The organism is Geoglobus acetivorans, from assembly GCF_039641995.1.
In the GTDB taxonomy this organism is placed as follows: Archaea; Halobacteriota; Archaeoglobi; order Archaeoglobales; family Archaeoglobaceae; genus Geoglobus; species Geoglobus acetivorans.
This window is the reverse complement of record NZ_CP087714.1, coordinates 279,998-392,090: the sequence shown is the minus strand read 5'-3', so window position 1 is coordinate 392,090 and position 112,093 is coordinate 279,998. Positions and strand designations below refer to the sequence as shown.

120 protein-coding genes, 1 tRNA gene and 1 pseudogene (2 of these 122 cut by a window edge) are annotated in these 112,093 nt (G+C 46.8%); 46 read left to right on the top strand and 76 right to left on the bottom strand.

Going from position 1 to position 112,093, the window contains the following annotated elements; all coding sequences use genetic code 11:
* The 14 genes from LPQ35_RS02225 to LPQ35_RS02160 all read right to left on the bottom strand — a co-directional run.
* On the bottom strand, nt 1-910 hold the 5' portion of the coding sequence (locus tag LPQ35_RS02225; protein ID WP_193806272.1) for an ATP synthase subunit B. 482 nt of this gene lie to the left of the window's left edge; only the first 910 of its 1,392 coding nucleotides appear in the window; the start codon lies at nt 908-910; the stop codon falls past the left edge of the window.
* The gene (locus LPQ35_RS02220; RefSeq protein WP_193806273.1) at nt 911-2,647 is read right to left on the bottom strand and encodes an ATP synthase subunit A; all 1,737 of its coding nucleotides are present in this window, start codon (nt 2,645-2,647) and stop codon (nt 911-913) included.
* Complete coding sequence (locus LPQ35_RS02215) at nt 2,638-2,943, bottom strand: V-type ATP synthase subunit F (protein WP_193806274.1); 306 nt, start codon at nt 2,941-2,943, stop codon at nt 2,638-2,640. The genes LPQ35_RS02220 and LPQ35_RS02215 overlap by 10 nt, the downstream gene beginning before the upstream one ends.
* A complete protein-coding gene (locus LPQ35_RS02210) occupies nt 2,940-3,983 on the bottom strand; it encodes a V-type ATP synthase subunit C (RefSeq protein WP_193806275.1) in 1,044 nt (347 codons plus the stop codon). Before LPQ35_RS02210 ends, LPQ35_RS02215 begins: the two co-directional genes overlap by 4 nt.
* Before the next feature lie 6 nt (nt 3,984-3,989).
* The gene (locus LPQ35_RS02205) at nt 3,990-4,541 is read right to left on the bottom strand and encodes a V-type ATP synthase subunit E (protein WP_193806277.1); all 552 of its coding nucleotides are present in this window, start codon (nt 4,539-4,541) and stop codon (nt 3,990-3,992) included.
* A gap of 35 nt (nt 4,542-4,576) precedes the next feature.
* A complete protein-coding gene (locus tag LPQ35_RS02200) occupies nt 4,577-4,792 on the bottom strand; it encodes an ATPase (protein ID WP_048092713.1) in 216 nt (71 codons plus the stop codon).
* Nucleotides 4,793-4,809: 17 nt separating this feature from the next.
* Nucleotides 4,810-6,759, bottom strand: a complete 1,950-nt coding sequence (locus tag LPQ35_RS02195) for a V-type ATP synthase subunit I (protein WP_193806279.1) — start codon at nt 6,757-6,759, stop codon at nt 4,810-4,812.
* Nucleotides 6,752-7,081, bottom strand: coding sequence for an ATP synthase archaeal subunit H (ahaH, locus tag LPQ35_RS02190; protein ID WP_193806281.1), 330 nt, complete (start codon nt 7,079-7,081; stop codon nt 6,752-6,754). Before ahaH ends, LPQ35_RS02195 begins: the two co-directional genes overlap by 8 nt.
* A 96-nt stretch (nt 7,082-7,177) precedes the next feature.
* Complete coding sequence (locus tag LPQ35_RS02185; protein ID WP_193806283.1) at nt 7,178-8,344, bottom strand: molybdopterin-binding protein; 1,167 nt, start codon at nt 8,342-8,344, stop codon at nt 7,178-7,180.
* A gap of 1 nt (nt 8,345) precedes the next feature.
* Nucleotides 8,346-8,582, bottom strand: a complete 237-nt coding sequence (locus tag LPQ35_RS02180; protein WP_193806285.1) for a MoaD family protein — start codon at nt 8,580-8,582, stop codon at nt 8,346-8,348.
* A gap of 5 nt (nt 8,583-8,587) precedes the next feature.
* The gene (locus LPQ35_RS02175) at nt 8,588-9,424 is read right to left on the bottom strand and encodes an SDH family Clp fold serine proteinase (RefSeq protein WP_193806287.1); all 837 of its coding nucleotides are present in this window, start codon (nt 9,422-9,424) and stop codon (nt 8,588-8,590) included.
* A gap of 54 nt (nt 9,425-9,478) precedes the next feature.
* A complete protein-coding gene (locus tag LPQ35_RS02170; protein ID WP_193806289.1) occupies nt 9,479-9,880 on the bottom strand; it encodes a DUF61 family protein in 402 nt (133 codons plus the stop codon).
* Nucleotides 9,880-10,638, bottom strand: a complete 759-nt coding sequence (locus LPQ35_RS02165) for an SAM-dependent chlorinase/fluorinase (RefSeq protein ID WP_193806292.1) — start codon at nt 10,636-10,638, stop codon at nt 9,880-9,882. Before LPQ35_RS02165 ends, LPQ35_RS02170 begins: the two co-directional genes overlap by 1 nt.
* Complete coding sequence (locus LPQ35_RS02160; RefSeq protein WP_193806294.1) at nt 10,632-11,150, bottom strand: nitroreductase family protein; 519 nt, start codon at nt 11,148-11,150, stop codon at nt 10,632-10,634. Before LPQ35_RS02160 ends, LPQ35_RS02165 begins: the two co-directional genes overlap by 7 nt.
* Nucleotides 11,151-11,489: 339 nt before the next feature.
* On the opposite strand from LPQ35_RS02160, the gene LPQ35_RS02155 reads away from it, so the two are divergent.
* Nucleotides 11,490-11,693, top strand: coding sequence for a histone family protein (locus tag LPQ35_RS02155; RefSeq protein WP_048092726.1), 204 nt, complete (start codon nt 11,490-11,492; stop codon nt 11,691-11,693).
* Between the two features lie 46 nt (nt 11,694-11,739).
* Here LPQ35_RS02155 and LPQ35_RS02150 read toward each other — a convergent pair whose 3' ends face one another.
* Nucleotides 11,740-12,621: an SPFH domain-containing protein gene (locus LPQ35_RS02150; RefSeq protein WP_193806297.1), complete on the bottom strand. Its 882-nt coding sequence runs from the start codon at nt 12,619-12,621 to the stop codon at nt 11,740-11,742.
* A 59-nt stretch (nt 12,622-12,680) separates the two neighbouring features.
* On the opposite strand from LPQ35_RS02150, the gene LPQ35_RS02145 reads away from it, so the two are divergent.
* The 12 genes from LPQ35_RS02145 (at nt 12,681) to LPQ35_RS02090 (ending at nt 23,187) form a co-directional block, all read left to right on the top strand.
* A complete protein-coding gene (locus LPQ35_RS02145; protein WP_346297668.1) occupies nt 12,681-13,943 on the top strand; it encodes an adenosylhomocysteinase in 1,263 nt (420 codons plus the stop codon).
* Nucleotides 13,940-14,323, top strand: a complete 384-nt coding sequence (locus LPQ35_RS02140; RefSeq protein WP_193806303.1) for a hypothetical protein — start codon at nt 13,940-13,942, stop codon at nt 14,321-14,323. The genes LPQ35_RS02145 and LPQ35_RS02140 overlap by 4 nt, the downstream gene beginning before the upstream one ends.
* 12 nt (nt 14,324-14,335) lie before the next feature.
* Nucleotides 14,336-15,208 (top strand): radical SAM protein, encoded by an 873-nt coding sequence (locus LPQ35_RS02135; RefSeq protein WP_193806707.1) that lies wholly within the window; start codon nt 14,336-14,338, stop codon nt 15,206-15,208.
* Between the two features lie 68 nt (nt 15,209-15,276).
* Nucleotides 15,277-16,533 (top strand): AMP-binding protein, encoded by a 1,257-nt coding sequence (locus LPQ35_RS02130; protein ID WP_193806305.1) that lies wholly within the window; start codon nt 15,277-15,279, stop codon nt 16,531-16,533.
* 90 nt (nt 16,534-16,623) lie between these two features.
* Nucleotides 16,624-18,045: a sodium:solute symporter family transporter gene (locus tag LPQ35_RS02125; protein WP_193806307.1), complete on the top strand. Its 1,422-nt coding sequence runs from the start codon at nt 16,624-16,626 to the stop codon at nt 18,043-18,045.
* A gap of 19 nt (nt 18,046-18,064) precedes the next feature.
* On the top strand, nt 18,065-18,535 hold the full coding sequence (locus LPQ35_RS02120; protein WP_048092739.1) for an Lrp/AsnC family transcriptional regulator: 471 nt from the start codon (nt 18,065-18,067) through the stop codon (nt 18,533-18,535).
* A gap of 77 nt (nt 18,536-18,612) precedes the next feature.
* The gene (gene radA, locus LPQ35_RS02115; protein WP_193806309.1) at nt 18,613-19,653 is read left to right on the top strand and encodes a DNA repair and recombination protein RadA; all 1,041 of its coding nucleotides are present in this window, start codon (nt 18,613-18,615) and stop codon (nt 19,651-19,653) included.
* Nucleotides 19,654-19,741: 88 nt separating this feature from the next.
* The gene (locus LPQ35_RS02110; RefSeq protein WP_193806310.1) at nt 19,742-20,716 is read left to right on the top strand and encodes a tyrosine--tRNA ligase; all 975 of its coding nucleotides are present in this window, start codon (nt 19,742-19,744) and stop codon (nt 20,714-20,716) included.
* A 58-nt stretch (nt 20,717-20,774) separates the two neighbouring features.
* Nucleotides 20,775-21,011, top strand: coding sequence for a translation initiation factor eIF-1A (gene eif1A / locus LPQ35_RS02105; RefSeq protein ID WP_346297715.1), 237 nt, complete (start codon nt 20,775-20,777; stop codon nt 21,009-21,011).
* A 1-nt stretch (nt 21,012) separates the two neighbouring features.
* The gene (locus tag LPQ35_RS02100) at nt 21,013-21,795 is read left to right on the top strand and encodes an RIO1 family regulatory kinase/ATPase (protein ID WP_193806312.1); all 783 of its coding nucleotides are present in this window, start codon (nt 21,013-21,015) and stop codon (nt 21,793-21,795) included.
* Nucleotide 21,796: 1 nt separating this feature from the next.
* Complete coding sequence (locus tag LPQ35_RS02095) at nt 21,797-22,345, top strand: KH domain-containing protein (protein ID WP_193806313.1); 549 nt, start codon at nt 21,797-21,799, stop codon at nt 22,343-22,345.
* A 77-nt stretch (nt 22,346-22,422) separates the two neighbouring features.
* Nucleotides 22,423-23,187, top strand: a complete 765-nt coding sequence (locus LPQ35_RS02090; RefSeq protein WP_193806314.1) for a P-loop NTPase — start codon at nt 22,423-22,425, stop codon at nt 23,185-23,187.
* Here LPQ35_RS02090 and LPQ35_RS02085 read toward each other — a convergent pair.
* Nucleotides 23,163-23,963 (bottom strand): HAD-IIA family hydrolase, encoded by an 801-nt coding sequence (locus LPQ35_RS02085; protein ID WP_193806315.1) that lies wholly within the window; start codon nt 23,961-23,963, stop codon nt 23,163-23,165. The two genes, LPQ35_RS02090 and LPQ35_RS02085, sit on opposite strands and share 25 nt — an antisense overlap.
* Before the next feature lie 70 nt (nt 23,964-24,033).
* Here LPQ35_RS02085 and LPQ35_RS02080 point away from each other — a divergent pair, with 70 nt between their 5' ends.
* The gene (locus tag LPQ35_RS02080; protein WP_193806317.1) at nt 24,034-24,516 is read left to right on the top strand and encodes a cation:proton antiporter regulatory subunit; all 483 of its coding nucleotides are present in this window, start codon (nt 24,034-24,036) and stop codon (nt 24,514-24,516) included.
* Complete coding sequence (locus LPQ35_RS02075) at nt 24,517-25,611, top strand: cation:proton antiporter (protein ID WP_193806319.1); 1,095 nt, start codon at nt 24,517-24,519, stop codon at nt 25,609-25,611.
* On the opposite strand, the gene mqnC is transcribed toward LPQ35_RS02075, so the two are convergent.
* The 7 genes from mqnC to LPQ35_RS02040 all read right to left on the bottom strand — a co-directional run bounded on the left by mqnC (nt 25,605) and on the right by LPQ35_RS02040 (nt 31,408).
* Nucleotides 25,605-26,666 carry a cyclic dehypoxanthinyl futalosine synthase gene (mqnC, locus tag LPQ35_RS02070; protein WP_193806321.1) on the bottom strand — a complete coding sequence of 354 codons (1,062 nt, stop codon included), beginning with the start codon at nt 26,664-26,666 and terminating at the stop codon, nt 25,605-25,607. The two genes, LPQ35_RS02075 and mqnC, sit on opposite strands and share 7 nt — an antisense overlap.
* A complete protein-coding gene (locus tag LPQ35_RS02065; protein ID WP_193806323.1) occupies nt 26,647-27,387 on the bottom strand; it encodes an MqnA/MqnD/SBP family protein in 741 nt (246 codons plus the stop codon). Before LPQ35_RS02065 ends, mqnC begins: the two co-directional genes overlap by 20 nt.
* Entirely contained in the window at nt 27,384-28,400 is a 1,017-nt protein-coding gene (locus tag LPQ35_RS02060; RefSeq protein ID WP_346297667.1) for a CofH family radical SAM protein, read from the bottom strand. The genes LPQ35_RS02065 and LPQ35_RS02060 overlap by 4 nt, the downstream gene beginning before the upstream one ends.
* On the bottom strand, nt 28,372-29,295 hold the full coding sequence (aglJ, locus tag LPQ35_RS02055; protein ID WP_193806325.1) for an S-layer glycoprotein N-glycosyltransferase AglJ: 924 nt from the start codon (nt 29,293-29,295) through the stop codon (nt 28,372-28,374). Before aglJ ends, LPQ35_RS02060 begins: the two co-directional genes overlap by 29 nt.
* Nucleotides 29,292-29,882: an orotate phosphoribosyltransferase-like protein gene (locus tag LPQ35_RS02050; protein ID WP_193806327.1), complete on the bottom strand. Its 591-nt coding sequence runs from the start codon at nt 29,880-29,882 to the stop codon at nt 29,292-29,294. The genes aglJ and LPQ35_RS02050 overlap by 4 nt, the downstream gene beginning before the upstream one ends.
* Complete coding sequence (locus LPQ35_RS02045; protein WP_193806330.1) at nt 29,879-30,331, bottom strand: ribonuclease VapC; 453 nt, start codon at nt 30,329-30,331, stop codon at nt 29,879-29,881. Before LPQ35_RS02045 ends, LPQ35_RS02050 begins: the two co-directional genes overlap by 4 nt.
* A 459-nt stretch (nt 30,332-30,790) precedes the next feature.
* Nucleotides 30,791-31,408, bottom strand: a complete 618-nt coding sequence (locus tag LPQ35_RS02040; protein ID WP_193806334.1) for a hypothetical protein — start codon at nt 31,406-31,408, stop codon at nt 30,791-30,793.
* Between the two features lie 185 nt (nt 31,409-31,593).
* Between LPQ35_RS02040 and LPQ35_RS02035 the strand changes: the two genes are divergently transcribed.
* Entirely contained in the window at nt 31,594-32,925 is a 1,332-nt protein-coding gene (locus LPQ35_RS02035) for an AN1-type zinc finger domain-containing protein (protein WP_193806336.1), read from the top strand.
* 90 nt (nt 32,926-33,015) lie between these two features.
* On the opposite strand, the gene LPQ35_RS02030 is transcribed toward LPQ35_RS02035, so the two are convergent.
* Together LPQ35_RS02030 and LPQ35_RS02025 are read right to left on the bottom strand one after the other, a co-directional pair.
* On the bottom strand, nt 33,016-33,432 hold the full coding sequence (locus LPQ35_RS02030) for a hypothetical protein (RefSeq protein ID WP_193806338.1): 417 nt from the start codon (nt 33,430-33,432) through the stop codon (nt 33,016-33,018).
* A 331-nt stretch (nt 33,433-33,763) separates the two neighbouring features.
* Nucleotides 33,764-33,837: transfer RNA gene (locus LPQ35_RS02025), tRNA-Lys, on the bottom strand.
* Between the two features lie 203 nt (nt 33,838-34,040).
* Between LPQ35_RS02025 and LPQ35_RS02020 the strand changes: the two genes are divergently transcribed.
* Together LPQ35_RS02020 and map are read left to right on the top strand one after the other, a co-directional pair.
* Nucleotides 34,041-35,147, top strand: coding sequence for a M24 family metallopeptidase (locus tag LPQ35_RS02020; protein ID WP_193806340.1), 1,107 nt, complete (start codon nt 34,041-34,043; stop codon nt 35,145-35,147).
* Entirely contained in the window at nt 35,144-36,001 is an 858-nt protein-coding gene (map, locus tag LPQ35_RS02015) for a type II methionyl aminopeptidase (RefSeq protein WP_193806342.1), read from the top strand. The genes LPQ35_RS02020 and map overlap by 4 nt, the downstream gene beginning before the upstream one ends.
* Here map and LPQ35_RS02010 read toward each other — a convergent pair.
* The 5 genes from LPQ35_RS02010 to LPQ35_RS01990 form a co-directional block, all read right to left on the bottom strand.
* Nucleotides 35,991-36,932 carry a cell division protein gene (locus LPQ35_RS02010; RefSeq protein ID WP_193806344.1) on the bottom strand — a complete coding sequence of 314 codons (942 nt, stop codon included), beginning with the start codon at nt 36,930-36,932 and terminating at the stop codon, nt 35,991-35,993. The two genes, map and LPQ35_RS02010, sit on opposite strands and share 11 nt — an antisense overlap.
* A 71-nt stretch (nt 36,933-37,003) precedes the next feature.
* Nucleotides 37,004-37,558, bottom strand: coding sequence for a CoA pyrophosphatase (locus tag LPQ35_RS02005; protein ID WP_346297666.1), 555 nt, complete (start codon nt 37,556-37,558; stop codon nt 37,004-37,006).
* A gap of 22 nt (nt 37,559-37,580) precedes the next feature.
* Complete coding sequence (locus tag LPQ35_RS02000) at nt 37,581-38,591, bottom strand: site-2 protease family protein (RefSeq protein ID WP_346297665.1); 1,011 nt, start codon at nt 38,589-38,591, stop codon at nt 37,581-37,583.
* On the bottom strand, nt 38,575-38,982 hold the full coding sequence (locus LPQ35_RS01995) for a DUF126 domain-containing protein (RefSeq protein WP_193806348.1): 408 nt from the start codon (nt 38,980-38,982) through the stop codon (nt 38,575-38,577). Before LPQ35_RS01995 ends, LPQ35_RS02000 begins: the two co-directional genes overlap by 17 nt.
* Nucleotides 38,979-40,106, bottom strand: a complete 1,128-nt coding sequence (locus LPQ35_RS01990) for an aconitase X (protein ID WP_193806350.1) — start codon at nt 40,104-40,106, stop codon at nt 38,979-38,981. The genes LPQ35_RS01995 and LPQ35_RS01990 overlap by 4 nt, the downstream gene beginning before the upstream one ends.
* Nucleotides 40,107-40,188: 82 nt before the next feature.
* On the opposite strand from LPQ35_RS01990, the gene tatC reads away from it, so the two are divergent.
* From tatC to LPQ35_RS01975, 3 genes are read left to right on the top strand one after another with little or no spacing between them, the layout of a single operon-like run.
* Nucleotides 40,189-40,908 (top strand): twin-arginine translocase subunit TatC, encoded by a 720-nt coding sequence (gene tatC / locus LPQ35_RS01985; RefSeq protein WP_193806352.1) that lies wholly within the window; start codon nt 40,189-40,191, stop codon nt 40,906-40,908.
* The gene (gene trkA / locus LPQ35_RS01980; RefSeq protein WP_346297664.1) at nt 40,905-42,206 is read left to right on the top strand and encodes a Trk system potassium transporter TrkA; all 1,302 of its coding nucleotides are present in this window, start codon (nt 40,905-40,907) and stop codon (nt 42,204-42,206) included. Before tatC ends, trkA begins: the two co-directional genes overlap by 4 nt.
* Nucleotides 42,203-43,636 (top strand): TrkH family potassium uptake protein, encoded by a 1,434-nt coding sequence (locus tag LPQ35_RS01975; RefSeq protein ID WP_193806357.1) that lies wholly within the window; start codon nt 42,203-42,205, stop codon nt 43,634-43,636. The genes trkA and LPQ35_RS01975 overlap by 4 nt, the downstream gene beginning before the upstream one ends.
* On the opposite strand, the gene LPQ35_RS01970 is transcribed toward LPQ35_RS01975, so the two are convergent.
* The 14 genes and pseudogenes from LPQ35_RS01970 to LPQ35_RS01905 form a co-directional block, all read right to left on the bottom strand.
* Entirely contained in the window at nt 43,637-44,134 is a 498-nt protein-coding gene (locus LPQ35_RS01970; RefSeq protein ID WP_048092782.1) for an ACT domain-containing protein, read from the bottom strand. It abuts the gene before it with no gap.
* A gap of 4 nt (nt 44,135-44,138) precedes the next feature.
* Nucleotides 44,139-44,597, bottom strand: coding sequence for an aspartate carbamoyltransferase regulatory subunit (pyrI, locus tag LPQ35_RS01965; RefSeq protein ID WP_193806359.1), 459 nt, complete (start codon nt 44,595-44,597; stop codon nt 44,139-44,141).
* Nucleotides 44,594-45,487 carry an aspartate carbamoyltransferase gene (pyrB, locus tag LPQ35_RS01960; RefSeq protein WP_193806361.1) on the bottom strand — a complete coding sequence of 298 codons (894 nt, stop codon included), beginning with the start codon at nt 45,485-45,487 and terminating at the stop codon, nt 44,594-44,596. Before pyrB ends, pyrI begins: the two co-directional genes overlap by 4 nt.
* Nucleotides 45,488-45,512: 25 nt before the next feature.
* Nucleotides 45,513-46,208, bottom strand: coding sequence for a uroporphyrinogen-III synthase (locus LPQ35_RS01955; protein WP_193806363.1), 696 nt, complete (start codon nt 46,206-46,208; stop codon nt 45,513-45,515).
* A complete protein-coding gene (mobB, locus tag LPQ35_RS01950) occupies nt 46,183-46,686 on the bottom strand; it encodes a molybdopterin-guanine dinucleotide biosynthesis protein B (RefSeq protein ID WP_193806365.1) in 504 nt (167 codons plus the stop codon). The genes LPQ35_RS01955 and mobB overlap by 26 nt, the downstream gene beginning before the upstream one ends.
* Nucleotides 46,683-48,594 (bottom strand): annotated as a pseudogene (locus LPQ35_RS01945) (beta-CASP ribonuclease aCPSF1). The gene mobB and the pseudogene LPQ35_RS01945 overlap by 4 nt, the downstream one beginning before the upstream one ends.
* A 25-nt stretch (nt 48,595-48,619) precedes the next feature.
* Nucleotides 48,620-49,255, bottom strand: a complete 636-nt coding sequence (gene psmB, locus LPQ35_RS01940; protein ID WP_193806710.1) for an archaeal proteasome endopeptidase complex subunit beta — start codon at nt 49,253-49,255, stop codon at nt 48,620-48,622.
* A gap of 202 nt (nt 49,256-49,457) precedes the next feature.
* Nucleotides 49,458-50,381: a cobalt-precorrin-5B (C(1))-methyltransferase gene (locus tag LPQ35_RS01935; RefSeq protein WP_193806368.1), complete on the bottom strand. Its 924-nt coding sequence runs from the start codon at nt 50,379-50,381 to the stop codon at nt 49,458-49,460.
* Nucleotides 50,365-50,961, bottom strand: coding sequence for a precorrin-8X methylmutase (locus tag LPQ35_RS01930; RefSeq protein ID WP_346297714.1), 597 nt, complete (start codon nt 50,959-50,961; stop codon nt 50,365-50,367). The genes LPQ35_RS01935 and LPQ35_RS01930 overlap by 17 nt, the downstream gene beginning before the upstream one ends.
* 11 nt (nt 50,962-50,972) lie before the next feature.
* Nucleotides 50,973-51,722, bottom strand: coding sequence for a precorrin-3B C(17)-methyltransferase (gene cobJ / locus LPQ35_RS01925; RefSeq protein ID WP_193806373.1), 750 nt, complete (start codon nt 51,720-51,722; stop codon nt 50,973-50,975).
* Nucleotides 51,706-52,338 (bottom strand): cobalamin biosynthesis protein, encoded by a 633-nt coding sequence (locus tag LPQ35_RS01920; protein ID WP_203218939.1) that lies wholly within the window; start codon nt 52,336-52,338, stop codon nt 51,706-51,708. The genes cobJ and LPQ35_RS01920 overlap by 17 nt, the downstream gene beginning before the upstream one ends.
* Nucleotides 52,339-52,385: 47 nt before the next feature.
* Complete coding sequence (locus LPQ35_RS01915) at nt 52,386-53,099, bottom strand: SAM-dependent methyltransferase (RefSeq protein WP_193806375.1); 714 nt, start codon at nt 53,097-53,099, stop codon at nt 52,386-52,388.
* Nucleotides 53,090-53,680, bottom strand: a complete 591-nt coding sequence (locus LPQ35_RS01910; protein ID WP_193806377.1) for an SAM-dependent methyltransferase — start codon at nt 53,678-53,680, stop codon at nt 53,090-53,092. The genes LPQ35_RS01915 and LPQ35_RS01910 overlap by 10 nt, the downstream gene beginning before the upstream one ends.
* The gene (locus LPQ35_RS01905) at nt 53,664-54,182 is read right to left on the bottom strand and encodes an rRNA adenine N-6-methyltransferase family protein (protein WP_193806380.1); all 519 of its coding nucleotides are present in this window, start codon (nt 54,180-54,182) and stop codon (nt 53,664-53,666) included. Before LPQ35_RS01905 ends, LPQ35_RS01910 begins: the two co-directional genes overlap by 17 nt.
* A gap of 97 nt (nt 54,183-54,279) precedes the next feature.
* Here LPQ35_RS01905 and LPQ35_RS01900 point away from each other — a divergent pair, with 97 nt between their 5' ends.
* Genes LPQ35_RS01900 through LPQ35_RS01890 form a run of 3 tightly spaced genes read left to right on the top strand, consistent with a single transcriptional unit; the run spans nt 54,280 to nt 56,234 of the window.
* Nucleotides 54,280-55,254: a 4Fe-4S binding protein gene (locus LPQ35_RS01900; protein WP_193806382.1), complete on the top strand. Its 975-nt coding sequence runs from the start codon at nt 54,280-54,282 to the stop codon at nt 55,252-55,254.
* Nucleotides 55,255-55,290: 36 nt separating this feature from the next.
* Nucleotides 55,291-55,839 (top strand): SAM-dependent methyltransferase, encoded by a 549-nt coding sequence (locus LPQ35_RS01895; protein ID WP_193806384.1) that lies wholly within the window; start codon nt 55,291-55,293, stop codon nt 55,837-55,839.
* A complete protein-coding gene (locus tag LPQ35_RS01890; RefSeq protein WP_346297663.1) occupies nt 55,836-56,234 on the top strand; it encodes a sirohydrochlorin chelatase in 399 nt (132 codons plus the stop codon). Before LPQ35_RS01895 ends, LPQ35_RS01890 begins: the two co-directional genes overlap by 4 nt.
* On the opposite strand, the gene cobA is transcribed toward LPQ35_RS01890, so the two are convergent.
* The 5 genes from cobA to cbiM are packed head-to-tail and all read right to left on the bottom strand — an operon-like array spanning nt 56,200 to nt 59,488.
* Nucleotides 56,200-56,898, bottom strand: a complete 699-nt coding sequence (gene cobA, locus LPQ35_RS01885; protein WP_193806388.1) for a uroporphyrinogen-III C-methyltransferase — start codon at nt 56,896-56,898, stop codon at nt 56,200-56,202. The two genes, LPQ35_RS01890 and cobA, sit on opposite strands and share 35 nt — an antisense overlap.
* Nucleotides 56,895-57,875 carry an ATP-binding cassette domain-containing protein gene (locus LPQ35_RS01880; protein ID WP_193806390.1) on the bottom strand — a complete coding sequence of 327 codons (981 nt, stop codon included), beginning with the start codon at nt 57,873-57,875 and terminating at the stop codon, nt 56,895-56,897. The genes cobA and LPQ35_RS01880 overlap by 4 nt, the downstream gene beginning before the upstream one ends.
* Entirely contained in the window at nt 57,872-58,585 is a 714-nt protein-coding gene (cbiQ, locus tag LPQ35_RS01875) for a cobalt ECF transporter T component CbiQ (RefSeq protein WP_193806392.1), read from the bottom strand. The genes LPQ35_RS01880 and cbiQ overlap by 4 nt, the downstream gene beginning before the upstream one ends.
* The gene (locus LPQ35_RS01870) at nt 58,569-58,817 is read right to left on the bottom strand and encodes an energy-coupling factor ABC transporter substrate-binding protein (protein WP_193806712.1); all 249 of its coding nucleotides are present in this window, start codon (nt 58,815-58,817) and stop codon (nt 58,569-58,571) included. The genes cbiQ and LPQ35_RS01870 overlap by 17 nt, the downstream gene beginning before the upstream one ends.
* A gap of 20 nt (nt 58,818-58,837) precedes the next feature.
* A complete protein-coding gene (gene cbiM, locus LPQ35_RS01865) occupies nt 58,838-59,488 on the bottom strand; it encodes a cobalt ECF transporter S component CbiM (RefSeq protein WP_193806394.1) in 651 nt (216 codons plus the stop codon).
* A 90-nt stretch (nt 59,489-59,578) separates the two neighbouring features.
* On the opposite strand from cbiM, the gene LPQ35_RS01860 reads away from it, so the two are divergent.
* The 3 genes from LPQ35_RS01860 to LPQ35_RS01850 all read left to right on the top strand — a co-directional run bounded on the left by LPQ35_RS01860 (nt 59,579) and on the right by LPQ35_RS01850 (nt 61,516).
* Nucleotides 59,579-60,853 (top strand): cobyrinate a,c-diamide synthase, encoded by a 1,275-nt coding sequence (locus LPQ35_RS01860; protein WP_193806397.1) that lies wholly within the window; start codon nt 59,579-59,581, stop codon nt 60,851-60,853.
* 36 nt (nt 60,854-60,889) lie between these two features.
* Nucleotides 60,890-61,072, top strand: a complete 183-nt coding sequence (locus LPQ35_RS01855) for a ferredoxin (RefSeq protein WP_048093838.1) — start codon at nt 60,890-60,892, stop codon at nt 61,070-61,072.
* Nucleotides 61,073-61,150: 78 nt separating this feature from the next.
* Nucleotides 61,151-61,516, top strand: a complete 366-nt coding sequence (locus tag LPQ35_RS01850; protein WP_193806398.1) for a hypothetical protein — start codon at nt 61,151-61,153, stop codon at nt 61,514-61,516.
* On the opposite strand, the gene LPQ35_RS01845 is transcribed toward LPQ35_RS01850, so the two are convergent.
* From LPQ35_RS01845 to LPQ35_RS01830, 4 genes are read right to left on the bottom strand one after another with little or no spacing between them, the layout of a single operon-like run.
* Nucleotides 61,513-62,148, bottom strand: a complete 636-nt coding sequence (locus tag LPQ35_RS01845; RefSeq protein ID WP_193806399.1) for an RNA 2'-phosphotransferase — start codon at nt 62,146-62,148, stop codon at nt 61,513-61,515. The genes LPQ35_RS01850 and LPQ35_RS01845 overlap by 4 nt on opposite strands.
* Nucleotides 62,135-62,635 carry a DUF531 family protein gene (locus tag LPQ35_RS01840; protein WP_193806400.1) on the bottom strand — a complete coding sequence of 167 codons (501 nt, stop codon included), beginning with the start codon at nt 62,633-62,635 and terminating at the stop codon, nt 62,135-62,137. The genes LPQ35_RS01845 and LPQ35_RS01840 overlap by 14 nt, the downstream gene beginning before the upstream one ends.
* Nucleotides 62,632-63,090, bottom strand: coding sequence for a Mut7-C RNAse domain-containing protein (locus tag LPQ35_RS01835; RefSeq protein ID WP_346297713.1), 459 nt, complete (start codon nt 63,088-63,090; stop codon nt 62,632-62,634). The genes LPQ35_RS01840 and LPQ35_RS01835 overlap by 4 nt, the downstream gene beginning before the upstream one ends.
* Nucleotides 63,083-63,607 carry an HD domain-containing protein gene (locus LPQ35_RS01830; protein ID WP_193806402.1) on the bottom strand — a complete coding sequence of 175 codons (525 nt, stop codon included), beginning with the start codon at nt 63,605-63,607 and terminating at the stop codon, nt 63,083-63,085. The genes LPQ35_RS01835 and LPQ35_RS01830 overlap by 8 nt, the downstream gene beginning before the upstream one ends.
* 48 nt (nt 63,608-63,655) lie before the next feature.
* Here LPQ35_RS01830 and LPQ35_RS01825 point away from each other — a divergent pair, with 48 nt between their 5' ends.
* Nucleotides 63,656-64,579, top strand: a complete 924-nt coding sequence (locus LPQ35_RS01825) for a biotin--[acetyl-CoA-carboxylase] ligase (protein ID WP_193806403.1) — start codon at nt 63,656-63,658, stop codon at nt 64,577-64,579.
* Between the two features lie 28 nt (nt 64,580-64,607).
* Nucleotides 64,608-65,048 carry a GNAT family N-acetyltransferase gene (locus tag LPQ35_RS01820; protein WP_193806405.1) on the top strand — a complete coding sequence of 147 codons (441 nt, stop codon included), beginning with the start codon at nt 64,608-64,610 and terminating at the stop codon, nt 65,046-65,048.
* On the opposite strand, the gene LPQ35_RS01815 is transcribed toward LPQ35_RS01820, so the two are convergent.
* Nucleotides 65,026-66,078: an ABC transporter permease subunit gene (locus LPQ35_RS01815; protein ID WP_193806407.1), complete on the bottom strand. Its 1,053-nt coding sequence runs from the start codon at nt 66,076-66,078 to the stop codon at nt 65,026-65,028. The genes LPQ35_RS01820 and LPQ35_RS01815 overlap by 23 nt on opposite strands.
* The gene (locus LPQ35_RS01810) at nt 66,060-66,980 is read right to left on the bottom strand and encodes an ABC transporter permease subunit (RefSeq protein ID WP_193806409.1); all 921 of its coding nucleotides are present in this window, start codon (nt 66,978-66,980) and stop codon (nt 66,060-66,062) included. The genes LPQ35_RS01815 and LPQ35_RS01810 overlap by 19 nt, the downstream gene beginning before the upstream one ends.
* Before the next feature lie 50 nt (nt 66,981-67,030).
* On the opposite strand from LPQ35_RS01810, the gene LPQ35_RS01805 reads away from it, so the two are divergent.
* The 5 genes from LPQ35_RS01805 (at nt 67,031) to thsB (ending at nt 72,731) form a co-directional block, all read left to right on the top strand.
* Nucleotides 67,031-68,383 (top strand): ABC transporter substrate-binding protein, encoded by a 1,353-nt coding sequence (locus LPQ35_RS01805; RefSeq protein ID WP_193806411.1) that lies wholly within the window; start codon nt 67,031-67,033, stop codon nt 68,381-68,383.
* Complete coding sequence (locus LPQ35_RS01800; RefSeq protein WP_193806413.1) at nt 68,380-69,120, top strand: ATP-binding cassette domain-containing protein; 741 nt, start codon at nt 68,380-68,382, stop codon at nt 69,118-69,120. The genes LPQ35_RS01805 and LPQ35_RS01800 overlap by 4 nt, the downstream gene beginning before the upstream one ends.
* Nucleotides 69,113-69,823, top strand: coding sequence for an ATP-binding cassette domain-containing protein (locus LPQ35_RS01795; RefSeq protein WP_193806415.1), 711 nt, complete (start codon nt 69,113-69,115; stop codon nt 69,821-69,823). Before LPQ35_RS01800 ends, LPQ35_RS01795 begins: the two co-directional genes overlap by 8 nt.
* Nucleotides 69,824-69,864: 41 nt before the next feature.
* The gene (locus tag LPQ35_RS01790) at nt 69,865-70,806 is read left to right on the top strand and encodes a transcriptional regulator (RefSeq protein WP_193806418.1); all 942 of its coding nucleotides are present in this window, start codon (nt 69,865-69,867) and stop codon (nt 70,804-70,806) included.
* 281 nt (nt 70,807-71,087) lie between these two features.
* Entirely contained in the window at nt 71,088-72,731 is a 1,644-nt protein-coding gene (gene thsB / locus LPQ35_RS01785) for a thermosome subunit beta (protein ID WP_193806420.1), read from the top strand.
* A gap of 14 nt (nt 72,732-72,745) precedes the next feature.
* Here thsB and LPQ35_RS01780 read toward each other — a convergent pair whose 3' ends face one another.
* From LPQ35_RS01780 to LPQ35_RS01765, 4 genes are read right to left on the bottom strand one after another with little or no spacing between them, the layout of a single operon-like run.
* Nucleotides 72,746-73,633: a hypothetical protein gene (locus LPQ35_RS01780; protein WP_193806422.1), complete on the bottom strand. Its 888-nt coding sequence runs from the start codon at nt 73,631-73,633 to the stop codon at nt 72,746-72,748.
* Nucleotides 73,602-74,102, bottom strand: coding sequence for a hypothetical protein (locus LPQ35_RS01775; protein WP_193806424.1), 501 nt, complete (start codon nt 74,100-74,102; stop codon nt 73,602-73,604). Before LPQ35_RS01775 ends, LPQ35_RS01780 begins: the two co-directional genes overlap by 32 nt.
* Nucleotides 74,099-75,100, bottom strand: a complete 1,002-nt coding sequence (locus LPQ35_RS01770; RefSeq protein ID WP_193806427.1) for a rod shape-determining protein — start codon at nt 75,098-75,100, stop codon at nt 74,099-74,101. Before LPQ35_RS01770 ends, LPQ35_RS01775 begins: the two co-directional genes overlap by 4 nt.
* 58 nt (nt 75,101-75,158) lie before the next feature.
* Nucleotides 75,159-76,532, bottom strand: coding sequence for an ammonia-forming cytochrome c nitrite reductase subunit c552 (locus tag LPQ35_RS01765; protein WP_346297712.1), 1,374 nt, complete (start codon nt 76,530-76,532; stop codon nt 75,159-75,161).
* Between the two features lie 214 nt (nt 76,533-76,746).
* Between LPQ35_RS01765 and LPQ35_RS01760 the strand changes: the two genes are divergently transcribed.
* Together LPQ35_RS01760 and LPQ35_RS01755 are read left to right on the top strand one after the other, a co-directional pair.
* Nucleotides 76,747-78,090, top strand: a complete 1,344-nt coding sequence (locus tag LPQ35_RS01760) for a multiheme c-type cytochrome (protein ID WP_193806431.1) — start codon at nt 76,747-76,749, stop codon at nt 78,088-78,090.
* A gap of 71 nt (nt 78,091-78,161) precedes the next feature.
* Nucleotides 78,162-78,392: a hypothetical protein gene (locus LPQ35_RS01755; RefSeq protein ID WP_193806433.1), complete on the top strand. Its 231-nt coding sequence runs from the start codon at nt 78,162-78,164 to the stop codon at nt 78,390-78,392.
* On the opposite strand, the gene LPQ35_RS01750 is transcribed toward LPQ35_RS01755, so the two are convergent.
* Nucleotides 78,377-79,363 (bottom strand): isocitrate/isopropylmalate family dehydrogenase, encoded by a 987-nt coding sequence (locus LPQ35_RS01750; RefSeq protein ID WP_193806435.1) that lies wholly within the window; start codon nt 79,361-79,363, stop codon nt 78,377-78,379. The genes LPQ35_RS01755 and LPQ35_RS01750 overlap by 16 nt on opposite strands.
* Entirely contained in the window at nt 79,360-79,848 is a 489-nt protein-coding gene (locus tag LPQ35_RS01745) for a 3-isopropylmalate dehydratase small subunit (protein ID WP_193806437.1), read from the bottom strand. Before LPQ35_RS01745 ends, LPQ35_RS01750 begins: the two co-directional genes overlap by 4 nt.
* Nucleotides 79,849-79,934: 86 nt before the next feature.
* On the opposite strand from LPQ35_RS01745, the gene LPQ35_RS01740 reads away from it, so the two are divergent.
* The 5 genes from LPQ35_RS01740 (at nt 79,935) to LPQ35_RS01720 (ending at nt 82,210) form a co-directional block, all read left to right on the top strand.
* Entirely contained in the window at nt 79,935-80,474 is a 540-nt protein-coding gene (locus LPQ35_RS01740; RefSeq protein ID WP_193806439.1) for an XTP/dITP diphosphatase, read from the top strand.
* 36 nt (nt 80,475-80,510) lie between these two features.
* Nucleotides 80,511-80,969 carry a 30S ribosomal protein S15 gene (locus LPQ35_RS01735; protein WP_193806441.1) on the top strand — a complete coding sequence of 153 codons (459 nt, stop codon included), beginning with the start codon at nt 80,511-80,513 and terminating at the stop codon, nt 80,967-80,969.
* A 71-nt stretch (nt 80,970-81,040) separates the two neighbouring features.
* A complete protein-coding gene (locus LPQ35_RS01730) occupies nt 81,041-81,349 on the top strand; it encodes a DUF1284 domain-containing protein (protein ID WP_346297662.1) in 309 nt (102 codons plus the stop codon).
* Nucleotides 81,312-81,758 (top strand): DUF371 domain-containing protein, encoded by a 447-nt coding sequence (locus LPQ35_RS01725; protein WP_346297661.1) that lies wholly within the window; start codon nt 81,312-81,314, stop codon nt 81,756-81,758. The genes LPQ35_RS01730 and LPQ35_RS01725 overlap by 38 nt, the downstream gene beginning before the upstream one ends.
* A 35-nt stretch (nt 81,759-81,793) precedes the next feature.
* Entirely contained in the window at nt 81,794-82,210 is a 417-nt protein-coding gene (locus LPQ35_RS01720) for a hypothetical protein (RefSeq protein WP_193806446.1), read from the top strand.
* A 9-nt stretch (nt 82,211-82,219) separates the two neighbouring features.
* Here the strand turns inward: LPQ35_RS01720 and LPQ35_RS01715 are convergent, their stop codons facing one another.
* Together LPQ35_RS01715 and glyA are read right to left on the bottom strand one after the other, a co-directional pair.
* A complete protein-coding gene (locus tag LPQ35_RS01715; protein ID WP_346297660.1) occupies nt 82,220-83,077 on the bottom strand; it encodes a coiled-coil protein in 858 nt (285 codons plus the stop codon).
* Nucleotides 83,078-83,292: 215 nt separating this feature from the next.
* Nucleotides 83,293-84,558, bottom strand: coding sequence for a serine hydroxymethyltransferase (glyA, locus tag LPQ35_RS01710; RefSeq protein WP_193806451.1), 1,266 nt, complete (start codon nt 84,556-84,558; stop codon nt 83,293-83,295).
* A gap of 114 nt (nt 84,559-84,672) precedes the next feature.
* On the opposite strand from glyA, the gene LPQ35_RS01705 reads away from it, so the two are divergent.
* Complete coding sequence (locus LPQ35_RS01705) at nt 84,673-85,233, top strand: hypothetical protein (protein ID WP_193806453.1); 561 nt, start codon at nt 84,673-84,675, stop codon at nt 85,231-85,233.
* Nucleotides 85,234-85,247: 14 nt separating this feature from the next.
* Here the strand turns inward: LPQ35_RS01705 and LPQ35_RS01700 are convergent, their stop codons facing one another.
* The 7 genes from LPQ35_RS01700 to LPQ35_RS01670 all read right to left on the bottom strand — a co-directional run bounded on the left by LPQ35_RS01700 (nt 85,248) and on the right by LPQ35_RS01670 (nt 100,272).
* Nucleotides 85,248-86,720, bottom strand: a complete 1,473-nt coding sequence (locus LPQ35_RS01700) for a PGF-pre-PGF domain-containing protein (RefSeq protein ID WP_193806455.1) — start codon at nt 86,718-86,720, stop codon at nt 85,248-85,250.
* Nucleotides 86,711-87,121: a hypothetical protein gene (locus LPQ35_RS01695; RefSeq protein WP_193806458.1), complete on the bottom strand. Its 411-nt coding sequence runs from the start codon at nt 87,119-87,121 to the stop codon at nt 86,711-86,713. Before LPQ35_RS01695 ends, LPQ35_RS01700 begins: the two co-directional genes overlap by 10 nt.
* 37 nt (nt 87,122-87,158) lie before the next feature.
* A complete protein-coding gene (locus LPQ35_RS01690; protein ID WP_193806460.1) occupies nt 87,159-92,747 on the bottom strand; it encodes a hypothetical protein in 5,589 nt (1,862 codons plus the stop codon).
* Nucleotides 92,748-92,809: 62 nt separating this feature from the next.
* Nucleotides 92,810-93,922, bottom strand: coding sequence for a hypothetical protein (locus tag LPQ35_RS01685; protein WP_193806462.1), 1,113 nt, complete (start codon nt 93,920-93,922; stop codon nt 92,810-92,812).
* Nucleotides 93,919-94,545 carry a hypothetical protein gene (locus LPQ35_RS01680; protein WP_193806464.1) on the bottom strand — a complete coding sequence of 209 codons (627 nt, stop codon included), beginning with the start codon at nt 94,543-94,545 and terminating at the stop codon, nt 93,919-93,921. The genes LPQ35_RS01685 and LPQ35_RS01680 overlap by 4 nt, the downstream gene beginning before the upstream one ends.
* The gene (locus tag LPQ35_RS01675; RefSeq protein ID WP_193806466.1) at nt 94,536-95,264 is read right to left on the bottom strand and encodes a hypothetical protein; all 729 of its coding nucleotides are present in this window, start codon (nt 95,262-95,264) and stop codon (nt 94,536-94,538) included. The genes LPQ35_RS01680 and LPQ35_RS01675 overlap by 10 nt, the downstream gene beginning before the upstream one ends.
* A gap of 28 nt (nt 95,265-95,292) precedes the next feature.
* Nucleotides 95,293-100,272: a multiheme c-type cytochrome gene (locus tag LPQ35_RS01670; RefSeq protein WP_193806468.1), complete on the bottom strand. Its 4,980-nt coding sequence runs from the start codon at nt 100,270-100,272 to the stop codon at nt 95,293-95,295.
* A 122-nt stretch (nt 100,273-100,394) separates the two neighbouring features.
* Between LPQ35_RS01670 and LPQ35_RS01665 the strand changes: the two genes are divergently transcribed.
* Nucleotides 100,395-101,525, top strand: coding sequence for a hypothetical protein (locus LPQ35_RS01665; RefSeq protein ID WP_193806470.1), 1,131 nt, complete (start codon nt 100,395-100,397; stop codon nt 101,523-101,525).
* 40 nt (nt 101,526-101,565) lie between these two features.
* On the opposite strand, the gene LPQ35_RS01660 is transcribed toward LPQ35_RS01665, so the two are convergent.
* From LPQ35_RS01660 to LPQ35_RS01650, 3 genes are all read right to left on the bottom strand, one after another.
* Complete coding sequence (locus LPQ35_RS01660; protein WP_193806472.1) at nt 101,566-105,522, bottom strand: multiheme c-type cytochrome; 3,957 nt, start codon at nt 105,520-105,522, stop codon at nt 101,566-101,568.
* A 131-nt stretch (nt 105,523-105,653) separates the two neighbouring features.
* On the bottom strand, nt 105,654-106,424 hold the full coding sequence (locus LPQ35_RS01655; protein ID WP_193806474.1) for a hypothetical protein: 771 nt from the start codon (nt 106,422-106,424) through the stop codon (nt 105,654-105,656).
* 167 nt (nt 106,425-106,591) lie between these two features.
* Nucleotides 106,592-107,350 carry a hypothetical protein gene (locus LPQ35_RS01650; protein WP_193806476.1) on the bottom strand — a complete coding sequence of 253 codons (759 nt, stop codon included), beginning with the start codon at nt 107,348-107,350 and terminating at the stop codon, nt 106,592-106,594.
* 115 nt (nt 107,351-107,465) lie between these two features.
* Between LPQ35_RS01650 and LPQ35_RS01645 the strand changes: the two genes are divergently transcribed.
* On the top strand, nt 107,466-108,227 hold the full coding sequence (locus LPQ35_RS01645; protein WP_193806478.1) for a hypothetical protein: 762 nt from the start codon (nt 107,466-107,468) through the stop codon (nt 108,225-108,227).
* Here LPQ35_RS01645 and LPQ35_RS01640 read toward each other — a convergent pair.
* The 3 genes from LPQ35_RS01640 to LPQ35_RS01630 are packed head-to-tail and all read right to left on the bottom strand — an operon-like array spanning nt 108,224 to nt 110,990.
* The gene (locus LPQ35_RS01640) at nt 108,224-108,898 is read right to left on the bottom strand and encodes a signal peptidase I (protein WP_193806481.1); all 675 of its coding nucleotides are present in this window, start codon (nt 108,896-108,898) and stop codon (nt 108,224-108,226) included. The genes LPQ35_RS01645 and LPQ35_RS01640 overlap by 4 nt on opposite strands.
* Nucleotides 108,895-109,158: a hypothetical protein gene (locus LPQ35_RS01635; protein WP_193806483.1), complete on the bottom strand. Its 264-nt coding sequence runs from the start codon at nt 109,156-109,158 to the stop codon at nt 108,895-108,897. Before LPQ35_RS01635 ends, LPQ35_RS01640 begins: the two co-directional genes overlap by 4 nt.
* Nucleotides 109,155-110,990 carry a CARDB domain-containing protein gene (locus LPQ35_RS01630; RefSeq protein ID WP_193806484.1) on the bottom strand — a complete coding sequence of 612 codons (1,836 nt, stop codon included), beginning with the start codon at nt 110,988-110,990 and terminating at the stop codon, nt 109,155-109,157. Before LPQ35_RS01630 ends, LPQ35_RS01635 begins: the two co-directional genes overlap by 4 nt.
* Before the next feature lie 54 nt (nt 110,991-111,044).
* Here LPQ35_RS01630 and LPQ35_RS01625 point away from each other — a divergent pair, with 54 nt between their 5' ends.
* Nucleotides 111,045-111,680: a cytochrome c3 family protein gene (locus LPQ35_RS01625; RefSeq protein ID WP_193806485.1), complete on the top strand. Its 636-nt coding sequence runs from the start codon at nt 111,045-111,047 to the stop codon at nt 111,678-111,680.
* Nucleotides 111,681-111,759: 79 nt separating this feature from the next.
* Nucleotides 111,760-112,093, top strand: partial view of a phenylalanine--tRNA ligase subunit alpha gene (locus tag LPQ35_RS01620; RefSeq protein ID WP_193806486.1) — the beginning only. 1,100 nt of this gene lie beyond the right edge of the window; the window shows 334 of its 1,434 coding nt (coding positions 1-334); the start codon lies at nt 111,760-111,762; the stop codon falls past the right edge of the window.

Genomic DNA, 112,093 nt, shown 5'->3' with positions numbered 1-112,093 from the left:
TCGTCAGAATGGGCATCTGAGTGATCGTACCCTTCCTCCCCCTGATTCTCCCTGCTCTCTCGTAAATCGTGGCGAGATCGGTGTACATGTAACCAGGATAGCCTCTTCTTCCGGGCACCTCTTCTCTCGCAGCGGAGATTTCTCTCAGAGCCTCACAGTAGTTGGTCATGTCGGTAAGGATGACGAGAACGTGCAGGTCATACTCGTAGGCAAGGAATTCAGCAGCAGTTAGAGCCATTCTTGGTGTGAGCAGCCTCTCGATGGCAGGGTCGTTTGCCAGGTTCAGGAAAACCACCGCTCTTTCGAGTGCTCCGGTCCTCTCGAAATCCTTCATGAACTGGTGAGCTTCTTCGTACGTGATACCCATAGCCGCAAAGACGACAGCGAACTCCTCTCCTTCTCCCCTGACCTTCGCCTGCCTTGCCACCTGCAGGGCTATGTCGTTGTGTGGGAGACCAGAACCGGAGAAGATGGGCAACTTCTGTCCTCTGACAAGGGTGTTCATTCCATCTATGGCCGAGATACCGGTCTGTATGAACTCTCTTGGATACTCTCTTGCGTACGGGTTGATGGCCGCACCAATGATCTCCCTTCTCTCCTCAGGAACGATCTTGGGCCCACCATCGATTGGATCACCGGAGCCGCTGAGAATTCTCCCGAGCATGTCGTAGCTGACATTAAGCCTGATGATGTCTCCGGTAAACCTCACAGTTGATGAGGTGTCGATACCTCTTGTACCCTCGAAAACCTGAACGACCACTACATCCTTAGACGTGTCGAGAACCTGTCCTCTCCTTGTTGATCCATCGGGCAGCGTTATCGTAACCAGCTCACCGTAACCTACCGGCTCTGTCTTTTCAACAAACACAAGAGGTCCGGATACCTGAGTGATTGTCTTGTATTCCTTCATTTACTCCACCCCCAGATTTGCCTTAATCTTCTTCAGTGCGCTATCGAGTGCACCCTGGTAATCTTCCTCAAACTTGGCTCTCGCAAGCTCATCAATACCCTCGACGCCAATTATTTCATCAACGAGCTTTCCAGATTCAAGCGCCTTATAGAACAGATCGTTGACATCCTTTATCGCCTTGAGCAGGTCATACTGCTTCTTGAGGTCACAGTAGGTATCAACCGGATGATAGGCATACTGCTGGAGATAGACCTCTCTTATCAGCCTCGCAACCTCAAGCAGAAGTCTCTGAGACTCCGGCAGAGCATCGCTACCGACAAGCTGCACAATCTCCTGAAGGTTTGCCTCCTCCTGCAGCACAGTCATTGCCCATTTTCTCAGCTCGCTCCAGTCCGAGGCGATGTTCTGATTGAACCAGTCAGCAAGGATGTCAGCATAGAGGCTGTAGCTCTGGAGCCAGTTTATAGCCGGGAAGTGTCTTCTTGCTGCAAGCTTAGCATCAAGGGCCCAGAACACCTTAACAATTCTCAGAGTGTTCTGAGTTACAGGCTCTGAGAAGTCACCGCCAGGTGGTGAAACAGCTCCAACGACTGTGACGCTTCCAATGTTACCATTCAGTGTTCTGACTCTTCCAGCCCTCTCGTAAAACTCGGCAAGTCTTGAAGCAAGATAGGCTGGATAACCTTCCTCACCGGGCATTTCCTCAAGTCTTCCAGAGATTTCTCTCATTGCCTCTGCCCATCTGCTCGTTGAATCTGCCATGATACTGACATCATATCCCATATCTCTGAAATACTCGGCAATCGTGATTCCAGTATAAACACTTGCTTCTCTTGCGGCAACAGGCATGTTCGATGTGTTTGCGATGAGCACTGTTCTTTCCATGAGCGGTTTACCTGTCCTTGGATCCTCAAGCTCAGGGAACTCTTCAAGAACCTCAGTCATCTCGTTGCCTCTCTCACCGCATCCAATGTAAACGACGATGTGTGTGTCACTCCACTTGGCAAGCTGGTGCTGTGTAACAGTCTTACCGCTTCCGAAGGGGCCCGGAATTGCCGCCGTACCACCCTTGGCCACAGGGAACATGGTGTCAAGAATTCTCTGACCGGTTATGAGAGGAATCTCAGGTGGAAGCTTTTCCTTGTATGGCCTCGGAACTCTAACGGGCCACTTGTGAGCCATTTTAAGCTCAGTCCCATCATCGAGAACGGCAATAGTATCATCAACCGTAAAGCTGCCTTCATATATCTCAGATATTGTTCCCGAAACATTTGGTGGCACAAGCACTTTATGCTCAAACATCTCTGTTTCCTGCACTGTTCCAAGAATGTCTCCTCCACTAACCTTGTCACCCTTCTTGACGACCGGCTTGAACTCCCATTTCTTGGACTTGTCAAGTGCCGGAGCATCGATACCTCTCCCTATGAAATCGCCACTTGCATCCTTCAGTGCTGGCAGAGGTCTCTGAACACCATCGTAGATCGACTTCAGCAATCCCGGACCGAGCTCAACGCTCAGCGGCATGCCCGTGTTCTCAATTTTGTCTCCAGGTTTGATGCCAGACGTGTCCTCGTAAACCTGAATCAGTGCCTTCTCTCCCACGAGACCGACGACTTCACCCATCAGCCCCTCTTCTCCGACCCTGCAAACGTCATACATTCTTGCCTTCAGCCCTTCCGCAACCACCAAGGGCCCTGATACACGATAAACCTTTCCAATTAATTCCTTCACTTCCATAAGTCAACACCTATAGCCCTTCTTATCTTTTCTCTAATTTCCTCAACACCTCCCTCCTCGCCGAGGGCAACAAACGTTGGTTCGACACTCTCATCGACCGCCCTTCTCAAAGCGAGAGGGAGCTTTTTCAGGAGATCATACTTTATGACCGCAACACCAATTTCCTCGCTCCCAAGTACCTTTTCAACAGTTTTAACAAGCTCCTCCTCAGTCCGAACATCAAAAATATCCCTGATGCCTACGAGTCTGAATCCCAGGTTGAACTCCGGATCGCCAATAACCGCCAGCCTCTTCATACCATCACCAGCTGCTCCTTAATCTCATCCACACTCATATTGCTCTCCTTGCCCCTCGCTATGATTCTGAGGTTGTCCACCTCAACCTTCTTGAGAATCATGTATGCAAGAACGGGAAGTATTGACAGCGGATAGTTATGGGACTTTCTGAGCATCTTCTCAGCCCAGTTTTTCGTGAGCATGTTTTCGATCTTGGACACCGGCTGTGTTCCGATCATCTCCTTCACGCCATCCACGAACCAGTATCCTTCCAGAGACTTGACAAGCTCATCAATATCCATCGCCGCAAGTCTTCTTGCCTCATCCTCTGAAAGCTGATAGCCATGGGGAATTATCCTTCCCGCAATCTCTTCGACGGTCGCTCCTTCCTTTTTCAGCCTGAGAATTGTCCTGACGTTGGTGATGTCGATTTCCATCCTTATTGAGTCTATGAAATATTTCATATCTATGCTCTCAGCACTGAGCCTTGCAAGAGAAGTATAGTAGAACTTGTCGAGTTCATCCTCAACAACAGATAATTTCTCCCCGTGCAATAGTTTCTCGAGAATTGGATAGAACGGCTTCCCTCTGAACACCTCCACAATCTCCTCGATGCTTTCTCTGGCAATAAGGGACTTAAAGAACTCTTCGTCGAACTCTCCCGCTGGTATGAGCGTTCCTTCAATTTCTTCATCAGAGAAACCAAACATCTTGCCCCTTATAACGTTCTTTATGTTCCAGTAGTCCATTTTCCTGAGATAGAGAACAATCAGGTCCTTTGGCAGGCCCTTGGAGATTCTGATTAACTTTCTGTAAGTTCTGGCAAGATTGAGGGAAAGAGCCTGGTCAATAAGATCAACGCCGGAATACCGATATGCCAATTCATCTATTTCCTTTTTGTACTCAGTCTCTTCGAGATACCTCGCAATTTCGTTGAGATCCATATTGAGAAGCTTCGGGTATTCTTCCTCCGGTATGAGCTTCCTTTTCATCACTCGAACTCTGGCAACAATATATGCCCACTCAGAAATCTTTGTTCTCCTTATTATCTTTGAGATCATTTTCCATCACCCGAAGAGCTTCTCGTATATATCCTTCATCTTTGACTCGTAAAGCTCCTGAAGGAGGTTATCAAACGTTAGATTTATTCTGTACTCACCATCTTTCGTTTCAAGCACAACTCCGCCAAGACACTCAATATTTCCTGCATATTCCAGATTCGTGAGTTTCTTTACAATCGCTTCATCTCTCTCGTTCGAGTAAACCACATACTCGCCATCACCATACTTCTCCAGCAGCGCTTTAAGAAGCGCTTCCCGGTCACTATCGTCCAAGTTCCTGACCCTGTCAACGAGCGTCTGATAAACCTTCTCCACCACTTCTCTTTTCCTTGCGAGCTCTTCCTTCTTCATTTCGAGATTTATTCCTGAAATCTCCTGCCTTCTGAGCCTTTCAACTTCTTTCTCTGCCTCCTCCCTTGCCTTCTTGAGAATTTCGTTAGCTTCCTCTCTTGCTTCCTGAATTATCTTCTCGACTTCTTCTTTCCCAGACCTCTTAATTTCCGCAATCTGCTGCTGCCCCTTCCTGACTATCTCCTCAATTATTGGTTCCAGTGGCATTGTCTGCACCTCTAAAAAAAATGGGTTTGCTGAGGTTACATGAACATCAGCAGGAACGCAACGACAAGGCCGAAGATGACAATTGTTTCTGGGATAACGGTCATCAGCAGACCTCTACCGAAGAACCCAGGATCTTCGGCCATTGCACCTACTGCAGCAGCACCAATTCCCTGCTCACCAAGACCAGCACCAATTCCAGCCAGACCAACAGCCAGACCAGCTCCAACAGCCACCATACCTTCAACCGCCATTTACAACACCTCCATTTTTAATCCTCTTTTGTATATTTCCTCCTCCTACCAAAGGGGCTGTAAAGTTTGCCCCCACCTTCAAAGAACTTAACAAAAAACTCTACATAATGCAATCGAAGGCTCTGCAACCCCGGATCAAGGATGCCGAGGAGAATGTTTATGACATGCCCTATAAGGAACACAACGATTGCCACAACAATTCCTACAGGCCCGGAAGGCCAGAGCATTTCAAAGGCCATGTAGTTGAACGCTATTGCAAAGCCAACACTGGCAAGACCTACAGCCAGCAATCGAGCGTAGCTGATTGTGTTGCTGAGAAGCGTGAGATACTCGATCAGGAACATCGGACCCTCGCCAATGATCGTGAGAATCGCCCAGCCTGCAATGAATGGCATTGCAAGCAGATATGCTGCGTTCATCTGGAACACAGGTACTCCCGCGATGTTGTTGATTATGAAACCCGTGATGATCAGAGCTATGCTGATCAGAGCCATCAACCAGTTGAACTTCTCTTCAACTGCGTGCTTCCATCCATGCTCCTTAGCAACGTTTCGGATACCAATTACGTATGCCAGAGCCATGTGAAGAACACCAATCGCAATGGTGAGGACAAGCAGTTTTGGTGCATCGTGAAGTCTGTTTGCAACCGGGTGAAGCTCTGCAAAATAGCGTGCAATTTCACTTTCATGGCCTAGGAATTTGGCGAAAAGCGATTCTTCTCCAAACAGTTCAAATCCAAAGAACTCACCATATACAAACCCGAATACAATCGTGGAGATTGCGGAATATTTAAGGACCTTAAGCAATGCCTGCCATCCCTCTGTTTTGAACTTCGTTGAAAGCCAGAGACCAAGTCCCAGAATGACGAGACCATAACCAATATCTCCGAGCATAAAGCCAAAGAATATCGGGAACAGCACTGCCATAATCAGTGTTGGATCTACCTCGCCATATTTTGGAACTGCATAAGAGGTCGTGAGAAGTTCAAAGGGTTTCGCAAATCCTGGATTTTTCATCGCTGTTGGTGGATCCCACCTTGAATCACTTATCTTAAGGGCGACCACTTTGCCACCGCTTACCTCCTTAAGATGTCTTTCAAATTCGCCAAATCTCTCTTCAGGCACATAACCCACCAGTACGAAAGCGTACTTGGAGGTTGCAGCCTTCAGCGGAAGTTCACATTTCTCAAGCTCTATGCTCAGATGCTCCTCAAGAGCGAGAAGCAGATCAAGATTCTCCCCCTCGTACCTCTTAAGCTCATCATTCAGCTTCTCCAGCTCGTTTCTCAGAGACCTTTCTTCCTCTTCAAGCTGTTTCAGTCTTTCATCGTAACTCACAGATATTTCGGGAACCTGAATTTCCCTGAAGGCGAATTCCTGAAGTACTTTGAGAACATCATCAGCGTGATCCTTTCTGACGAAAACCGCAACAACCATCTCACCAGCATAGTCTGCCGTGAAAACCTCCAGCTCTTTGGTCACTTCAATTAGCTTTTCGAATGGGTTTGCTCTGACAAAACCCACAAAAACAGAGAGGTTTCTGTAACCGGCCAGCAACTCAGATGGGACTCCAAGAGCTTTCAGAGGATAAATGACCCTTCTCTCATCGGCTATCTTTCTGAGTCCTTCCTCTATCGCCCTGATCCTGTTTATCCTTGAAGTTATCAATTCTTCAAGCTCACCGACTTTTTTGTCGAGTTCTCTATCCAGTTCACTTACACTGAAGGTCCTTTCTGGCTCATAACCATCCTTAATTCCAGCATGAGACAGGAGGGACCTCACAGTCACAAGGAACTTTGAAAGTCTCGAGGCTTTTTCAAGTGGTTCCCCTATCCTGAAGTACTCGTCCTCTTCACTGTAATCCTCGATATGCATACTGCTGAGCCTGTAAAGAGCATTTGAGGTTACCTCAAGATATTCCTTCGGTCCCACTACCGAAACTTTAACCATCCTCACAGGCTCAAGCATTTTGGATCATCCTCTTGAATTCGTCATAAAGGAAGTTAACAACATCGTCAACCCGCGATTCACCCCTCTTCACGATTTCATTAATCTCTGCCATTCTCTTTTCCCTGATTTTCTCCTTTTCTGCCTCTATCTCTGCCCTCGCCTTCTCGATGACATCCTCCTTTATCTTTGCAGCCTCCTTATTTGCATCCTCGATAATCTTCCTCGCTTCATCCTTAGCAGAAAGGATTTTCTTCTTTCTTTCCTCTTCGGCCTGCTTGATCTCTTCTTCAATTTTCTGCTCGGTCTCTTTTATTTTTTTAAGGATCTCTGTTTTTTCCATGACATTTCACCCCATAAAAGTAAGTCCATGCTACAGCGTTCCTTGCAACAACGGTGTGATATTTAAGGATTTTCTTTTTTCACAATTATTAGAAAATCAAAGAGGGAAAACCCTGACCGATTCACCCCTCTCAACCACTTCGGTGTTTTCGTCAATTATCGTATAGCAATTCGCTTTTGTAATGCTGCTCAGAATTCCAGAGCCATGAGACGATACGGGCTGTGCAACCATCCTGCCAAAATCGACTCTCAACCGGACGAAACTCGTAAATCCTGCTTTTGAATAAATGTTATCAGAAATACTTGCAAAAAACGACACCTCTTCATTAAATCCAAGCATTTTCTGTATCGCGGGTTTGAGAAAGACGTAAGCAGATGCGACGCATGCCGCCGGAAAACCGGGCAATGCAAGAACAGGAGTGTCATTCACCGTGGCAAACAGTGTTGGTTTCCCGGGTCTCAAAGCCACACCTCTGAAAACCACATCTCCAAGCGCGTCCAGGACGTCGTAAATAAGATCCCTTTTCCCCACGGATGTGCCGCCCGTTGTAACCACCATGTCATAATCCCCAGAATTTTCAAAGATTTTCTCGAGCTGGGATACCTCATCCCTCACGATGTCAGCAACTTCAGCATCAGCCCCCCATTCTCTCAGATATGCGGCAATCATTATTCCGTTGCTCTCGTAAACCTTCCCCTCAACCAGGCGTTCTCCCGGCTTCAAAAGCTCGTCGCCAGTGGGAACAACAAGGACCCTCGGCCTTCTGAGAACCTCAACGCTCTCCACGCCCGCACTTCTGAGCAGGGCAATGCTGTGTGCTCTGAGCAGTGTTCCCCTCTCAGCAATTACATCTCCTTTCCTGACGTCTTCCCCTCTCAGCCCAACGTTTTCATGTTTTCTCACAGCCTTGTAAACCGCAACAAAGCCTTCGATTTCCTCGGTATCCTCAACCTTGACAACAGCGTCAAAACCCTCTGGAAGAGGGTCGCCCGTATGCACCCACACAGCATTCTTGCCCTTCTCGAGCAAAACAGGATTCGTTCGTCCAGCCTGTTTGACCTCAGCGTGCCTGACAGCAAAGCCATCCATTGCTGCCCTGTTGTAATGGGGAATATCTATCCCCGATGCAACATCTCCGGCGAGAATTCGCATGTGGGCATTCTCAATAGAGAGGGTTTCGACATCTCCACTGTCAAAAGGCTCTATTCTTTCAAGGAGCTTGCGTTTTGCATCTTCAACACTCATGAGATTCTCAAACAGCATCTCAACCACCACTCACCGGAGGTAGAAGGGCAACAACGTCCTCTCTCCCAAGCCTCAGATCGGCATCTTTCACCTGCCTTCCGTTGACCATGATTATGGCATAACTGTAGAGCTTTTCCATTTCGGGATACCTGAGTTTGAGACTCTCTAAAAGCTCTCCAAGCGTTTTAGCTTCAATTTCCAGCTCGTTCGTTCCAGCAGTCTCCCTGAAATTTGCAAAAAACTTTACCCTGACCACGCCGCTCACCTTCCCGCCTTCCCCCTATCCCCATGGCTGGGAACGAATTCAACACCCGGGTGTCTCTGCATTATTGGCTGAGAGTACAGATCCATAAGCTCATACACCTCCTCCGGTACATCAGTTGAGACGTTCAGTCCAAATTCTTCAACAACACGGTACGTGAGCGGATAGTCGTGTGTCCATTTCCCCTCAGTCAGAATTCTGGCTATCTCTTGAGCCTTTTTCTCTCCAACTTTGTCTTTAAGCAGCGAAAAAACGAGATCCCTGACCTGATTGATTGCCTTTTCCGCAATATCTGCCATTATTACTGTCTGATCATCGATATCCTTAACGTCCTTCTTTTCCAGAACTTTCAGGATGGATGGGGCAGGATAGTTCATCAACTGCGGGTCTACCGGACCAAGAACTGCATGAGGATCCATGATGATCTCATCTGCAGCGAGAGCAATCAGGGTTCCACCACTCATAGCATAATGCGGAACTATGACAGTTGTTTTGGCAGGATGCTCGTGAATTGCCCTGGCTATCTGGGTTGCAGCAAGAACAAGCCCGCCAGGAGTATGGATCACAAGGTCTATGGGTTTGTCCTTTGGTGTACTTCGTATTGCCCGAAGAACCTTTTCAGAATCATCAATATCTATGTACCTGTAAATGGGTATACCAAGGAAGCCAACGCTCTCCTGCCTGTGGATCAGAGTTATAACGTTGCTCCCCCTTTTTTCGGCCAGTTTTTGCAGTACCTTTCTTCTCGTATTGAAAAGCATTTGCTGTCTCATCTGGGGGGCAAAGAGCAGGTAGAAAAAGAGCAGAAACCAGATTATGGACAGGGGATCGTACATAATTCTGAGCTTTCTCAATACTATAAAACTCTTTTGGAACTCTCCAGAGACATATTACGGCCTGAACATTACCTGAGACGTGGTTTTCAGCTTTTTCCTGATCCTCTGCATCTCGTACGAATAAAGCATCATGGTGTTGTCAACATACCTGTCAAATCCAAATGCTTTCTCAATGAACTCAGCATGTCTCCTGTCCCTGACATATATCACATACTCTCCTCCGATGCTTGCCATTTCGAGGATTATCGGGATCATAAATCTGTCCTGCTCGAATTCATCCACATAGCTGGCTATAAATTCCAGCTCCTCCCTTTCTATATAGTAATCAATGCCATCCCTGCCCCGGATTTCGGGACTATCCATTTCAAGCAGTGCTTTCAGACTCTTTCTTTTTTCAGGCAGGTGTCGGTTTATCGTCTCAACCAGCTTGGAAAGTGTTCTTTCACCAATCTCCATCATCTCCACCCCAGTTCGATATTTCCAAAGCCAACGTTGAAATGCCTTGAAAAATTATCCTCCCTCAAACTGAGTTCAAGGGTGTTGAAACTCCCTATTATTGCGAGGGGTTTTCCTCTCTCAACGTCCTCATATTTTTCGACAAGAGGGATCTCATGACCCATATATGTGAAACCCGAGATGGAATGCTCCTCAATCAGATCTCTCGTTATGTTTGTCACAGCGTTCCCAAATCTGTCAATATGCACAACCCTACCCACAATGAGACCATCCTCAACCCGTGCATCGAAAAGGTCAAGACTTACGAGTTCCCCGTTAAACCTCTCAAGATGTTCCATCCTGCCCTCTCTGATCAGCGCCCCCGCAAGAGCAAATATGTCTCTGCCATGAAAGGTGGCCGAAAGAGCGCCAGAAATCTGGCTCACAGATTCTTTAATCCTGAAAATTTCCGTTATCCCGTCCTCAACAGCAGAGGGAAAAGCAATGCCATTGTCCGGACAGACAAACCAGTAGTTTTCAGTTTTGATGGCTATCGCGGCTCTGTCACCACCGACTCCCGGATCCACAACGCTGATGAAGATGGTTCCTGCGGGAAAGTATCCGTAAGCAGAGTGAAGCAAAAAAGCCCCTTCAATGACATTTTGAGGATGGATGGAATGCGTTAGATCGATAACCTCATCCTGTGTGATTTTTCTTATTACTCCTTTCATTACTCCAGGATAGTAATCACCAAAGTCCGTAAGTAGGGCTATCACCATCTTTCCAAGTGGGTGAGTTCGTCTATATTAAACCTTCTTCTTGCTTCCGGCGCCTCGGCAGGATAGCCCACAGGCAGAATTGCCGCGGGTCTTGCGTAGCTGGGAATTCCGAGAATTTCTGAAACCACCTCATCGTCATACGCCCCAACCCATACCGAAGCAAGGCCCATGCAGTGTGCCGCAAGAAGGATGTTCTGAACTGCAGCTGCTGCATCCTGTTCAGCATAGATTTTTCCCCTTTCACCATAAACCTTCATGCTCCGGGGGTAGTTCGCAACAACCACAATTACCACAGGCGCCTGGGCTATGAACATCTGTCTCAGCGAAGCGACCGCAAGTTTAAGCTTGGTCTCATCATCTCTCACAACCACAAAATCTCTGGCCTGTAAATTTCCCGCAGAGGGGGCTGCGTTTCCAGCCTCAAGAAGCTTTCTGACCGTTTCATCATCAACATCCTTTTTGAGAAATTTCCTGACTGACCTCCGGGAAAATATTGCTTCAAGGCATTCCATATGTTTGTTCATGGAAAAAGACCAATAAATTTCTTTCCTTTACTCATGATCAAAAAACCCGGTAATATAATATGCCCCGGATTTTTAACTGACGAAGTGTTTCCCCTCAGTACTTCACCCAGAGGTTACGGATGTCATCATACCATACTCCGGGATACTCAACACAACCTCGACCAGCACATACGAACACACACCTTCCCGTAATTTTATCTGTAGAGTTGAATCGGTGCAGGAATTAGCACACTCACTTAACGGGCAATAGAAGTAAACTGAAATGAAATCACAACAGAATAAAATTTATATACCTCCAATTCATGAAAAGAGAATTGAGGTGATAAAATGGCTGAGTTGCCACTTGCCCCAATCGACAGATTGATAAGAAAGGCTGGTGCTGAGAGAGTTAGCGAGGATGCAGTAGAAAAGATGGCTGAGGTCCTTGAGGAATACGCACTTCAGGTTGCAAAGAAAGCAGTCGAAATTGCAAAGCACGCAAACAGAAAGACTGTCAAGGCTGAGGACATCAAGCTTGCTCTCAGCATGTAATTTTTCTTTTATTTTTATTTTTGGTAGATTTTAAAAAATAAAGATTTCACCTGGATGGCAGTATCAGCGGGATATTCGCTGTTGCATTTCCGGCAACACCAGGGTACATTGAGGACGGGACCGGCACAACGATGACAGAAGCATCACCTTTTGCAAAATCGTCAAGAACCTGGAGATAATACCACTGGATGTACTCCGGGTTGTTTCTCAGAGATTCGCCTATAATTTGATTCGCCCTCGCAATCCCCTGAGCCTCAACCTCCTTTCTCTCAGCCTCCAGTTCTTCCTTCTGAACGACAAATTGCATCCTCTCGGCTTCCTGCTTGGCTTCAATTTTAGCCTGTATGGCTTTCTCAACGCTCTCAGGCAGATCGATGTTTCTTATAAGCACGGCTGTTATCAGAATTCCGTAGGGTCTGAATTCGTCATCCAGCCTTCTTTCAAAATCACTCTGAATGAATTCCCTCTTTTCAGTGTACAGATCTTCGGCCTTGTACTGAGCGACGATGTCCCTCGCATGAGCCCTTATCCTGCTCTCCATCCATACCTCGTAGTTTTTCAGGGTCGAGTAAACCTCCGGCGCTTTCAGAGGGTCGATTTTATACTGAACCGCCATGTCAAAATAAACCGGTAAGCCCTCAGATGTCAGAGCCTTTATGTGCTGCTCCCCCACCATCTCCATGGTTTTTTCATAGGTGGGCATCCTCACCACCTCGGTTATGAAAGGAGTTACAACATGCAATCCGGGCTGCAAAGGCTCATCCTGAACCTTTCCGAGAATTTTGACGACACCCACCTCAGTCTGATCAATAACGACAAGCGAAGAGGCGAGGAAGGTGGCAAGAAAGATAAAAGCAATGACGGCAGCAGATATTGCCCTCCACCTTCCCGACCTTCCAGCCCTTTTTACTGGAATTTCCCCATTCATGAATAACAAAAATTTCCTGAAAGATATAATATTTTCGTTATTGTTGCAGCGAGCGTAGCATGACATGCAACTGTTATATATTCGGGCACGAAAGCATATTCATGGACGGTAAGGGCAAGATAGAGTGGGCAGAGAAGAACATGAGAGTTCTGTCCAGAATCAGAAAAAGATTTGAAGAAGAGAAACCACTGGATGGGCTGAGAATAGGTATGGCTCTTCATGTTGAAGCCAAAACTGCTGCTCTTGTCAGAACTCTTGTTGCTGGTGGTGCTGAGGTTGCGATCACTGGCTGTAACCCTCTCACAACACAGGATGATGTTGCAGATGCACTCAGAAAAGAGGAGAGAGTTTCATGCTTTGCCAGAAGGGGCATGAGCAGAGAGGAATACTACAATGCCCTGAATGCAGTTCTGGACTTTGAACCTGATATAATCATAGATGATGGAGCAGACCTCATATACCTGATCCACGAAAAGAGAAAGGTTATAGCCGACAGAATTCTTGGAGCGAGCGAGGAAACCACGACAGGTGTGAACAGGCTCAGGTCCATGGAAGAAGACGGCGTTCTCCTTTTTCCGGTCATAGCCGTGAATGATGCATACACAAAATATCTGTTCGACAACCGCTATGGAACCGGGCAGTCCACGTGGGACGGGATATTCAGAGCGACAAATTCCCTGATCGCAGGGAAAAAAGTTGTTGTGGCTGGATATGGATGGTGTGGAAGAGGGATAGCAATGAGAGCAAAGGGACTGGGAGCCAAGGTGATCATAACCGAGGTGGACGAGATAAGAGCGCTTGAAGCCGTTATGGACGGTTTCGACGTTATGACGATGGATGAAGCTTCGCTTGTTGGCGACATCTTCATAACCGCGACAGGGAACAGAGACGTCATCACGAGAAAGCACTTCCTTTCAATGAAAGATGGGGCAATTCTCGCAAATGCGGGACATTTCAATGTGGAAATAAATGTTGAAGAGCTTGAAAAAATGGCCCATGAAGCAAGAGAACTCAGGCCAAACCTGCGGGAGTACAACCTGGGCAATAAGAAACTCTACCTGCTTGCAGACGGGAGGCTAGTCAATCTGGTATCCGGAGACGGACATCCCATCGAGGTTATGGACATGAGTTTCGCAAATCAGGCTCTCGCTGTAGAGTACATCGCCAAAAATGCTGAAAAGCTGGAGAAAAAAGTTTACAGGATGCCAGAAGAACTCGACAGGGAGGTCGCAAGGATTAAGCTGGAAACTCTGGGGATAAAAATCGATGAGCTGACAGAAGAGCAGGCAAAATATCTCTCTGACTGGAGGGAGGGAACTTGATCTGGATATACCGCCCTTACAAAAACGCTCTGGCGAGAAAAAGATATCTCCGAACGATCGCAGTCTTTTTTACATTCGCCCTGCTGCTCATTGCGTACAGATACACAAAATACGGACTGACGCAGGAGTTCTACATACCCTCTCTGGCTCTCATGCTATCTCTGCTGTTCTTCTCAGCACTCATACTCCGAAAGCCGAGAGCATGCTACACAGACTACGAAAACATTTACTGCGGGAGCAAAAGGATAAAAAAAGCTTCAGCCACCTTCCATCCCGATTACGAGAATCTCGCAGTGCATGTGGAGGGTGACAAAAAGGCAACACTTTATTTCGAGAAAAAGGAAGACCTTGAAAAATTCCTCAAAGAAGTGGGGTATTAGCCGGTGAAAGATATGTTCGAATTATATGATATGCCGCTGTTCAGGCCACCCAGTGAGGCACACAGCCTGATAATTCAGGCAACCATCGGCTGTTCCCACAATAAATGCACATTCTGCGGAATGTACAAAATGAAAAAATTCAGGATTAAGTCTGTTGAAGAGATCAAGAAAGAAATGGAGATCTTCAAAAAGATTTATCCCAAAACGAGAAGAATATTTCTTGCTGACGGCAATGCGCTCTGTATGGAGACTGACGACCTGCTGGAAATTCTGAGATACGCCAGAAAACTTTTCCCGGATCTCGAGAGAGTATCTGCATACGCCACACCGATGGACATTCTTGAGAAAACAGAAGAGGAGCTTGGAAAGCTTGCACATGAGGGGCTGAAGCTGATTTATCTTGGGGTTGAGAGTGGAGATGATCAGATTCTGGAAGAGATCAGAAAAGGGGTCGATTCAGAAAAAATGGTCGAAGCCGGAAGAAAAGCTATCGAGTCCGGAATGATCCTGAGCGTTACTGCAATCACCGGACTTGGTGGGAAGGATCTGAGCTACAAACATGCTAAAAACACCGCAAAAGCCCTTAACAGGATGAAACCCCAGTACACGGCGTTTCTAACGCTGATGATCGTCGAAAATACTCCGCTTCATCTGAGGTTGAAGAAAGGAGAATTCAGACCGCTTAATCAGACCGAAATCCTCCAAGAACTGAGATGGGTTATCGAGGACCTCGACTACAGCACTGTTTTCAGGGCAAACCACGCCTCAAACTACCTGCCGCTGAAAGCGAACCTTCCAGAAGACAGGGACAGAATTCTGAAGCTCATAGACCACGCAATGGAGCATCCCGAAATATTAAGGCCTGAGTACATGAGAGCACTATAATCCCTTTTCATGGGATTAAACCCAAATAATGAGAAAGATTTATATACTGAAGCATAAGCCTATTCTTAATGACTGACGTTTATGACAGGGCAAAGCAGGATATCTTCAGAAAAAGGGGTGAAATTGAAGAGATCAGAAACAGAAGGTTCAGAAAGATTGTCAGATACGTTTATGAGAACTCACCCCTTTACAGGAGGAAATTCAAGGAGTCAGGGATTGACATCGACAAAATAAAAAGTATAGAGGATATATCAAGGCTGCCATTCACAACCAAACAGGAGCTTAGAGAAAGTTACCCGCTCAAAGCAGTCTGTGTCCCAAAAGATAGAGTGGTTAGAGTTCAGATGTCCGGTGGAACCACGGGCCAGCCCGTAATCATACCCTACACGAGACATGACGTGGAACAGTGGAAGGAAATGATGATGAGAGCGTTCTTCCTGGCAGAAGTAACAGAAAGAGACATTATCCAGATAACTCCTGCTTTCGGACTCTGGAACGGAGGGTTTGGATTCCATTTTGCAGCAGATGCGATAAATGCGTTTGTCATACCTATCGGCCCCGGAAACACGAGAAATCAGATCAGGTTCATGGTGGATTTTGGAACGACTGTTCTTGCCGGAACCGCAAGCTATCCGCTGAGAATTGCGGAAGTTGCTGACGAAATGGGAATAGATGTGGCGGAACTGAACGTCGAGAAGCTCATTCTCGGAGCTGAGCCGTGGAGTGAAGAGATGAGAAGACGGATAGAAAGGACATTTGACGCAAGAGCTTACGATATTCCCGGTCTGACGGAAATGGGTGGGGTCGGAACCGTGGGATTTGAATGTCCTGAAAGGGATGGCCTGCATATCTGGGAAGATAACTACGTAGCAGAAGTCATTGATCCCGAGACCGGGGAGGTCCTTGATGAGGGTGAGGAGGGAGAGGTCGTGTACACGGCCCTCAACAGAGAAGGTATGCCGCTGATAAGATACAGAAGCGGGGAGGTCAGCACGATAATCAGCAGAGATGGATGCGAGTGCGGAATTGAACATACCAAAATAAAGAGGATTAGGGGAAGAACAGACGACATGATAATATACAAGGGCGTGAAGTTTTACCCCACAGATGTTGAGAACATTCTTGCAGAACACGGTGTTGTGAATTACAAAATTTTCGCCATTAATGGCAAACTCGAAATCGTTTTTGAGGGGGATGAGCGGATTAAATCTGCGATAGCAAAAGACCTTGCCGAATTCGTAGGCATCCATCCCGCCATCAAAACAGTCCCCATCGGGCAGCTTGAGAGATTTGAGGGTAAGGCCAAGAGGCTGATAAGAGGTTGAGGTGGTGAATATGATTATAGCTGCAGTTTATGCGATCAGCATTTTGATGATGGTCGCCGGTGCAGTGATTGCATACAGAAGGGTGTGAGCATGATTATAGCTGCTGTATTTATTGCATATCTGATTTTAATGCTGATTATAGGTGCTGCAGAGTACAGAAAGTCCAGGGGGTTGCTCGACTACTATCTTGCAGGAAAAGGTCTGGGCGTCACTCTTGTGAGTTTTTCCTTTTTTGCCACATACTTCAGCACGTCCGCATTTCTCGGAGGAGGGGGTTTTGGGTTTGTTGCCGGATTCCAGTGGTCCGCATTTCTCACATTTTTCCACATTTTATTCGCAATACTTGCCTGGTTGCTTGTAGCCCCAAAGCTCAAGCAGCTCGCAGAAGAGACATCATCACTCACCATACCCGAGATATTTGGCTCCAGGTTCGGGAAAGAGGTGCAGATGCTGTCATCAGCAGTGATCATAGTTTTCTTTTCATTCTACATGGTCTCAATATACAAGGGGGCAGGAAATCTCCTGCAGGTGATGCTGGACATACCGTACACCCAGGGATTGATCATAACCGCACTGATAGTCATGCTGTACACATCAATCGGGGGTTTCAGGGCGGTTGTTTACACGGACCTCATTCAGGGGCTGCTCACATTCGCAGGTGGAATCGTGCTTTTCGCCTCGATCATTTACTTCCTCGGAGGTTTTGAGGCGATAGAAAAACTTGCCGAGACACAGATATTCGCAGGTAAGGGAGAGCTTTTGTTCGAGGTGGGGAAGCTTGCTCCCCCGCCGATAATGAAGGCAGGAATGGTCATCCCGTTTATCCTGAGTCTTACCTTTGCAATCAGCATCGCCCAGCTTTCATCCCCGCAGCTCGTGATCAGGTTTGTTGCCGCCAAAAACGAGGATGTTCTGAAAAAAGGGGCTCTGCTCACACCTCTGATAATCGGTGTTTTTGCAATATGCGTATTCTCAATAGGACCGCTGGGCTGGCTCATAATACCCCAGTTCGATGATCCGGTCAAGTATCTGAAAGACTCTGATCTCGTTGTTCCAGTCATAGCAATGAAGGTTCTGCCCGAAGGTATCAATGCACTGCTGTTAACAGCAATAATCGCCGCAGCGATGTCAACCGTGAATTCACTGCTCCACATGATGGCAACCTCTCTCACCAAAGACATTCTCAACAGGGAGAATATAGCCCTGACGAGAGCAATGGTCTTCGCTCTCGCCCTGGTACCACTCTACATAGCTCTGAAACCTCCAGAGATAATCGTGGGCATCGTTGGCGTGAGCTTCTCCGTGATCACATCAGTATTCCTGGTGCCTCTGCTCGCAATGCTGTACGCAAAGCCATCAAGGTACAGTATCTTCGCCTCGATGATTGTCGCACTGGTTGCATCGGTCGTCTGGTATTTCGTGTATTACAGAGTTTACTGGATATATCCCGTTGTTCCCGGATTGATTGCGTCAGCTCTGACATACACGATTTTTGAAAAATTTTTTAAATAATCCTGAATTAAGCTTTACAATGGAAAAGATTGACGCTATGGATTTAAAGATTCTTTCGGAACTTCAGGATGACGCAAGAAAAAGCCTCAGAGAAATTGGGGAAAAACTGGGGGTAACTGAGGCAACAGTCCACAACAGAATAAACAAGCTCAGAAAGCTCGGAATAATTGAGAAATTCATTCCCGTAATAAACTATTCCAGACTCGGTTATGATTTGACGGCCGTCATAGGCATAACGGCCAAAGGCGGGAAGGTTATAGACGTGGAAAAGTTCCTTGCTGAAATGCCGAATGTTACGGCCGTTTACGATGTTACTGGAGAATATGACGTGATAGCCGTATCGAAGTTTAAGGACAGAGAAAGCCTGAACGAGTTTGTAAAGGAAATTGGAAAGCTCGAATTTGTGGAAAAAACCTACACGATGCTCGTGCTAAACGTGGTGAAAGAGTCCCACATGATAGATATCTTAAAAGTTTTTGAACTTGACTAAAAATAATAACATAAAATATTCCTTTTACATTTGGAGCGGAGAAAGCACTTATATATTCACTTTTCAAACCATGTTCGATGGCAAAGAAGAAGGAAGTTAATAAGGAAAGCGAGAAGAAAGAGCAGACGAACCAGTCCTCTAAAAATGCGGATGAAGAAAAGACAGTACTTGACATTGAAGATCTTCCATTTGTTGGCCCCGCAACGGCTGAAAAGCTGAGAGATGCTGGCTACTATTCTATAGAGGCGATAGCCGTTGCATCACCCTCCGAACTCAGTGCCGCTGCCGAAATTGGAGAAAGCACTGCAATGAAGATAATCTCTGCAGCAAGAAAGCTTGCGAATGTCGGTGGTTTTGAGACAGGAGATGTTGTTTACGAGAGAAGAAAGAAGGTTGGTAAGATAACCACTGGTAGCAATTCCCTTAACGACCTGCTTGGAGGAGGAGTTGAAACTCAGGCCATAACTGAACTTTTTGGAGAGTTTGGCAGTGGTAAAACACAGATATGCCATCAGCTTGCCGTAAATGTTCAGCTGCCTCGAGAACAGGGAGGACTCAATGGAGCGGTGGTGGTTATAGACACGGAAGGGACGTTCAGGCCGGAGAGGATCATCCAGATGGCTGAAGCAAAAGGTCTTGATCCCGATAAGGCCCTGAAGAACATTTACGTCGCCCAGGCCTACAACTCAAACCACCAGATGCTTCTGGTAGATAATGCCAAGGAGCTGGCCAACAAGCTCAAAAAGGACGGAATAAACGTAAGGCTGCTCATCGTTGATTCCCTAACAGCCCACTTTAGAGCGGAATACGTTGGAAGAGGGACGCTTGCAGACAGACAGCAGAAACTGAACAAGCATCTGCACGATCTCCTGAGATTCGGCGAGGTCTTCAATGCAGCAATCGTTGTTACCAATCAGGTTATGGCAAAGCCAGACCAGTTCTTCGGAGATCCCACAAAACCCGTTGGCGGACACATTGTTGCCCACACAGCAACATTCAGGATATATCTGAGAAAGAGCAAAGGCGAGCTTAGAGTTGCAAGACTGATTGACTCACCCCACCTGCCTGAATCGGAGGCGATATTCAGGGTTACTGAGAGAGGTATCGAAGACAAATAATTGAAATTTTTTATTAATTTGGTAAGATAAACACTTCAGCAACTTCCAAAAGATTAACCTTAAAAATAGTCTCTTATTTCATTACTACATGGATATTGAAGACAGGCTCAGCATAGCAACAAGAAACATAGAGGAGGTTGTAACTCTCGACGAACTCAGGAGTCTGCTGGAAAGCGGGGACAAACTCACAGCATACGTCGGCTACGAGCCGAGCGGGGAAATCCACCTGGGACACATGATGACCGTGAACAAGCTCATGGATCTGCAGGAAATAGGTTTTGAAATCACAGTTCTTCTTGCAGATGTTCACGCTTACCTCAACGAGAAGGGAGATTTTGATGAGATAAAAAAGGTGGCAGAATACAACAGGGCAGCATTCATAGCACTCGGACTGGATGAGAGCAAGGCGAGATTCGTGCTTGGAAGCGAATACCAGCTTGAGCAGGACTACATGCTCGACGTCCTGAAGATGGCAAGGATTACAACGATAAACAGGGCAAGGAGAAGCATGGACGAGGTCAGCAGAAGAAAGGAGGACCCCATGGTCTCCCAGATGGTTTATCCACTGATGCAGGCTCTCGATATTGCGCATTTGGGCGTTAAGGTTGCTGTTGGAGGTATGGATCAGAGAAAGATTCACATGCTTGCAAGGGAGAACCTGCCAAAGCTCGGCTATGATGTGCCGGTTTGCATGCACACGCCCATACTGGTGGGGCTTGATGGAGAAAAGATGAGTTCCTCGAAGGGCAACTATATTTCGGTGAGAGATGACGAGCAGACGGTCGTGAGAAAGCTGAAAAAGGCATACTGTCCTGAAAGACAGGTGAAGGACAATCCAGTAATGGACATCATGAGATATCATGTATTTCCAAGGTTTGAAAGAGTGGTTATCGAAAGAGATGAGAAATTTGGTGGTGATTTAGAATACGAAAACTTTAATGAACTTGCCGAAGATTATTCAAAGGGTGAAATACATCCTCTTGATGTGAAAATTAATGCTGCGAGATATCTGAATATGATTCTCGATGGGGCAAGAAAAAAACTGAAAGAAATGGGGTGGTGACTTGAGTGAAGGTGAAGAAGTAATCAGGGTTAAGCTTCCGGATAAAAATAAGAGAGAAATGTTCGGGGTCGTTACAAACATGCTTGGAGCCGGACACATTAAGGTGAGGTGCGAGGACGGAAAGGAAAGACTCGCAAGGATCCCGGGAAAGATGAGAAAGAGAATCTGGATCAGAGAGGGAGATGTCGTTATAATAGTGCCATGGCAGTTCCAGGATGAAAGGGCAGATGTGATCTGGAGATACACCAATCCACAGGTCGAGTGGCTGGAGAGCAGAGGATACCTGAAATTCTGAGATGAAAGACATAAAAAGAATAGAAAAGCTTCTGGATCAGTTAAGGATAAAGGAGAAAGACAGTGAAGCAAGAAAGATTTTTGCAGAAGTATTTGATGAAAGGACACTGAAAACACTTTACAAGCTCTCGGCTAAAGGCTACATCCAGGCTCTGGGAGGAGTTGTGAGCACGGGAAAGGAGGCAAATGTCTTCTACGCCGACGGAAGCATCAACGGAGAGTTCAAACCCCTTGCTGTCAAGATTTACAGAATCGAGACTTCAGAGTTTTTCAAAATGGACGAATACCTGTTCGGAGACAGAAGATTCGACATGAGGAGAGTTTCAAAAAAAGAGCTTATTTTCACATGGGTTGAGAAGGAATTCAGAAATCTTGAGAGAGCATTCAATGCGGGAGTTAATGTTCCAGAACCATACACGTATTTGAAAAATGTTGTGCTTATGGAGTTTCTGGGAGAAGATGAGAGGCCGTACCCCACCATTTTTGAGCTGAAAAGAGATCTGTCAGAAGTTACAGATGTTGAAGAACTCTATTCCAGAATAAAAGAACACCTTACCAGACTGTACAGGAAAGCCGAACTTGTTCATGCTGATCTTAGCGAGTACAACATTGTGCTTAAAGATAACGACCCGTATTTCATCGATATGGGGCAGGCGGTGTTAACAGACCACCCTCTCGCGAATTCATATCTGGAGAGAGACCTGAGAAACCTTATAAGGTTCTTCTCAAGATATGGTATTAAGGAAAGTTTTGAAGAACTGATTTCATCAGTTAAGGGTGATTGAAATGGAAACGATTGAAATCAAGATTCCATCGGATAGGGTCGGTGTTATAATCGGCAAGGAGGGAGAAGTGAAGAAAAGACTTGAAGAGGAGACAGGCTGCAAGATCAGCATAGACGGCAGAAACGGGATTGTAAAAATAACAAGGGGTGAGGATGCAGTTGGATTTCTGAAAGCAAAAGACGTTGTTAATGCAATTGCGAGAGGGTTCAATCCGGATACTGCAATGAAACTGCTTGATGATGACTTCACACTTTTTGAGAGCATTGATTTGAGCCAGTACGTCTCTCCAAAGGCGCTGGAGAGGATAAAGGGGAGGATTATCGGCAAGGAAGGTAAAATCAGGAGAATGATAGAAGAAACGCTGAATGTGAGGGTCTCTGTGTACGATAAATACGTCTCCATAATAGGCCCGATGGAGAACGTTGCCGCAGCAAGAGAGGCAATTATGATGCTCGTTGAAGGTTCCCAGCACTTCACCGTCCAGAAATTTATGGAGAGAAAGAAAAGGGAAATCGAAATGCGGAGCATGGACTGGTATCCCAGTCCGTAAACTGCGGAAATTCGCCTGACTCTGCAACCCCCGACACTTTTTAAACATTTGAATTATTATTCAGAAAGGTGATTCAGATGCATCAGACAGTTAGTGATCAGGAAATTCAGGAAAGGCTCGCAGGCATAGGCAGGAAGATAGCAGTAATGAGCGGAAAAGGTGGCGTAGGAAAATCAACCGTAACAGCTTTGCTCGCAATCCACCTCGCCAGAAAAGGCAAAAAAGTTGCAATTCTCGACGCTGACTTTCTCGGGCCGAGCATCCCCAAGCTGTTTGGACTTGATGATGCAAGCATTGGATTTACTGAAAAGGGCATTGAACCGGCCATTACAAGAAAATACGGAATAAAGGTGCTCTCAATACAGTTTTTACTGCCAGAAAAGGATACACCAGTCATCTGGAGGGGGCCGATGATTGCAGGCGTGATAAAGGATCTGATCGGGAAAACAAACTGGGAGGGAGTAGACTACCTTCTTTTCGACCTGCCTCCCGGAACCGGTGATGCTCCACTCACACTGATGCAGACAGCAAACCTCGATGGGGTTGTAATGGTTGCCTCACCAACAGAGCTTACATCCATCATTGTCGAAAAGGCCCTTAACATGGCAAAAATGATGAACACGAGGGTCACGGGGCTTGTGGAAAACATGAGCTACTTCAAATGCCCCCATTGTGGGGTAATATCTCATATATTCGGAAAGCACAGGGCAAGGAAGCTTGCGGAAAAATACGGGCTGGAGGTTCTTGCAGAGATACCCATCGACCCTGAGCTTGCAGAGCTTTCAGATTTAGGAGAAATCGAGAGCTACGAGACCGATTACTTCCGGGAAATCACCCTCTGAGCAAAGTCATAGAGATCTCCAAAAACAAAATCCGGAGTTAGTCCAGCCTCATTTACCTTTTTTTCGTAATTATCTCTGGTTGTAACCCCTGAAAGTACCAGAACCGTCTTTAACCCTGAATTTTTCCCTGCAAGGACATCTATCTCAATCTGATCCCCGACTATGGCTATCCTGTCTCTCTCAACACCAAGCATCTGCACCGCCTGCTCCACGATTACCCTGGACGGTTTTCCAACCACTGCATCCGGCTCCCTTCCGGTCATCCAGTAAACTGCTCCAATAACAAGGCCTGTTCCGGGAACAGGCCCGTCTTCACCCGGAAATATCCTGTCAGGGTTTACCGCCACGTACTTCACTTCGTCATTCAAAGCAAGTCTCAGAGCCTTCGTGAAAATCTCGAAGTTTATGTTTCTGTTCGATGCCGCAACAAGATAATCTGCATCGAGACCCTCTACAACCTCATGTCCTTCATTTTCCAGCTCCTCCACAAGTCCATGCTCTCCGGTTGTATACACCCTCGATTTTCCATCACGTTCTCTTATGAAAACCGCAGTCGCGTGCGTTGCAACAATTATCTCGGCCTCATCCACATCCATCCCATAGCCTGAAAACTTCTCAACCATCATCCTTCTGCTTCTTGCAGAATTGTTGGAAACAAAGACTGTTTTTATCCCCGCATCCCTCAAAAGCCTGTAACCCTCAATGGCCCTTTCTATGGGCTTTCTACCCCGGGATATAACACCATCAACATCCAGAATGAGCCCCTCAATGTCCATCGTATCTATCAGGCCCCCAATGCTTAAAAGAGTGTCGAAAGCGTTTTATCTTTCCAAGTAAAGTGGATATATGGTCCGTCTCACAGGTATGGAAGGCATAGGAACAAAATATGAACTTGAAACGTCAAAAGGGGATAAGATAGCAGTGGTATTCCTACTCAACCGAAGAGTCCAGCTGTACATACAGGAGAAAGGCTGTGAGAAACCATGTTCTATTGAAATGAGCGAAAACGAGTCAAAGAGACTTGCCACAATCCTCAGCGGCGCTCCAGTTGAGAAAGAGAAGGAGAGCATAGAGGTGGATTTCATGGGAATACCGGATCTGACACTTGCACTACACACCTACACGGTCGGCAGGAGCATGGCGGGTAAAACAATTGAAGAGCTTGCAATAAGAAAAAGAACAGGGGTAAACGTCATAGCAGTATCGAGAAAAGGCAATACCATAATCAGTCCGCCCCCACATCTGATATTCGAGGAAGATGATCAGATAGTGGTTATTGGAAACAAAGACCAGATTGAAAGGTTTGAAAAGGAGATACTGGGTGCCTGAATGGAGATCGCAATTGCCGGGCTGGTCTGCCTGATTTTTGCGATAATTGCAAGGAAGCTATCTTTTCCGGCAATCCCAGTCTACATTATCGCGGGACTTGCTCTGGGAAGCTCCGGGTTTGGGATACTGCAGGCTGACGAGGTCTCAAAAAAGATAGCCGAATTCGGTGTCGTTTTCCTGCTTTTCTACATAGGCCTGCACATAAACCCAAGAGAAGTGGGAGCCAAGAGAAAAACAATATTCGCTTCAGGCTTTTATGACCTGCTCATAAACTTTGCACTTGTCTTTATTCTGCTATTTGCCACCGGATTTGAGCTGTCCAGAGCATTCATCATAGCATCCTCACTGTACATTTCAAGCTCCGCCATCGTTCTTCAATCACTCATCGAGAACAGGAAGCTCATCCTCAAAGAAGCCGAAATCGTTGTCTGGATGATGGTTTTTGAGGATATAGTCATTGCAATCCTGATCGTCCTGAACAGCGTAGGTTTTTCTGACCTGCTATACTTTTTTGCCAAGCTGACTTTATTCACAGTCCTGGTGCTGATCCTCTCAAACACCGCGCCCAAGTACCTCGACAGAGTTATGGAAAGAGATGATGAGGCTCCTCTCCTCCTTGTCTTTTCTGCCGGTCTCCTCGGTCTGGCAATTGAAGAGCTTTTCCAGATACCCTACGCATTCGCCGCCATACTCATTGGACTGATGTTTTCACAGGTCAAAAGCGTGGAGGAGATGGTCATACCATTCAAAGATGTTTTTCTGATCCTGTTCTTCTTCTTTTTCGGAGTTTCAACGAAGTTCGATATGGGTGGACTCGCTCTTGGAATTGTTCTCGCCATAGTTGCTATTTCAGGAAAAGTTGTCTCCGGACTCCTAACCGGATTGAGAACAGAGAAATCCTGGAAGTCGGGACTTGAAATTGGACTCAATACAATTGCAAGGGGTGAATTTTCAATATTCATGGCTTTCGCATTCGGAGATGTGCTGATCTCCTCCGCAATAACAGTAACGGTCCTGATAACGTCGATACTTGGTTCACTGACCTCAAGGTATTCGGAGAGAATAATCTCCGCGCTGGGCAGAGCCAGTCAATAATACTCCAGGACGTTGTAATACGTGTCCCTTCTGTACGGGACCCTCCCGGCAGATTTTATCCTCGCGACAATTTCATCAACTCTCGCAGGTCGGAATGGCTTTCCGGTAGCTCTGACAACGTTTTCCTCCAGCATCACACCACCAAAGTCGTTGGCACCGAAGCTGAGCGCGAGGGTTGCGACATCCATTCCCTGCGTTAACCAGGAAACCTGGATGTTCCGGATGTTATGAAGCACTATTCTCGAAACCGCAAGTATCTGCAGGTATCTCAGAGGGGGTGCAGGTTTTCTTATCCTTCCGTAAAGCTCAGTATTTCCAGGCTGAAAGCTCCAGGGGATGAAAGCAGTAAAACCACCGGTTTCCTTCTGCAAATCCCTGATTCTGAAAAGATGCTCAATGATGTGTCTCTCGTTTTCAATATGCCCGAACATCATTGTGGCTGTTGTTTTCATCCCGATCTCATGTGCCGTTTTCATGACTCTCAGCCAGTCATCCACAGTACCCTTGCTGCTTATTTCCAGCCTGACCTCATCAGAAAGTATCTCTGCTCCACCGCCCGGAATGGAATCCAGACCCGCTTCTCTGAGCCTCGATATTACCTCCTTAATGCTGATCCTCTCCATCCTGGAAAGATAAACGATCTCAGGAGGTGACAGGCTGTGGATGTCCACATCGAATTTGCTCTTAATTTTCCTGAAAAGCCCCTCGAACCACTCAATGCCAAGTTCGGGATTAATCCCCCCCTGTAGCATTATCTGAGTGGCTCCGTGATCCACAGCCTCCTCAATCCTTGCCAGAATTTCCTCATGGCTCAGCAGATATGAATCGCGCCCATCTCTGGCATAAAAAGCACAGAACTTGCATTTCGAAACGCAGACGTTAGTGTAATTGATATTTCTGTCGACAACGAATCCAACCTCGTTTCCGCATTTCCTCGCCCGGATTCTGTCGGCTATGTATCCCAGCTCATACAGCGGCAATTCAAAAAGCTCCAGAGCTTCCTCAAAGCTCAGATCCTCGCCAGCGATATTCTTTTCAAAGTAATCCGCATTCATGACTCAGCTCACCAAAAACCCTGAGGCTCTTTTCTTCCTTTCTGCCCATCCTGTGAACGAGCGCTTTGAAATAAGTCCTCAGAAATTCAACGGGCATCCTGTATTTCAGGCTTGCTATCTCGGCAATTTCGTCGATGTTTTTCAGCCCCTTCTGATATGACCTCAATATGTCCGAGTCCACATGTGAGGCATCAGCGCTCATCAGCGAAGCAGAAATTCCGAATACAGCAGGCAACCCTGTGAGATCCTTCCATTCCTCCCCCACATCCATGACGACCCTGAACACCATCCTTGCAGTTATCGCCTCATCACCAATAACAAGAGCGTGATCGAAATCCTTCAGCATCTCGAAGAAATTCCCGCTGTGAGGCACAAGACGGTTTATCAAACCCTTTTGCCTTCGTATAATTTCAAGCATGCTGACAGAAGTCATGGATTTTGAAGTAACGGCAATTGGCGAGTCATCAAGCCTCTTTTTCCTGGAGACAACAACAACGCTGTAAACCTCCCCATCACTCCCAACGCAGAAAGAGTATTTCCTCAACCTCTCGCTGTTCTTCAAATAGAAAAAGCTCGGTACCGGAGCATAGTCGATTTTACCTTCCAGAAGCATTTCTGCGAGTTTTTTTGGGTGCTCCTCAACAAACTCATACTTCTGCTCTTTTTCAAGATGATAGTAAGGCAGAAAGTTATTGACAAGCCCAAATTTACCAACCCTCATGAGTGAACCCCCAGAACGTTGAAAAACGCATCCCTCTCTGCGGGAATTTTTCCTGCGTCTCTGATCAGGTCAACAAGCTTCTCCTTTGCAAGCTCCAGAGGCGTTTTCGCTCCGGCAGAATGTGCGATTCTCTCGCCCATGACCGTTCCATCAACGTCATTTGCACCGTAGTTGAGAGCGACCTGAGCGAGCTTTTCTCCGATCATCACCCAGTAAGCCTTAATCCCCTTGAAGTTAGAAAGTGCGATTCTCGATACCGCTATGGTCTTCAAAATCTCCTGAGGAGAGACTTTGTGAAGACCGTCAAACGAGGTGTTTGCTGGATGAAATACTAAAGGAATAAAGGAAACAAAACCCCCTGTTTTTTCCTGCAGCCTTCTAAGCCTGTACAGATGGATTGCCCTGTCCCTGTAACTCTCAATATGACCGAAGAGCATCGTCGCATTGCTTCTGACTCCAGCATTGTGGGCGACCTCCATAACCCTCAGCCACTCCTTTGAGTTCGCTTTATTCGGGGCTATTCTTTTCCTTATCCGGTCGGCAAGTATCTCTGCTCCACCACCCGGAAGCATGTCGAGTCCCGCATCCTTCAGCCTGGAGAGATATTCTCTGATGCTCATTTTCTCCTTTCTGGCATAATAGCTCACCTCCGTTGCGGTAAGAGCCTTTATAACCACATTTCCGTCTGTTTTTTCCCTTATTTCCCTGAAAATCCTTTCAAAGTACTCAACATTGACGTCAGGATTGTGGCTGCCAACGATATGCAGCTCTCTCGCACCAAGCCTGTATGCTCTCAAAGCCTCATCCACAACCTCCTCAGGCCTCAACAAAAACCCGTCAGACCTGTAATACGCACATATCGGGCATCTGGAAACGCACACGTTGGAGTAATTTATGTGCTTGTTAACCGAAAAGGTGGCGATCCTTCCGTTAATCTGATCCGCCATTTTTCCAAGCTCGTGCAGATCCCGGTAAAACAGATCCTCAATCTCCTTTACTTTCAAGTTCTTCAAGCCTCCTCCGGATTTCTCTCATCTCTCTTTTGATCTGAATGTTGACCCTCATCATTGAATCGCTCAGAAAGCCAACGGCAATTATCAGAATCCCGCTCACCACAAGCATTGATACGAGATTGACGAGCAGGAAGTGAGAAACGTTCCTGAACCAGTCGTAAACAACGTAAATTCCGCCAGCAAATCCCAGAAGGAGAAAAACGAGTCCAATAAGATAAAAGTACCTCCCCGGACTGTACCGCCCAAGAAGATTGTATATCGTATACACTATCCTGTAACCGTCGCTGAACGGTTTCAGTTTGGTTTTCCCCCTCCTCTTCCTGTAGTAAATCGGAACCTCCATGATCCTGAAGCCGTTTGCTATCGTCTCGACCGTCAGTTCAGTCTCAACCTCAAATCCCATCTTCTCGAGGTTTACATTTTTGTAGACCTCTTTCGTCATGGCACGATAGCCTGAAAGTATGTCCTGAAGGTTCACCCCATATAGAATCCTGAAAATCAGATTGATTATCCTGTTTCCGAGAAGATTTAACCTTCTGAAAGCTCCTTCTTCGAAGTTCAGAAGCCGGTTTCCCACAACATGGTCAGCTACCCCCTTTTCAATCGGTTCGAGCAGCTTTTGAACATCTTCGGGCATGTACGTGCTGTCGGCATCAATCATCACGATAACATCATCATCAAGAATCTCAAAAGCCTCCCTCACTGCCTGTCCCTTGCCCTTCCCGCTCTGAACAATTACCTCTGCCCCTTTCTCCTTCGCTATGTCTCTCGTTCTGTCAGTGCTGTTTCCATCTATAACCGTGATCCTCTCAAAGCCCTGCCTTTTGAATCCCTCTATCACATCTCCGATTGTCTCCTCCTCATTCAGGGCCGGAATGAGTATTCTAACATTCATATTCTGAATACCTTGAGAACGCTCAGAACTGGGATACCCTCCACATCATCGTGACTCCTCTTATCTACTATCACCGCTGCTGCGAGGACGTTTCCGCCCCTTTTCCTTATGCTCTCGGCCACCTCGTGAATTGTTTTTCCTGTGGTGATGATGTCATCAACAATCACACACGCCTTTCCAGAAACGTTTGCAAAGTTCTCGCTGAACGTTCCCCTCGCATGGCTTTCCTCGCCATCCCATTTGAGTTTCTTTGGATAGTATATCGAAAGCTCACAGCCAATCTCCTCAGCGACCATCGTCGCTACCGGAATGCCGGAAGTTGCAACGCCAACAATGACGTCTGCATCTCCAGCATCAAGAACCATATCGGCAAGTATCCTCGCCATCTCTCTGAGCCTGAATGATGAACCATTAATGCTTTTCAGCTCAACATAAATATCAGATGGAGGTCTTTCCGTTCTTGAACTGGTTAAAAGCCAGATTGCGGTATCACGGGATATATTCAATTCATCAGCAATCTCGCCAGTGGTCAGACCCTTCTCCTTGAGCTGCTTTGCTCTTTCAACAAGTTCCTCAATTTTGCTCATCCTTTCACCACCTTTTTAAGCCTGGTTTCGCTTCCGCAAATCTCACATACCTCTTTCTCAGTTCTCCTGCCACAACCCTTACATACACGAATCCATTTAAATTCTTTTTCAATGCCCTTTTGCAGAATTTTTTCCAGTTTCAAACCGAGCTTTTTCGCCACATTCTGAACAGCATAATCATCGCTAACAACTGTCGCATTATATTCCAGAGCCTTCGCCAGAACCCGTATATCTGTCTCGCTGAGCTTGTAAATGTCCCCGGTTTTTTGTGCCGCTTTTTTCACCTCGGAGATGAATTCTTCCCTCGCATCCTCAACTCGGATATTCTTAATCTCAAAATAGAGCTTGGAGTTCTCATCCCTGATTTCGTTAACAACCTCCGGGACTGTTACCATATCATCATAGATCGCCTTCCGGAGTATTATTGCAGATGTGTCGAGGACATGCATCATGACCATGCCTGCAGAAGTGCATAAATTTTTTAGTTCAAAGCCTGCGATGTCCTGGCATAGCACTGTTAAAGTTGCAGTAAAAATGGAAAGGTTTATATGTCATTGTGTCACTAAGACTCACAACAACCGAGAGGTGATGAAAATGGACGAGAAAGAGAGAAAAGATGTAGCCGAAATCCTGAAGGATCCCAGGCTGTTCAGACCCACATAAGATAAATCCGGCAGTATTGGACCCGTAATTCCTATCCAATCCCTTTTACTTTACTCACAGGCTTTTAAGGAGTCTCCGATATTTTTGCACTTAAGCTACTGTTCAATGAAACGAATAACCCCCTCCAACTGTAGATAACTCGCCTCTCCAATTCTCCCACTCTTCACTTATTGCTCTTCGCGATTCGATCAGTCTCTCGATTACATCCTCATACAATTTGATGTTATGAAACGGGAAAAGCCATGTCAAAGGAATAGCAGATACACAAGAGCGCCCATGACTGCAATTCCTGAAATGAATCCCAGTGCCAGTCCCTTTTTGAACATGCTTTGGCTATGCCCCTTGTATTCAGATTCTATTTCACCGATTAAGACTTCTTTTTCTTTGATTTTGTCTTCTAAAGATGTTATGCGTTCTTGAAGGTCGCTCAATTCCTTATTTTTCTCAGTAAGTAAATTATAAACTGAAAAAAACTCTTTATTCTTATCCAACCACATCTCGATTATTCCACCCAACTCAAACATAGTATCAAAAACAATCTTAGCCAACTTACTATCGAGTTTCTGAAGTTCTCCACATACATGTCTAAAGAATCTCCAATAATCCCCTATTAAGTCATATCTCAGCGATTTTAGATCTTTGCCATCATATTTTCTATATATCTCCTCTCGCCATTCTTCAATTTCTTTTGCAAGTCGCGATTCGGGTGTAAACTGTTTCGCTGTCGCATAGTCTATCTTATACGTCCCCTTTTTCATCCCCCCATAACCATACAGCAATCCAATAACATTGTTTAATTTAGGATTGATAATTTTTGTAATCAGGTCGTAAATATCGTTTACTTCGCCCATATTATTAGACATCGTTTCTCCCCCGCGGAACTCATTTGTATATAATTTTTAAAAACCTTTTCAATTTAAAGATTATAGTAATGGTATAAACAGCGATGTGCAAATATGAGGGTCATCCACATCAACGCGCTTTTGTTAGAATATAATTTCTGAATATCGAAAATGTTATGTTTAGCAAAATAGATTCGATCTAAGACATGACAAAGTGTCATCACTGTGGCAAAGAAACTGCATTGCCTTTCAGATGTAAGTACTGTGGGAATCTTTTCTGTGAGGATTGCAGGTTACCTCCAAAGCATAATTGCTCTGGTATTGATTTATGGTTTCGAAGAGCATCACCAAGTAACCTGAAGAGGGAAGACGAATACATACCTGTTAGATTTGAACCCGACATGAGTCGTAAAACGAGCAGAGGTCCGGTCAAAAAGAGAGGTAAATCCAGAAAAATAAAGCTAGGATACAAAAAACCCAAAAGAAAATCAGGAAAATTAAGGATATTGCTATTACTCATGTTCATTGCCCTGTTGGGAATCGGAGGATATTATAGCAACAACTTGCCGATTAAGGTAGACGACTTGGATAGAATTTTGCCCAATGCAACACAAACCGAAGTCGTAGAGAACGTAAAAGAAGAGTTAAGTAAGGCCAAAAAAAGTGTAAATCAGACTTTACAAGAGGTTATCAGAACGCCATCAAGAGAGGAGATAACAAATGAGACCATCCACGCAGTTCTTGAATACCTTAATAAAGAGAGAGTGAAAAGAGGTTTACCGGCTGTCGAACTAATATCTACTGGGATTGCCCAATTTAGGGCAGAGGATATGATTAAACGAAATTATTTTGGCCATTATGATCCCGAAGGATACCCTCCATTCTACTATTACACCAAGAAAGGAGGACTGTATGCAATGGAAGAAAATTGTGGCGAATATAGAATTGTTGGAGGGCTTTTGGATCAAACTGATGTGGCTGACTACGCTTTAAAAAGCGTTAAAAGTATGATTTATGATGATGCGCTGTCCAACTGGGGGCATAGGGATTCTCTCTTAGATCCCAGCAACAATTACATCGATATTGGTGTTGCTTGGGACTCGAATAGAATGGTACTGGTTCTGCACATGACAAAAAAATATGTAGAATGGACTAAAGTCCCCAAAGTAGACAATATGGTGTTTTCAGCTTCTGGGAAGTTAAACCAGGATGTAAAGTTTGAGGGAGTCATGATATATTACCATCCACCACCCAGAGAAGAATTCAATAAGAGGCACAGTTATGACATAGGGGACCCTATTGCTGGTGTAGTCCCAGGACGAGCCTATTACGAGGATATCGAGACGTGGAGACCTTTAAAATGGACCTTAGCTGGCCAAAAGTTCGATATCTCCTTTAAAATAAGACCGATTAAAGGTCCTGGTTTCTATACAGTGGTGATATGGGCAGAGAATAAAAGTGGACTTAAGCATCCTTTCGACCCTGAGCGCGATGATTACTGGACAATTCTTGAATATACTGTCTTTGTTCAGCCCTAACCAAATTTCGCCTTTGCAACACAAAAAACAAACTTTTTGAGAGGTTTTTTAGAAAAAATGTTCTAGTTCAATCGGAATGAGGTGGTACCACTATTTTTCTAAAGTAAAAGCAAGTGCAGTCAATCCAAACAAGCCCATAACAACAAACAGAAAGAAAAACCCGATACCTGCCCACAATGCCCCACTGAAAGATTTAGACGATAAAACAAAATTGATTGCATAAACAGTTAAACCACCATACACTCCCGCAATGTAGCTTGCCATATACTGGTTTCTATCGTTTTTTGGAACCCTTCTTTCAATCACCTTTTTTATGAACATCTCATTAACAATAACGACTATAGAAAGAGCAAAAAGTAACACACCAATCGCAAAAATATGAAGCCCAAGTGTGACTGTGCTGATTGAAATTTTAATAGGATGTATTGCCATCCAGTAACCCGCACCTGTTATCATGGAAGAAAAGATAAGCAAGATTATTGGTACTCTCCTATTGTTTAATCCCATATTACCACTTATGGATTTTTTGATGTTTTAAAAGTATCTATGTCAGAGGTATTTTTCTGCATAATCTTTCACCCAATCATCTAAGTTATTCTCACCGGCGTCACACCATATAACATACTTTTGAGCGGAGTCTGTAGAAATCTGGTAAAGAAACATTTATTATTTAGGTGGACAACTCTCCGAAAGATAATCTCATTTTTTAAAAATTCCATAATCTTATTATGTCTTCCCGAATTTCAACATCCCATATTACATCTAACCTCGAAGCCAGACTCATAGAATTCTTAGAATGGACAAATCACCTTGGCATACTCCCCAAACAATTTTAAGACGGGCCGGAGGGGATTTGAACCCCCGACACCGGGATTAAGAGTCCCGTGCTCTGCCTGGCTAAGCTACCGGCCCTTATCACTCCAAGCCACTGAAGCGATTTATCAATTTTTTGGTGATTGATGCCGGGCAAGAATTCAGTGGAAAGTGGAAAGAAAGTCCGGGCGATACTCACTCTGCCCGGGGAAAAATTGCGCTGGCAATCGTTCTGGGAATGCAAATTCCCTCACCATTCAATCCGCCCCAAATTTTATAACCTCCTGAGATAATGACGGGACATGATCTTCTCTCTGCTAAAGGACAGGGATGCACAGTTTTTCATAATGTATGCCAGCTCGAAAAACGCAAACTTTCGCTACGCCACAAAATTCTGGATTCCCGATCCCGCATTTTACATGATAGGCGATGATGGCACGGAGCTGCTTGTTGTCAGCGAGATGGAAAAAAGGAGGGCCGAAAAAGAGAGTAGAGTTAGAGAAATAGCAAGTCTGAACGATCTCGGATTCTATGAGAAGATAAAAGAGGGTAAAAACGCAAAAGATGCCCTCACAGAGACATACATAGAGCTGCTCAAAACACATCATGCCAGAAAAATCCTCGTTCCGGACGATTTTCCTGCATTCCTCTATGAAAAGCTCGCACAGAATTTTGACGTGGAGGTTGTGGAAAACCCGTATGCAGACATGAGGAAAGTAAAAACCCCGGAGGAGATAGAACACATAAAGGACGTGAGCAACGCCATTATTGGCGCCTTCCAGTTCTTCCTGAAACTGCTTGAGAAGGAAAGAGATTCCGAAACGCTGAGAAACAGTGTTGAAGCACACCTGTATGAAAGGGGCTACCTTGCCCAGGACACGATCATTGCTGGAAAGGCAAGCAGTGCTTACCCTCACGATATCGGGCATGGGAGAGTTGAGGGTCATGTTATTTTCGACATATTCCCCGGAAGCAAAAAAACAGGATACCATTCAGACTTTACCAGAACAGTCGTAATTGAGAAGAACCAGGAAATTGAAGACATGCTGAAGGCATGCATAGAAGCGAAAAACACGGCGATATCCATGGTGAAGGAAGGCATAAATGGTGAGGACATACATTTCAGGGTCTGTGATATCCTTGAATCTTACGGATACAGAACAACAAGACAGAAATCAAGGGAGGGCTTCATACATTCCACCGGGCATGGTGTGGGGCTTGAGGTACATGAAAAGCCGAGAATATTTGATGGTGGGGAAGAGCTTAAAGCAGGAATGGTTATAACAGTAGAGCCGGGACTGTATTACGAAAAAGTTGGCGGTGTGAGGGTTGAAGATACCGTCGTTGTTAAAAAAAGCGGATCTGAGATATTAACAAAATTCGAAGATTATGTGAGGCTGGGAAGATGATGGAAAAACATGTTGAGGCGGGAAAAATCCTGAAAACAGTTAGGGAGGAGGCAGTAAAGCTTATCCAACCAGGAACCAGAATGATTGAAGTTACTGAGTTTGTGGAAAACAGAATAAGAGAACTTGGCGCAGAACCTGCATTCCCGTGCAACATCTCGCTAAATGAGGATGCGGCACACTGCACACCTTCAAAAAGTGACGAAAGAGTTTTTAAAGACGGAGATCTCGTTAAGCTGGATATAGGTGCCCATATTGACGGATACATTGCCGATACTGCGATAACCATCGATCTTGGGGACCATGAAGAGCTTGTTAGGTGTGCTGAAGAGGCACTTAAAAATGCCATTGAGATTGTGGAGCCGGGAATAACTACGGCAGAAATAGGGGAGGCCATTGAGAACACTGCAAGAGATTTCGGTTTCAAGCCTGTTTACAACCTCACGGGACATGGTTTCATGCCTTACGTTGCCCATGCCCCTCCGTCCATCTACAACTATAAAACAGAAAGGGGTGTGAAACTGGAGGAGGGGATGATATTCGCCATCGAACCATTTATGACACCCGGAAAGGGAAGAGTCGTAGAGAGAGGCGAGGTTGAGATATATTCAGTCATTTCCAGCAGACCCGTGAGAATGAAAATGGCAAGAGAGCTGCTTTCCGAGGTTGAAAAGTACAGAACGCTACCTTTTGCGAAAAGGTGGCTTTCGAATCCAAGAGAAATAATAATATCAAAGCTCGTGAGAGAAGGAATTTTGAGAGCGTACCCCGTGCTTTCAGAGGTGAGCAAAGAGCCTGTAAGTCAGGCCGAGCATACAGTAATCGTTACCGAAACCGGAGCGGAAATCATAACCTGAACTTCTTTATTCCAGAAAAAACAGTAACAATATTTATTTCTCTCGAATTCGGGATTGGATAATCTCCATACCTGACGAGCATTTCGGGGTTCATTCGCTCAATCGCCTTTATGCATTCAAACATTCCGTCCATCGTGATTTCATCCGGATCTCCTGAAAAAACCACAAGAGCCTTTCTCGCACTCTCTATCTCAAATCTCGCTCCAATGGTGGTCAGAGAGGTTTCATAAAGCCTGACCATCCTTTCAGTCCTTTCAGCAATTGTCGTGCTTGAACTCCTCGCCCTCAATCTTCTAATGATCTTGAACGGCAAGATCTCTCCCGAAGTCCCGGTAACAGTTACACCGTCCCCCGACAGAGAATTGAGAAAGTCGCTTGTATCAACGACAACCTCCCCGCTCAGCCGTTTTCTCGCATCAATTTCACCTACAAGAGAGAGAACATTGAACGCCTTGAGCAGGTTGCGCTCAAACCCGGGAGTTTTTTCAAAAACAAACACATAGTCGAATGAACTCATCAGTTTCCTCACTCTCAGAAGAGAGACTGAAACGCTTGAAGCGTCCGAAAGCTCAGGAATCATGGCGATGCAGAGCCTTGGTTCTTCAGTTACAACTTCCAGCTCGTTTCCGAATCTCACTGCCGAATAAAAGGAAAATTCATCCTCTACATCGCATATAACCAAGGATGCTTCGTAAAGCTCGTTGAATGAGAGAATGCTGTTGAACGCACTTCTGACGTCAACATCTCCATCTCTGAAAACTGTGTAAAATCTCCGCTTATCATCAACGTGCCTTATTGCTTTGAGCTTATCAACGCTGTTTACGACCGCAAACGTCTTGAAAAGACTTATGTTGTTTACCCTCGCACCCCTCGATGCAAAGAGGTCCGCAATCCACACTGCATCCCCGGTCCCTATGGTCAGAAGTTTCATTCAGATTGGAATTTAATAATTCAATTTAAATTACTTTTCGAATCTGCAATTGTGTTTCGCAGAATAGAAGATCAACCCAGCATTTCGAAAAAAGCATCTATGCCACCAAAATTGCGAATTATCCTCATGTACAGGTCATCAAGTATTCTGCTCGATGCTCCCCATACCAGTTCTCCGTCGCACTCGAAATTAGGCCCCCAGTCTGCAATTCGTCTCGATTTGAGAACGAGGTCGAGTCTGTCGACGAGAATTCTGTCAACCTCAGCATCATTTTTTATGAATTCTGCCTTATCAATCACTCCCACCACAGGATGAATTTTTATCCTGTGCTCAATAACCTCCTGAGGAGTCAGAAAACCGAGAACCTCAACCTTTTCAGCATCAACACCAATCTCCTCTTCAGTTTCCCTTAAAGCTGTATCCACCGGACTTTCATCTTCGTCCTTCATCCCACCGGGAAAGGCGATGTGTCCCGCACTCCTGCTCAGTGTCTTTTTCCTCTTGATCATTACGATCTCAGGATGTTTCGAGTTTACAATCGGTATGAGTATTGCCGCAATTCTCTCGGTTCTTACATACTCGAGCGTTGAATCCAGGATGTTCGCAAGCATTTCATGCAATCTCACAGTCTAACTCCCTCGCCATCCTTTATAAGCCTTCCACAAATTTGAAGGGAACCGGTGTGAAGCATAAGGCCCCGACCACAAACGTCACTATTCCTAGAAGGAGATACTTCAGGGGCAGCGGACTGTCATCGTATGGCTTTGGATGTCTCTGCATAGAAAAGAAGAATGCCAGTATTGCCCAGAAGAACCAGATCCCCCCCGAATCTTTGAAGAGATACCCTGCAGCGAGGAGAACAAACGGAAAAATCCTCGAAATCGCATCAGCCCTGTTCCCCAGCATCGCCCTCATCACATGTCCTCCATCAAGCTGGCCAACAGGAATTAGATTCAGGGCAGTAACAAACATCCCCACCCAGCCCGCAAAGGCGACGGGATGGATGTACTCTCCAGTAAATCCGGCAACGTTTGCCACGAACCTGAACAGCAGGGGCTCTCCGAGCATTATTCCGCCCCCACCCTCTACACTTAGTTCGGGAACTGGCAGTTTCAATCCTATATATGTCACAATCAGTGCCGCCACAACTCCTGCAAGCGGACCGGAAGCACCTATTTCCAGCAATGCCCGCCTGCTCTTTATCACACCCCTCTGCCTGATTACCGCACCCAGAGTGCCTATGATCGTTGGAAAGGGGATGAAGTATGGCAGTGATGCCTTCATCCCCCATCTCTTTGACGCGATGAAGTGGCCCATCTCATGGCTCCCCAGAACGAACATGAGGGCAACTGCAAATTTCAGACCGAGAATTAAATCAAATGAGCCATAAAACGTGGACCCGGTAAACGTGATGCTCGCAAAGGTTGCGATGAACAGTATTACGTTCAACCTGTAACTTTCCTTCCTCCTTTTCAGTTCCAGAATGAACTCACCGAAATGCGTCTTCAACCTCACGTCGTAGTTCTCAGAGAGTTCCTGAAAGAGATACTGCACCTCCTCCGAATTGAGATTCACAAGAGGCAGAACATAATACCTCTCAAAATCTTCTCCTTTTTCGTGATAGTAAACGTGAAAATATCTCTCAATCTTCTCTCTCAACCTCAATCCACCCCTCATCGGCATTGATTCTGACAAAATTCCCGGACTGGATCATATCAAAACCATCAGCTTCCGGCATGTCCACCAGCGGGATCTCCGCAATTATGGCACCAACAGCAACAATAGCCTCGCTTTTTTCCATCACAATCCCCGCAGGGGCGCATCCATTCTTTTTCATCCTCAGAAGGATGTACGTGCCAACGGTAGATCCCCTGCCTTCAGGAAAGACGAATATCTTTCCAGCTATGCTCTCCCCATAAATATCGCTGCTCGAATCAACAATTACTCCGGTTTCTGGATTGACATCCCCCAGAAAGGATACCGGTTTCTTCGAAACAATCGCATAACCTTCAGCCCTTCCCCTTGAAATGCTCCTCACTCTGAGTTTCATTCGGCAGCCCTCCTTATGCACTCCTCTACAGAACCAAAAATGGCCTTTACTCCTCTCAGCTTGGGCAGATACTCAAAAGCTTTCCCACTATTGACCATCACACACTCAAACCTCTCACTCGCCGGTGAGACGACCATGCATGTGTCTGCAAAAACCCTGACTCCAAAACTCCTTATTTTTTCAACAAGCTCTGCATGCTCCTTCATTACCGATCTCGATGTGAAGAGCCATACCTCCCTTTTAACCCTGCCATGTCTCTTGAGAAGATAGTGGATCTCTTTAAGCTCTTCAGGTGATAAATGGGGACATCCAATGGCTATGAGGTCAGGTTCACATCCCCTGAGCTCTCCATCAGGCTCGAACTCAATTTTTTCTTCCGGAATGCTGAAATCCTCCCATTCGGGAGTTTGTTCTTTGACATGAAACATGCCCGCTCCTCCACTTGCAGCCAGTGCGGCACCAAACGCCTTGAGTTCATCCCTGGAAAGTGTTCTGTCAAACTCCACGAAGGGGATACTGGCACCAACCAGCTTCCCGACTTCGTACCCGGCATACGCTGGCTCAACCCCCCTGACAACTATCCTGACCTCCGGAGCCCTGTTTTCCTTTAAATGCAAACCATACATTGGAGTTTTACCGACGATCGCTGCAGCCAGGGCAGAAATTCCGCTCTCTCTGTTGGTTCTCGCCCCAATCACAGAGTTGGCGTAAATCACAGCAGAGCTTTCAGCCCATGCAAGATGATCCCCATACGAGGGCGTATCGATGTAATAGGGTGTGCACGTAAGCGTCATTTCCACACCCAGCCTCTTAAGAGCGCTGAGTACTCTCATCTGCTTTTCATAAAATCCCTCGTCAATACCCATCTCCTGCCATTTTTCAATGTCCATGCCAGCAGGATTCACGTAACTCTTTACCACAACCTTGGCGTTCAGGGTTTCCAGCCATTCAAGCCCGGCATCGCCAATATTTCCGTAGGATATTCCAGAAATTTGAGCAGATTTTATCTCCACGAGCCTTTCAGCCCCGTAAATCTCTCCGAGAGCCACAAGAATTTCCATGCACTTTCTTACCGTTTCGTTCTCACTTTCGAGCAGCTTTTCTTCATCCTTCGTGAGATGCATTGAATGAAATTTCGGGGACAAAAATAAATCAGTTTCCATAAAGCATGGATGATTTTTTAAGTAGCCGTGCATATACCCTGCTGTGCAGCCACCTGAAGACAGGGACATGGAACTTAGAGAACATCTTGCCGAGCTGAAAGAACGGGTTACAAAGGGCGTCATACCCTTCTTCCTGGTCACGGGAGCATTCTTTTACTTTTCCGACAGAATACTGACTTTCCTCTGGCAGCAGCTTTTCCCCGAAAAGGACATGGTCGTTTACACACCAACCGAATACATGATTGCAAGAATTCTGATTTCCGCATTTCTCGCCTTTCTGGCAACATATCCCTGGATAATCTACCAGATATACCTGTTCATGAAGCCAGGGCTCTATCCTCACGAGCGGGAGTTCGTCAGGAGGCTTGCACCATTCTCATACGTCACATTTTTAATAGGCGTTCTCTTTTCATACTACATAATTCTGCCAAAGCTCTACAGCGTTACGGTTGTTGAGTACTTTGGTGCCGAGCCGTTTCTGTCAGTGAGAAAAGCCCTGAACAATGCGGTAAAGCTGTCCCTCTCAGTAGGGTTATCGTTTCAGATCCCGGTTGTAACACTCATAGCCGTAAAACTGGGGCTTATCAGTCACAGGTGGCTGAGAGATAAACGCCTGATCGTATATGTGGTTGTGTTCATCCTCGCCACAAACCTCACACTCGATTTTACGGGGGTTACCCAGATGATTGTGCTTGCAGCGGTTGTCGTGATGTATGAGATAAGTATATTAATAGCCAAGATATTCGAGAGGGATACACAATGAGGATAGTGATAGCCGGAGCCGGCGAGGTGGGATACAACATCGCAAAAGAGCTTGCGGAAGACTATGATGTCACGGTAATCGAGAGTGACCTATCAAAAGCCCAGGAAGTTGACAAGCTGAATGTGGAGGTTGTGATGGGAAACGCAGCAAACGTTGCTGTACTCAAAAGAGCAAGTATTGAGTCTGCAGATCTGTTTCTTGCAGTTACGGGCAACGACGAGATAAACCTGCTCTCAGCCTTAGCTGCAAAAAAGCTGGGAGTTAAAACCGTCATCGTAAGGGTAGACAAGCCAGAATATGCAGACATGCCGGTGATAAGGAACCACCCCGTGGGATACGATGTCCTTGTATGCCCCAACCTCGTCCTCGCCAGTTATCTTGCAAGGCTGGTAACGATTCCCGGCTCTGTGGAATTTGCAGAGCTTGAGGATGCCATACTTGTGGAGATGGCGGTGAGGGAGGATTCACTCCTTGCAGGAAAAACAATTGCCGATGCAGGGTTCCCGAAAAATGTGATTGTGGCTGCAATACACAGAAAAGGCAAAATCCTGCTCCCGAGAGGAAATACAGAAATCCTACCCGGAGACATACTGGCAGTATTTGGAAAAAAGGAGGAAATTCAGGTTCTCAGAGGAGTGATAGGCGAGCCAGTTGTGAGAAACGTCTTCATTGTGGGGGCAGGTGAGATTGGAGTATACACTGCAAAAATACTCGAGAAATCCAATCTGAACATCAAGATGATAGATCTCGACGAGAGTATCGCTGAAAGGGCAAAAAAGGAATTGAAAAGGACAAAGGTCATTGTCGGAAACGCAACTGACATAGACCTGCTGATGGAGGAGGAGATTGACAAGGCAGACATCGCAATCGTTGCCACCGAAAGCGATGAGAAAAATCTGCTCATCGCACTCCTTGCGAAAAGTCTTGGGGCAAAAAAGGCGTTTGTCAAGGTGGATAAGAAGGAGTACATACCTCTGTTTGAGAAGGTGGGTGTTGACGCTGCTGTATCTCCAAGAAGGGCAACATACCTTGAGGTTATGAAGCTCCTCAGGCTGATGGACATAAGGGCGATTGGAGAGGTGAAAGAGGGCGTTGTGGTTCTTGAAATAGAGAGCGGAATTGATGGGAAAAAAGTCTCAGAGATAAAGCTCCCCGAAAGCACAATAATTGTCGCAATCAGAAGAGAGGGCGAGATCGAGATCGCCAAGGGAGATACAGAGATTAGCAGAGGAGACTTGGTATACATCATAACCACGTGGGAGAACGTAGAAAAGGTGAAAAAAAGGCTGATGGCATGAACACCAAACTGGTGGTCAATTATCTGGGCCAGATTTCGATTTACTATTCTTTCATATTCATCCTGCCACTTATATCCGCCCACATATACGGAGAAGATCTTTCTGCATTCATAATACCCATGATCATTTCGATGGCGCTTGGGATTGCGTTCTATGTCGCATCAAAACCTGAGAGCGAGTACGCAAAGTACAAGGAAGGATACGCCATCGTGGGACTTGGATGGCTCATAACAGTTCTTGTTGGCTCCATTCCATACATCCACTACGGAGTGGGTTTCATAGATGCCTTCTTTGAAACCATGTCCGGATTCACGACAACCGGTGCCACCATTTTTGACAGAGTTGAAAACCTCCCCAGATCACTGCTCCTGTGGAGAAGCTTAACACAGTGGCTCGGTGGTATGGGTATCGTCGTCCTCTTCGTCGCAATATTTCCTGCCCTCTCAAAGAAAGGGGAGACTTTACTACAGGCTGAAGTTCCCGGACTGAAAATAGAGAAAATAAGGCCGAAAATGAGAGACACTGCATTAAGACTGTATGCGACCTACATGATACTGACTGTCCTCGAAATCGCATTTCTGAAACTGCTTGGTGTTTCATTTTTTGATGCGGTAAACCACACATTCACAACCCTGTCCACCGGGGGATTCTCGACGCACACGGAGAGCGTGGCGTATTTCAACAACCCGGCAGTTGAATTCACAATTTTCGTTTTCATGGTTCTTGGCGGTACAAATTTCGTTCTAATTTATCTCCTGCTGACCGGGAAGCCAAAATTCCTCAGAGATGTGGAATTCAGGTTTTACATATTTATCCTCATACTCTCGGGAATCGTGCTGACAGCGATGAACCTGGGCAACTACGATTTGCTCGAATCGATAAGATACTCATTCTTCCAGGTTGCAAGTATAATGACCACGACGGGATACACCACAGCTGACTTTGACGCATGGGGCGACTCGGCAAAGATTCTGATTCTGATGCTCATGTTCATTGGAGGTTCGACCGGCTCGACAGGCGGGGGAATTAAGGTAATACGAATATACCTGCTCTCTCTATATTCCCTCAATCAGATTCTGAAAAGCGCAGAACCCAGATCCGTTAGGCTGATAAAGCTCAATGGTGAGGTGGTGGACTGGGACATACTGCACAACATCACAGCATTCTTCTCATTATATGTTCTAATCTTCGTATTTTCGACGTTTCTGGTGTCACTCACCGGACTTGATGCAATATCCTCCATCTCTGCAGTCTCTGCAACCATAAACAACGTTGGACCGGGACTTGGAGCTGTTGGAGCCACAGAAAGCTATGCCTCACTCCATCCCCTTGCAAAGGTCGTGCTTGCCTTCAACATGTGGATTGGAAGGCTTGAGCTCTTCACAGTCCTTTCGCTGTTCATTCCATCGTTCTGGAGAGAAAGGTGGTAGTCAGCCAATAACTATCTTGAACACTCCCGGAACCTGAAGGAACTCGTCCACGAGCTTGCCCGGTATCTTCGTTTCCGTCACCACTGTGAGCTTGCTTTCAACGCTGAGTTCGGGATCTTCGGCAAGCATGTACCTTATGGATATCCCTTCCCTTGCAAGTATCTGGGTTACAGCAGAGACTATGCCCGGTTTCTGACTGTCCGCATAAACCTCAAGAACGCCGAATCCGAGAATTCTGGCAACTTCGGCTATGTATGCCACAGGTCTGAGGGATGAAAAGACCTTTCTAAGCTCTTCGTCATCCTCTATGTTCTGAATGGCTGAGACCACAACCTTTCGGTCAACGCCAACAGCATCAGCTATTTTTGTCGGAACGAGCTCAATATTGCCACAGTATGCCTTACCATCTCTAACGGAAATGCCAAGCTTCAAAAATTCCTTTGCTACGGCTATCTGCGATGGATACCTCTCAAATTTTTCCCGAATTTTGCTCCACATAGGCTCACACCAAGTACTTTTCTATCTCATAAACTTTCTTTCCACAGTATTCACACCTCGCCACAACGCCATCACTGTTCTCTATCCTGAATCTGGCCAGAACCGGTTCTCTTGGATCGTTGGATATGCAGTTTCGGTTGGGGCATTTGAGAATGCCCTCCACCCTTTCAGGCAGCGAAACCTTGAATTTCCGGACTATCTCGTAGTTCTCGATTATGTTTATCGTAGCTTCCGGAGCTATCAGAGAGATTCTGTTCAGCTCCTCCTCCCCAATGTACTTTCCCTCCACCTTCACGATATCCTTTCTTCCCATTTTGCTGCTTTCAACATTCATCGCCATACTGACCTTCTCTTTGCTCCCGCTCCTCACACCGATAATCCTCAGAACTTCGAGGGCTTTGCCTGAAGGGATGTGATCTATAACTGTCCCATCCTTTATCTTGCTGATTGTGAGCAGATTCATAGCAGCACCTCCGCCAGAATCGCCATTCTCACAGGCACGCCATAAAAAGCCTGTCTGAAGTAAACAGCATTTTTCAGGCCATCAACATCATAGGCAATCTCGTCAACCCTTGGCAGAGGGTGCATGATTATTGCATCACTACTCTCAAGCATCTCCGCAGTTATCCTGTAACTTCCGGCAACCTTTCTGTACTCCTCCTCATCAGGAAAACGCTCTTTCTGAATTCTCGTGACGTAAACAACATCCACTTCCTCGATAGCCGTTTTGAGATCACTCTCCACAAAATCAATATCCATTTCAAGTATCTCCTCCGGAAGCTTAAGGGAGTCGGGAGATACAAGGTATATCCTGGCATTGAAAAGGGCAAGAGCTTTTATTAGAGAGTGAACAGTCCTTGAATACTTCAAATCCCCTACAAGGGCAATTTTCAGATTGTCAAGCCTCGCCTCCTTCTTTATCGTATAAAGATCCAGCAGAGTTTGAGTAGGATGCTGTCCTGCCCCATCTCCGGCATTTATCACCGGAATGCTGCATATCTCGCTTGCAAACCTCGCAGACCCTTCTCTGTAATGCCTCAGCACTATGCAATCAGCGTACTGCTCGACCACTCTAAGCGCATCTGCAAGGCTCTCTCCTTTGGCAAAGCTTGAGGCCTCAAGACTTCCAAGATTGATCACATCACCCCCCAGCCTCTTCATTGCAGACTCGAAACTCATCCTTGTCCTCGTGGAAGGTTCAAAAAAGAGGTTGGCGAGAATTCTGCCCTCAAGTATCCTGAGCTTTCTTTCGCCTCTCGCAACATCCAGAAATTCATCAGCTCTTGAAAGAATGTGTTCGATATCCTTTCTGCTCAGGTCATCTATGGATATGAGATTCCTGAATTTCGACATCAAAATCTGATTGAAGAAGATATATTTAAGCGCTTTGCAACCTCTTTAAAAGTGAAATTACCCCATCCAGAGTGTATTCCTCCGGAATCAACGCCCTTACACCAAAACTCTGGAGCTTTCCTGCCGTTGGCGGGCCTATTGCAACAGTTACAATACTGCTGAGCCGCTCAATAACCTTCTCAAAAAGATTCGTCTCCCTCGCATTTTCCATGAAGCTCTCGGCAATCATAGAACTCGAAAAAATAACTGCATCCACCCTACCCTCGGCGATTTCCCTCACTGCCTCCTTCTGCATTGCGCCTTTCAGTGGTACGATCCTGTAAAGCTGATATTCCTCTAAATCGCACACCTCTGAAAGATTGTTCAAAACGGGATCGCCCTTATCGCTCCTCAGCAAATTTACCTTTTTGCCTGCGACTATTTCTCTGAATTCCTCGTAAAGGGTTTTTGAATCGTATTTCGAGGGCAGCAAACACTCCCTGCCAAGGGCTTCCTTAGTTTTTGGCCCGATGGCTATTACTGTCCCTCTCAGAAGGTTTTTCCTCAGGGCTATTCTGGCTGCGGTCTGGCTCGTTATTATCGTGAAATCTGCATCCCTAACACACACATCATTTTCCTCAATGCCGATCATAGGCACTGCCAGAACGTCATAACCCTGGCTCCTCAAAAGGTCCACTGTCCGGCTCAGATACTCCTCAGGTCTGAATACAGCGACCCTCATTTCCGACAAGCTCCAGAATGAATCTGACTATTCCGTCAACATCGTCTTTCTTAAAGGCCGGAAACCCCTCAACATCAGCATCGCAAACCACGGCAAGAATCCTTCCATGAGTGAACCTGCCAATTTCCTCAGGATGGTTTACCACAACAATTCTGTCTTTTCCTGCCCTGCTGAACCCCTCAGTAAGAACGAGGTCGTAATCCCCGTTCAGATACCTATCGAAAATCCAGTCGAGGCTGTCATTTTCAGCTCTTCTTATGAAGGCCATTTTTACGGGAGACGAGACTACAACATCTGCACCGCTGCTGTAAAGCTTCCAGGAATCCTTGCCTTCCCTGTCAATCTCAAAATCACCGTGTGCATGGTGCTTTACAACCGCGACCCTCAGCCCCTTTTCCCTGAGCTTCGGAATGATTTTCGTGAGAAGTGTAGTTTTACCGCTGTTTGAGGTGCCAACAAAGCTTATCAGCCTCGTCATAGGAATCGCACCGTCTCCAGATTCAGCGGAGCTCTCGTTTCAACTCTGTAGGTCTTGTAGATTGCCGAGGCAAGTTCTATGCATTTGTTTTCATCACCGTGAATCGTTATAACCTTCTCAGGTTTCTGTTTCAGCGCTCTCACGTAATTCAAAAGCTGTTTTCTGTCAGAATGACCCGAAAACCCGTCAACGGTCTCGACTTCCATGTTTATGGTTACAACATCCCTCTTACCCCCGGAAGACGGTAACGGCACCTCCTTCCACCCTTTCTGAATCCTCCTGCCAAGCGTCCCTTCAGCCTGATAACCGACGAAGACTATCGTGTTCCTTTCGTCCGGAGCGAAGGCCTTGAAGTACTCCATAACCGGCCCACCGTTGAGCATACCGGAGGTGGCAAGAATCACAGATGGTTCGGAGCTCTCTATAACCTCCTGTCTCTTGCCCGGAGAGTCCACCCTGACAAAGCTCTCACTTATGAACGGATTAATGCCCTGGTGGAAAATAAGGTCCCTCAGGTGTGAGTTGAGGTATTCGGGATAGGCCGTGTGTATGGCCGTTGCCTCATAGATCATCCCATCGAGATACACTGGCACAGGCTCAAGCACCTCGTTCCTTATTGCCTCCTCGAGGACTATCATGACCTCCTGGCTTCTTCCCACCGCAAAAGTCGGAATGAGCACCTTTCCCCCACGCTCAATCGTTCTCTTTATGACCTCTATCAGCTTTTCCTCAGCCTCCTTTCTCGAAGGCTGGAAATCCTCTGCTCCACCATACGTCGCCTCCATTATGAGGCCTTCAATTCTCGGAAAGTTCGTGAATGCCCTGTCGAACAGCCTTGTTTTCTCAAACTTGAAGTCGCCGGTAAAGGCGATATTGTACAGGCCCTCCCCCACATGGAAGTGTGCTATCGCAGAGCCGAGAATGTGACCTGCATTGTAGAACGTGAGCCTTATATCAGGGGTTATGTCCGTAACAACTCCGTAGTCCAGCGGTATCGTGTGCTTCAAAGCCTCCCTGACATGCTGAGACTCATACGGAGTTGGATTTCCCTCTCTCGCTGCAACCTCTATAAAGTCAAGCTGAAGGAGAACCATAAGGTCTCTGGTTGGTGGTGTGAGATAAACCGGTCCCCTGTAACCGTATTTGAAGAGGATGGGTAGCAGACCGCAGTGGTCAAGATGAGCGTGAGTTATGACAACCGCATCAATACTGTCGAGGGGCTGAATTTCGGGGACGTAGAAGTAAGGAGACTGGTGAACATTCCCAACATTGACCCCGCAATCTATGAGCACCTTGCTTTCAGGAGTTTGCAGAAGGTAGCAGCTCCTCCCAACCTCCCTCGAGCCGCCAAGAAATGTTACCCTGACCCACCTGTCCTCATAAATTGTCCCCCTGTGAATCCTTTCTCCGATTCTTTTGAGAATCTCCTTCCTTTCATCTTTTACGTTTATCAGAAACTCCCTGACGTTTTCTATGGTCTTTGATTTAAGAGGAGCTGTCCTCACGGCTTTGGGGCTCCATCCAACAGCCTTCATTATCTCTCTGAGCGTAACACCATTCTTTCCAATTACAATTCCGGGTTTTTCTGCCTCAATTATGACTTCACCATTCTCTTCATCAAAGAAAAAATCCTGTAATCTGAGCCTCATCGGGAACTATTTGCCTGATGATTTCTTTCGCTTCTTCCGGAGGCCTGAGGTTCTTTGGATCAGGTCTTACGATAATTCTCTTCCTTAGGTCTTTTGCAAGTCTCCTTACAACATCTCCAGCTTCAGCAAACTCCTGAAGATTGTCCACGTAAATTACAAGGAGCGGGCCCTCAAACTCAATGTTTTTTATTCTCACACTTTCCGGGACCAGCTCCCTGATTTTCTCCTTTAACTGCCTGATGTATTCCTTGCTTGACATGATACCCTAACCTGACAAAATAGATTTATTTTCTGAATTTTGAGAGGATCTGCTCAACTTCCTCTTTCTTAAGCTCATAATACATTTCCGGAGTTATCTTTACAACATCTATTCCATCCCCGCTTGCAGAGTCCCTTTTCATCGCTGAGTTTATTGCCCTCACTGCAAGCTCAACTGCCTCATCCACCGTCAGACCCTCTGTGTAGGCATCTTCCAGAACGCCATACGCCATTGGAGAGCCTGAACCTGTTGCAACTATGTCCGTCTCCTCAATGGCTCCCCCAATAGGGTCTATGGAAAATACACTCGCACCAGTTTCATCCACGCCTCCAATGAGCAGCTGTACAAGATACGGGAAATATCTTGTTGAGTTGAGGAGATTGGACGTCATGGTGGCTATCGCCTTAACCGTAGGTCTTTTTTCTTTCTGTGCCTCATACAGGTTCATCTCGACCTTGATAAGCCTCGCCAGGAACTGTGCATCACCCACACTTCCTGCCGTTGTCATCGCAACCCTGTCAGAGACCTGGTAGATTTTTCTGGCCCTCTTACTGGCGATGAAGTGGCCCATTGTTGCCCTTTTCTCTGTCGCCATTACAACGCCGTCACGGCACACTATCCCTACGGTTGTCGTTCCTTTATACACCTTATCCTGTAACATTTCTGGCATCATAAACATCTCCTTCTTTCTGGATTTTTCGAAGAAAAGCCCGATGGCTGTTAACAATTTATCCAGAATGTTTTTAAGTTTTGCGTTTGATGTATTGTTTCATGCACAACCGCTATGCACAAGGTACAGAACGTACCTCGCATGAGCATACCTGGCCTACCGCCCGAAAACGTGAACCGGCAGAGGTGGACATCTAACCCCTGAGAAGAATTACATCCGAAACGTTGCTGTTTATCTCCCTTGCTTTTTCAAGGACTGTTTTTCTGTATTTTCGGGGGTCAATTCCCCTCAGGATTTTTCCCCTCATCTCCGGAATCGCCCACTTGATAATTAGAGACGGCAGCCCGGCGATAACTATCTCTCCATCGAGCTCCCGAAGAGCTTTTTCAAAATAAACGCCCATGACGAACGGCTGAAAGCCCTTCAGATTTTCCTTCGCCCATTTCCACCCCTTCCTGCCTGTCGTGAGCACCACACGATCATACTGTTTCGCTACCACCACCTTGGCATCAACAAGCTCATCACACCAGGGTTCGACGAAGCCAGTGGTTCCGAGGATAGAGAGTCCACCCTTTATGCCGATTCTGGGATTATCCGTGAGAGTGGCCAAAGCTTTACCTTCGGGAATCGTTATTCTGACCGAGCCATCATAATCGTATTTTTCTCTTACCATCTCGATATTTCTGAGAATTTGATTCCTGGCCGAGAGGCTGACAGCAGGCTTTCCCCTAAACCTGCCAACACCTTCTCCAAACTCAAGACTTTCACTCACCTCGGCCCTTATCCCAACACCGTCAGTAACATCAAACGAGTGGTCGCCAGAGAATTTTTTTGCCACCGCAACCCCGTTTTTTGCTCTAACCCCTACCTCGATGCATATTCCCGCGGGAGTCCATACCTCTACCCTCTCACTCTCTCCGAACATAGATGCTATTGCTCCAACCGCTGATGCTGAGGCGGTTGTCGCAGTTGTTATGCCTCTTCTCAGCCACCCCCTGTGAGTGAGGATGTAAAGCCCTGACTCTATCCTGCTCCTCACTCTGTCAAAGCCTATCTTTTCCGCCTCCCTTTCGACCCATTCTTCCGGGTAACTGTAAAGTTCAAGAGGGTCTTTCATATGCAAGATTTACGAGGGCGTTGAACACAGCAACTGCAAGTGTCGAGCCACCTCTCGTGCCAACGGTTGTGATTGACGGAATATCAAGCTCCCGTATCATCTCCTTCGACTCACTGGCATTCACAAACCCCACGGGCGTTGCTATGATGAATTTTGGCCTCACACCTTTCTGAACAAGATTGTAAAGAGCTATTGCTGCAGATGGCGCATTTCCCACAATGGCGATTCCTCCATCCACCCTTTCCCTCAGAGCATACATTCCGCTCATGGCCCTTGTAAGTCTGGCATCATTCCCATGCTCAACCGCCACAAACACATCCCCTCTAAATTTTCTCCTGTTAATTCCAGCAGAAACCATGTTCACATCGCAAACAACGGTTGTATTCTCAACCACCGCTCGTATTCCTGCCTCGACAGCGTTTCCTTTGAAGACGATCAGATCCCTCACATTCGGGTCTCCCGTTGCAATTATACACCTCTGGATGATTTTTTCTTCAGGAGTTCTTCCCTCCACATACTTCTCCACAATCCCGTAACTCTTTCTCACGATTTCGTCTGCGTCAAACGTGATGTTGCCCATATCCTGCACACTCACACCTCCAGATTGTATTTTTCCGAATACCCTCTTGGGGTTATCATCTGATCACCATCCACGATCGTTCCGGAAGAGGGGATTATGATCAGCGTATGCATGTCCGCAAGTTCAGCAACTTCATCGAGTCGCACAATCATGACCTCCTCACCATCCCTGCAAACATTTCTGGCGAGGGCGACAAAGCAGTTGCCCCTGTACTCCCGAATTATTTCAACAGCGTTCTCCAGCCGGGATTTCCTCCTTCTGCTTGAGGGGTTGTACAGCGCAATAACAAAATCCCCCTCAAGTGCCTTTCTCAGCCTCCTTTCGATAATGTCCCATGGAGTGAGCAGATCGCTCAAACTGATTACAGCGTGATCTCCAGCTATGGCAGAGCCAAATAGAGGGGAAGCTGCATTTAAGGCAGAAACTCCCGGAACTACTTCCCAGTCAATTTCGATTCCATTTCTGTAAATAACCTCTGCAACAAGAGGAGCGAGTCCGTAAATGCTGGGATCACCACCGCTAACAAGACAGACCACGTAGCCGTCCTCCACAAGCCCTATGGCCTTTTTCACTCGTTCGACCTCTTTACCCATTCCGCTCTCCACGATCTTACCAACCACAACATCTCTGATAAAATCAAGGTATCTTTTATGCCCTATCACATAATCGGCACCTTTAAGGACTTCTTCAGCTTTCAGCGTGAGCAATTCTCTGCATCCGGGTCCGATGCCCACAACATAAAGCTTACCTTGCGATTGCAACTGTAACGCCTCCGTAAATTTTTTTTGGAAGTAAAATCTTTCTTTCTCTCGAAAAATAAAGAGCGCAGGCCTCGCTAACACTCTTAAGCCCGATCCGCTCAGCTTTTGATTCAGATGAGACATCCATGCTGTTGATTTCCTGATCACTCAGAAACATGAGAGGTCTCTTGAAATAATCGGACACCTTTCTTAGTTCCTCACTGCCTTTTTTACCCTCCCACGTTGAAATTACTCTGATATCGCTTCTTCCAGCCCCAATTTCCTTCAAAGCCTTTTCAATAGCGCAGATTATTTCCTCAGCCCCGACATTTTTCCTGAATCCTATGCCCACACTAAGCCCATCCTCGAACTCCATTGCCGTGGTTATCACTGCCCTCATCCCGAGCTTTTCAAGCCTCAAAGCAATCTCGTTTGCTCCATGGTGGCCACCCAGGAGAGGTACCGCATAATTCATCCCCTTGTCAATTACCACAACGGCAGGGTCCACCCATTTGCTCTTCACAATTCCACACAGCCCCCTGACGACTATGCCGGTTGGCATGATGGCAACGATTGCATCATGGTCAGCGAGCCTCTCCCACACGTTTTTCTCATATATTACGATTTCTCCACCCAAAAATCCGGCAACTTTTTTCAGCTTTTCCAGGTCTTTTTCAAATCCAACTACCGAGATGCGTATAGTATCGACCTCCTTGCAGTTTTTATGGCCCTGCCTATGACAATTGTCGCAGTTTTTCTGATTCCTGACTTTTCCACCCTATCAGCGATATCGGCGAGAGTTCCTTCAATAACCCGCTCGTCCTCCCTGCTCGCCCTGTAAACAACGCAGACAGGCTCGTCGTAACCTCTGATTTTCCCGACTCTCTCGGCAATATCCCTGATTTTGTCTATGCCCAGCAAAATTACCAGCGTGGAGTTTGTTCTCGCAAACACCTCAATCTCGTCCTTTTCGAGTGTTCTGCCTGCCGGTCTTGTTATCACCACGCTCGGGATGTCTGGCGAGGTTAGCTCACTCCGTATCGCAGAAGCTGATGCAAAGATGCTGCTAACCCCGGGAATTACCTCAACCTCAATCCCACGCTTTTCAAGCTCTGCAATCTGTTCATTTATCGCTCCGTAAATGCTTGGATCGCCGCTCTGCAATCTGACCACAAGTTTCCCCTCACGGACTGAACGCTCAATTAAATCAACTATCTCTTCGAGACTTTTCCCGTAGCTGTTCACCTTTTCACCATTGAACTCATCCAGAAGCTCAGCCTCAACAAGCGAACCTGGGTAGATCACGAGATCAGCCTTTTTTAGCAGTTTGTAGGCTTTTACGGTAAGAAGCTCAGGGTCCCCTGGACCAAATCCCGCAAAATACACCTTCATCTCCATCCCACCAGCAGAGTGAAATATGATGACTTTTCCTTCGGCTCTCCAACAGACTCTCCTTCCATGAACATCCTCTCAACCTGCACAACTCTGTAGCCATCACTTCTAAGCGTTTCAGCCAGTTCTCCAGATTTAACTGCTTTTAGAACGACAACATACCGCTCTTCACCGTCGAGAGCAGAGGTTACTCTGAAAGAAGAATCAACGAATTTTTTAAGCCTCGAGAAAACGGCTGTAAAGCTCGGCACACCTGGAACAAGCTCTACATTAACCCCAGGATTTTTCTGCTTCACTGCATGGAACACATCCTGAAACGTCGAAAAAAAAGCAACATCTCCAAGAACACAGAAGGCTATGTCCTCTTCAATGCATCTCTGTGCAAGCTCAGTGGAAAGGTCATCCACAATCTTCTCAGCATTGCCCATTGGAAATTCAACGACTCTAACCTCCTCTCTGTAATTTTTCACCACGTTTTCAGCAAGCCTGCCCGGCACAATAACTTCATCAGCCTGCTCGATCACTCTCTTAGCCCTGAGAGTTACAAGCCCCGCATCACCTGGCCCAAGACTAACTCCGTAGAGCATGTCCGACCACCACGAAAACTGGATTGTAGGATTTAAAAGCCAAGCCTCCCACAAGTTCGTAGCTTTTAGATATGTTCGCAAAAACTATCTCCTCAAACATGCCATTCTCCCTGAGCTTTTCTGCAACTCTGAGGGCCACATCTATCCTCGCACAGTTAACTGCAATCCTGTTCGCCCTGCAAACATCAATCATCCTCTCTATGCCCTTAGTCCCACCGAAAAAAACCCCATCAACATCATGTTCCCTTAGAAAATCGTAACCATCTGAGTTTATTACCTCCACATTTGTCCCCCTGAATTTTTTCTCAAGCCGTGAAGCCAGTTCTCCATCCACCTCAACAGCATAAACCTTGTGGACATATCTTGAGAAAAATTCTGCCACCTTTCCTGTTCCGCTGCCAATGTCAGCAAATACCCAGCGCTTACCCGGCATTAATTTTGAAAACACTATACCTATAATCTCGTCCTTCGTGAACTTACCATAATTAAGTTTATTTTCCATTGGAGCAAAAAAATTTGACATTGTATTAAAGCGTTGCCTTTTGGATTCGAAAATGTTCGGGATAACAAATAAAGCCAGGCGGGAGAATATACTCCCCATGAACGAAACAAAGTGGCGTTCATTCATTATTGAGCATTACAGAAGGCTTTTTCAGGTCTTTTTCTTCACTCTCGCTACATATTCATGGATAAGGCTTTACCTCTTCGTCAAGCATTTCGACGCTGGCTGGCCCTATGTGAGCAGACCAGCATCAATCGAAGCTTTTTTACCAATTGGGGCACTCGTATCATTAAAAAATCTGATCGTAAACCATTACATTGACCCAATCCATCCGGCAGCCCTCGTAATATTCCTTTCAATAATACTATCGGCGGTGCTCCTGAAAAGAGGTTTCTGTGGATGGGTGTGTCCGATCGGATTTCTCTCGGAAATGGTGGGCCTCGCAGGAAAGAAGATTTCAGGAAAAAACCTCAGGGGATACAGTTATGCCAGAATCATAAAATACCTGCTTTTGCTGTTCTTTCTCTACCTCATCCTCCCCATGAAACCTGAAGAGCTTACAGCGTTTATTTTTTCACCATACTGGGCAATAGCAGATGTTAAACTGCTGGATTTCTGGCTTAACCCCGGAACCCTGACAATAGTGGTTACGGCGCTGATAATCGTACTAACCCTTTTTGTCAGAAATTTCTGGTGCAGATTCTTATGTCCCTACGGAGCTTTGCTCAGCGTCCTATCATACCTATCGCCGGCCAGAATTGAAAAAACCGACTGCACATACTGCAGAAAATGCGATGAAGCGTGCCCTTCGTTTATCGAAATAAGCGAGAGAGAATCCGTCAGCAGTCCGGAATGCATAATGTGCCTGGAGTGTGTCAAAACATGTCCTCAGGGGTACCTCTCCCTCAAAATGGCGGGAAGGAGAATGAGCAGGCTCACATATCCGCTGATGATTGTCGCCATGCTGTTCGGGTTCTTCATAATTGCAAAGCTGAGCGGTCACTGGGACAGTATTCTGAGCTACGAGGACTATAAGAAGTTACTTGCCCTGAGAAAGTTCATAGGGCATTAAAGCACAATTTTTTAAAGATTATAACATATTGGGGCTGTGCTGTTCGTTGTCGGAGTTGGACTCAAAAAGGAGCATCTCACTGACGAAGCCAAAGAAGCGATTTCAAGAGCTGAAAAAGTTTATGGAAGCGAGAGGTCTCTAACAATCGCCGAAGACTGGATTAGGGGAAAGACAGTTGTTTTGAAAAAGTTTGACGCCGACGTTTACAGAAGAATCGAACGTGAAGGTGAAGAGAGAGACGTTGCTATTCTCTCAACAGGAGACCCTATGGTTGCCGGTCTTGGCAAGTTTTTCAGAAACGCAAAAATAATCCCGGGAATCTCGAGTGTTCAGGTTGCACTTGCGAGAGTTAAAGCTGACATCTGCGATGTGAGCGTTTTCAATGCCCACAGCCAGAATCCAGAATTTTTTGGCCAGAGAAACATGTTGATCCTAGCAAGAAAGGGAGTCCAGCTTGACTTCCCAGGAAAAAAGATGGTGATACTCGAAAATCTCGAAAGCGAAAATGAGAAGATTTATGAAGTGCAGGACTCTTTTACCGCTGAGGAGAATTACACGATCGTCTTTGTGAGGGTGAAAGAATGAAAAGAGGTCTGATTATAGTCGGACACGGCGGCAATCTGCCCCACTATGCTGAAGTTATGGCGGAGCATAAGAAGAGAATCCAGAGCTTTGGCATATTCGACGAGGTTGAGATAGCCTACGCCACAGGAGACAGGGAGCCCACACCCGATACAGTCGTCAGAGAAATGCAATCAGAGTTGATTTTCCTCGTTCCAATGTTTCTTTCCTACGGGCTGCATGTAACAAAAGACCTGCCAGCATTCTTCAACCTCGATGAGGGGAAGGGTATAAAGGTCACGGAAATAGAGGGCAAGAAAATTGTCATCTGCGAACCCATCGGTGAGGATACGTTCATAACCTACGCAATTCTCAACTCCGCATTCAGGGCAGGCGGTCAGCAACATCTCCAACAATGAACAGTACCGGCCCTTTGAAATCATTCATTTTTTCGCCTATGTTCTTCAGTTTTCCCTTAACAACCCTCTGAGTTTTCAGAGTCCCGTTCTCGATTGCAACAGCAGGTTTATCGGGGCTGATGCCAATCTCAATCATCCTCCTCGCAACGCTCTGGATGCTATCCCTTCCCATCATGACCACAAACGTTCCCTCCAGTATCGCTTCGATCCCGAAATCCTCTCTTCCCGAAAGAACTGTCAGTGACGAAATTCCCTTGGCAGTCAGAGGAATTCCGGCAGAGGCAGGAACACCATTCAACGAGCTTACTCCAGGTATAATTTCAAACGGTATTCTGTTTACCTTCAGAAAAGCAATCTCGTCCGCAAGTCTGCCAAAAATTCCGGGATCTCCTCCCTTCAGTCTCGCAACAGTCTTTCCCTCAAGCGCATATTTTTTCATCATTTCGTTTATTTCCTTCTGCCTCTTCCCCCCGTTACCATCGCCCTTTCTTTTTCCAGCATAAACAAGCTCTTTATTTTTGCAATCAACAAGCTCAAAGATCCTCTCATCGATGAGCGCATCATACAGGATTACATCCGCTTTTTCAAGAGCTTTGAGTCCCCTGAGAGTTATGAGTTCAGGGTCTCCAGGACCTGCTCCAACGATGTACACAAAGCCCATCATACCCTCACAACCTCTGTTTTCTGAACAGTAATCCTTACAGGATAACTGACCGCTTCCCTTTTCACAACTTCCATCATGCTTTCAGAGCATACAAGCATTATCCTCGAACCACCTATGGCTCTCAGGAAAGCTCTTTCCATTGCGGCGGAGGTTATGTCCGCCTCAACTCCTTCTCTTTCAAGCCATTCTCTTGCCCTTTTGCCCATGACAGCCACGAAGTCAAATTCAGCCGGATCCGGGAGGCAGGAATTATCGGGAACAAGCACAACCTCTCCGCCATGGTACCATGTTCTGACCCCGCATTTTTCTGCGATGGAATGGTCGATGTAAACGTCATCGAAGATTACCTTTCCCCCATCCATGATCAAAAACCTGTCCCCCACTGCCCTTGCAAAGTCGTAATCGTGTGTTGAGATTATCAACCCCCTTCCATCCTTTTTCATCTCCATAACAATCTCAATTATCTCTTTCAATCCGAAACCATCCACTCCTGCGGTAGGTTCGTCCATCACCACATAATCTGGCTCCATTGCGAGGACTCCTGCAATTGCTACCCTCTTCTTTTCCCCTCCGCTGAGCCTGCTGCAGAGTCTGTTTTCGTAGCCATCAAGCCCGAGCTTTTTCAGAATCGACTCTATTTTACCGTCATCTCTAACTCCCACATTTTCAGGTCCAAAAACGACATCTTGCCATACGGTTGGAGCGACGATCTGGTCGTCCGGATTCTGAAAAACAAATCCTATTTTCTTCCTCAACTCAATGAGTGATTTTCTGTCGTATCTAACCTTAACCCCATCAACATAAACCCCGCCCCTGTCAGGTTTTAAAAGTCCGTTCAGGTGCATTAAAAGAGTTGATTTTCCAGCCCCATTCCTGCCCATAAGTATCGTTACCTCTCCCTTTTCAGCAACCATATTGATCCCCCTGAGGACATTCCTGTCCCCGTAAGAGAACCACAGATTTCTGACCTCTATCATAGTACCACCCCCGCAAGAGTCAGGAGAGAGATTACCACCAGTGCATGAACTGTCCCTTTATTCCTCCCGGAAACGACCGGAACTTTTCCCGAATAACACCTTGCTTCCATCGCCATGTCCAGTTTTTCCGCTCGGTCCAATGATTTCACAAACATCGAGTATCCAATCAGGGCAGCAGTCCTCACGAAACTCTTTCTGTTCGCAAAACCCAGTCTTGATTCTGCAGATGTTTCAAGCCTGAAAAGTTCGTCAAGGAAGATCTGTATGCTCCTGTAAATCAGAGACATCATTTCAACGACGAAATCGGGTAGCCTGAGTTTTTTCAGGGCAGACAGTAATTCGGGAATGCTGGTTGTAAAGATCAGGTAGAACATGAGCGAGAGCGATGAATACGTTCTCAGAAAGGTTCTGAAAGCTGTCTCCACACCCTCCCTGCTGAAGAGCCATACAAGATGTTCACCGGGCGTGATGACGGCAATCACAAAGAGAGCAGGAACTATGAAGTATGACGGCACCCTCAAAAACCTGAAGTAGCTGAATCCGGTCGAGTAAAGAGACAGGGCTGAAAAGATGAGGAATGCCAAAAGAAAAACCGGTGTTTTGTTGAATGCATACAGCAGAATAAATGAAAAGATAACAAAATAAACGTTTACCTGCCCTTCTATGAGTTTTCTTGAGTCTGCCTGAATTTCCTCAAGCGTTTCGTGCATCCTTACCAGCACCGTGCCTGCCGATCACATAACCAACGACGAATGCCCCGATACCTGCCTGAACACTGAAAAGCAGGCTCTCGATTTCACCGCTCGGTGGCTCCCAGACCGGGGAGAACCACGGCTCATAATCGGGGGAGAGCTGTTTTATTGCCTCCTCCGCCTTCTCGTCCGCTCCCGACCAATTTTCAGCTTTCGCCAGTGGGAGCTGTAGAACCATGAAAGCCAGCATCAGAATGAACAGCGTTCTTTTCACGCCACCACCCCTTCCTTCACCACATCGCGGTCAATCTGTGCAATGTAGCCTATGAGCAGAGCAGAGAAAATCCCCTCAACAATCGCAACCGGAATTTGAGTTAGGGCGAATATACCCATAAACGTGAGCGCCGAATTTATCATGCTGGTCCCCGGAAACGCCAGTGCAAGCTGCAGAGAGGTCACAACATAGGTGAACCAGTCTGCAACAACTGCAGTTATGAAGGCGTTCACCTTAAGGCTCACCCTGTCCTTCAAAGCCCTGTAAACCAGCCACCCGGCAAACGGCCCTACAATACCCATTGACGCAGTGTTGGCACCGAGCGTTGTGAGTCCCCCATGAGCAAGGAGCAATGCCTGGTACAGAAGAACTATTGCCGAGAGAAACGCAGTAACTGCAGGACCAAAAAGCATCGTTGAAATTCCCGTACCAGTTGGGTGAGAGCAGCTACCCGTAACCGGAGAAGGAATTTTAAGAGAAGACAGGACGAAAATGAACCCTCCAGCCACAGCCAGCAGAGCTTTGTTTTTCGGATTTTCCTCAATCAGTCTCTTTGATTTCAATGCTCCGTAAACTACGAAGACCAGCGACACTGCATACCAGAACACGGCCCATACCGGCGGAAGAAAACCCTCCATGATGTGCATTAAACCACCTCTCTTGATTTTTTGTCAAGAAAAATTGACAATATTTAAAAAACTTTCGAAACAGGTGGTTGAAAAAGAGGGGGAAAATTCATGCATGCCTTTGTAATTGCCGGAACAAACAGTGGTTCTGGAAAAACATCCATAGGAATATCCATAGCCTCAGCTCTGATGAAAAGAGGACTGAAGGTCCAGCCATTCAAGGTTGGTCCCGATTTCATCGACCCAACCCATTACTCCTTCTGCGAGTGGGGGGTGAATCTGGATGCATTCATGATGGGAGAGAACGGTGTCAGGAGGTCTTTCTGCAGGTGGGTGAAAGGAAAGGATGTCGCCCTGATCGAAGGTGTTATGGGGCTTTTCGATGGCTACAGCCTGACAACATTCTCGTCAACCGCCCACATCGCCAGAATTCTGAATATTCCGGTCATACTTACAATGAATGTCAGGGCAATGTCTGTATCGGCACTGGCCATGTTCGAAGGGTTCAGAAATTATGACAGAAGGCTGAACGTGGCAGGAGTTATATTCAACAGCGCAACGAAATTCCACGAGAAATTAAAGAGAATTTTCGAGGAGAGGGGCTACAAGGTTTTTGGAGTTGTGCCGAAAACAGATCTGCTAAAAATTGAAAGCAGACACCTGGGACTGCACCTGGGCATGGAGGTGGAAAGAGACCTGGACAGAATTGCTGAATTTGCTGAAGAGCACATAGACATAGACGGAATCCTTGAGATGAGCGAGATGGATATTGATTGCGAGAATTTTGAAGAGACTGAAAGGGACGGATTCAAAATCGGAGTGCCTTTTGACGAGGCGTTCTCATTCTACTACAGAGACAACCTCGAAGCTCTCAGGAAGTTCGGCAAAATTGAGTTCTTCTCTCCTCTGAAAGGAGAGAGAATCGAATGCGATGCATACTACATCGGAGGTGGATATCCTGAACTTTATGAGTTTCCGGAATTTCTCAGGTTTATCAGGAAGGAAGCCCTTGACGAGAAGCCAATCTATGCCGAATGTGGAGGCATGATGATGCTCTCAAGAACGCTCGAGATTGACGGGAAAAAAAGAAAAATGGCGGGCGTACTTGACATGGACATCGAATTCACGAGAAAACTCCAGGCACTAGGATATATCAGAGGTGAGGTCATAAGAGACAACCCCTATTTCACCGGGTCTTTCAGAGGACACGAATTCCACTACAGCATCGCCCACCCAGACATCGATGTGAGGTTCGCCTTCAGAACGGATGGAAAGGGGATAACGGATGGCCTGGATGGAGTTTTGGCTCACCGAACGCTTGCAGGTTACAGTCACATTCATTTCTATTCGGCATACATCAAAGAATTTCTTAGGGGAAACGCTTAAATCCTTCATAATCTGATTTGATTTTAAGGTGATATGATGAAGGTCGTGATTGATGAAAGCACATGTACGGGCTGCGGGACATGTGAGAGCATCTGTCCTGAGGTTTTCCAGCTGGGCGATGACGGTCTTGCCCATGTTGTTGGTGAATGTGAGGGGCTTGAGGAGTGCTGCCAGGAAGCAGCGGATAACTGCCCGGTAGAGGCAATAACAATAGAGTGAAAAATTCCATTTAAATTAAGATTTCTATTTATATTTTCCACAGAAAAGAATTTAAAGCACCTCTCAGGCCATAAAGTAATGCGAAAACTTGTTGCAGTAGTAGTCATTGTACTGCTGTTCTCCGGAATCGCCGGAGCATGGGATATACAGAAGCTCGAATACAATGCCAGTACTTCCACTCTGAAAATAGATTACGATCTGAATCCGTTTGAAGGTTTTCTTGCGTTTATTCTCGGGGGGGAGTTTTCGAAGAAAATCACGGAAAACTTCATCCTGGGGAACTACACCTTAGTCCATGCTGGCTTCACATCCGTAACGATTCAGCTCAATGAGACAGTGCACTTCAAGGAGCCTGTTGCCGTAAAAATAGTAAACGGAAACGAAAGTTATTTCCTCACAAATGTTACCGAACTGAAGCCAGACTTTGAGAGGCCAAAAAATTAGAGTCTTATCTCCCTTAGAATGTACTCAGGAGGAATTTCTTTTGCAAGGACTATATGTTCATTGACCTTTATCAGCCTTATACCGTCCTCTCTCGCCTTTTTTGCATCGATTTCCAGAATTATTGGTTCGTCAGTCCTCAATCTTGCAACTTCCTCGCTTTTTTCAAGTGTCGTTGAAAGATGCACGTAAGCCTGGTTGACTGGCTTGATTCCGAGATCAAGAAGTCTAACGGACTCCTCCTCACTTGTTCCATAGTAGAGTAGGTCCTCCTCAGCATCAGGCATATCTGTAAGCTTAACGTCAACACTGTGTCCGTATCTCGCCCTTATCTTCCCCTCCTTAAGCTCATATCTGCCCTTCCTATCACTGTAGATCAGAGCCTTCACAACCCACCTGTTCGCCCACCTGTACCTCCTCGAGACTATTCTCAGCAGGCGTTCAAAGTCCACCCATCCATTTTTATCCATTTCCAGCCGGAATTTGTCAGGAAAGTGTCTCAAAACGCCCGATATGAACTTCCCAAGTCTCTCTACCTTTTCCTTCGGAATCACAACCTCCCCAGAATAACCGCAAACATCGCAGGTCTCTCCCCTGTAAAATCCGTGTTCCGGGCAAATTCTAACGTCTTCCATACCTCACCACCCAGACTAACGCGAGTATTGCACCGATTGCACTGCAGGTTTCAAGGCTCACTCCTCTGAATGTTACGTCAAGGTTGTATCTGGCTCTCTTTATTAAATCTTTTGGGAGACCCTTTCTTCCAAGACCGATGAGAAAACAGGCAGATTTAAGTTTCCGAATATCCTCAAGCGACAGAATATTGTTTTCCGGTTTTGAAGTAGTTGCAATAATCTCTCCAAAATGGGAGGGGACTTTGCTGATTAAATGCAGCCTTCCCTCTTCCTCAAGCATTTTGAGATACCTCCCCCCCTCACCGATGGTTGTGTAGTCCATAACGTCCCTGACAAGCTCGCCCTTTTCCTTCCAGAAATTGAAATCAAAGAGAGCGAGGTGAAAATCGTAAGCATAACAGAGCGGAGCAGCCCTTGCTATTGTCCTGAGATGAATCTCATGTAGCTTCAGTTTATCATACGTGTTAACCAGACATGCTACCATCATTTCAAACCCTCCAGAAATTTAACCATATTCCTGTAATGGCTGCCAAGCCAGTATAGCTTCCTGCAGTTCTCACAGTACCAGAGTTCATACCTTTCCATAAGGTTCTCCTCTATACCCTCCATTTTCATCACCTCCCTTGCCTCACGTTCAGTCGGTTTCCTCAGGAGAGTGTTGCAGACACTGCACCTCACCATCCTGATCTCGGCAGTTATCCCAAATTCCTGCATCTCTCTTATCTGCTCGATTACACTGTCGCTGTCAATGAAGACGACCTTCCTCCCCCTTCTGACGGATCTTTCGTAAAGCTCCTTGTCCCTCGTCAGAAGGATTCTGTCCTGGAAGTTTTCCAGCAGAAACGTGTCCTCATCATCAACATCAAAGTCTCCGATGTAAAGAGTATCATAACCAAAGATCCTGAGCCAAGTGGCGAGTTTTCCGAGCATCCTGTCAACCACGAACCTCAAATTCCATCCACCACCTTGGATCGGCATTCTCAAGCATCCTGTAAAGTGATTGCCCTGAACTCGTTTTCAGCTCAATGTTCCTTCCAAAAAGCTCTGCATCAGAGTTTCTCAGCCCATATATTCTGCTCTGCACATACAGTTCAAGCTTATCGGCATCATGGACAATATCACCATATCTTTCAAGCATATCTCTCAGCACTCTCGCTTCCTCAAAATCCATCTGGTCATCAAACGCTTTTTCTGTATCCACATCAACATACATTTTCGCAAGCTTATGAAGGTCGAGAGTCCTTGCTTCTGTTGAATCGTGAAACAGTGCTGCAATACCGCACTTGGATGCGTCATCCAGATTACCGTATTCCATCAAACCGAGAAAGAATGCTATTACGGCTGACAGGAATGAATGTTCAGCCACACTTTCAGGATTCTCTATACCCACTTTCAGCCAGCCGGACCTCGGAACAGATTTCAGCGAGGCGAGTTCAAAGATCAGGCGTTCAAGAGGCATACAGAGAATTTCTCAATGCTTAAATAAATGTTTGTGGTGCATTTCTTGATGAAAATTGAGCTGAACGACAGAAGACTTGTGATATTCACACAACTGGAAAAGGGCGCGAGTGGAGAGGAGCTGGCAAAAAAATTCGGCGTGAGCCGGACATCTGTGTGGAAATTCGTCCAGAAACTCGAAGAAGCAGGATACGTTCTGGAGAGGCGACCAAAGTACAGAATCGTGTCCAAGCCTGACCCGTCACCATTCGATATGGCACTTGCCCTGAAAAAAATCCCGGGGCTGCAGAACTTCTATTACTTCAGAGAGGTCGACTCCACAAACAGATTTGCAAAAGAGGTTGAAAATTCGGCAGTCTTTGCTGAAACCCAGAGCGCCGGAAGAGGAAGGATCGGCAGGAAATGGGAAAGCCAGAGGGGAGGACTGTATGTTTCATTTTCTCTCAACATCAGCATTCCAGTAAATGAAATACCAAAACTGACCCTTCTGGCAGGAGTGGCTGTTGCCAAAACACTTGAGGATTACGAAGCAAGAATAAAATGGCCAAATGATGTGCTGATAAACGATAAAAAGGTGTCAGGAATACTGAGCGAGTTCGTAGGGGAGGAGCTTTCGGCCAGAGTAATCATGGGAATAGGGATTAACGTAAAGAATAAAATACCAGGTCATCTAAGGGATAAAGCAATATCACTTAAAGAAATTGACGAAAGTGTCAGCATAACAGATATTTTTGTCAGGCTGTGCACGAATCTTTCGGAACTGATGAAAAGATATCCTTCAGAGTGGAAATCAATTCTCGGAGAATGGAAAAGGCTCAGTAGCACCATTGGAAAGCATGTGGTAATCGAAGCCGGAGGGCGAAAGTACAGGGGTATGGCCATTGACATCGACCTGGATGGGGGCCTGATTGTCAGAACAGAGCACGGGAATGAGAAGATAATTTCCGGAGAGTGCTTCTACACCAGTTACTGAACAAAAATTATTTAAATGGATGTTCTCCATGGTAGATGTGCTTACGGGCTATCTCGTTAGAGAGATGAAAGATGAAGAGGTTGAAGAGATTATCATTGCCGAATACGAGCATTTCGGATACAGTGTTTTTGCAGATCTTTCAAAGACTGACTACAGCAAGAAAGTGATAGTATGCGAGGAAGATGGAGAAATTGCAGGATTCGCTGTTCTGTACTGGGATGAAAACAGTTTTCACATCGGGAGCCTTATTGTGGACGACAGGTACAGAGGCTCCGGAATCGGTAAGGCTCTCGTGGATGGAGCAAAAAAGGAGGCTTTCAAGCGTGGGTTCAGAAAAATTTATGCTGACGTCTCGGTAAGCAGCTCGGCGCTCGACTTCTATATGAGCAATGGATTTGAAATAGAAGAGACCATAAAGCATTACTATGGAATCTCCAAGCATGCTTTCAGGCTTTCTCTGACCGTTTAGACCTGAGATCTTTCAATGGTTCCGTTTCAATTGGTTTTTCTTTAATCAATCCTTCAGGCCGGTAGTAGAGAATCACAATCATCAGGACACCGAATATTATGTACTGCAGCCAGTTAACATCAAACGGAAGATTCAGTAGTGATGCAATCTCATGCTTGTATCCATCAAGCAGTCTCCAGATAACCACAAAGCTCATAACTCCTGCAAGAACACCTCTGTTATTGGATATTCCCCCGAGAAGGACCATGAGAAACGGATAAAACGTCCAGTTGACCCTTGCAAATAGATTGACAATCCCAATAACGTTTCCGGCATAGTATGAATACAGCACACCAGCCATTGAAGCCACTGCAGAGCTGAATGCAAGGGTTTTGATTCTCACCCACATTATGTCCTTTCCAGAAAACTGCAGAGCGACTGCATCTTCTCTCATTGCTCTGAGCAATCTCCCATAAGGGGAGTTGAGCGCCCTTTCTAGAAAGAGGTACGTAAGCAGCGCAAAGAAGAGAATTAACCCCACGAAAACCCATTCCCTCACACTTCCCGAGACAAACGCAAGAACATCTGGTACAGGGGCACCATAGTATCCCCCGACAAGGGCAGTATTGTTGTATGCGATCATGAACATTATCTCTGCTATCGCAAGGAGAGTTATTGCCAGATAATCGCTTTCAAGCTTTGCGCTGGGAAGAATGAACAGGCCACCTATAACCGCTCCAACCAGCCCCGCCAGAGCCAGGGAGAAGAGCAAAAGCCCTATGCCAAACACAGGATTGGCTGCGATGACCTCATCGACCACGCTTTTCATGAAACCGCTGGCCTGAGTTATAGTACTGCCCTTAACAGAGAACACAGATATTAAAATTCGATTGACAATCGCTCCAGCAGTAAACGCTCCGATGAGCACCGCCAGAGCCTTTCCAAAGTTGGGAATTCCCCCATAACCATATTCAATGTTCAGACTTAAGGCTATAATCGAATATATTCCAAACCACAGAAGTATCGAGCTTATTAAGGTTTCCAGCGCCATAGGTACCTCCTCCAGTTAACAGACGTTAGCCCCTTGGGTATGAAGAGCAAAGTGAGAATCAGAATTGTAAGGGACACGGCTTTGGTGTAAACAAGAACGGACATTCCGAACACCTTGCTCAGCCAGAATGTTACAAGACTTTCGGACAGACCCACAAGATACCCACCGAGAATTGCTCCATATATCGTGGAAAGTCCACCAACGATACTTGCGGCAAATATTGAGACGATAATCATCTGACCGGTTGCCTGGAAGGTTTCCTGCAGGAAAGGCAGTAAAGCACCCGCAAGGCCTGAAAAAGCACCTGAAAGCAACCAGGAGAACAATCTTGTCGTTTCAACATTGACACCCATTATCTCAGCCAGTGATGGGTTCTCCATTGACGCCCTCATGGCAACACCAAATTTGGTCTTGTAGAGAAGGAAGAAGAGAAGAGCCAGAGAGAGTACCACTGCAAGGGTCGATGAAAGGAGTATCCCCTTTATTCCGGCAAGCTTGAAATCCAAGCTGATAAAATTGAACTTCGATGCATCGGCCTTAATTAACTTGGACATGGACTCGGAAAATATTCCGATCAGCCCGAATAGAATAAGATCCCACGAAAGGGTAGCGATCATCAAAATCAAAATTGAAGCTTCTTTCTTTATAAGGGGCTTGAGTACGAGCAGATACGTCGACACTCCGATTACGGCACCGAACGCAATGGAAAAGGGAATCGAAAGATAAGGGGTTGGGAAACTGAAGACAGTGTACATGAGGTACGCAAAATAGGACGAAAATACTGCGAAGCTCCCCTGTGCAAAGTTTGGCACGGAAGTCGTTATGTACGTGATGGTCAGGCTTATTGCCAGAAGTGTGAGAAGATTAGCATAGATTATTGCATTGTTGACAAGCAAACTCATAGCAAGCTCTTGCAGTAAACTTTTTAAAAAATTAATGGTCATTATCCATCATGACCTTGAGAAATTGTGTCATAGCCCTAATTGTACTGGGGCTAATGCTGCCTTTAGCGGCTGCCGAGGAGATAAAGATCGGCGTCATGGTCGATCTCTCCGGGCCACTGACGACGTATGGAAACGACATAAAAAATACTCTCCAGATTGCGAAGGAGGACATAAACAACTATTTCAAGGAAAAGGGGATGGATTACACCGTGGAGTTCTACGTTGAGGACACGAAAGTCGATCCAAACGTTGCCCTGCAGAAAATCCAGTCCCTGAACAGCAAAGGTATAAAGCTCGTAATCGGACCAATGAGAAGTGGTGAGGTTGCGAACATAAAGGATTACGTGACGTCAAACAAGATAATAATCGTCTCGCCTTCTTCAACCGCCCTGCCAACGATAATCGGTTTTGCAAAGCCTGAGGATAAGAAATTCATATTCAGGTTTGTCGGAACCGATGATCTGCAGAGCAAGGCAATAGCCAGCGAACTGAGAGATGCTGGTGTGAAGGGCGTCGTGATAACCTACATAGGCAATGCATGGGGTAAAGGACTTTATGAGGAGATAAAGCCACAGCTCGAAGAGCTCGGCATAGAAGTTGCGAAAGTTGTTGAATATCCTGACCAGGTCCCGGCAGACTTCTCACCATACATAACGAGCCTTGAAGAGGGTGTTAAGGCTCTCGCAGACAAATACGGATATGATAAGGTTGCCGTTGTGACATTCTCATACGAGGAAGTCTACACCATGCTTGCTCAGGTTCCTGACGAGTCTCCACTTCTCGGAGTTGTGTGGTTCGGGTGTGATGGAAACGCGCTCAGCGATAAGACCGTTAACGTGAAGGACAAGGTTACCAAGGTGGGGACGTTCTCAACCCTTTTCGAGTCGAGGGGTCCGGCTTATGACGATCTCGCAGTGAAATATAAGGAAGCAGGATACGGAGACTCCCCATACCAGTACGCAATGAACGCATACGATGCAGCATGGGTTCTCGCACTGGCGTATGCAGAGGTTGTCAAGGAGAAGGGGCAGTACGACCCGGACGCAATGGCTGAAAAGATGCCAGTGGTTACAGAAAAGTACAGCAACGGAGATTACGGGGTTGAGCCGGTCAGCGGAAAGATTGTGCTGAACGAGTGGAACGACAGAGCGAGCGGAGACTATGCAATATACTACGTGAACAAGGAGGGCAAGTGGGAGACTGCAGGAATCTGGAAGTTCGCAACACAGAGTGTTGACTGGCAGCACAAACCTGTCTGGCCAGAGGCACCTGCCAAGAAATCTGAATCCACACCAGGATTTGAGATTGTGGCGGGAATGCTGGGCATCGCTCTGGCTATCGGGCTGAGAAGAAGACTATGATTCTCCAGACATACAACCTTTCTAAATTTTTTGAGGGTCTCAGAGCCCTCGATAGCGTAAGCATTTCTGTGCCGAGAGAATCGCTCACGCTCATTATAGGTCCTAACGGTAGCGGAAAAACGACATTTATAAACACAGTTACAGGGTTCTACAGGGCCGACGGAGGAAGAGTGGAGTTTGCTGGGAAGGACATCACAAATTTCCCACCTCACAGAATATTCAAAGAAGGCATGGTCAGGACCTTCCAGATACCGAGACCGTTCAAGAAGCTCACAGTTATAGAAAACATGCTCATGCCCCTGGAAAATCCCGGAGAAAGTCTAAGAGGAGCAATTTTAAAAAACTGGGTGGATTTTGAGAGCGATGCCGTAGAAAAAGCATATGACATACTTGAATTCCTTAACATAGACCATCTCACCTTCGAGAGAGCCGAGACGTTAAGCGGTGGACAGCTAAGACTTCTCGAGATAGGTAAGGCCCTTATGACCGATGCAAAGCTGATTGTAATGGATGAACCTCTGGCAGGAGTTGCACCAGCACTCGCTCATGAGATACTGAAAAAAATAAAAGAACTGTGTGATGCAGGAAAAACGTTCCTCATTGTGGAACACAGGCTGGACATAATCCTCGACTACGCAGACAAGGTGTATGTTATGGGCAATGGCAGGTTAATTGCAGAGGGCGGCAGAGAAGTGATAGAAAAACCGGAGGTCGTGGAGGTGTATCTGGGTGCTTGAAACGAAAGGAGTTTCATCAGGTTACAAAGAACTCCACATTCTTTTTGACATAGATTTTATAGCGGAAAAGAACAAGATAACTGCAATAGTTGGTCCCAACGGGAGCGGAAAATCCACACTTCTCAAAACAATTTTCGGATTTACAACAATATACGAAGGAAGAGTGTTGTTCGAGGGACAGGAGATAACACATCTGCCACCACACGAGAAGACAAAACTCGGCATAGCCTATCTCCCCCAGACTGACAACGTGTTCACAGACCTGACGGTCAGGGAAAACCTGGTAATTGCAGGTTACATTCTCGACGAGAGTGAATTCAGAGACAGACTTGAGCTTGCACTGAATGTTTTTCCAGAGCTGAAGGGTAAAATGGACAGGAAAGCGGGAATGCTGAGCGGTGGAGAGAGACAGTTTCTGGGTATAGCTTCAGCCCTGATACGAAGAGCAAAGCTGCTCATGCTCGACGAACCCACTGCAATGCTCTCACCGAAATTCGCATCACAGGTTTTCGAAAGAGTTGTGAGTCTGAGGGATGACCTGAAGTTGACAATAATACTTGTTGAGCAGAATGTGCTGAAAGCGCTGGAAATAGCAGACAACGCACTCATGCTGATAGGTGGAAAGGTTGCGTTTTTCGGAGGGGCAAAGGAATTGCTCGAACATGAGAAATTCGAAAGGTTTGTTGTCGGATACACGCTATGAGGGGTAAAATTATATAGCCTCACGCAAAAATATATGCTGAAATGCAGGGATTGCTGATAACCAACGTTATAAAAATTCTGGATCGAGCAGGATATGTCGTTACCGATTTAGCTGAAACCAAACCGAGATGTTTTGATATTGTTGCGAGGAGAGAGGATACAGTTCTATTTTTGAAAGTGTTATACAATATAGATTCCTTCAAACAGGAGATGGCCAAAGAAATGAAGATTATTGCAAAAGCACTCAAGGCAAGCCCCATAGTCATAGGAGAGAGATACAAGGCAGACTTCCTTGAGAGAGGTGTTGTGTACACGAGATACGGGATTCCGGTAATAAATACCGCAACATTTTATGATATCGTTGTGGACAACGAGCTGCCCCTCATCTATTCTGCTCCGGGAGGATATTACGTAAAGCTGGACAGTGAGAAGATAAAAAAGGTGAGAGAAGAGAAAGGCCTGTCTGCAGGCGAGCTTGCAATGCACCTCGGGATCTCAAGGAGAACAGTTATGCTGTACGAAGAGGGTATAGACACAAACGTCGAGAACGCCATCAAACTTGAAGAAATTCTCGGAGAATGTGTTGTTAAAGAGATAGATATCTTCAATTTTGTGAAAGATGACGAAGGAGAAGTTGCCCACCCCGGATACGGGGAAAGAGAAGAAAAGATAATACAAGACCTAAAGGAGATCGGAGTTGACGTGATCCCTGTAAAACACGCACCCTTTGACGTGATTTCAAAACCTGAGAACGAACCCGTACTCACAGGTATAAAGCAGGTGAGGGAAATAGACAAAAGAGTGGACCTGATGGGAAGAATCAGCAGAATCATTTCAACCATGGCTGCATACATAGTCGAAAAAAAGGTGAAAGTACAGAGTGACAACGTGGTTATAGTAATGAAGGAGGAGCTTAGCTGCGTTTCAAATCCAAAGGACTTTTACAATTTGCTTGAGGAAAAGAAAGATAATCGTGCAAAGTAAGATTGTCGCCGATTTATCCGAAATCCTCCTCAAGCCGGCCAGACATGGTTCGGATGAGGTGTGGTGACCCATAGAAGCACAGCATGACTCCATCTGAAGCAAATTCGCAAAATAAGACTTGACCAGGTTGGATAAATATCTTCTGATGTCTAACTAATTGCGAATTGAGGTGCACAGCACTTCTCTTTTAAAGCTACAGAGTCTCGCAGCCCTTTTCTTTACCAAAATATTTATATAGAAGTTCCATTCCACTAATGCCAGAGACCCGGGAGGTGAAAGGTATGGCTGTGCTCCAGGGTCAGCCTGTACTGATTTTGAAGGAAGGTACACAGAGGACAGTTGGGAGAGATGCGCAGAGGCTCAACATAATGGCCGCGAGGGTTATTGCCGAGGCTGTTAAGACAACCCTTGGTCCAAGAGGAATGGACAAAATGCTTGTCGACAGCCTTGGAGATGTTGTGATAACGAACGACGGTGTTACAATTCTCAAGGAAATGGACATTGAGCATCCGGCAGCGAAGATGGTAGTCGAGATTGCAAAGACCCAGGAGAACGAGGTGGGGGATGGCACAACAACCGCAGTTGTTCTTGCAGGAGAGCTGCTCAAGAAGGCTGAAGAGCTGCTTGACAACGAGATTCACCCGACGATTATCGCCAAGGGTTACAGACTTGCTGCAGAAAAGGCCATGGAGGTTCTCGAAGACATAGCCATCTCAGTTGACCCAAGTGACGAGGAGACGCTCAGAAAGATAGCAGCAACCGCAATAACAGGCAAGCACGCAGAATATGCAATTAACCATCTGAGCGGTCTTGTCGTTCAGGCTGTCAAGAAGGTAGCAGAGCAGGTGAACGGAAAGTGGGAGGTTGACGTGGACAACATCAAGATAGAGAAGAGACAGGGCGGCGGTGTCGAAGATACTGAGCTCATAGATGGCATAGTCATCGACAAGGAAGTCGTCCACCCTGGAATGCCAAAGAGGATTAAGGATGCAAAGATACTCGTGCTGAAAGCAGCCCTTGAAGTCAAGGAAACTGAAACCGACGCAGAGATCAGAATAACCGATCCAGAAATGCTCCAGAGATTCATCGAGCAGGAGGAGAAGATGATCAAAGACATGGTAGATGCAATCGCAAACACCGGAGCAAATGTTGTATTCTGCCAGAAGGGTATTGACGACCTGGCCCAGTACTACCTCGCCAAAGCAGGAATTCTGGCAGTGAGGAGAGTTAAGCAGAGCGATATTGAAAAGATTGCCAAAGCAACCGGCGCAAAAATAATCACTGACCTCAGAGACCTCAGATCAGAAGATCTCGGTGAGGCTGAACTGGTGGAGGAGAAAAAGATTGGCGACGAGGAAATGGTGTTCATCAGAGGCTGCAAGAATCCAAAGGCCGTGACACTGCTCGTGAGGGGCGGTACAGAGCACATCGTTGACGAGGTCGAGAGAAGCCTGACAGACTCCCTGAAGGTAACAAAAGCCGCTATAGAGAATGGAAAGGTCGTGGCTGGTGGTGGTGCTCCAGAGATTGAGCTTGCCCTGAAACTCAAGGAGTGGGCACCGAGTCTGGGCGGTAGAGAACAGCTTGCCGCAGAAGCGTTCGCATCAGCTCTGGAGGCCATACCAAGGGCACTGGCAGAAAACGCAGGGCTTGACCCAATAGACATTGTTGTAGAGATGAGGAAAGCCCATGAAGACGGTAATGCCTTCGCAGGCGTCGACGTCTTTGAGGGCAAGGTTATCGACATGAAGGAGAAGGGAGTCCTTGAGCCGCTCAGGGTGAAGAAGCAGGCAATAAGCTCAGCGACCGAGGTTGCAATAATGATCCTGAGAATAGACGATGTCATTGCAGCAAAGGGACTTGATAAGGACAGTGACAAGGGCGGAGACGATTTCGACAGCGGCGACTCTTCAGATGATGAATAACCCCATTTTTTTCTTCAATCCATCTCAAGTATTTTGAGGACTTTTGCGAGTTTTTCATCGAAGTTTTCATCCCTGAAAAACGGATCAGATAGAATGACCTGATCCACAATGGTCATCAGCTCTGAGAGTTTTTTCACAAAGGTCCTTTGAGTCCCGCTCAGGGTGAATTTCTCCATTAGAAAATCCCTGTGCTGAAGAAGCTCTATGAAGTCAGATTCGCCTCCCAGGTCAGCCCCTTTCTGCCTTTTAAGGATGAGCTTCAGAAGGTCTATTCTGGCAACGTGCTCAAAAACATCACGGTACCCCATCTCACTCAAAAAACTCTTGCTGCTGCCCATAACGAGAGCAGCAGCGAGAATGAGGTCCTGTTCAAACTCCGATGGGAATATCAGCGCCGGACCGTAGGCTGCGTTGAATTTAGCACTGGAATGTCTCAGAGCCCATGTAACGTGCTCGGGAGAAATGTGGTTGAGCAGAAAGCCATCAGCCGTTTTTGAAAGGGTTCTGATCGCAATTTTTCCCGTGCCTCCTGCAACAACAGGGAATCCATATCTCTCTTTGATTTTCCTTATGCACCTCTCCACCATCCCGATACTGCCACCATCTCCAGCGGCTATGCCAACGATGATCCTGTCTCCGTACTTTCTGAATCTTTCAAGCTCTGAAATAATGTTCTGGCATTTTGTCGACCTCAGAATCCCAAAGCCCACGTTCAGGTCCGTATTCTCAGCGATGAGTTCAGCAACTTGAAACGGACTCCTGAAAAAGTCGGAATCACCTACCCATACAGTATCCACAACCCTTTCTGCCCTCACAGCCTTTTCGATCAGAACTCTGTCCTCAAAGTCTCCGTTTATATTGATGGCAATCCTACCAGTTTTCGATAAGCTTTCGAATGTCATCTCTACCGATTTCTTCTTTTTCCACCTTCATCTTGGGTCTGTAAATTTTCTGCTCAAGTTCCTTTGCCAGTATTTTTGCTGCAAGCTTTGCTACGCTGTAAACTTCCTCAGCATCCTCAAAAACTTTCCTCTCACGCTTTTCCTCCTTATCCCTGTCCGAAAAATAGTTGCAGAAGAGGCATTCATAAGGGTGGAGGGGCTGAGGTTCGGAATCTATGTCCAGTCTCGAATAGGTCTCGAGAACACAGTATTTCCCGTCGCTGTACCTGCACTTCTTCGCCCTCTCCACACCCTTTTTCCTCGCAAAGTTCAGGAACTCAACCGCCTCTTTCGGAATGTCTCTCTTTCTCTTGAAGAAATACCATTCAAGAAGCTGGATCACAAACTCCGAAGGCGATACTCCAAGCTCCTCGCATTTCCTCAACAATGCTCTTTCTATGTCTGGTGGGATGTCAAAAGATATCTTCATTTCTTCTTCCGGCTCTTCTTTTCTTTCACATCAGCCTCGTCGCTTTTCTCCCTTTCACCCTCTGCTGCACTCTCGTTTCTGAACGTTCTCGCAAGCCTGTGGAAGCCCCTCGCATTGGCAGTTACAGGGTCATCGGGCACCTTTATCTCGCCAATATCTCTGAAATGCTCGGCGAACTTCTCATACACACCGGGCAGTTTCGCTCCGCCTCCACTCAGAACGATGTTCTCAACGAGTGAAACTGAGAGGCCTTCGAGGAGCATGTTCACCCTGTTCACTATCCTCTCCACCCACTCCTCAATAACTCTGCTGTACTCCTCCTGAATGTCCTCTTTCCTGACGACGATCTTCTTGCCTCCCCTGACTCTGCCCACCTCATACCCATCCTGTGAAAGGAGCCGGGTCATCTCCTCTGGAGTTATTGAGATTCCAAACCTGTTTCTTATCGTCATTTCCATGGTGTCATAGACCTTATCCACGCCCACAAGCATCGTGTCCCCTTTCAGGTACTCCATATCCGCAAGAACCACCACATCAGTAGTGCCAAAGCCAATGTCGATGCAAACACCCGTTTTTAGATTCATGTATGCCATTGAGCCTACAGGCTGAGGGAGAAGCAGAACATCAGCACCTATTGCGTTTTTGAGCTCATCAACAAGCTCAGCCCGTTCCTTCTTAGAACTTTTGACCGGCAAGCCGGTTGTTACAAAACACCCCCCATCAACCCCGAGGAGGTTGAGAGCATGTTTTGCGAGTTCGATATAGGAGCCATGCATCAGCCTGCCCTCATGCAGGGGTCTCAGCACCTCAACGTTCTCCATGTTCTGCGCCATGTATGCAGCCTCATCACCAACGTAAACCTCGCGCTCATCTGTACCCTTCAGACTCCACTCCTTTTCCTCTCCGTAAACAACGAGACTCGGGAAAATTATGACGTTCTCACCATCCGCAGTTGCCTTGGTGTAATTTGTTCCAATGTCCAGCCCGACGAATTTCATGAGATAACATGGGCATGAAAATTAAAAAAGTTTGCATTAAAAAAGAAAAACGGAGAAGTTATCTTGCCCCCTGGATAAAGGCCTTCACATCCTCTGGAACGCTTTTCTCTGCCGATTTGTTCAGCACGCCATCGTCGAGGAAGTCTATCGTATCGTAGATGATCTGCTTCACATACTCCGGGTTGTGTACGAATGCTCCGGGTTCACGAGCGAGCAGGTTGAGGTTGTACGCAGCTCCAAGAATGTCCTTGCTCGGCCAGTCCTTGAATGCGTTGGCAAATGTGTGCTCCTCAGCATTGGGTGTGCCGTAGAAGTACGGATACCTCTCACCGTCGTAGTAGATGCCCTTCTCCGCCAGAAGCTTTTCAATCGTCTTCAACGCAGATTCGTACTGGGACTTCCTCTCGTTTATCGTCGATATCAGGGCATTCTTGTCATCTCCGTGGCATTTCTTGCAGAGCGTGTCATACGCCTTAATATCCACCACAGCCCCGTTTTTGACCTCAACGGCCTCAAATGTGTGGTCTGCATTGCTCATGTGGCATGCGGTGCAGAGGCCTTCTATACTTGCGTGCGGGTTGGATGAAACGTAGTCCCTTCCCTCAAACTCGTAAGGCAGAGTTCTGAAGATTATGCCTCCCGCAGCCAGATAATGGGAGTTGAAGGCTCCAAAGTGCTTGCCCTTGATCTCTTCAGCAGATTTTATTGCTGCCCCACTGCTCCTTCCCGAATGGCACACCATGCACAGATTGGATTCGCCGAGGTCCGGCACCGCTGAAATCCTGTCCGCGGGCTCTGAATACTCTGCAACCCTCGCGAACCTGCCCGGGTTTCTCAGCTCAAAGCTTCCGTCCTCAACCTTGTGGCAGGCCCAGCAGTACAGGAATTCCTTCTGCTGACCCGTCAGCAGGAATGTGTTGTTCTCAGGGTTGTAATTCTCCGGATCGCTCACAAAGTTCCTGAAGCCCGTTGAGGTGTGGCACTTCTGACAGGGCTGCCTGTTGGGCTGCTTGAAATCGTAGTGGACCCATGCGGGAGCGTCCTCTTCGGTTACGGCCTTGGTGACGTCCTCCTCTTTCACCTCAAGCACATGCCCTCCATGGGCAGAGCGTCCCCACTCCTCCATCCTTGGAACTGCCTCTTTCGAGAAGTGACATCCCGAACAACCAAATTCGGGGTTCACGTTGACGCCCTCTACCTCGGGAGTGTTCGGATTGTCGTAGTGCAGGTTCAGCGCGGAGACCATCAGTTCGTGGACTGCATCCTCCACGGCTTTCTGCTTGATTTTTTCAATATCGGGAGTTGGTACGGGCGTTGGAGTTTTTTCGGGTGTTGGGGTTGGAGTGGGCGCGGTCTTTTCTTCCTGCTGGCTGCACCCTGCAAAAACAACTGCCAGCACAACCAGCAGGATTACCAGATATCTGCCCCTCATGTTTATCACCGTTAAAAATTAATCTGAAAGAATAAATAAAGGTTACGTATTTCATCACGAAAAATTGTTCAGACGAAATATTTCCGGCTCCATGTTCTGAGGCAGGATGATATGTGGGCGATGATGAGAATTACCTCCATTGCAGCCCACCCGAAAATCTTAGGGTTAAGAATTAATAATTAAAAATCGAAGAGAGAGTTTCGGGTGAATTGCAATGAGGGGGTTGCTACCAGCACTCCTGATTTTTGCCACAACGATTGCCATTGCAAGCGCGGATGAGTGTATCGACTGCCACAGGCAGATAACTCCAGGCATAGTCGATCAGTGGCTTTCCGGGAACATGAGCAAGCACTTTGGATGTGAGGCCTGTCATGGAAGCGACCATAAAAGCTCTGACGACTGGCAGAATGCCAGGATGCCAACTCCTGACACATGCAGGGCCTGCCATCCAAAGCAGTACGAGCAGTATGCAAGCGGGAAACACTACTACGCATGGATTGCCATGAAGGCCATGCCAGCACTACAGCACGTTCCAAACCCCCAGAGAAACCTTGAGGGCTTCAAGGGCTGCAGCGGGTGTCACAAGATAGGTGTGATTCAGGGAGAGGAACAGTACAGGTACGGTGCGGCAGCATGCGATTCCTGCCACACCCGCCACAGGTTCAGCAAGGAAGAGGCAAGAAAACCCGAGGCCTGTCTGCCGTGCCATATGGGCTTTGACCATCCGCAGTACGAGATGTGGTCAACCAGCAAGCACGGAGTCATATACAGGATCGAAGGGGATACGGGCAGGGCACCAAAGTGCCAGACCTGCCACATGGCCAACGGAAACCACAGCGTGATGACTGCCTGGGGTTTCCTCGCCCTGAGAGTCCCTGAAGACGATGAAGAGTGGTGGAAAGATAGAGTGACGATCCTGCAGGCCCTCGGAGTGCTGGATGAGAACGGAAATCCGACGGAGAGGTTTGACATTGTCAAGGCGGGCAAGGTTGCCAGGCTGAACAAGGAAGAATGGCAGGCTGAAAGGGAAAAGATGATCAGGATCTGCAGCCAGTGCCATTCCGAAAACTTCGCCAGAGAACAGCTTGAAGCCGGAGACAGGATGATAAGGGAAGCAGACAGGGTGTTTGCGGAGGCCATAAGGACTGTTAAAGAGCTTTACGACCTTGGAATTCTGGAGAAGCCGGAGGGGTGGAAGTACGCTCCCGATCTGCTTCAGTTCTATGAAGTTAAGACGCCCATAGAGGAAGAGCTGTACCGGATGTTCATGGAGTACAGGATGAGGACGTTTCAGGGAGCGTTCCACATGAACCCGGACTACAGCTTCTGGTACGGCTGGGCACCGCTGAAAGAATCCCTGATAAAGATAAAGTATGAAGCAGAGAAACTCAAGGTCGAAAAGCTCGCAGAGGAGAGAGCTGCACAGCCCACCTCGACTCCAACCCCAGAGAAGGCTGAAAAGCAGAGCGAATCCACACCGGGATTTGAAACAGTTTCCGCAGTCATGGCGGTTCTTTCGGCAGTGGCTCTTGCTGCAGGAGCTGCGAGGAAACGCTGATTCTCTTTTTTATTTTTTCTGCCGGCAGCACAAAACCCGAACTTTTAAATTTTAAACGGCCAACTACGAGCATGTTCGACAGAAAGACGAGGATGATGCTCATAATGGGGGTGCTCAACGACTGTTTCGGGGATGTCAGAACCACAATAGTCAACCTCTCAGAGTTCATAGCATCACATCCGGACTTTGATGAAATTGATGAGCTTGAGCTGAGGGAAATACTCAACAAAGCTTACGAACTTGAGAGAAAAATAGTGGAAACGATGGACAAAGCCAAAAAGGAGGTTTATGGCTCGACGTAAGAAAGAACGACATTAGCCATTTCCATTGTTTTCAGCTCTCCACCAAGGTCCGGTGTTGTCTTGCCCTCGGATATGGCTTTCTCAACCGCACCCTCTATCCTGTCCGCATATTCAGGATAACCAAAATGCCGGAGCATCATGCACGCCGTGAGGATCATGGCTGTTGGGTTGGCTATGCCTTTCCCGGCTATGTCGAAAGCCGCACCGTGCACGGGCTCGAAGATTGCATGCTTCTCACCTATGTTGGCTGAAGGAGCCAGCCCCAGCCCTCCAACCACTCCTGCCGCAAGATCGGAAATTATGTCTCCAAACATGTTTGTTGTCACAACCACATCAAACATCTGGGGCCTCATGGCCATGTACATGCAGGCGGCATCTATGTAGTAGTCGTTCGCCTTTATATCCTCATACTCTCCGGCAACCTGGTAGAACACCTGTCTGAACAGTCCGCACGTCTTCCTCATCACGTTTGCCTTGTGCAGGGCCGTCACTCTTTTCCTCCCCTCCCGTCTCGCAAGCTCGAAAGCATACCTCACTATCCTCTCGCTCGCCTCTCTCGTTATTACTCTCACAGCCTCAGTTATCCCGTCAGCAACCTCAAACTCAAGGCCCCTGTAGAGGCACTCGGTGTTCTCTCTCACGATGACCATGTTAACGTTCTCGTGTAAAGCCGGGACGCCCTTAAACGTTCTCGCAGGCCTTATGTTGGCGAATGTTTTCAGCTCCTGCCTGAGCCTGACTATGACATCCGCTGCAGTCTCTCCCGCAGCTCCAAACAGCACCGCATCACACTTCCTGACCTCCTCGAGCGTTTCGTCCGGCAAAGCCCTACCGTATTTCTTCTCTGCCTCATCCCCGGCCTCAAGCCAAACGTATTTGAATGAAAGATTGAAATTTTCCAGTATCAGCATTGCTGCTTCCATTACTTCTTTTCCAATGCCATCTCCTGGGATGACCGCTACTTTCTTCATTTCAGCTCACCGTAAAGCTTTCTGGCAAAGTTAACGAGACCTCCACTGTCAAGAATGTTTTTAAGAAATTCCGGTAGTGGATTGAATTGGTATTCCTCATTCTTTGTTTTGTTTACGATAACATTTCTCTCGTAGTCAATTTCAAGCTCATCTCCATCATCAATCCTGTCAGCATCACTGCATTCAATAACCTTCAGACCGATATTCACCGCATTTCTGAAGAAAATTCTGGCATAGCTTTTGGCAATCACTGCCTCGATCTTCGTTGCCTTAAGTGCGAGGGGCGCGTGTTCTCTGCTGCTCCCGCAACCGAAATTCTCCCCCGCCACAACGAAATCCCCATTCTGAACATTCTTTGCAAAATCAGGTCTGACGTTCTCAAAAACATGCTCTGCAAGTTTTTCAGGCTCATTTATGACCAGATATTTTCCCTGAATTATTACATCAGTATCAACGTCATCTCCAAATCTCCATGCTCTGCCCATGTGAAGGTGTGGCATCCTTCCAGTTATAAACCTTTCACTTTCAAGTTCAAAAAGATTTAATTGAGGTTATGCTCGAAGCGTAAACCATGAGGGTCAGATTCATCACCTCAAATAAAGGCAAATTTGAGGAAATGAAACACATAGGGGAGAAATACGGCATAGACGTCGAGTGGGCCAGCATGGAGTATCTGGAACCTCAGGGCAGCAGCCTGGAGTTTGTTGCCAGAAAGAGCATTGAGATGATAGATGCAAAGCCACCGTTTTTCATTGAGGATAGCGGTCTTTTCATTGAGGCACTTAATGGATTTCCAGGCGTGTATTCATCATACGTTTTCAAAACAATAGGCAATGAAGGGATACTGAGACTCATGGAGGGCATAGAAAACAGAAAAGCCAGGTTCGTATGCGTTATAGCATACACTGACGGAGTGGAAACACAGATTTTCACGGGAGAGGTCGAGGGCGAGATTGCACGTGAAGCAAGAGGAGATGCCGGTTTTGGATACGATCCCATCTTTGAAGTCAGTGGCAGGACATTTGCTGAGATGGGCAATGAAAAGAATGCGGTGAGCCACCGGAGAAGAGCGGCAGAAAAATTTTTCAGCTGGCTGGCAAAAAGTTTTTAATCGATAGGTACTGCTGAGTGGAAGGGGTTGATAAAGATGGCAAGGATGCATGCAAGAAGGAAAGGAAAATCAGGATCAAATAGAGTTTACAGAGACGCTCCTCCTGAATGGGTGGACCTGAAGGCGGAGGAGGTCGAGAAACTCGTTATCAAGCTCTATAACGAAGGATACGAACCAAGTGTAATTGGAACAGTCCTGAGAGACACCTACGGAGTGCCTTCAGTAAAACAGATTACAGGAAAGAAAATAACAGAGATACTCAAGGAGAACGGTGTCGAGATAAAGATACCTGAGGACCTGAAATCCCTCATAAGGAAGGCAATAAACCTGAGAAAGCATCTGGAGACTCACAGAAAGGATCTGCACAACAAGAGGGGGTTGCAGCTGATTGAAGCAAAGATCCACAGGCTTTCATGGTACTACAAGGAAAAGGGAGTCCTGCCCGAGAACTGGAAGTACGATCCAGTTAAGCTTGAAATCGAGCTGTTCAGATAATGGCACACCTCAGAGGCCATCACCTTATCTGCCTAAATTTTTTTAGAGGCGAAGGCTACAGCCAGGATTTTGTGAATAATCTCTTCGAAATTCTCGGAGAACACCACATCAATGTAATTTTTGGTGCTGACGACGTCTGCAGGAAATGCCCACACCTTGCAGACGGATTATGCAACTACGAGGAGAATGCAGAAGAACACATTGTTGAGCTTGACCAGATGGCGTACAGGCTGCTGAATGTCTATCCCGGAATGGAAACTTCCTGGAGAGAGATAAAAAACAGACTGTCAGAGATAATGAAGGCCTGGAAAACGTTCGCATGCGAAAACTGCGACTGGAGACATGTCTGTGAGAACGATGAAGAGTGGAGTGGTTACTGACGAGATTTACGCAAAAGGCCATGAGAACATAACAGCAAGACACAGAACCACCTTGGAGATTACCAGAGATGCTGAAATCACGCCAAGAGGAGACTGTATCGTAGGTGTGAGGGCAGACAAATCTGTAAAAGATCTGGACGAGGAGATAAAGCGCAGAATTAGAGAAAGGGCAAAACTCAAAATCAGCCTCATACTGCCAGATTACGGGAAAGAGATTTCCTTCCACGCATCTGGCAGTGAAAAGCTTGAACTCAGCCATCCCACTGACGTAGTTATAAGAAAAAGTGGTTATACCTGTCCAAGAACCCTTGCGATAAATTCTGAGATCGCTTCGGCAGACATGGATAGAGAGTTTGCAGACCTGCTCAGAGACAGAAAAACCACTGTGATTCTGAGAATAGAGGTCTGAAAAAATTTATATTCGAATAATACAATTAAAAATCAATGATGCAAAGCAGTCCAATTCTGAGAAAGCTGTATGTAAATCTAGCAGCGTCATTCATGGTGGGGTTGATACTCTACTTCATGCTTTTTGGGCTGTACAAGATCATAGCCGGAATGAATATAGTCCTGAACACTTCACTGATATTTGCGGTGTTTGCAATCTCATTTATAATATCGGGGGTTCTTCTCGAATACAGAAGCCCAAATCCTGAAAGACCATATTACCTCATAGGTGCTCTTATTATTGCGCTTGTCGTGACTTTCATATTCCTCTGCACAGTAAACGGACTGCTCGTTACGGTTAAGGAAGGCCTGCCAGACACTGAAATTTTCGTAACCTATGTATCCGCACTGACTGCAATAGCTTTCGTGATAATAAAAATCCTTAGCAGGGGAATTCCAGAAACAAGATATTAAAAAATTGGTTTAAATTAATCCGGCTCTCTGGAGAAGCAGAATGTCTTCGGTCTCCAGCTTTTCCCCTCTCTTGAACATCTCGTAGATCTCCTTAGCTTTTCTGATCAGTTCCTCTTTCTCCCTCTGCTCCTTGCTCTTGCTCTGTTTGGCCTTCAGTGCCTTGATTATCTTGTCAAGATCCTTTATGTCCTTTCTGGTTTTGATAATCTCCGCATGATACCTGTCTGCCTCTTTTCTCGCCTCAACCGCTTTTGCATGGTATTCGTCGGCCTTCTTCCGGGTCTCATCAACGTTCTTCAGGAGATCGACGATCTGCTCATGCACGCCATCTGCCTGCTCCTGATAACCTTTAATCTGCTCAGTCAGGCTCCTGACCTCTTCTTTCAGCTTCTTTATCTCAGCTATAAGCTTCTTGAACTCCTCGTGCTTCTCGAGCTGTGCTTTTCTCTCCTCAAGTTCCCTCTTGAGCTTTGCGATCCTTTCCACAAGCTGTCTTTCTTTTTCAATCGTTAGGACGGCGGTCTGCTGTTTGAACTCAAGTCTCCTTATCTCCTTCTCTATCTCCCCAAGAGGCCTTCCACCTCTGTCTATGTTCCTCCTGAGCTTGTCAAGGTCCTTGTAAAGGGCGTCGATCTTTTTGTGAAGTTCACTTCTCTTCGCTCTAAGCTCCTTTGCTTTCGAATTTAGTTCATCTCTGGATTTTTTCAGCTCTCTGACTTTGTTCAGCAGTTCCTTTACCTGCGCGTTTAGCTCATTTCTCTTTTCAGCCAGTTTCTTTGACTCCTCGTTCAGTTCGTCCCTCTTCCTGATAAAATCCTTAAGATCCTTCTCCAGCTGCTCTCTCCTCTCAACCAACTTCTCCAGCATCATGGTCTCACAACAGCAATCTTTGTAGTTGCTTAAAGGCAGGATTATGGGGGGAATTTAAACTTTATGCTGTCCGGTTCTGAGGAATGAATATAAAAGTTTCGGGATTTTGTTTCAGTAGCCCACCAGAGTTCTGTAAGGATTATTAATTGATTTTGCAGGCTTCGTGCTCTCAGCCAATGGTGGGTCTGTGAAAAAACTGAAAAAGAAAATTTTCAGCAAATTTCCGGAAATTCATAAGCCAGATGCTCCTCAAACGTGTACTTTATCGTGTTGAATTCAGATTTAAGCTGCTTCACCCTGTTTCCTGCCTCCTTTTCGGATATTTTTCCTGAGATGACGCCGTAGATTATCTCGGCAATCTCTTCCATCTCAGGTTCTTTCATCCCAAGCCTCGTCAGCTCCTGAACACCCATCCTTATGCCAGACGGGTTTACAGTATCCTTCAAACTGTCCCATGGAAGGAGATTCTTGTTCAGTATTATTCCTGCAGCCTCAAGTTTTTCGGCAACCTTTTCTCCTCCACCGTGCCTGCTCACATCAACGGCAACCTGATGCGTTTCCGTGAATCCCCTGTTCTCTCCAACAACATCCAGACCGAGCTCATGAAGCCTCTCTGCAAGTTTCCTGGCATTATCGATCACCTGTCTTGCATAGTCCTCTCCGTAAATCTTCATTTCCATGGCCGATACGGCGTAGCCTGCAAGGGTGTTGAGGTGGTGGTTGCTGACCACTCCCGGAAAAACCGACCTGTCGATAACATCTGCCAGCTCCCTTCTGCAGAGTATTACCGCCCTCTGCGGGCCGAAAAAGGTTTTGTGGGTTGAGCCGGTCATAACATCTGCTCCTTCTTTGAGCGGTTTCTGAAACTGTCTTCCCGCAATCAGTCCGAGAACGTGGCTTGCATCAAACATTACCCTTGCATTTATTTCGTCCGCAATTTCTTTAATTTCTTCCACAGGTTGTTTGAAAAGAATGAGGCTTGTGCCAAGAACAAAAAGCTTCGGTTTCTCCTTCAGAGCTATATTCCTCGTTGCGTCAATATCGATCTCAAAGCTATCGTTATCAAAGGGATAGTAAAGAGTTGAAAGTCCCCTCAGCCCCGCAGCCGATACCCTGTCATGGCTTATGTGCCCACCACAGGGAACTGAGTAGGCCATTATCTTATCTCCCGGATCAGTCAGAGCGAAGAATACTGCAAGATTTGCAACGACACCACTTACAGGCTGGACGTTGGCATGCTCAGCTTCAAAAAGCTCCTTTGTAAGGGCAATTGCAGAGCTTTCAATTTCATCAATAAATATGCACCCCTGATAATACCTCTCTCCCACCTTTCCTTCAGCATATCTGTGACCCAGGTCGGAAAGATAACATCTCCTGACGAACTTGCTGGTTATGTTTTCACTGGCTATCATGGGTAACGAATCAGCATAAAATCTGGTATGTCCATTCACGATCTCGTAAATTCGCCCGTAATCCATGAGTCCACATCACCCCGGATACTTTTTAAATTTTTGTGCATTGAATGACGATCCAGCGAAACTCCCAAATGATCGAAAAAAATCCTTTTATATTCATGTGGAGTGCAGCAGAACATGAGAAACAGATTAATGACCGCATTATTTGTCATATTCTCACTGCTAATTTTACTCCTGCCCGAGGAGAACAGACTTGGAAGCAGCTATAAACTAATATACATTCACGTTCCTGTCACGATCATAACAATAGGTACTCTCCTGGCTTTTCCTGTCCTGCATTTCAGGATCGGCGATGATAGTATGAAGGCGCTTTCTCTGTCTACACTTCTATTTTCAATCATCCACCTGGCAATCTCGTCAATTTTCATGCTCCTTGCATGGGGCGGGCTTATCTTCTCCGAGGCGAGATACGTCTTCAGCGTGGTGCTCCTCCTGTTCGCCCTAACGCACACTGTACTATGCTTCCTCGATAAGCGACTCGCGAAGATGTACTCTTTCGCAATATACCTAACTGTACCATATTTCTACATCAGAATAGTAACATCAGACTTTCAGCTGCACCCATCCTTCGTCAGGATGCCTACCGAACTGTACATCCCATACCTGTTCTCCTTCCCGCTGATTCTGATAGCGTACGTTGCCCTGAGCAGAAAAATCGAGGAAGTCCTGGAAAATTAAAAAGTCTGGCGCGTTTAAGACTCTCTGAGCTTCCTGAAGATCGCAACAGCAGCTATCGCCGTCAGTGCAAATACTGTCTCAAACGCTGGAGTCTTGGAAGTCTCTGGAGTTCCCTTGGTTTCAACATTAGCGGGGGTAATTTCGGGAGCCGGAGTCTCCCCAGGAGTTTCAGTCTTTGCAGCTGTCGGAGTGACAGCAGGCGTGGGCGTAACGATTTCAGGAGTCCTGGTCGGTGTGGGGGTCACTGAAGGAGCAACCTCCTTGACAGCGATTGCAAACACGCTGAAACCTCCGGTTTCAGCCCTGTAGTAGTAATAGTTCTCATCCTCTCCGACCATTTCCGTCCTGAGTTCTTCCCAGCCGTTGTGGTACCTCATGAGGATGATATCCTCAGGATCATGTCCGCTCTCAGCAACCCAGCTCTTGGAAACCTTGAAGTCTATGTAGCCTGTGGGCTCAACCTCCTCTCCGGTGTCGTTGTTCCTGAAGGTTATCTCCACGAACCTGTAGACCTTCTTTGCTGGAGGTTCGGGAACCTCAGCAGGTGGAGACTCAAGCTTCCTGACCTCCACCTTCAGGTTCATGCTTTCCGGGGCCTTGATTGTGAGCGAGAGGACTCCTGTTTCCTCCTCCACAGTCCCCTGCCTGACCTCCAACTTCACTTCGACGTTTTTCTCAGCTTTGACAACCTCCGAGTAGACTATTCCCCTTGGTGCAGGAGTTTCTTCAGGAGTTGGTGTTGTTTCAGGTGGCGGAGGTGGTGGAACAAATCCTCCGCCGCCACCACCCCCTGCGTATCCCGCAGAGCCACCGCCTGAACCACCTGGCAGTTCAGAAGTAGGCGTGGGGGTTGGAGTAGGGGTAGGTGTGGGTGTAGGAACTACCGTGACTGTTTTTGATATCTGGGATGATGCACCTTCATCGTCCGTCACAGTTAGCGTGACCACATATTCTCCCGCAGCAGTATAGGTGTGGGCAATATCCGGCCGAGATACCGTAAGGCCGCTACCGTCACCAAAATCCCATGAATACTCGACGATACTTCCACCATCAGGATCGTTACTGGCGGATGCGTCGAACTGAACCGCTTCTCCGACTTCTGGATTCTGGGGAGATAACGTGAAGGCCGCAACGGGTTTCTGAAACAGTATGACTGAGAAAGAAACTTCAGTGAAGTTTATCAGCTGATCATAGTAGTCATAAACATCAACCTTCACCCTCCAGCTCCCGTAAGAGACTATCCGGAAGTCCTCTGCTGAACTCCCGGAAAAATTTACTTTGTTTTGCTGAACCAGCACATTATCGAGATACCAGCTGAAGACGCAGTATTTGGCATAGCCTCCCGTGTTTTCAACAGAAACGTAAACAACAGTACCGTTATCGGGGCTGGAAGGGTAGACCTTGACCGGAAAATACGGGACATCTGCTGAAGCCACAGACACCACGAGTGACAAAAATAGAGCCAGAAAAATTATTTTCACGTCCATTTCAGTACCCCCTGGGCGATTGCCAAGTCATCTCCTTTTTCGTTTCTAACGGCAACGATAACCATTACAGATTCGTTCTCCGAAGGAAGCTTGTCCTTTTCAAACCCCACATAGCCTACGAGCCTGCCCTCCTTGTTGATATCTATCACATACACCGGAGTCACACCCTTGGAATATATGCCGAAAACATGTATCCCCGGAAATTCCGGGTATAGCGTGAAGCTCACATCATCCACATTCACAAAATCCTTGGATATGTTCTCAATCTTCAAAACGTGCTTTCCATCAATAAGGTAGTGCTGAAATTCAACCTTTATCACGGGCGCCTTGACCTCTTCCTTCCCTGCACATCCGGAAAAAAGTGCAATAGCAATGAGTGCAACAATCAGAGTGTACCTCATAGTGAGCGAAGGTTTTGCTCCGCTATATATCCCTTTCCTACTGAACCTCGTAAACCGTAACATGGTCAAACACCGCATGGCTGTTCGAGGCTTCGAGCCGAATTTCCATCAGGTTGTGCATGAATGGGGGAGTAACATTAACCACTCCTAAAACCCAGTCAGACATGTTGTATCTCGTTCCAATCAGAACGCTGTTTGGAAGCTGAGAGTAGCTACCGTCAGCCTTGTTGTACACCCAGAAAGTGACGTTCATTCCTGCATAACCATTCACCCTGTCAGCAAACATGGCAAAGGTGGCGAGATAGCTGTTCTCATCAACAAAGATCCCGTAGGTGTTAACGTAAATCACAGACCCGCCACTGCCCATCCAGGCCATATTGGTATCGTCCTGCATTCTGTCATAGCCACCAGGAGATACCCAGAAGCCGGTTCCATCAATTTCAACTGCAGTGCCACCGGAGTAAACCTTGCTTACATTTATCCCGGCATCATTAGTGTATGGCTCCCAAGCTTTCACAGGAGGAGATTCGCCATTAATAAAGTTGCTTGCAGACTGCATTTCCTCAGCAAATTTCAAACTAGGATCATCTTCTGTATCCTCAAAGTCCCCATTCACCGGTCCAATGACCTTATATGAAGGCATCCTCAGGAGTTTGACATCGTCAAAGTACATATCAGCATTGCCTCTAACGTGCAGCAGGACGTTTATCGAATCTCCTTTTGCATCGAAAAGTATTCCAAACTGCGTCCACTCATTTCTCGTGCCGATGATGCCGAGAGGATCAGTTGATGAAACAAGCGTGGAAGAGTTCCACTGGTTAATGCTTATTCCGGCAAAGTCTGCAGTTCCTTTAACCCACACAAGGAGCAGATACCTTTCACCCTTGGTTACACTGACGTTTATCGACTGGACGTAACACTCATCACCTGCCGAAGACAGCATGTGAAGGGAGTGGGTTGGCGAACTGTAATAAGTGGTCGAGCTTTCCACGGTTGGGTTTCCTGAAACGATCACCTTCTTCCAGTTAACGAACCACCCAGATACATTCAGTGCCTCAAAGTCGAAGTTGTGCGCAAGGCTTCCAGCTTCTCCAACGCTGAACTCTGCATAACCGCTACCATAAGCACCGTTTCTCGGATAATACCTGCCCTCTCCGCTCTTCGGAGCGTCCTGCATGACGGTTACCTTAATCCGGTAAACTCCGGCATTCAGTGTGGATGTTACCGAGCCATTTATCGTGAATTCGAACTCCTCATAACCGTTTCCAAGGAATGAATTGTCCACACCTCCCCACTCGCCATCCTTTGGATACAGATCGCCAGAGGCAAGGACACTGCCACCCATATCAAGGAGTTCATAGTATGCATAGCTTATCTGAGAGCCTCTGCCCGTAGCCTTAACCGTAACAAGGATTGCATCTCCGGGATTCACCCAGGTTCTGTTCAAACTCACACTTACAGACGGTTCCAGCACCGGGTTCTGGGGTTTGACGCTGTGGATTGTCGCATTTCCGTGGCAGTTCTCTCCGGAGCAAGAACTGTAGGATGCCTTGAACCTGCTTATTCCGGGAGCATGGAACGGTGAATCGTCAAGGTTTCTCTCGAAATGACAGTTGCTGCAGCTTACGGCAGTTCCATTAACCCAGTCAGACCAGCCCGGAGCCTCCACCGTACCGAGGGGGCCAGAATAGTCATTGTGGTAATCTCCTTCCGGATAGTGGCAGTTGGAGCAGTAGTTGGATCCATGGGCGAAATTAGAGATTAGCAGGCTGGTATCAGATGGTTTGATGTTTGATTCGCCTTCAGGCGTGTGGCAGCTCCTGCAGTCATACAGATTTACGCCCACTGTGGGGGTGTAGTTGTATCCCATCCCTCCCAGCTTGTAATGGCACTTCAGGCAGTCCTTGTAGGTAAGCCCCCCATCGTTTTCAAGATTCTCATGCCTGCCAAACTTGGTAACGTTGATGTCACCAGAATGACAGTTCAGACATTCGGCAAACAGGTAATCCCTCGTCCAGTTAGCACCCACTTCCACATCGTGAACAAGTTCGGTTGTTGTTGTGACTCCATCGACGAAATACGTGGCATGACACAGCGCACACGCTCTGTCTGAATAACCATACTGATTTATCCAGTTCGTATGGTCCACATGCTTCGTTCCATCACTCGCCATGGGATACACATAGCTTCCATCCGTTATCTCCGGTGGAACTGGAAGGCCTCTTGTTGTGTTGTATTCATTTACCATCTCGGTATAGTTGGCGGCATTCTTCCAGTGGCACTGGATGCACCAGTAAGAATTGGAAAGATCAGTCGTATTAATCATATTGCTGCCCATAATAGCCTTGATGCTGCCGAGAGCGGGGTTTTCGTGCATTTCTGATGCGTGACACTGTTCGCACGGGTAAGGCCTTCCGGTATCGCTCTGAACAAGCAGATACTTGAATTTTATGTAATCCTGCAGGGTGTCGATTCCACGGTCTTTATCAGTAATCTTTACCCTGACGGTTCCGCCCTGATACTCGTTTGAATTCAGCTGAATTCTGATTTTCTTCCACGCCGTGGCGTTGAGTTCAAAACTCCTGCCCCATGAAGCAGACGAGTAATCGTAAATGTACAACACTGCAGGCTCATTACTCACCAGATACTCTCCCTCAAGGTACAGCGTGTACTGGGTGTTGGGAACGTTCTCGAACTGCATGACCACCTCATACTGCTGGTACTCCTCTTCGTTGATTTCGAGCTTCACGTTGTCAAAGTACACCTTGCCCTCCTTGGACCACCTCGTCGAGTAGGTTACACCGAACTCGGTTTTCAGAATAACCTTGTAAACTCCACCCTTGGTAAAGATGGTGTCGGGATTCTGAAGCACCACATTCACACTGTTCCAGGTTACGTCCGGCGAACTCTTTGAGACCTGGTAAACCTGATGTCTCACGCCGTCAGGGTCCTCAATGTAAACCGTAACAAGCACCTCTCCCAGCCGGGTCATTTTCGTAACTCTGTAATCAAAGTTCAGCTTGGCGTAGGCAACAGGTTTGTTCTTCTCATAAACGAAGGATGAAACCCATTCAACCGAGTAATACCCTGTCGACCTGTATCTCGTGTAAAGATACGAATATATCGAGCCTTCGGGATTCCCGTAAGACGCGTCGTACCCTGCGGTGGCAGGAGACTGGGCTGTATAGCTCCATCCGTCATAGTTTGAGTCAAAGCCCTGGTTTGACGGGAAAGTGCCTTTGAACGCTGAGACACCACCTTTCGGTGTCTCATATATCGTCGAGAAGTTATTGCTGACACTCATCATGTTGTTGAAGTTCTGAACAGACCCCTCAGAGATGCTGTAGTATGTTGCGAAGGTGAGGTATCTTGGCTCATATCTCCAGTAGTCATTCCACTTTGAGCCGTTTACCGGAGATTCGCTGTGGTGCTGGTTCTTGATTTTGGGCAGCCTCGTGGCTCCCCAGCTTATCAGAAGATTGTTCAGCTTATCAGACTTGTGACAGTCGTAACATTTCGCAGCAGTTAGCTTTGAAGTGGAAACTCTACCATCGGGCTGCAGAAATGTCATGGGGTGGATGTATTCTGGAGTGTTGTTCATGTGGCATTCTACGCATCCTATGGTGCCGTTATGGGGCTGTTTGTCGGGATGGCAGCTCTGGCACAGAGCGTCATTTACAACGGGAATCCTCAAGTCAGGGTTGTGCATCGGTCCAGAGCCGTGACACTCCACACAGCTTGGAGGCGTGCCTGTGTTAGAGTGTTCCGGCCGCACTTTGTTTTCGGGATTGGAAAAGGGATACGGAGAGGTTTCATTCTGATGACAGTATTTGCAGAAGTCATCTGTTGTGGCAATCGCTTCAAGGTCAGACCTGAACTTCCCGTAATGAGCGGCCGCGCTCTCGTAGGTGTATTCCTCATCCGAATTGGGCAGGACATTTTCGGGCAGACCATGACAGTCTCCACAGTAGGTTACGCCGGGGGTTTTAATCGTGGAGTCATACCAGGTGTGTCTCGACACCTGGGGTGCGCCAATCAAACTTCCAAAGGTCGCATTGTTGTGGCAGTCAGTACACATCCTCGGATTTCTGTACTTGGAGGGGTGCTGGTCGGGAGGTTGCTCGGAATACTCCATAATTCCGTCTCCGTTGTCATCTTCACCATGACACGCCCAGCACAACCTGTTTTCCCACCTCAACCCGTTTGCAGTTGGATCTGTTTTATTGTTCAGGTTATAGTGCCTGTTCTCGGTGGTGTTCATGGCAGAAACATCAACGTGAACGAGAGATTTTCCACCCATGTCGTGGCATCCAACACAGTTCGGATTGGGGGGTTCGGCAACAGGAACAGAATGAGCATCAAGAGCGAGATTGTCATCCAGATGACACGCCCTGCAATCGGGCTCGAAGTCCGGATGGTTGATCGTTACGCCATTGGAGGTTATGTCGATCCCGCCACTTATGTTGTGGCATTTCCAGCACTGCTCGGCTATGTAGTATTCGGTGTAGCTCGTGTTCGGAAGCTGCAGGTTGTGGACAGAGTTGTGGCACAGACCACAGGGAACCCTCGTTGTGTTTCCAGGATGGGCGTGAGAGGTTGTACCTTTTCCATAAGTCCCATACGAGTTGTAGCTTGAAGGAGGCACAGTTCCCTCCATTGAGGTCGTTGAATGACACTTCGAACACATCACGATGTCGCTGCTCGAATCCCAGTCGTAAACCTTTCCAGATGAGTCAATATGGCAGTATGCACAGTATTTAGCTCCGCCCCCACTTTTACTCGCCCACGAGAGTGAACCCCCAGTGCTTAAACTCGTTGTCGTGTTGTTCCAGTTGAATTTACTCCATTCATTGGAGGTGGTTCCTCTGGAGGCATAGGAAACATCAGGAGGGTTCAGCTTGAAAAAGTGCGTATCCTTGTATTCATCCGGGATTGTATCCGTCACGTTTTCGTAGAAGTGCTCATAACCAAAATGACAGACAGTACAGGTGTCGGAAGGGTAGGAAGAACTTTCGTATACATGGGCACTGTGCGCATCGGATTTGTCAAGACCCCATCTTGGAGTACTATGACAATCATTTGAACAGAATACTATTGGCGAAGCCAAAACGTAAGTTTTTGCAGAAAGTCCCGTGCTTTCATTCACAACGACCTCAATTCTCAGATGGTCATCTTTCAGAGTGGATCTGTAGCTGTCCAGTTCTGTGTCCAGATTGACAGAATAGCTGAAGATACCGTTAGAGTAGGTCATGGCATCATCATCTATCGCGAGGTTGATGAAATTGCCATTCGTTGCAATGACATCGTGGTGATATGTATCGTTGTTCTTGTCATAGTGATCGTACCTGTTGTTATCTCTGATGTAAAGGGTGAAATCTATCTGTGAAGGATCCATGTAGTTCCCATCGTCATCAAGAACCGAAACATACACATAGAGCGTGTGTCGACTCGTCGAATCCATATTCCCCACTGAGGGGGCGTTACTGTCGTAGATGGTAATGAACCAGGGGTGGATGACCTTTTTATTGGTCCACACAATCACGTTTGAAGGTGTGCCCTTCGCTTCTACCAAATAAGTGGATGAGAGCAATACAAGGAGCATGAACACAATTATTTTCAGCTTCATTTGAACCCCTGCTCATCACTATTACAATCTAAAAAATTTAAAGTTTATCTTTAGCGCAATATTTATTGCAGAAGCTTTGTGGTATTCGGCTCGAAATAAGATTTGAATGTGACCGGACTAATGGTAGGATCCGGGAGGTTATTCTCCTTACACGATGTGCAGGTGTCACCCCTGATGAAGAACGGAGCAGTATTTAGATTGTCGAAGGCATTACCGTAATGTTTCGTGTAACTGTGACACTGGCTGCAGGTATTTATGTGGCAGTCGTAGCATGAAAGCCTCCAGGCAGCATGCGTAACTTCGTTCCTCAGAGAAGAAACCAGATAATTGGTGTTAGGAACGTGGCAGGACTTGCAGAAATCGGTGATGTTTATTGCCCCATTCTTTGCATCATTCCAGTCAGAGTAGTGAACATTGGAAATCCAACCATACATCCCATTCCCATGAACAACATTCCAGTCTGTAACATGTCCCGGAACTGCCGCAGCCCATATGTCCGGATGGCAGTCCTCGCACTTTATGTCTGTCAGAGGTTTGAACTTGTGTTTGGCTCCGCTTCCGGGCTTCATAACAACAGTGGTGTTGTTTGGCCCGTAAGTAACCGACGAAACATACCAGCTGCTGTTGATCGTGAATGTTGCATATAATGGTCGGATGAACTCAAACTTAACCTTGTAATCAGTATGACAGGAAATGCACGCCTCATTTTCCCCTTCGAATATGTTGTAGTTCAGCGAGTCGACGACGAATTTTTTATGAGCCGAACGATCGCCCCCGTAACCAGGATCACCAAAAGCGTCGGCTTTTGGTACGGTAACAACAGTCCCATCGGCCTTGGTTATGCTTGTCTGCGAATGGCAGTCCAGACACCTTGGCTTATATGCTGCGTGAGCATAGGAGCCTTTGGTCACAACGGTTCCGTTATCCAGCGCCACGCTCTTCATGTAGGGGTTGCGGTGGCAGTCCTCACAAGTCAGAGTAGTGTGAAAGGCGGACTGGCTCAATTCCTGGGCAACCTGAGGATGGCAGGACGTGCAGTCAACATCGTTTCCCGCACCGGTAAGATTGTATAGCTTGTGGCTGCCATACAGGACTGAAACCGATGGGGTGGAGTAGAACAGAGCTATGGAAATTACGAGGATCCCGAGCAGTATGAGATACGTTCTCGCTTTCATTTCTCAACACTCCACTGTTTGAATTCAGAAATTACAACATTATCCACGGAGTAAGACGAATAACCACCTCTGTCGAGGTTGCTAACGGTGATTGTAGTCTCATTATCACTGACAAATGTAATATTTACCCTCACATCCGCATGACATGCAATGCAGGCCTCACTTTCCTTCCTCAGAAGGTTACTGCCGGTGACTGGAAAATCGAGAGCAGAGTGGAAAGCCAGCATTTTGTGGACCTCATTGGTGCTGTAGATATCGTCGGCAAGGGGAGCATTATACCTTGCGGCTATCGTGGAGTTCAGGTGGCAGTTTCCACAGTACATTATGCTTGCAGAATGTGCCTCTTTACCTGGAGTCGTTGCATTGCCGTACTGAATGTCCTCACTCCTGTGGCACACATAGCATTCATCCCCGTTCAAACCAGGCTGTCCATCAACCAGGCGGTGATGGGGGGTGAAAAGCATCTCGTCGTAAATGTCAGCATGACATTTAAGACATTTCTCGTTGTAGCCGGAGGAAAGGTCATAGAAGTAGTGCTGTCCAACAAACAGGGAGACTGTATTGACCATTGCAAGAGACGTGGCTGCAATCAGGACAATTATAAACAGCCTCTTCAGGACCATGTACCATCACCCCACGTTTTTGTGGCTGTGGAGTTGTTGTACAGTCCCCCGGTCGCCATGGCGTTGCCCCACACGGTGGTGTTAACGAAACCCGTTGAGCCAAAGCTCGGGTGGTTCCAGAGTCCATTGCTGTTCTTCTCGGCCCTGAAATTCAGCTTCTCCCTGTGAGCAAAATGGATCTTGACTGCAACGGCAGTGTGACATGAAATGCAGGCCTCGTTTTCTTTTTCGAGCAGATCTGACCCGTACAGCGGATCATCAAGCATCGCATCTTCTAAAAACTTCCTGTGGGCCTCAACCTCTCCAGTGTCTCCGGGCAGATCGCTTTTGTTAAAACCTCCTGCCACCAGCCCACCCATGGCCGTCATTATCGAGGAATTGAAATGACAGTATCCACAGCTAATTGTCGAGGCTGCATGCGCTTCCTGCCCGATAATACCCTGGTCCGCATCCGCATAGGTTATGCTCTGATTTATGGTGTGGCAGGTATAACAGTCCTGATCATCCGCTTTAGTTGAATCACCCCATATCTTGTGATAGACCGAGTTGTTCAGCTCGTCGTAAATATCCGCATGACATTTTATGCATGGAACCCCCGTTCCGGGCTGTTCCAGATTATACCAGAGATGCTGACCGGTAAAGAGCGTAACAGTCGATGGTAGTAAGTAGATTGAAAGTGAAAAAATTAGTATGGCCAGCATCATGAGCTTCTGCATCATTCAACTATATTATGCATCGAATGTATATTTACTTTATCACTCCCTCGTTCAGGTAGCATCTCACATCGTCAAACATCAGCTGCTGAGCATTCTCCCCCCTGAGCTTGATCTGAAGCAGGTTTGCATTCCCCATGTCGTCCAACACCACAACAGTTCTCCACTGCCCCGTATCGTCGTAGAATCCAACCCTGTAAGATCCGTCCTCCAGCAGATTGTTCCTGTTCTGTCCGTAATCCCAGTCCCAGAATCCGAACTCAAGTCCACCAAAGTTACCACCCAACTTGTAAATATCGACCATTGCGATGAATTCGCCCGAGATCCTTATTCCGTAATCTCTGGCGTAATTCCTTGCAGCCTGGCCAAAAACAGAATCCTGATATGCTGAGGTCCAGTAACCTGTTCCTATCATAGCCAAAACTCTGTTTCTACCCTTATCGTTCAAAGTCGCCAAGATGCCGTTCTCTTTTTTGGGTTCCCATGCTTTTACGTTTTCATTTTCTTTGTCCATATCATAATACAAGTATTTACTATCTTCGTTTTCCTCAAATTCCCCATTAACTGCCCTGTTTTCCAGCAGAGGAACAGTCACGACAGACACGTTGTCGAAATACGCATACCCGCTGTAAACCCTGAGCATCAGCGAAAAGCTATCCGCATTTCCAGAGTTCACCACGGTGCCAAACGCAATCCATCTTCCCGGATTGCCCTCCGCAACAACTTCAGGTGTGGTTTCCACGAGAGCGCCGTTGCTCCACTTCTTGACAGTCAGTCCGGCTTTTCCACTGAAGTTAGCAAACACAATTACGAGATAGTCTTTATTGCTTTCTACCGGGAATTTTATGCTCTCTATCCGGGCTTCGCTTGACGTCGTTATCTTCGCAGAGTGTCCCGACTTCGAATTCGTGCTTTTCTCAAGCGTCCCGCTACCGCTCAAAGCCCAGTTGGTCAGCGTGCCGTCAATATTCCAGGTCTCGAACTCAAAGTTTGCTGCAGTGCTTCCAATCGCTCCAACCACAAGCTTCGCTTCACTGTATCCAACCACGCCTGTGTCTTTCTCGGCATAAACCCTTATTCTGTAAACACCCGGATCAAAATTCGCTGAAAAGCTGAATCCGACATTCTCATACCCATACCCGTTTTTGAGACCACCAAACGATCCATCTGAGGGTGATGCTTTGCCCGAAAGAACCACATTGTCCCGGGAATCCAGCACCTCATACCATGAGTCGTTTATCTGGACACCATAGCCCCAGACGTCCGCCGAAACACTTACAGTTTCCCCTTCAAGCACCATGTTTCGGTCAATCGAAATCCTGACGAAAGGCGGATAAATGTACTGGCTTTTGACCGCATCATGGACATTACCAGCTCCATGGCAGTTAACTCCGCCGCAGCTTGAGGTGAATGTCATGTAACTGCTTATTCCGACGGCCCGGAAAGGTGCTTCTTTTGCATGGCTGACATGACAGTCAGAACAGTCCACAACGTTCTTGCTCCATCCATTCCATCCTGGCTCCTTAACAGCCCCAAACGGAGTTGAGTAATCGCTGTGATAGAGCTTCCCATTGTCCATTCCTCCACCAGCGTGGCAGTCGAGGCAGCTGTTATTACCATGTCTGAAGTTTGCAATCCGAACATCATCCGGAACACTGCTGGAGTGGCAGTCCTCGCATGAATACGTGCCTGTGGTCCACCCAGATCTCAGCATCTCAAACGGAGAATAGTGGCAAACCCTGCAGTCATTGTCATCCACACCAGTAACCCCATCAAGATTCCCATGCCTGCCAAACGAGCTGACGTTTACGGGGACGTCTGAATAATATGGATCAGTATGGCATGATATGCAGGCTCCTCCCACACCCTCTTTAACCGCATGAACAAATTCGTTGCTTTTGCTGACATCACTTCCGTGGCACTCCAGACATTTAGCATCGGTGTAATCTGATGACACATACGGTGAGTGGTCAAACCACTTGATGCCATCCGAGGGTGTTGAGTATGTGGCTATGTCGGGAGGCACCGGGCTTAGTGAGTCTCCCCGGTATCCGGAGTAAGAGGAATAATGACAGGCTGAACACCAGTATGAGGAAGCGAGGTCTGCCCTGTAACTGTTCGAACCTTTAACAAGAGAAACATTGCCCTTTACAGACGTGCTGTGAACGTCAGAGGTGTGACAGAAGGTGCATGCGCTGTCAGGGCCATTCCAGTAACTGCCCCACCTCGTCCCATTGGCAGGATAGTTGCTGTGGCTGAATTCAGGAATTTTTGGTGCAGTAACGCCCCACGAACTCAGGGACTCGTTCAGCTTTCCGGTGTGACAAGCGTAGCAGCCCAACGATTTCGATGTCGAGTATCCATCAGCGGAAGGAAACTTTATTCCATGGATCTGGGCTTTTGTCGAGTCGTATGTTGTATCGCTCCCGTCCATGTGGCACACAAAACAATCCACAGTACCGCTATGCTTTTCAAATCCGGTATGGCAGCTCCGGCAGTAATCGCTCGATATGGATGGTTTCTGAAGGCCAGAATGCATGTCCTTTCCGTGACAGTCCCAGCAGATCTTTGTGCCGTGATCGGGCATGTACGTGTGATTCACATTCACCATCGCAGATGAAAATGGTGTAGAGGTGTTCTGATGGCAGGAATAGCAGTCTGTGCCAGTCACACCATTGATATTTGCGGAAAAGTCAGGAGTTTTTGCATAGTGGCTTGCGAAAGCCTTTTCAGAGCCCTCACTGTCCGAGTTGGCATTCTGCATGACATCAATTCCGTGGCAGCTCCAGCAGTCCTTCGAGACTCTGACATTTAACCCATTTTTGGTATGCTCACTGACCACCGGAGCGCCATAATTTCCGGTTAAATGGCAATCCTCACAGCTCTTCGGGTTCTTGTAACTGTCAGGATGGTCCATTGGCTCATTACCATCCCCATGGCACGCCCAGCACGCCTTGCTCAGAGGATTTACAGGTGCTGTGTTTCCGGCGTTGCTGTTAAGACTTGCATGTACCGAATTCGAAAATGCAGAAATGTCCACCCTCTTTGGTGGCCTTTCGTTTAAATCGTGGCATGAGGCACAGTCGGGACCGGGTTTCAGCCCCTCGTCAACACCGTGAACGAATGCGTAAAAATCTCTTGGAAAGTCCGGAGAGGGAGCATGGCAGCCAAAGCAAGTCGCATCACTGTAATCGTCCAGGTACTTCGTGTGATTGTACCACTCCTTTCCTGCCAGATTCCTGGCTTTGCCAGTGTTGTTCACATCTATGGCAGGCGGCTCAGGGTTCATCGTATTGCCCATATAGCCAGAATAACTCTTAACATGGCAGGCGGCACATGCCTTTCCTGAGAGGTCTGCTTTAACGTCCAGGCCAGTTACATTGCCCCTGACATCCCCGTGGGGAGACCTCTCATGACAGTAGTAACATGCTTCTCTGTCCGAATTCCAGTAATTGTCCCAGTTTTTGCCATCGTAGCCGGCATTCCCGTGCTGGAATGAGAAATACGGAGGATTGTATCCTCTCCCGACAAGAGTGTTCCTTGCAGGAGAATCAGAATGGCAGTCATAGCAATCCGCCAGGCCGGATTTGGATGTCGAGTAAACCCCGGATGAAGAGAGAAAGGTTATGCTGTGAAAGTCTGAATCATCATGACAAGCAGTGCATTCAACCTTTCCAGCATGTTTTGAAATTGCCTTTCCAAATGAGTCGGTTAAAGTGTTGTAATCCATAGTGTACGCCTGGGAGTCATAACTTTTCAGGGTGGAAAAGAAATCAGAAATTTTTCCGGGCGAGTGGCATGATTCACAGTCGTTCTTCGTGATGGCATTTGTGGAGCCAAGAGCCGTGTAGGTCGGTTGAGTTCCGGCGTTCTTATCCAGAACGCCTATGCTGTGTGCATCCTGGCTGTGGCAGGCGGTGCAGTAAATAGGATTGTTCGCTGAATGCTTGCCCTGATTCGTATGGCACGTCAGACACTGCTCATCTTCAGTATAGCTGTTTCCAAGTCCAGCAGGGTATGGAGCGGTGATGTTGTGCATCGGGCCATGACAGAATATGCACGGCACACCATCATCAACCCCGTTGCCGCTTGCTGTATGAGCAACAAGAGGGCCATTTGACCTGTCCCACGAATAAACCGAAACACCAGTATAACTGCCTACAGACCCGGTAGTCTGAACAGGCGAAACCTTGGAGTTCTTCTGAGGGTGACAGTCGTAGCAGGACGGCATGTCTGGAATTCCTCCAGCATTTCTGGCACTGTATACGTCCAGCATCCCATCAACTGTTTCAGATCCGAATCTGTGGCAATTGTCGCAGTATTTTGCTGTATGAGATCCTATCGGCCTATTTTGACCCGACAAGCCATAAACGCCCTTTTCATTGTCATATCCAGAATGACAATCAGTACAGTACCTGCCATCATGACCACCCATCATACCACTAACAGTGTGTGCCTCTTCAGCTTTTGTTTTGCTTTTACCCCAGTTGTCATTATATGGAGACTTTGGGTTCCCGCCTCTATCAGTAGCACCACTCTCGTGACAGTTAGATTTACAACCAGTTTTCGAAGTGAACCAGGTCTGTGTCGAACCTTTAATGTTCGGATAGCTGGTTGGATATGCTACAATAGTCCACTGACCAGCATCAGAATCTGAAGAAGAGCTGATTTTATTCCTAACATCATACGAAACGTATGCTATACCGTTCGAGTTAGTTGTTGCCGTGAGGGTTATTTTCGCATCACTTGCCGTGTAGATTATAAACGTGATTTCCTCATTTGCAACAGGCAAGCCCTTTTCATCGAGGAGCAGTGCGTAAGCCGTGAATGTAGAATCTGATGTGCCCACATCATTGTAATACGGATTCCAGACAGCATAACGGTCCGTGGTAACAACGATCTTTGTGGGCTGTGCAAAAACCGGTCCTGAGACTGCAAGGAGGATGAAAGCCGCTAACGCAATCAGCAGAAAATATTTTGAAACTCCGGAATTTTTGAGGAGATCAGCAAACATGATTATCCCCGGTAAAAGTTCTGATTATAACAGTATTTAAGACTTGCTTATGATGAAAATAATTATAATGGCAAATTGGTGGACAAAAAATAAATTAGCTACAAACCACAAAAAAGCACACCATGTCCAAACTCCTTGCTCTGGCACTCGTCTCAGTATATCTGTTTAATGGAAGCTATCCAGTTATAAGCGAACTAAACGGGACGTACTGGATGGCGTTCCAGGGAGAAGACGGAATATACGTCACAAACTCAGAGGACTTAATGGAATGGTCAGCACCCGTAAAAATCCCGGACACAAAAACAGGGGATTACCATCCGTGGCTGTTAATAGACAGGGATGGAATTTTCAGACTCGTTTATGTGAAGCACAAAACTCTCGACCCGGAGTCAATCAAGTACGGGTTCGACTACGACATCTATGCAACATACAGCCAGGATGGTCTGAACTGGATAAAACCCTACCCGATTGCAAAAACAGACAGAATAGAGTGGTATCCTCATCTGTACCAGGACAAAAACGGGAAGTTCTGGCTGACATATAGCATAGCAGAAAAAAACGGAAGTAACGGAATATACATCAGAGAGAGCAGAGATTTCGTAAAATGGAGCGAGCCAATCGTGGTAATTCCTCCGGATGGAATGTATCTCTTTGGAAAACTCTTTGAGTTTAAAGGCAGATGGTGGCTTAATTACGCAAAGTTTACAGGAGACGAGAACAACCTCACGCTCCTCAACAACCACGACATTTACATAGCATATGGAAACTCACCATACAAACTCAGCAATCACGCGAGAATTACATTCAGCCCTCCCCTGAACTTCTCCCTGTACAACGATGCAAAGGCTGATGATGAGAGAATCTGGATAGCCTACACCTCGACCATAGAAGGCAATGAGGAAGTCTATCTTATCAGCAGCAGGGATGGCATAAACTGGACAAAACCCTTAAGGCTTACGAGAAACGTGGAGTACATATCTCAGCTTGAAGAGCCGTTCAACTTTAAGTGCGACCAGAAGAGTATCCTCGTCGAGGACAATAGAGTAATTGTTGCCTATCAGTCAGCAATATTCAAAGATAACAGAAGCGTGTGGGTTGCGATTGTGAATAAAAGCGAAATTCCGGAAGAGGTTTTCAGAGTCTCGTATGTTCCCAAAATAACCGCAGAAAAAACGCCTTTCGTTGGTGGAGTGTGGGTATTATCAGCAGGGATTGTTGCAGGCCTAATATTCAGAAAGGCTAAAAATAAATAATTAAGATTAAAAATAATTTATTAAAAATAATTTCAATTTTTTATTGGACTGTAAATTGCTTGCTTGCCGAAATGATGTAGCCATTCATATAGTAGGGCTTCGTTGGATCCACCTTTGGAGCATCACGCATGATGTACACTTTCAGCGTGTAATTTCCTGGAACCCAGTTTGTTGTGTCAATTGGAATCGTGAAATATTCAGAGGAATATCTCCAGTCCAGGAAACTCTGACCCCACTCTCCGTCGTTGGGTAAGAGGCCATCCTTGAAGATCACCTTGCCAGCCTCATTGACGATTTCATAGTAACCACTCTGGAATTGTGTACTGTAGGCTTTAACCGTGATATTTATCACGGCAGTTCCGGAGATGGTTGCAGGCATATCTATGTTAATGGATTGCGCGAGTATTGGTGGGGCATATTTTACGTAGTGTGGGTCTGTACTTTCCCTCACACCCCCATGACACGAAGTTCCTCCTCCACAAGAACTGTATCTCAACGCCATCCCCTGGGATATCCCTGGAGCATGGAATGGAGCATCATCGGCATTCATGCTGTAATGACAATCATTGCACAGATTTCTTCTTGTAACTTCATTCGTCCTGTAATCCTGGTTGAAGCTTGGAAGTGCTGCCACATCTCCGAGCGGGGACTTGTAGTGGTATCCATAGCTGACAAGATGACATGACTTGCAGTCATTTAGACCATGCTTAAAGGACGATATCTGGACATCTGCCGGCACAGTAACGGGAGTTCCATTCACATGGCAGTCTTCACAGCTGTAAACATTGACTCCCGCAATGGGTTTGTAATCCGGAGAGAACTTACCGCTTATGTTGAAGTGACAGGTCGTGCAGTCCTTGTCTGTCAGATTTGCGTCGCCATCAACACCTGCGTGCCTTCCAAGGGCATTCACGTCAACGTAAGCCACGCTCTGGTTGGTATGGCACTGCACACACCCACCAGCAGCAGCCTTGACGTCGTGTGCAAGCTGCGTAACATTTGCGGCATCTGGATTGTGGCAGGCTGCACAGTTTGAGGCTCTGTAATCTCCGCCGAGGAAATCATGGCTGACCCAATCCGTGCTTAACGGTGTTCCAGCGATGCTCGGCGGTGCAGGCGTCCAGTTATTTCCTGCGTAGTTTGGAGAGTCAGATGCATGGCAGGCTGCACAGACCTGACTGTTAAGCGCTGAGGTGTCAGCTATTGCCGAAATTTTGCCAAGTGCTGTCGTGTTGTGTTTGGTGTCCCCATGACAGTACTCGCACGCCTGATTGCTGTTAAGCCAGTAATTTCCCCACTTCTGGCCCGTTGAATGTTCTGTCCATGCAACATGTGGAGCAGTTAAGGAGTATGAGGAGAGAACCTGAGACACGTTAGCAGTTGCGTGACAGGTGTAGCAGTCCACCGCATTGGTTGGCTGGTATTTGACAAAACTTCCGTTTTTCTGGAGATATTTGATACCATGTATCTGCGCCTTGCCAAGACTGTCTGACGGATCCATGTGGCAGACAAAGCAGTCCACAGTTCCGTTGTGTTTCATCTTCCCTCCTGAAGAGTGACAGTCAAGACACATCTGTGAGGTCGTCAGAGACTTCTTGATCAACGTAGAGTCGTGCATTCTGCCGTAACCGTGGCAGAGGCCGACACAGTCAGGTGAATTCGGCGAATCTGAATGATCTGGCACACTGGAGCTGAATGCATTCCGCATCACGTCTGCAAATACCGTGGTTGTGTTCTGATGACAGTACGAGCAGTCCACATCAAAGGTATCATACTGAGAGAGTATCAGAAGATCCACTCTCTTCTTACCATAGTGGCTGACCGTAGACAGATTCGTTCCGGAAGGGCCGTTGAACGTTGAAAGCATTTCATCCTTGCCATGGCAGTCCACACATGCTGCGCTCACCTTTATGCTTGACCCGTTGGCGAAGTGATTTGACACTACAGGAGCATTAAACGACCCACCCAGATGGCAGTCCTCGCACTGTTTCGGATTTCTGAATGCTGTCGTATCATGTGATGGCGGTTCGCTGCCGTTGTAGTGACACGCCCAGCATGCCCCGACCACTGCAGGATAACCTTTGGATATCGCCGAATTTGCGTTCAGCCCCGAATGTATGCTTGAATTGAATGCAGTCACATCCACGTTCGGTGCAAAACCGCCGGTGTTGTGACATTCGATGCAGTTTCCGGCCTTCGGTGCTTTGACGAGATGCGCATCCTGACCGTGACATCCAGTACAGTTCGTTACACTCTTGCCATGCTTGTATCCATGACAGCTCTGGCACTGTTCATTTTCAGTATAGCTGTTTGGCTGGCTTGGATACGGCTTGGTATTGTTGTGGGCAGCGTTATGACAGCTGAGACATGGAACGGTCTTCTGAGCGGTGTGAGCTTTCGCAGGCTCTCCGGTGTTGACATCATAGGAATAAACTGAGCGATATGTGCCACCAACTGCATAGCCCGTGGTCGTCAGGATAGAGCTCAGATTGAAGTTCTTAACGGGATGGCAGGTGTCGTAGCAGCCCGGAACATTCGGTCTCGCATATCTCACTGTAGAGCTTTCGTGGCAGCTCTCACACTCAACCTTGTTGTTGTGAATACCGGCAGGATATGCGGTGTAATCCAGCCTGTTGTGAGGAACTGCATCGTAGCTCTGGTGACAGTAAAGACACTGCCCGTTCTGTATGACCATAACATGCTTGCCTTTCTTGGGGTTGCTGTGGAAGTCGTAGCCCATCACAAACGGAGATTTTGGCGTGTAGGTGCCATGCTGTGTTAGTTTTTCATTCCCGTGACACCACGCACATCCCCACCAGTTGTAAACAAACTTTTCCTCAGCTCTGAGAGCGCCGTATTCTGCAACGACTTTCCAGAAGCCATAGAAGTTAACGTTGTTCAGATCGAAGCTCACCTTCGCCAGACCAGCAGAATCCGTATTTGCGGTCTTCTGAGCCACAATGGTGCCATCAGGAGAAATCAGTTTGAAGGTTACCGGAACACTGGCAACAGGAGTTCCGTTCATCACAAGAGCGTAAGCCGTTACTGTCGTTGCCCTCCCATACCACCAGTCGCTGTTCCAGACCTTCGGGGGAGTGCTGAAGCCTGATGCTGCCCTACCGCTGTTTGGATCGTCAAGAACCGACAGCCTGTCAAGAGAGAGTTTCAGCACCTGTGCCTGGCTGGGCACGGGAGCCGGACTTGGAGTGGGTGTGGGAACTGGAGTGGGGCTTGGTGTTGGTGAGGGTGCCGGAGTTGGTGTCGGTGTGGGCGATGGCGCAGGTGTGCGGATCGGAGTTGAAGCAGTTTCCCCAAAGAAGAAATGTGTGCCTGCCTTGATCCCGTTTTCAGTTTCAACTCTGAGCGAAGCCCATCTGTCAGGGTAGAGGTGGTCGGTGAGATAGCTGCCCAGATAAAATCTGAAATAAAGCTCGCTGTCCGTAGAGGATATGACATCCACTGCGTCACCATCCAAGCTCCTGACATTCCCCGCCCAGTTGCTAATAAGGACTTTTTTGACCCTGTCTTTTTTCGTTGTTTTAATTTTGACGTAAATGTAATCTCCCTTCGTAAAGCTCTCGCTTTCCACCCCGTCCTTGTAGAGTCTGATACTTCCGGTATCTTTGCTGCCGACAATAACAAAGCCCCAGACCTTTTTAATCCCTTTTTTGGATGTTATTTCATAGTAAATCCAGCCCTCCCTGTCCGCTGTCCAGTAAGCAACATAGTAATCATTTTTTTTCGAGAACCGCAGCTCCCTGAACTTGTCCCCCTGGAAATCGTAAAGCTTTATCTTCAGATGTCTGAGGTGGCTGGTGTAGCTGTAAACCCTGAACTCCACAGTATCTCCTTTTGAAAAACTCAGCTCTGGAACTCCGTTTTTCAGTATAACCACTTTTGCAATGCTGCCTTCGTACTCTTGCGCCGAAGTGGTTGCTGCTATTGCAACCCAGAAAACGAGTGCAAAGAGTATTATCCCCGATACTCTCAGCTTCATCAATGCTTTCTATCGACAACAGGAATATAAAATTTCCTCTTTCATGAACGAAAGAATTTTCATAATCATAATGATTAGGTTTCTCATAATAATAGAGTGTACGAAAAACATTCAAAAAAAGGAGATAAGAGTTATGGCCAGCCTCCCGTACCCCATGTTGTTGTGGTAGTTCCATTATAAGCTATACCGCCAGTACCTTCAGCATTGCCCCAGACTGTTGTATTCACACTGCCATTTGCATTGTAGTTCTCGGTTGTCCACTTGCCCATAATCAGGGTTACGTTCAGTTCGAGACTTGAAGCGTGAGTCCAGTTAATCCTGACCGCAACGTGAGTGTGGCAGGCTATGCAGGCCTCATTTGCGGAGTCCATCAAGCTATCGTTCTTAGCATCCAGTACAAACTGACGGTGGGCAGCATATGTCCCAGTGTCCCAGGATTCTCCAGTTAGACCAAACCCTCCTGCCTTGGGAGGGCCCGAAATATCTACATGACAGGTGTTTGAACAACTTCCACCCATTTTATTCAGTTCACCCGATATTTCAACGTGGGCATGCGAATCCACAGTGGTGTCCTTAAGCCCACCATGACATGCGAGACAGCCAATGGTGGAGGCTGCATGAGCTCCCCACTCGGATCCAGTTGAAGTTTCGCCATTAACATTCCCGCTTGCGTAACCTGTGGCTATGGCCCTGTGGCACATTGCACAAGTGAAGTTTTCATGGTACGGGTTGTTTTTCAGCTCTTCATAGACATCTGCATGGCATTTTTCACACGGAACGTCATTGCCCTCGGTGTCTATAGTGTACCAGTCATGCTGTCCAGCGAAGAGTGAGACAGTTGAGGGTAGAATGATAGTACCAACTGTGACTATTGTCATTGCAGCCAATAGGAGTTTTATCATTGCATTGTCCCCCTTATTTATTTGTCAGGGAAGTATTAAAAACTTGCCATTGAATAAAAACAATTTCAAATCTATAATACAAAAATATTTTAGCGCAAAAACCATACAACACTGCTGTACCAACAAATAGAAAAAATTAGAAAATTTTTGGGAATCCTGTTACCTCTTTACCACTGACCGTTACCCCAAGGTATGGTCGTGGTTCCATTATTGACAAAACCACCAGTACCCTCAGCATTGCCCCACACGATTCTCACAGCAGTTCCATTTGCACGGTAGTTTTCTGTCGTCCATCCACTTCCTGTATTGGTGGCGTTGAATTCAAGACTTGAAGCGTGAGTCCAGTTAATCCTGACCGCAACGTGAGTGTGGCAACCAATACATGCTTCGTTCGATTCGAGCAGCAGATTTGTTCCATTTGCTGAGGTGTCAGCCTTAGCTGAGTTTACCCAGTCTTTGTGCGCCGCATAAATTCCTGTATCGCCAGTATAGTTCGTCAGGTTAAATCCACCCGCAATAGGGGCGTTCGGATAGAGCGGAGCTCCAGACGAGTCGGTCCCATGGCACCACATACAGCTAACGGTTGCCGCAGCGTGTGCTTCCTTACCGGCCTGCCAACCAGACCCAACATTTGCACTACCGTTTGCGAATGTTATGCCCCTCACATTCTTTGGCGCAACCTGGTGGCACTCCATACAATCCTGCTCATCCACAGCGTTTTGCTGTCCCCAATTCTTCCAATGATATTCGCTGTTTTTCAGCTCCTCATAAACATCCGCGTGACATTTCTGGCAGGGTACATCATTCGTGTCATTTTCCAAGTTGTACCAATAGTGCTGCCCAGCGAAAAGCGAGACCGTTGAGGGCAGAAGGAGAACGCCAACCGCAATAAGCACGATCATCCCGAGCAGGATTTTCCCATTCATTCATCCACCTCCAATTTCATACAATAGATATTGAGACACCAATGTTTATATCGTTTTCGCATCTGATGTAGAACGTATCGAAAAATTAATTATTCGGTGAGAAAAAGAAGATACAATGAGAACCATTGACAATGTGTCCACTGCTGGTGCAGTTCTGGTGGGTGCAACGGTTTTTGCGGTTTCACTTTACTCACTCTACGCAGATTACACCTCATTTAAACCAACACTCAACATAGCTGTCGATCTGGCACTCCTGTTTCTCTCCGCCATCATAATAGGCGGTTCTCTGAACCTGAGAAAAAGGCTTACGGGGTACGAGGTTGCTGCCGAGAGGGCTTTTGACGAAGTCGTTTACAGCAGATTGAAGCCAATCATCGATGAGGTCGCAATAGGCATTGTCGAGATAAATGCGCTGAGAAAAAAGGTTGAGGACGTTGAAAATAAGATTTCCGTGGTGGAAAGACTCGCAACAGAGCAGAAATTGACCCCAGAATACAAGGTAAACTTCTACTTCAGGGCTTTGATTGCCATGCTCTTTTACCTTGGAACGTTCATATTCATGACCCAGTACACATTACCCTACCTCCATCTCGTGACAATCCTGCTGTTCATATACTGGTGGCTGTTCATAACCCACGAGTTCGAGATATTCAACAAAGGTGAGGCTCTAATCATGTTCGCCGCCCCAGTGCTGATTGCACCATCATCATATCTACTCCTCAGAGTTTTCATTGGCACGGCAGCAACACAGGCAATCATGTTTCTGATTTCTGGCGTTTATGCATATTACTACTACAACCTCGCAAAGGGACTTGTCGGTGGCGAGAAGAAGAAACTCTCAGAGATTCTCAAAATTACTTTTAGAAAAAAAGATTAATCTATTAGATCCCTGTAGGTGAGATACAGATAGCCTGCAACCCCCATGACAATTATGGCAATGGCGTATGTCCGGAACAGATCAATAAGCTTCTTGTAGAAGTAGTATTCCTGTCCGAATGGAGTAATGTCCCTCATCTCCTTGGCATCGAGGATGAAGTAATTTCCCACACCCTTAACGACGACGGGTTTGCCGAAAATCATGACTGCCTCAGCTTTGATCTTGCTGAGAGGCACGGGTGAAGAGTCCGGTCCGGATGCATCACCACCAGTGTAAACAAGGTCTCCTTCAACCTTCAAAACCCTGTGGGTGACCGGAAGCATGACATCAGGCCTGTCGAACATTACAATGTCTCCTGGCTCGGGATGGACGGAGATGCTCTGAAATAGAACCATGTCACCCCTCTCAAACGTTGGAGACATGCTGTTTGAAATCACCGCCGCCCAGAAAACCTTCATTGTCAGACCGAAATAAATCAGCACAAAGAACACCACGAGTTCAGCAGCAACAACAAGACGTCTTTTTCTGGCGTCCATTTTTCTCTTCTCGATTTCATGCACACGTCTTGAAACCCGCCTTACAGAGAGTTTTGTTCTGAATTCATCAGAATAGTTGTAAAAGAGAATAATAACAAACCCCGAAAGTAGTATGAGGAGCTGGATTTCAATCACAGGAACCACCCTGCCAGCACAAAAATGATCTGCACCACAAGATAAAGCAAGACCACATCAATTGCCAGTTTAAACGTCTCTTTATTAAATTCTATTTTGTTCCCGGATTTTCCAATATTTTCGGAAGTTTCTTCAGCTCTTTCAAGGGCTGCCCTCACAATGCTCTCCGGAAGATCCAGCTTCCCCGCAATCCTCTCAGGATCAGTCACGCCCTTTTCTACCATCCTGCTGACCAATATTTCATAATCTGAGGCTGTCATCTTCTCAGATAGATCCTGAATATTATCAGAACTGCCAGCAATCCGGCCATAGCTACCAGCAACCCTGCGTTTTCCCTTTCGGGCTTTTCCTTTTCAGGAGGTGGTGTTGCGGTTGCATTCTGCTGGGCAGTCAGGTTCTTTGCAAAGAATACCTTGGACAGATCACTTCTGTCCAGCGTAACCCTGTACGACCCCTCTGATTGGGGCGTGTAACCGATAACAATGTGTTTCTGTTCCGCAGGGTAGAAATCGAGGATTTCATCGTAAACGGGCTCGTTATTGACGTAAACCTGGACCGGCGCTTTTCCGGCTCCACCTTCGTTCTTCACGTCGAATGAGATTGTTACATTCTCACCCACAGCCACGAGAAAGTCGCTGACACTCAGATTGCTGTACTTCAGTTCGGGGGGCAATTTCAGTTCAGTTTTCAGCTTTATGGATACCGTTTTGTTCACACTCGTCAGATCGTAAAAACTGCCGAAAAGAAACTCGTCCCCGCTGAATCCGTAATCCCGTACAATCTCGCCTCCATCCCAGTAATAATCCGTTATATCCAGAACAACATTCCCCCCATTCTCAACATAACCTGCGAGAGGAGCCAGATCTGGCCTGTCGGAAACATAAAAGACAATATCGGCTTTGTCGAGCTCGTAATCCTCAAGTACACCAACATACACAACCGGTGCCCCGTTCAGTTTCTTGATGTAATCCAGCAGCAATGGGAGCACGTTCTCAGCCCTGCTGTCGCTCCTGTAATAAAGACCGATCCTCATCTCGTTTTTGCCATTGTTTTCCCAATTGTGCCATATGTATGCAAGGATGTTGCTGAGCATCTTCGCAGCGTTGTCCCTGTTCATGACGTAAGCAGCGCCCATGTCAAATGATGGTTCCTTGCCATCAAGACCGCTTACCCCTCCACTCCCAAGAACATAATTATTTGACGATAGAACAATCAACCCTTTCCCATCCTTCGCAACCATAACGGGGCGATCAAAAAGATAGGGAGGAATGAAAACTGGAAGAGTCTTCAGCTCAGCAGTATTGTCCCAGTCGGGAACAACTTCGAGAGTGTGATCTCCTATTTCAAGCTGCGGGATCGTGAACTCCACTCTCTCTGCACTACCGGGGCCAAGTGAGACCTTCTGCTTAGAAAAAGGAGTGCCATCAATAAGCAACCTCACATAAAATTCAATTTTCTCATCATTCGGGTTGAGCACTGTGAACTCAAGTGAGTTGTTCATACCTTCCGGAAGAATTTTTGCCTTTAAACCGGAATCAAAAAGATAAACCCGGGGATCATAGTTGTCTACAAGAGTGAAGTAAAGTTCTTTTTTGACGTAATCAACATCCTCCCTGCTAACTTTCGAAAGATCAATACTTGCCTCACCCTTCGAGATGAGTTCATTCAAAAAGTTATCATATTCGTTCTTCACCATTGTTGTATTCAGAACGTCGAAAGCATACACCACAACCTTGTATTTTCCTGTAACCCAGCCCTCCGGAATTTTCAGCTCATAAACGGCATACACTCTGTCAGTGTAGTCTGTCCCGCTTTTGCTTATCACCGTTCCCGAAACCGGATACCCCTCGGGATCATAAACAACATAGACGAAATCCACCGCATAAGCTCTGTAGTGGTTGACTCCCTCTACCTGAGCATAGATTCTCAGGTAGTCTCCTGGTTCAAATGGGTATGTTCGTTCTATGTATTTGCCATAACCATCAACGTGATCAACGAGCTTTATATGAAAATCACTGAGAGCAGACACGGGCTGGAAGAACAAAATACTGACAAGTATCAGAATTATGGAAAACGAGATGATTCTCCCCATCACGCTGTGAGTTTGGAAAAAAGATATATATAATTTATTCGAATACGGGTGTCTGTGAGGAGAAAGTTTACAGGGTTATCCATAAAACTGATGCTGATTGCAGTAATTTTCCTGGCAGCTCTGCCTGCATCTGCTCATGCCGAGGATCTTCTGAGCAAATACAATGGACTGATGGCAAACTGGCATAAAGCGAAGATATGTATGCCCTGTCACATCAACACCCTTCCGCTAACCCAGCTTGATGAATTCAGCAAATGCACGCCATGCCACAACCCCAAGCTGGATATGAGAGATCCACAGCAGGTAGAAAAACTGCATACAGTGAATATATGCATAAAATGCCACGTTGGCAGTACATACAATTCAAAAAATCTCGGACTGAAGGTCCATGAACCCCATAAAAAAATTCAGTGCAGCAAGTGTCATGGTTCAGAAGCTCCGTTTTCGGTGCCGAGTGCCAAGCTGTGCAATGAATGTCATGGCTCCAATCCCCACAGCGTCCATTCCAAAATACTGAATGATGTATGCACTTACTGCCACTCAGAGAACATAAAAGACTATTTCCCGGCTGCCAAAGAGGTGATTTCAGCTGCACCACAGCCCACACCAACAGAAGAAAAAGAACCAGAGTCCCCAAAAATCACGAGCATCTCTGATCTTATATTCTGGATCCTGAACCTTTTCTTCTGAATGGATTCCCAATTTCCCAACTCAAAACATGCGGCAACCATTTGAAAAACTATTTAACCAAGACCCATCGCTTTTTTCCATGCTCTCCCCATTTGAGATCAAACTCCTCAAATCACTCGAAAAAAATAGAGAATACACCATTGAAGATGCCGCTGAGATTGCCGGAATGAAGAAAGACGCTGTAATAAAGGCCATTTACCTGCTCGCAGAAAAAGGATTCGTCGAAATTGAGGAAAAACTCTGGAAAGAATATGAACTGACTGAAGAAGGGATAAAATACCTGACCGAGGGACTGCCAGAAGAAAAACTCATTTCAGAACTGAGGGAGAGTAAGAAATCAATAAAGGAGCTTGAAGAAAAGTTTGGAAAAAGACTGGTTGGTATTGCTCTCGGAAACCTCAAGAAAAAGGGCG

Excerpts from the sequence above, each read along its gene's own strand:
- mobB (WP_193806365.1), bottom strand. The coding sequence starts at position 46,686 with ATGACGAGGCTGATAAGCTTTGTTGGCACCTCAAACAGCGGTAAAACT.
- LPQ35_RS02125 (WP_193806307.1), top strand. The coding sequence starts at position 16,624 with ATGATTATAGCTGCTGTATTTATTGCATATCTGATTTTAATGCTGATT.
- LPQ35_RS02075 (WP_193806319.1), top strand. The coding sequence starts at position 24,517 with ATGGAGATCGCAATTGCCGGGCTGGTCTGCCTGATTTTTGCGATAATT.
- LPQ35_RS01760 (WP_193806431.1), top strand. The coding sequence starts at position 76,747 with ATGAGGGGGTTGCTACCAGCACTCCTGATTTTTGCCACAACGATTGCC.
- glyA (WP_193806451.1), bottom strand. The coding sequence starts at position 84,558 with ATGGATTACGGGCGAATTTACGAGATCGTGAATGGACATACCAGATTT.
- LPQ35_RS01855 (WP_048093838.1), top strand. The coding sequence starts at position 60,890 with ATGAAGGTCGTGATTGATGAAAGCACATGTACGGGCTGCGGGACATGT.
- eif1A (WP_346297715.1), top strand. The coding sequence starts at position 20,775 with ATGTTCGGGGTCGTTACAAACATGCTTGGAGCCGGACACATTAAGGTG.
- LPQ35_RS01840 (WP_193806400.1), bottom strand. The coding sequence starts at position 62,635 with ATGATGGTAGCATGTCTGGTTAACACGTATGATAAACTGAAGCTACAT.
- LPQ35_RS02150 (WP_193806297.1), bottom strand. The coding sequence starts at position 12,621 with ATGAATGGGGAAATTCCAGTAAAAAGGGCTGGAAGGTCGGGAAGGTGG.
- LPQ35_RS02200 (WP_048092713.1), bottom strand. The coding sequence starts at position 4,792 with ATGGCGGTTGAAGGTATGGTGGCTGTTGGAGCTGGTCTGGCTGTTGGT.
- LPQ35_RS01790 (WP_193806418.1), top strand. The coding sequence starts at position 69,865 with ATGCAGGGATTGCTGATAACCAACGTTATAAAAATTCTGGATCGAGCA.
- LPQ35_RS02080 (WP_193806317.1), top strand. The coding sequence starts at position 24,034 with ATGGTCCGTCTCACAGGTATGGAAGGCATAGGAACAAAATATGAACTT.
- LPQ35_RS01685 (WP_193806462.1), bottom strand. The coding sequence starts at position 93,922 with ATGAAAGCGAGAACGTATCTCATACTGCTCGGGATCCTCGTAATTTCC.
- mqnC (WP_193806321.1), bottom strand. The coding sequence starts at position 26,666 with ATGAATGCGGATTACTTTGAAAAGAATATCGCTGGCGAGGATCTGAGC.
- LPQ35_RS01670 (WP_193806468.1), bottom strand. The coding sequence starts at position 100,272 with ATGTTTGCTGATCTCCTCAAAAATTCCGGAGTTTCAAAATATTTTCTG.
- aglJ (WP_193806325.1), bottom strand. The coding sequence starts at position 29,295 with ATGAATGTTAGAATACTCATTCCGGCCCTGAATGAGGAGGAGACAATC.
- LPQ35_RS01660 (WP_193806472.1), bottom strand. The coding sequence starts at position 105,522 with ATGAAGCTGAGAGTATCGGGGATAATACTCTTTGCACTCGTTTTCTGG.
- LPQ35_RS02160 (WP_193806294.1), bottom strand. The coding sequence starts at position 11,150 with ATGGAATGCCTTGAAGCAATATTTTCCCGGAGGTCAGTCAGGAAATTT.
- LPQ35_RS02040 (WP_193806334.1), bottom strand. The coding sequence starts at position 31,408 with ATGTCTAATAATATGGGCGAAGTAAACGATATTTACGACCTGATTACA.
- map (WP_193806342.1), top strand. The coding sequence starts at position 35,144 with ATGATGGAAAAACATGTTGAGGCGGGAAAAATCCTGAAAACAGTTAGG.
- LPQ35_RS01970 (WP_048092782.1), bottom strand. The coding sequence starts at position 44,134 with ATGTGGAGCAAAATTCGGGAAAAATTTGAGAGGTATCCATCGCAGATA.
- LPQ35_RS02130 (WP_193806305.1), top strand. The coding sequence starts at position 15,277 with ATGACTGACGTTTATGACAGGGCAAAGCAGGATATCTTCAGAAAAAGG.
- LPQ35_RS01780 (WP_193806422.1), bottom strand. The coding sequence starts at position 73,633 with ATGACATTCGAAAGCTTATCGAAAACTGGTAGGATTGCCATCAATATA.
- LPQ35_RS02215 (WP_193806274.1), bottom strand. The coding sequence starts at position 2,943 with ATGAAGAGGCTGGCGGTTATTGGCGATCCGGAGTTCAACCTGGGATTC.
- LPQ35_RS01770 (WP_193806427.1), bottom strand. The coding sequence starts at position 75,100 with ATGAAATTCGTCGGGCTGGACATTGGAACAAATTACACCAAGGCAACT.
- LPQ35_RS01990 (WP_193806350.1), bottom strand. The coding sequence starts at position 40,106 with ATGCATCTCACGAAGGATGAAGAAAAGCTGCTCGAAAGTGAGAACGAA.
- LPQ35_RS02155 (WP_048092726.1), top strand. The coding sequence starts at position 11,490 with ATGGCTGAGTTGCCACTTGCCCCAATCGACAGATTGATAAGAAAGGCT.
- LPQ35_RS01975 (WP_193806357.1), top strand. The coding sequence starts at position 42,203 with ATGAACACCAAACTGGTGGTCAATTATCTGGGCCAGATTTCGATTTAC.
- LPQ35_RS01715 (WP_346297660.1), bottom strand. The coding sequence starts at position 83,077 with ATGCTGGAGAAGTTGGTTGAGAGGAGAGAGCAGCTGGAGAAGGATCTT.
- pyrI (WP_193806359.1), bottom strand. The coding sequence starts at position 44,597 with ATGAATCTGCTCACAATCAGCAAGATAAAGGATGGGACAGTTATAGAT.
- LPQ35_RS01695 (WP_193806458.1), bottom strand. The coding sequence starts at position 87,121 with ATGAGGTACACTCTGATTGTTGCACTCATTGCTATTGCACTTTTTTCC.
- LPQ35_RS01820 (WP_193806405.1), top strand. The coding sequence starts at position 64,608 with ATGGTAGATGTGCTTACGGGCTATCTCGTTAGAGAGATGAAAGATGAA.
- LPQ35_RS02065 (WP_193806323.1), bottom strand. The coding sequence starts at position 27,387 with ATGAGGGTTGGTAAATTTGGGCTTGTCAATAACTTTCTGCCTTACTAT.
- LPQ35_RS01995 (WP_193806348.1), bottom strand. The coding sequence starts at position 38,982 with ATGAAACTCAGAGTGAGGAGCATTTCAAGGGGAAGGGCTGAAGGTTAT.
- LPQ35_RS01935 (WP_193806368.1), bottom strand. The coding sequence starts at position 50,381 with ATGAAAGACCCTCTTGAACTTTACAGTTACCCGGAAGAATGGGTCGAA.
- LPQ35_RS01665 (WP_193806470.1), top strand. The coding sequence starts at position 100,395 with ATGTCCAAACTCCTTGCTCTGGCACTCGTCTCAGTATATCTGTTTAAT.
- LPQ35_RS01800 (WP_193806413.1), top strand. The coding sequence starts at position 68,380 with ATGATTCTCCAGACATACAACCTTTCTAAATTTTTTGAGGGTCTCAGA.
- LPQ35_RS01735 (WP_193806441.1), top strand. The coding sequence starts at position 80,511 with ATGGCAAGGATGCATGCAAGAAGGAAAGGAAAATCAGGATCAAATAGA.
- LPQ35_RS02175 (WP_193806287.1), bottom strand. The coding sequence starts at position 9,424 with ATGTACGATCCCCTGTCCATAATCTGGTTTCTGCTCTTTTTCTACCTG.
- LPQ35_RS01705 (WP_193806453.1), top strand. The coding sequence starts at position 84,673 with ATGAGAAACAGATTAATGACCGCATTATTTGTCATATTCTCACTGCTA.
- ahaH (WP_193806281.1), bottom strand. The coding sequence starts at position 7,081 with ATGGAAAAAACAGAGATCCTTAAAAAAATAAAAGAGACCGAGCAGAAA.
- LPQ35_RS01825 (WP_193806403.1), top strand. The coding sequence starts at position 63,656 with ATGAAAATTGAGCTGAACGACAGAAGACTTGTGATATTCACACAACTG.
- LPQ35_RS02185 (WP_193806283.1), bottom strand. The coding sequence starts at position 8,344 with ATGCTGTTTGAGAATCTCATGAGTGTTGAAGATGCAAAACGCAAGCTC.
- LPQ35_RS02195 (WP_193806279.1), bottom strand. The coding sequence starts at position 6,759 with ATGCTTGAGCCTGTGAGGATGGTTAAAGTTTCGGTAGTGGGACCGAAG.
- LPQ35_RS02095 (WP_193806313.1), top strand. The coding sequence starts at position 21,797 with ATGGAAACGATTGAAATCAAGATTCCATCGGATAGGGTCGGTGTTATA.
- LPQ35_RS01765 (WP_346297712.1), bottom strand. The coding sequence starts at position 76,532 with ATGAGGGGCAGATATCTGGTAATCCTGCTGGTTGTGCTGGCAGTTGTT.
- LPQ35_RS01645 (WP_193806478.1), top strand. The coding sequence starts at position 107,466 with ATGAGAACCATTGACAATGTGTCCACTGCTGGTGCAGTTCTGGTGGGT.
- LPQ35_RS01655 (WP_193806474.1), bottom strand. The coding sequence starts at position 106,424 with ATGATAAAACTCCTATTGGCTGCAATGACAATAGTCACAGTTGGTACT.
- LPQ35_RS02020 (WP_193806340.1), top strand. The coding sequence starts at position 34,041 with ATGATCTTCTCTCTGCTAAAGGACAGGGATGCACAGTTTTTCATAATG.
- LPQ35_RS02205 (WP_193806277.1), bottom strand. The coding sequence starts at position 4,541 with ATGCCACTGGAACCAATAATTGAGGAGATAGTCAGGAAGGGGCAGCAG.
- LPQ35_RS01725 (WP_346297661.1), top strand. The coding sequence starts at position 81,312 with ATGTCTGTGAGAACGATGAAGAGTGGAGTGGTTACTGACGAGATTTAC.
- LPQ35_RS01870 (WP_193806712.1), bottom strand. The coding sequence starts at position 58,817 with ATGCTGGCTTTCATGGTTCTACAGCTCCCACTGGCGAAAGCTGAAAAT.
- LPQ35_RS01915 (WP_193806375.1), bottom strand. The coding sequence starts at position 53,099 with ATGGAGATGAAGGTGTATTTTGCGGGATTTGGTCCAGGGGACCCTGAG.
- LPQ35_RS02050 (WP_193806327.1), bottom strand. The coding sequence starts at position 29,882 with ATGAGCAAAATTGAGGAACTTGTTGAAAGAGCAAAGCAGCTCAAGGAG.
- LPQ35_RS01880 (WP_193806390.1), bottom strand. The coding sequence starts at position 57,875 with ATGATAGAGGTCAGAAATCTGTGGTTCTCTTACGGGGACAGGAATGTC.
- cbiM (WP_193806394.1), bottom strand. The coding sequence starts at position 59,488 with ATGCACATCATGGAGGGTTTTCTTCCGCCGGTATGGGCCGTGTTCTGG.
- LPQ35_RS01805 (WP_193806411.1), top strand. The coding sequence starts at position 67,031 with ATGACCTTGAGAAATTGTGTCATAGCCCTAATTGTACTGGGGCTAATG.
- LPQ35_RS01910 (WP_193806377.1), bottom strand. The coding sequence starts at position 53,680 with ATGCTCTACGGAGTTAGTCTTGGGCCAGGTGATGCGGGGCTTGTAACT.
- LPQ35_RS01775 (WP_193806424.1), bottom strand. The coding sequence starts at position 74,102 with ATGAAGATATCTTTTGACATCCCACCAGACATAGAAAGAGCATTGTTG.
- trkA (WP_346297664.1), top strand. The coding sequence starts at position 40,905 with ATGAGGATAGTGATAGCCGGAGCCGGCGAGGTGGGATACAACATCGCA.
- LPQ35_RS02220 (WP_193806273.1), bottom strand. The coding sequence starts at position 2,647 with ATGGAAGTGAAGGAATTAATTGGAAAGGTTTATCGTGTATCAGGGCCC.
- LPQ35_RS01755 (WP_193806433.1), top strand. The coding sequence starts at position 78,162 with ATGTTCGACAGAAAGACGAGGATGATGCTCATAATGGGGGTGCTCAAC.
- LPQ35_RS01830 (WP_193806402.1), bottom strand. The coding sequence starts at position 63,607 with ATGCCTCTTGAACGCCTGATCTTTGAACTCGCCTCGCTGAAATCTGTT.
- LPQ35_RS01815 (WP_193806407.1), bottom strand. The coding sequence starts at position 66,078 with ATGGCGCTGGAAACCTTAATAAGCTCGATACTTCTGTGGTTTGGAATA.
- cbiQ (WP_193806392.1), bottom strand. The coding sequence starts at position 58,585 with ATGCACGAAACGCTTGAGGAAATTCAGGCAGACTCAAGAAAACTCATA.
- LPQ35_RS02170 (WP_193806289.1), bottom strand. The coding sequence starts at position 9,880 with ATGGAGATTGGTGAAAGAACACTTTCCAAGCTGGTTGAGACGATAAAC.
- LPQ35_RS02090 (WP_193806314.1), top strand. The coding sequence starts at position 22,423 with ATGCATCAGACAGTTAGTGATCAGGAAATTCAGGAAAGGCTCGCAGGC.
- pyrB (WP_193806361.1), bottom strand. The coding sequence starts at position 45,487 with ATGTCGAAATTCAGGAATCTCATATCCATAGATGACCTGAGCAGAAAG.
- LPQ35_RS01845 (WP_193806399.1), bottom strand. The coding sequence starts at position 62,148 with ATGGAAGACGTTAGAATTTGCCCGGAACACGGATTTTACAGGGGAGAG.
- LPQ35_RS01690 (WP_193806460.1), bottom strand. The coding sequence starts at position 92,747 with ATGAAGCTGAAAATAATTGTGTTCATGCTCCTTGTATTGCTCTCATCC.
- LPQ35_RS01745 (WP_193806437.1), bottom strand. The coding sequence starts at position 79,848 with ATGGGCAGAGCATGGAGATTTGGAGATGACGTTGATACTGATGTAATA.
- LPQ35_RS02045 (WP_193806330.1), bottom strand. The coding sequence starts at position 30,331 with ATGCATGTCCTCGACACATCTGCAATAATACTCCGGAAGGCGATCTAT.
- LPQ35_RS01860 (WP_193806397.1), top strand. The coding sequence starts at position 59,579 with ATGCATGCCTTTGTAATTGCCGGAACAAACAGTGGTTCTGGAAAAACA.
- cobA (WP_193806388.1), bottom strand. The coding sequence starts at position 56,898 with ATGATGGGCTTTGTGTACATCGTTGGAGCAGGTCCTGGAGACCCTGAA.
- LPQ35_RS02110 (WP_193806310.1), top strand. The coding sequence starts at position 19,742 with ATGGATATTGAAGACAGGCTCAGCATAGCAACAAGAAACATAGAGGAG.
- LPQ35_RS01650 (WP_193806476.1), bottom strand. The coding sequence starts at position 107,350 with ATGAATGGGAAAATCCTGCTCGGGATGATCGTGCTTATTGCGGTTGGC.
- LPQ35_RS01890 (WP_346297663.1), top strand. The coding sequence starts at position 55,836 with ATGAAAAGAGGTCTGATTATAGTCGGACACGGCGGCAATCTGCCCCAC.
- LPQ35_RS02010 (WP_193806344.1), bottom strand. The coding sequence starts at position 36,932 with ATGAAACTTCTGACCATAGGGACCGGGGATGCAGTGTGGATTGCGGAC.
- LPQ35_RS01630 (WP_193806484.1), bottom strand. The coding sequence starts at position 110,990 with ATGGGGAGAATCATCTCGTTTTCCATAATTCTGATACTTGTCAGTATT.
- LPQ35_RS01680 (WP_193806464.1), bottom strand. The coding sequence starts at position 94,545 with ATGGTCCTGAAGAGGCTGTTTATAATTGTCCTGATTGCAGCCACGTCT.
- LPQ35_RS01740 (WP_193806439.1), top strand. The coding sequence starts at position 79,935 with ATGAGGGTCAGATTCATCACCTCAAATAAAGGCAAATTTGAGGAAATG.
- radA (WP_193806309.1), top strand. The coding sequence starts at position 18,613 with ATGGCAAAGAAGAAGGAAGTTAATAAGGAAAGCGAGAAGAAAGAGCAG.
- LPQ35_RS01720 (WP_193806446.1), top strand. The coding sequence starts at position 81,794 with ATGATGCAAAGCAGTCCAATTCTGAGAAAGCTGTATGTAAATCTAGCA.
- LPQ35_RS01675 (WP_193806466.1), bottom strand. The coding sequence starts at position 95,264 with ATGATGCAGAAGCTCATGATGCTGGCCATACTAATTTTTTCACTTTCA.
- LPQ35_RS01905 (WP_193806380.1), bottom strand. The coding sequence starts at position 54,182 with ATGGAAAATAAACTTAATTATGGTAAGTTCACGAAGGACGAGATTATA.
- LPQ35_RS02100 (WP_193806312.1), top strand. The coding sequence starts at position 21,013 with ATGAAAGACATAAAAAGAATAGAAAAGCTTCTGGATCAGTTAAGGATA.
- LPQ35_RS02120 (WP_048092739.1), top strand. The coding sequence starts at position 18,065 with ATGGAAAAGATTGACGCTATGGATTTAAAGATTCTTTCGGAACTTCAG.
- LPQ35_RS01635 (WP_193806483.1), bottom strand. The coding sequence starts at position 109,158 with ATGACAGCCTCAGATTATGAAATATTGGTCAGCAGGATGGTAGAAAAG.
- psmB (WP_193806710.1), bottom strand. The coding sequence starts at position 49,255 with ATGTTACAGGATAAGGTGTATAAAGGAACGACAACCGTAGGGATAGTG.
- LPQ35_RS02085 (WP_193806315.1), bottom strand. The coding sequence starts at position 23,963 with ATGGACATTGAGGGGCTCATTCTGGATGTTGATGGTGTTATATCCCGG.
- LPQ35_RS02165 (WP_193806292.1), bottom strand. The coding sequence starts at position 10,638 with ATGGTGATAGCCCTACTTACGGACTTTGGTGATTACTATCCTGGAGTA.
- LPQ35_RS01750 (WP_193806435.1), bottom strand. The coding sequence starts at position 79,363 with ATGAAGAAAGTAGCGGTCATCCCAGGAGATGGCATTGGAAAAGAAGTA.
- LPQ35_RS01930 (WP_346297714.1), bottom strand. The coding sequence starts at position 50,961 with ATGGGCAACATCACGTTTGACGCAGACGAAATCGTGAGAAAGAGTTAC.
- LPQ35_RS02210 (WP_193806275.1), bottom strand. The coding sequence starts at position 3,983 with ATGATCTCAAAGATAATAAGGAGAACAAAGATTTCTGAGTGGGCATAT.
- LPQ35_RS01900 (WP_193806382.1), top strand. The coding sequence starts at position 54,280 with ATGAACGAAACAAAGTGGCGTTCATTCATTATTGAGCATTACAGAAGG.
- LPQ35_RS01700 (WP_193806455.1), bottom strand. The coding sequence starts at position 86,720 with ATGGACGTGAAAATAATTTTTCTGGCTCTATTTTTGTCACTCGTGGTG.
- LPQ35_RS01955 (WP_193806363.1), bottom strand. The coding sequence starts at position 46,208 with ATGAGGGTCGCTGTATTCAGACCTGAGGAGTATCTGAGCCGGACAGTG.
- LPQ35_RS02030 (WP_193806338.1), bottom strand. The coding sequence starts at position 33,432 with ATGGGATTAAACAATAGGAGAGTACCAATAATCTTGCTTATCTTTTCT.
- LPQ35_RS02135 (WP_193806707.1), top strand. The coding sequence starts at position 14,336 with ATGTTCGAATTATATGATATGCCGCTGTTCAGGCCACCCAGTGAGGCA.
- LPQ35_RS02035 (WP_193806336.1), top strand. The coding sequence starts at position 31,594 with ATGACAAAGTGTCATCACTGTGGCAAAGAAACTGCATTGCCTTTCAGA.
- LPQ35_RS02145 (WP_346297668.1), top strand. The coding sequence starts at position 12,681 with ATGACATGCAACTGTTATATATTCGGGCACGAAAGCATATTCATGGAC.
- LPQ35_RS01810 (WP_193806409.1), bottom strand. The coding sequence starts at position 66,980 with ATGAGTTTGCTTGTCAACAATGCAATAATCTATGCTAATCTTCTCACA.
- thsB (WP_193806420.1), top strand. The coding sequence starts at position 71,088 with ATGGCTGTGCTCCAGGGTCAGCCTGTACTGATTTTGAAGGAAGGTACA.
- LPQ35_RS01850 (WP_193806398.1), top strand. The coding sequence starts at position 61,151 with ATGCGAAAACTTGTTGCAGTAGTAGTCATTGTACTGCTGTTCTCCGGA.